99 protein-coding genes, 1 tRNA gene and 1 pseudogene (2 of these 101 running past the window's edge) are annotated in these 115,343 nt (G+C 46.0%); 54 read left to right on the plus strand and 47 right to left on the minus strand.

Translation table 11 applies throughout. The annotated features are described in order from the left end of the window. A protein-coding gene (locus P253_RS05315) for a 3-oxoacyl-ACP reductase (RefSeq protein ID WP_016659064.1) crosses the window boundary here: on the minus strand, positions 1-289 show its start. 1,103 nt of this gene lie to the left of the window's left edge; the window shows 289 of its 1,392 coding nt (coding positions 1-289); its start codon is at positions 287-289; its stop codon lies off the left edge, out of view. 242 nt (positions 290-531) lie between these two features. Here P253_RS05315 and P253_RS05320 point away from each other — a divergent pair, with 242 nt between their 5' ends. Further along, the gene (locus P253_RS05320) at positions 532-2,040 is read left to right on the plus strand and encodes an acetyl-CoA C-acetyltransferase (protein ID WP_016659065.1); all 1,509 of its coding nucleotides are present in this window, start codon (positions 532-534) and stop codon (positions 2,038-2,040) included. A 104-nt stretch (positions 2,041-2,144) separates the two neighbouring features. Here the strand turns inward: P253_RS05320 and aceI are convergent, their stop codons facing one another. Next, entirely contained in the window at positions 2,145-2,579 is a 435-nt protein-coding gene (gene aceI, locus P253_RS05325) for a chlorhexidine efflux PACE transporter AceI (RefSeq protein WP_016659066.1), read from the minus strand. A gap of 98 nt (positions 2,580-2,677) precedes the next feature. Between aceI and aceR the strand changes: the two genes are divergently transcribed. From aceR to P253_RS05345, 4 genes are all read left to right on the plus strand, one after another. Beyond that, complete coding sequence (gene aceR, locus P253_RS05330; protein ID WP_005178622.1) at positions 2,678-3,568, plus strand: HTH-type transcriptional regulator AceR; 891 nt, start codon at positions 2,678-2,680, stop codon at positions 3,566-3,568. Between the two features lie 95 nt (positions 3,569-3,663). Next, positions 3,664-4,647: a transaldolase gene (gene tal / locus P253_RS05335; protein ID WP_016659067.1), complete on the plus strand. Its 984-nt coding sequence runs from the start codon at positions 3,664-3,666 to the stop codon at positions 4,645-4,647. A gap of 91 nt (positions 4,648-4,738) precedes the next feature. Continuing rightward, on the plus strand, positions 4,739-5,392 hold the full coding sequence (gene leuE, locus P253_RS05340) for a leucine efflux protein LeuE (RefSeq protein ID WP_016659068.1): 654 nt from the start codon (positions 4,739-4,741) through the stop codon (positions 5,390-5,392). A gap of 108 nt (positions 5,393-5,500) precedes the next feature. Further along, the gene (locus P253_RS05345) at positions 5,501-6,679 is read left to right on the plus strand and encodes a benzoate/H(+) symporter BenE family transporter (protein WP_016659069.1); all 1,179 of its coding nucleotides are present in this window, start codon (positions 5,501-5,503) and stop codon (positions 6,677-6,679) included. Positions 6,680-6,704: 25 nt separating this feature from the next. Here the strand turns inward: P253_RS05345 and P253_RS05350 are convergent, their stop codons facing one another. Beyond that, positions 6,705-7,724 (minus strand): alpha/beta hydrolase, encoded by a 1,020-nt coding sequence (locus P253_RS05350; RefSeq protein ID WP_016659070.1) that lies wholly within the window; start codon positions 7,722-7,724, stop codon positions 6,705-6,707. A gap of 284 nt (positions 7,725-8,008) precedes the next feature. Between P253_RS05350 and P253_RS05355 the strand changes: the two genes are divergently transcribed. Beyond that, positions 8,009-8,452, plus strand: coding sequence for a universal stress protein (locus tag P253_RS05355; protein WP_005178628.1), 444 nt, complete (start codon positions 8,009-8,011; stop codon positions 8,450-8,452). A gap of 106 nt (positions 8,453-8,558) precedes the next feature. Further along, complete coding sequence (locus P253_RS05360) at positions 8,559-9,005, plus strand: universal stress protein (protein WP_005178630.1); 447 nt, start codon at positions 8,559-8,561, stop codon at positions 9,003-9,005. A gap of 70 nt (positions 9,006-9,075) precedes the next feature. Here P253_RS05360 and P253_RS05365 read toward each other — a convergent pair whose 3' ends face one another. Further along, the gene (locus tag P253_RS05365) at positions 9,076-9,291 is read right to left on the minus strand and encodes a hypothetical protein (RefSeq protein WP_005178631.1); all 216 of its coding nucleotides are present in this window, start codon (positions 9,289-9,291) and stop codon (positions 9,076-9,078) included. 240 nt (positions 9,292-9,531) lie between these two features. Continuing rightward, positions 9,532-12,138: an aminopeptidase N gene (gene pepN, locus P253_RS05370; RefSeq protein ID WP_016659071.1), complete on the minus strand. Its 2,607-nt coding sequence runs from the start codon at positions 12,136-12,138 to the stop codon at positions 9,532-9,534. Positions 12,139-12,802: 664 nt separating this feature from the next. Between pepN and P253_RS05380 the strand changes: the two genes are divergently transcribed. The 3 genes from P253_RS05380 to thiM all read left to right on the plus strand — a co-directional run bounded on the left by P253_RS05380 (position 12,803) and on the right by thiM (position 15,297). Continuing rightward, positions 12,803-13,060 (plus strand): hypothetical protein, encoded by a 258-nt coding sequence (locus P253_RS05380; RefSeq protein ID WP_005178638.1) that lies wholly within the window; start codon positions 12,803-12,805, stop codon positions 13,058-13,060. Between the two features lie 195 nt (positions 13,061-13,255). Beyond that, complete coding sequence (locus tag P253_RS05385) at positions 13,256-14,422, plus strand: hypothetical protein (RefSeq protein ID WP_016659072.1); 1,167 nt, start codon at positions 13,256-13,258, stop codon at positions 14,420-14,422. Between the two features lie 11 nt (positions 14,423-14,433). Next, positions 14,434-15,297, plus strand: coding sequence for a hydroxyethylthiazole kinase (thiM, locus tag P253_RS05390; RefSeq protein ID WP_016659073.1), 864 nt, complete (start codon positions 14,434-14,436; stop codon positions 15,295-15,297). Here the strand turns inward: thiM and P253_RS05395 are convergent. The 10 genes from P253_RS05395 to P253_RS05445 form a co-directional block, all read right to left on the minus strand. Next, positions 15,294-16,031, minus strand: a complete 738-nt coding sequence (locus tag P253_RS05395; RefSeq protein ID WP_016659074.1) for a hypothetical protein — start codon at positions 16,029-16,031, stop codon at positions 15,294-15,296. The genes thiM and P253_RS05395 overlap by 4 nt on opposite strands. Before the next feature lie 395 nt (positions 16,032-16,426). Further along, positions 16,427-18,649: a DUF6351 family protein gene (locus P253_RS05400; RefSeq protein ID WP_016659075.1), complete on the minus strand. Its 2,223-nt coding sequence runs from the start codon at positions 18,647-18,649 to the stop codon at positions 16,427-16,429. Between the two features lie 586 nt (positions 18,650-19,235). Continuing rightward, positions 19,236-20,459 (minus strand): sodium/glutamate symporter, encoded by a 1,224-nt coding sequence (gene gltS / locus P253_RS05405; RefSeq protein WP_016659076.1) that lies wholly within the window; start codon positions 20,457-20,459, stop codon positions 19,236-19,238. 124 nt (positions 20,460-20,583) lie between these two features. Next, positions 20,584-20,805, minus strand: coding sequence for a hypothetical protein (locus P253_RS05410; protein WP_016659077.1), 222 nt, complete (start codon positions 20,803-20,805; stop codon positions 20,584-20,586). Positions 20,806-21,201: 396 nt separating this feature from the next. Beyond that, positions 21,202-22,443 carry a PDDEXK-like family protein gene (locus P253_RS05420; RefSeq protein WP_016659079.1) on the minus strand — a complete coding sequence of 414 codons (1,242 nt, stop codon included), beginning with the start codon at positions 22,441-22,443 and terminating at the stop codon, positions 21,202-21,204. Positions 22,444-22,516: 73 nt separating this feature from the next. After that, a complete protein-coding gene (locus tag P253_RS05425) occupies positions 22,517-25,156 on the minus strand; it encodes a bifunctional aconitate hydratase 2/2-methylisocitrate dehydratase (RefSeq protein ID WP_016659080.1) in 2,640 nt (879 codons plus the stop codon). 295 nt (positions 25,157-25,451) lie between these two features. After that, positions 25,452-25,721 carry a hypothetical protein gene (locus tag P253_RS05430; protein WP_005178664.1) on the minus strand — a complete coding sequence of 90 codons (270 nt, stop codon included), beginning with the start codon at positions 25,719-25,721 and terminating at the stop codon, positions 25,452-25,454. 272 nt (positions 25,722-25,993) lie between these two features. Continuing rightward, positions 25,994-26,353, minus strand: a complete 360-nt coding sequence (locus tag P253_RS05435; RefSeq protein WP_016659081.1) for a hypothetical protein — start codon at positions 26,351-26,353, stop codon at positions 25,994-25,996. Positions 26,354-26,460: 107 nt separating this feature from the next. After that, on the minus strand, positions 26,461-30,972 hold the full coding sequence (locus P253_RS05440) for a translocation/assembly module TamB domain-containing protein (protein ID WP_016659082.1): 4,512 nt from the start codon (positions 30,970-30,972) through the stop codon (positions 26,461-26,463). A gap of 21 nt (positions 30,973-30,993) precedes the next feature. Then, entirely contained in the window at positions 30,994-33,744 is a 2,751-nt protein-coding gene (locus P253_RS05445; RefSeq protein WP_016659083.1) for an autotransporter assembly complex protein TamA, read from the minus strand. A 177-nt stretch (positions 33,745-33,921) separates the two neighbouring features. Between P253_RS05445 and P253_RS05450 the strand changes: the two genes are divergently transcribed. Continuing rightward, positions 33,922-35,241 carry an MFS transporter gene (locus P253_RS05450; RefSeq protein ID WP_016659084.1) on the plus strand — a complete coding sequence of 440 codons (1,320 nt, stop codon included), beginning with the start codon at positions 33,922-33,924 and terminating at the stop codon, positions 35,239-35,241. Positions 35,242-35,245: 4 nt separating this feature from the next. Then, positions 35,246-35,881, plus strand: coding sequence for a 2-polyprenyl-3-methyl-6-methoxy-1,4-benzoquinone monooxygenase (gene coq7, locus P253_RS05455; protein WP_016659085.1), 636 nt, complete (start codon positions 35,246-35,248; stop codon positions 35,879-35,881). 169 nt (positions 35,882-36,050) lie between these two features. On the opposite strand, the gene P253_RS05460 is transcribed toward coq7, so the two are convergent. The 4 genes from P253_RS05460 to P253_RS05475 all read right to left on the minus strand — a co-directional run bounded on the left by P253_RS05460 (position 36,051) and on the right by P253_RS05475 (position 39,077). After that, on the minus strand, positions 36,051-36,488 hold the full coding sequence (locus tag P253_RS05460; RefSeq protein ID WP_005178682.1) for a 2-amino-4-hydroxy-6-hydroxymethyldihydropteridine diphosphokinase: 438 nt from the start codon (positions 36,486-36,488) through the stop codon (positions 36,051-36,053). After that, the gene (gene folB, locus P253_RS05465; RefSeq protein WP_016659086.1) at positions 36,445-36,825 is read right to left on the minus strand and encodes a dihydroneopterin aldolase; all 381 of its coding nucleotides are present in this window, start codon (positions 36,823-36,825) and stop codon (positions 36,445-36,447) included. The genes P253_RS05460 and folB overlap by 44 nt, the downstream gene beginning before the upstream one ends. Positions 36,826-36,945: 120 nt before the next feature. Then, positions 36,946-38,244: an ABC1 kinase family protein gene (locus P253_RS05470; RefSeq protein WP_016659087.1), complete on the minus strand. Its 1,299-nt coding sequence runs from the start codon at positions 38,242-38,244 to the stop codon at positions 36,946-36,948. Between the two features lie 59 nt (positions 38,245-38,303). Continuing rightward, the gene (locus tag P253_RS05475; RefSeq protein WP_016659088.1) at positions 38,304-39,077 is read right to left on the minus strand and encodes a HesA/MoeB/ThiF family protein; all 774 of its coding nucleotides are present in this window, start codon (positions 39,075-39,077) and stop codon (positions 38,304-38,306) included. Between the two features lie 294 nt (positions 39,078-39,371). Between P253_RS05475 and P253_RS05480 the strand changes: the two genes are divergently transcribed. After that, entirely contained in the window at positions 39,372-39,872 is a 501-nt protein-coding gene (locus P253_RS05480) for a pyridoxamine 5'-phosphate oxidase family protein (RefSeq protein ID WP_005178694.1), read from the plus strand. A gap of 179 nt (positions 39,873-40,051) precedes the next feature. Here P253_RS05480 and P253_RS05485 read toward each other — a convergent pair whose 3' ends face one another. The 3 genes from P253_RS05485 to P253_RS05495 all read right to left on the minus strand — a co-directional run bounded on the left by P253_RS05485 (position 40,052) and on the right by P253_RS05495 (position 44,076). Continuing rightward, the gene (locus tag P253_RS05485) at positions 40,052-41,692 is read right to left on the minus strand and encodes an AMP-binding protein (protein ID WP_016659089.1); all 1,641 of its coding nucleotides are present in this window, start codon (positions 41,690-41,692) and stop codon (positions 40,052-40,054) included. Positions 41,693-41,990: 298 nt separating this feature from the next. Continuing rightward, positions 41,991-43,127, minus strand: coding sequence for an acyl-CoA dehydrogenase family protein (locus P253_RS05490; RefSeq protein ID WP_016659090.1), 1,137 nt, complete (start codon positions 43,125-43,127; stop codon positions 41,991-41,993). A 178-nt stretch (positions 43,128-43,305) separates the two neighbouring features. After that, a complete protein-coding gene (locus tag P253_RS05495; RefSeq protein WP_005178702.1) occupies positions 43,306-44,076 on the minus strand; it encodes a 3-hydroxyacyl-CoA dehydrogenase in 771 nt (256 codons plus the stop codon). Positions 44,077-44,235: 159 nt separating this feature from the next. Between P253_RS05495 and P253_RS05500 the strand changes: the two genes are divergently transcribed. The 3 genes from P253_RS05500 to P253_RS05510 all read left to right on the plus strand — a co-directional run bounded on the left by P253_RS05500 (position 44,236) and on the right by P253_RS05510 (position 46,890). After that, positions 44,236-45,255 carry an AraC family transcriptional regulator gene (locus P253_RS05500; protein WP_016659091.1) on the plus strand — a complete coding sequence of 340 codons (1,020 nt, stop codon included), beginning with the start codon at positions 44,236-44,238 and terminating at the stop codon, positions 45,253-45,255. 223 nt (positions 45,256-45,478) lie between these two features. Continuing rightward, positions 45,479-45,829: a hypothetical protein gene (locus P253_RS05505; RefSeq protein ID WP_005178707.1), complete on the plus strand. Its 351-nt coding sequence runs from the start codon at positions 45,479-45,481 to the stop codon at positions 45,827-45,829. A 149-nt stretch (positions 45,830-45,978) separates the two neighbouring features. Further along, positions 45,979-46,890 (plus strand): bestrophin family protein, encoded by a 912-nt coding sequence (locus P253_RS05510; RefSeq protein ID WP_016659092.1) that lies wholly within the window; start codon positions 45,979-45,981, stop codon positions 46,888-46,890. On the opposite strand, the gene prmC is transcribed toward P253_RS05510, so the two are convergent. Continuing rightward, positions 46,887-47,714 carry a peptide chain release factor N(5)-glutamine methyltransferase gene (prmC, locus tag P253_RS05515; protein WP_016659093.1) on the minus strand — a complete coding sequence of 276 codons (828 nt, stop codon included), beginning with the start codon at positions 47,712-47,714 and terminating at the stop codon, positions 46,887-46,889. The genes P253_RS05510 and prmC overlap by 4 nt on opposite strands. Further along, complete coding sequence (gene prfA, locus P253_RS05520) at positions 47,714-48,802, minus strand: peptide chain release factor 1 (RefSeq protein ID WP_005178710.1); 1,089 nt, start codon at positions 48,800-48,802, stop codon at positions 47,714-47,716. Before prfA ends, prmC begins: the two co-directional genes overlap by 1 nt. Before the next feature lie 358 nt (positions 48,803-49,160). Here prfA and P253_RS05525 point away from each other — a divergent pair, with 358 nt between their 5' ends. The 4 genes from P253_RS05525 (at position 49,161) to P253_RS05540 (ending at position 52,246) form a co-directional block, all read left to right on the plus strand. Next, positions 49,161-49,583, plus strand: coding sequence for a glycine zipper domain-containing protein (locus P253_RS05525; RefSeq protein ID WP_005178713.1), 423 nt, complete (start codon positions 49,161-49,163; stop codon positions 49,581-49,583). A 223-nt stretch (positions 49,584-49,806) separates the two neighbouring features. Further along, complete coding sequence (locus tag P253_RS05530; RefSeq protein ID WP_005178715.1) at positions 49,807-50,310, plus strand: glycine zipper domain-containing protein; 504 nt, start codon at positions 49,807-49,809, stop codon at positions 50,308-50,310. Between the two features lie 150 nt (positions 50,311-50,460). Beyond that, positions 50,461-51,456 carry an LLM class flavin-dependent oxidoreductase gene (locus tag P253_RS05535; RefSeq protein WP_016659094.1) on the plus strand — a complete coding sequence of 332 codons (996 nt, stop codon included), beginning with the start codon at positions 50,461-50,463 and terminating at the stop codon, positions 51,454-51,456. Between the two features lie 220 nt (positions 51,457-51,676). Then, positions 51,677-52,246 (plus strand): NAD(P)/FAD-dependent oxidoreductase, encoded by a 570-nt coding sequence (locus P253_RS05540; protein ID WP_005178717.1) that lies wholly within the window; start codon positions 51,677-51,679, stop codon positions 52,244-52,246. A 183-nt stretch (positions 52,247-52,429) separates the two neighbouring features. Here the strand turns inward: P253_RS05540 and ppsR are convergent, their stop codons facing one another. Then, positions 52,430-53,266, minus strand: coding sequence for a posphoenolpyruvate synthetase regulatory kinase/phosphorylase PpsR (ppsR, locus tag P253_RS05545; protein ID WP_005178719.1), 837 nt, complete (start codon positions 53,264-53,266; stop codon positions 52,430-52,432). Between the two features lie 155 nt (positions 53,267-53,421). Between ppsR and ppsA the strand changes: the two genes are divergently transcribed. From ppsA to alr, 12 genes are all read left to right on the plus strand, one after another. Further along, positions 53,422-55,800, plus strand: a complete 2,379-nt coding sequence (gene ppsA / locus P253_RS05550) for a phosphoenolpyruvate synthase (protein ID WP_005178721.1) — start codon at positions 53,422-53,424, stop codon at positions 55,798-55,800. 66 nt (positions 55,801-55,866) lie between these two features. Beyond that, complete coding sequence (locus P253_RS05555; RefSeq protein ID WP_016659095.1) at positions 55,867-56,661, plus strand: RDD family protein; 795 nt, start codon at positions 55,867-55,869, stop codon at positions 56,659-56,661. 298 nt (positions 56,662-56,959) lie between these two features. Further along, positions 56,960-58,036 (plus strand): ubiquinol oxidase subunit II, encoded by a 1,077-nt coding sequence (gene cyoA / locus P253_RS05560; RefSeq protein ID WP_005178724.1) that lies wholly within the window; start codon positions 56,960-56,962, stop codon positions 58,034-58,036. Positions 58,037-58,039: 3 nt separating this feature from the next. Then, positions 58,040-60,022, plus strand: a complete 1,983-nt coding sequence (gene cyoB / locus P253_RS05565; RefSeq protein WP_005178725.1) for a cytochrome o ubiquinol oxidase subunit I — start codon at positions 58,040-58,042, stop codon at positions 60,020-60,022. Positions 60,023-60,026: 4 nt separating this feature from the next. Further along, positions 60,027-60,647 carry a cytochrome o ubiquinol oxidase subunit III gene (gene cyoC / locus P253_RS05570; protein ID WP_005178726.1) on the plus strand — a complete coding sequence of 207 codons (621 nt, stop codon included), beginning with the start codon at positions 60,027-60,029 and terminating at the stop codon, positions 60,645-60,647. Beyond that, complete coding sequence (locus tag P253_RS05575) at positions 60,644-60,973, plus strand: cytochrome o ubiquinol oxidase subunit IV (protein ID WP_171065104.1); 330 nt, start codon at positions 60,644-60,646, stop codon at positions 60,971-60,973. The genes cyoC and P253_RS05575 overlap by 4 nt, the downstream gene beginning before the upstream one ends. 10 nt (positions 60,974-60,983) lie before the next feature. Beyond that, positions 60,984-61,862 carry a heme o synthase gene (gene cyoE, locus P253_RS05580; protein ID WP_016659096.1) on the plus strand — a complete coding sequence of 293 codons (879 nt, stop codon included), beginning with the start codon at positions 60,984-60,986 and terminating at the stop codon, positions 61,860-61,862. 297 nt (positions 61,863-62,159) lie between these two features. Further along, entirely contained in the window at positions 62,160-62,549 is a 390-nt protein-coding gene (gene rpsF / locus P253_RS05585) for a 30S ribosomal protein S6 (RefSeq protein ID WP_005178734.1), read from the plus strand. Positions 62,550-62,560: 11 nt separating this feature from the next. Beyond that, positions 62,561-62,788 (plus strand): 30S ribosomal protein S18, encoded by a 228-nt coding sequence (rpsR, locus tag P253_RS05590; protein ID WP_004719336.1) that lies wholly within the window; start codon positions 62,561-62,563, stop codon positions 62,786-62,788. Between the two features lie 9 nt (positions 62,789-62,797). Further along, positions 62,798-63,244 (plus strand): 50S ribosomal protein L9, encoded by a 447-nt coding sequence (rplI, locus tag P253_RS05595; protein WP_005178742.1) that lies wholly within the window; start codon positions 62,798-62,800, stop codon positions 63,242-63,244. A gap of 209 nt (positions 63,245-63,453) precedes the next feature. Continuing rightward, positions 63,454-64,899, plus strand: a complete 1,446-nt coding sequence (gene dnaB, locus P253_RS05600) for a replicative DNA helicase (RefSeq protein ID WP_005178744.1) — start codon at positions 63,454-63,456, stop codon at positions 64,897-64,899. A 45-nt stretch (positions 64,900-64,944) separates the two neighbouring features. After that, positions 64,945-66,015, plus strand: a complete 1,071-nt coding sequence (gene alr / locus P253_RS05605; RefSeq protein ID WP_016659097.1) for an alanine racemase — start codon at positions 64,945-64,947, stop codon at positions 66,013-66,015. Between the two features lie 68 nt (positions 66,016-66,083). Here the strand turns inward: alr and P253_RS05610 are convergent, their stop codons facing one another. The 5 genes from P253_RS05610 to P253_RS05630 form a co-directional block, all read right to left on the minus strand. Further along, positions 66,084-66,518 carry a BLUF domain-containing protein gene (locus tag P253_RS05610; protein ID WP_016659098.1) on the minus strand — a complete coding sequence of 145 codons (435 nt, stop codon included), beginning with the start codon at positions 66,516-66,518 and terminating at the stop codon, positions 66,084-66,086. 96 nt (positions 66,519-66,614) lie between these two features. After that, the gene (locus P253_RS05615) at positions 66,615-67,349 is read right to left on the minus strand and encodes a proteasome-type protease (RefSeq protein WP_005178750.1); all 735 of its coding nucleotides are present in this window, start codon (positions 67,347-67,349) and stop codon (positions 66,615-66,617) included. A 30-nt stretch (positions 67,350-67,379) separates the two neighbouring features. Next, positions 67,380-68,159: a transglutaminase family protein gene (locus P253_RS05620; RefSeq protein ID WP_016659099.1), complete on the minus strand. Its 780-nt coding sequence runs from the start codon at positions 68,157-68,159 to the stop codon at positions 67,380-67,382. After that, positions 68,156-68,758, minus strand: a complete 603-nt coding sequence (locus P253_RS05625; RefSeq protein ID WP_016659100.1) for an alpha-E domain-containing protein — start codon at positions 68,756-68,758, stop codon at positions 68,156-68,158. Before P253_RS05625 ends, P253_RS05620 begins: the two co-directional genes overlap by 4 nt. A gap of 20 nt (positions 68,759-68,778) precedes the next feature. Then, entirely contained in the window at positions 68,779-70,329 is a 1,551-nt protein-coding gene (locus tag P253_RS05630) for a circularly permuted type 2 ATP-grasp protein (RefSeq protein ID WP_016659101.1), read from the minus strand. A 245-nt stretch (positions 70,330-70,574) separates the two neighbouring features. On the opposite strand from P253_RS05630, the gene P253_RS05635 reads away from it, so the two are divergent. Further along, positions 70,575-71,573 carry a helix-turn-helix transcriptional regulator gene (locus P253_RS05635; RefSeq protein WP_016659102.1) on the plus strand — a complete coding sequence of 333 codons (999 nt, stop codon included), beginning with the start codon at positions 70,575-70,577 and terminating at the stop codon, positions 71,571-71,573. A gap of 326 nt (positions 71,574-71,899) precedes the next feature. Here the strand turns inward: P253_RS05635 and mnmG are convergent, their stop codons facing one another. Beyond that, a complete protein-coding gene (gene mnmG, locus P253_RS05640) occupies positions 71,900-73,780 on the minus strand; it encodes a tRNA uridine-5-carboxymethylaminomethyl(34) synthesis enzyme MnmG (RefSeq protein ID WP_016659103.1) in 1,881 nt (626 codons plus the stop codon). Between the two features lie 261 nt (positions 73,781-74,041). Here mnmG and P253_RS05645 point away from each other — a divergent pair, with 261 nt between their 5' ends. The 17 genes and pseudogenes from P253_RS05645 (at position 74,042) to P253_RS05730 (ending at position 94,707) form a co-directional block, all read left to right on the plus strand. Next, positions 74,042-74,401, plus strand: coding sequence for a hypothetical protein (locus tag P253_RS05645; protein WP_005178766.1), 360 nt, complete (start codon positions 74,042-74,044; stop codon positions 74,399-74,401). Between the two features lie 162 nt (positions 74,402-74,563). Next, positions 74,564-75,448, plus strand: a complete 885-nt coding sequence (locus tag P253_RS05650) for a bile acid:sodium symporter family protein (protein WP_016659104.1) — start codon at positions 74,564-74,566, stop codon at positions 75,446-75,448. 77 nt (positions 75,449-75,525) lie between these two features. Further along, positions 75,526-76,413, plus strand: a complete 888-nt coding sequence (locus P253_RS05655) for a bile acid:sodium symporter family protein (RefSeq protein ID WP_016659105.1) — start codon at positions 75,526-75,528, stop codon at positions 76,411-76,413. 117 nt (positions 76,414-76,530) lie between these two features. Beyond that, positions 76,531-77,433, plus strand: coding sequence for a 50S ribosomal protein L11 methyltransferase (gene prmA / locus P253_RS05660; protein WP_016659106.1), 903 nt, complete (start codon positions 76,531-76,533; stop codon positions 77,431-77,433). 18 nt (positions 77,434-77,451) lie between these two features. Then, positions 77,452-78,321: a DUF3426 domain-containing protein gene (locus P253_RS05665; protein ID WP_005178772.1), complete on the plus strand. Its 870-nt coding sequence runs from the start codon at positions 77,452-77,454 to the stop codon at positions 78,319-78,321. Positions 78,322-78,689: 368 nt separating this feature from the next. Next, complete coding sequence (gene fis, locus P253_RS05670) at positions 78,690-78,959, plus strand: DNA-binding transcriptional regulator Fis (protein WP_001086304.1); 270 nt, start codon at positions 78,690-78,692, stop codon at positions 78,957-78,959. A 91-nt stretch (positions 78,960-79,050) separates the two neighbouring features. Beyond that, a complete protein-coding gene (purH, locus tag P253_RS05675; RefSeq protein WP_005178775.1) occupies positions 79,051-80,625 on the plus strand; it encodes a bifunctional phosphoribosylaminoimidazolecarboxamide formyltransferase/IMP cyclohydrolase in 1,575 nt (524 codons plus the stop codon). A 155-nt stretch (positions 80,626-80,780) separates the two neighbouring features. Beyond that, positions 80,781-82,064, plus strand: a complete 1,284-nt coding sequence (purD, locus tag P253_RS05680) for a phosphoribosylamine--glycine ligase (RefSeq protein WP_016659107.1) — start codon at positions 80,781-80,783, stop codon at positions 82,062-82,064. 264 nt (positions 82,065-82,328) lie between these two features. Further along, positions 82,329-82,878, plus strand: a pseudogene (locus P253_RS05690) (GNAT family N-acetyltransferase). Between the two features lie 507 nt (positions 82,879-83,385). Next, complete coding sequence (locus P253_RS05695; RefSeq protein ID WP_005178787.1) at positions 83,386-84,255, plus strand: MetQ/NlpA family ABC transporter substrate-binding protein; 870 nt, start codon at positions 83,386-83,388, stop codon at positions 84,253-84,255. Positions 84,256-84,330: 75 nt separating this feature from the next. Further along, positions 84,331-85,356 carry a methionine ABC transporter ATP-binding protein gene (locus tag P253_RS05700; protein WP_016659109.1) on the plus strand — a complete coding sequence of 342 codons (1,026 nt, stop codon included), beginning with the start codon at positions 84,331-84,333 and terminating at the stop codon, positions 85,354-85,356. After that, positions 85,353-86,048: a methionine ABC transporter permease gene (locus P253_RS05705; RefSeq protein WP_005178793.1), complete on the plus strand. Its 696-nt coding sequence runs from the start codon at positions 85,353-85,355 to the stop codon at positions 86,046-86,048. Before P253_RS05700 ends, P253_RS05705 begins: the two co-directional genes overlap by 4 nt. Positions 86,049-86,321: 273 nt before the next feature. Further along, entirely contained in the window at positions 86,322-89,888 is a 3,567-nt protein-coding gene (gene dnaE, locus P253_RS05710; protein WP_016659110.1) for a DNA polymerase III subunit alpha, read from the plus strand. A gap of 29 nt (positions 89,889-89,917) precedes the next feature. Beyond that, positions 89,918-90,772 (plus strand): RNA methyltransferase, encoded by an 855-nt coding sequence (locus tag P253_RS05715; RefSeq protein ID WP_016659111.1) that lies wholly within the window; start codon positions 89,918-89,920, stop codon positions 90,770-90,772. Beyond that, positions 90,765-91,574 (plus strand): serine O-acetyltransferase, encoded by an 810-nt coding sequence (cysE, locus tag P253_RS05720; RefSeq protein ID WP_005178800.1) that lies wholly within the window; start codon positions 90,765-90,767, stop codon positions 91,572-91,574. Before P253_RS05715 ends, cysE begins: the two co-directional genes overlap by 8 nt. A 107-nt stretch (positions 91,575-91,681) precedes the next feature. After that, positions 91,682-92,590: an ABUW_2363 family tetratricopeptide repeat lipoprotein gene (locus P253_RS05725; RefSeq protein ID WP_016659112.1), complete on the plus strand. Its 909-nt coding sequence runs from the start codon at positions 91,682-91,684 to the stop codon at positions 92,588-92,590. 113 nt (positions 92,591-92,703) lie between these two features. Next, a complete protein-coding gene (locus P253_RS05730; RefSeq protein ID WP_016659113.1) occupies positions 92,704-94,707 on the plus strand; it encodes an esterase/lipase family protein in 2,004 nt (667 codons plus the stop codon). Between the two features lie 76 nt (positions 94,708-94,783). Here P253_RS05730 and P253_RS05735 read toward each other — a convergent pair whose 3' ends face one another. After that, a complete protein-coding gene (locus P253_RS05735) occupies positions 94,784-95,857 on the minus strand; it encodes a maleylacetate reductase (protein WP_016659114.1) in 1,074 nt (357 codons plus the stop codon). 302 nt (positions 95,858-96,159) lie between these two features. On the opposite strand from P253_RS05735, the gene mutS reads away from it, so the two are divergent. From mutS to P253_RS05755, 4 genes are all read left to right on the plus strand, one after another. Next, the gene (gene mutS, locus P253_RS05740; RefSeq protein ID WP_035363218.1) at positions 96,160-98,793 is read left to right on the plus strand and encodes a DNA mismatch repair protein MutS; all 2,634 of its coding nucleotides are present in this window, start codon (positions 96,160-96,162) and stop codon (positions 98,791-98,793) included. 205 nt (positions 98,794-98,998) lie between these two features. After that, positions 98,999-99,322, plus strand: a complete 324-nt coding sequence (fdxA, locus tag P253_RS05745; RefSeq protein ID WP_005178805.1) for a ferredoxin FdxA — start codon at positions 98,999-99,001, stop codon at positions 99,320-99,322. 130 nt (positions 99,323-99,452) lie between these two features. Then, positions 99,453-100,175 carry a D-Ala-D-Ala carboxypeptidase family metallohydrolase gene (locus tag P253_RS05750; protein ID WP_005178806.1) on the plus strand — a complete coding sequence of 241 codons (723 nt, stop codon included), beginning with the start codon at positions 99,453-99,455 and terminating at the stop codon, positions 100,173-100,175. Between the two features lie 132 nt (positions 100,176-100,307). Further along, on the plus strand, positions 100,308-100,973 hold the full coding sequence (locus P253_RS05755; RefSeq protein ID WP_016659116.1) for an O-methyltransferase: 666 nt from the start codon (positions 100,308-100,310) through the stop codon (positions 100,971-100,973). 142 nt (positions 100,974-101,115) lie between these two features. Here the strand turns inward: P253_RS05755 and P253_RS05760 are convergent, their stop codons facing one another. The 15 genes from P253_RS05760 to P253_RS05830 form a co-directional block, all read right to left on the minus strand. After that, positions 101,116-101,958, minus strand: a complete 843-nt coding sequence (locus tag P253_RS05760) for a universal stress protein (RefSeq protein ID WP_005178808.1) — start codon at positions 101,956-101,958, stop codon at positions 101,116-101,118. Between the two features lie 136 nt (positions 101,959-102,094). Further along, entirely contained in the window at positions 102,095-102,712 is a 618-nt protein-coding gene (locus P253_RS05765) for an acyltransferase (RefSeq protein ID WP_005178809.1), read from the minus strand. Next, a complete protein-coding gene (locus tag P253_RS05770) occupies positions 102,705-103,304 on the minus strand; it encodes an IMPACT family protein (RefSeq protein WP_016659117.1) in 600 nt (199 codons plus the stop codon). Before P253_RS05770 ends, P253_RS05765 begins: the two co-directional genes overlap by 8 nt. Positions 103,305-103,406: 102 nt before the next feature. Beyond that, positions 103,407-104,591, minus strand: coding sequence for a beta-barrel domain-containing protein (locus P253_RS05775; protein ID WP_005178811.1), 1,185 nt, complete (start codon positions 104,589-104,591; stop codon positions 103,407-103,409). Then, entirely contained in the window at positions 104,588-106,726 is a 2,139-nt protein-coding gene (locus P253_RS05780) for a type I secretion system permease/ATPase (RefSeq protein ID WP_016659118.1), read from the minus strand. The genes P253_RS05775 and P253_RS05780 overlap by 4 nt, the downstream gene beginning before the upstream one ends. Continuing rightward, positions 106,723-108,264, minus strand: a complete 1,542-nt coding sequence (locus P253_RS05785; protein ID WP_016659119.1) for a TolC family outer membrane protein — start codon at positions 108,262-108,264, stop codon at positions 106,723-106,725. The genes P253_RS05780 and P253_RS05785 overlap by 4 nt, the downstream gene beginning before the upstream one ends. A 142-nt stretch (positions 108,265-108,406) precedes the next feature. Continuing rightward, positions 108,407-109,150 carry an LPS export ABC transporter ATP-binding protein gene (lptB, locus tag P253_RS05790; RefSeq protein WP_005178814.1) on the minus strand — a complete coding sequence of 248 codons (744 nt, stop codon included), beginning with the start codon at positions 109,148-109,150 and terminating at the stop codon, positions 108,407-108,409. Then, the gene (lptA, locus tag P253_RS05795) at positions 109,150-109,716 is read right to left on the minus strand and encodes a lipopolysaccharide transport periplasmic protein LptA (RefSeq protein ID WP_005178815.1); all 567 of its coding nucleotides are present in this window, start codon (positions 109,714-109,716) and stop codon (positions 109,150-109,152) included. The genes lptB and lptA overlap by 1 nt, the downstream gene beginning before the upstream one ends. Then, entirely contained in the window at positions 109,706-110,248 is a 543-nt protein-coding gene (lptC, locus tag P253_RS05800; protein ID WP_016659120.1) for an LPS export ABC transporter periplasmic protein LptC, read from the minus strand. The genes lptA and lptC overlap by 11 nt, the downstream gene beginning before the upstream one ends. A gap of 40 nt (positions 110,249-110,288) precedes the next feature. Next, on the minus strand, positions 110,289-110,828 hold the full coding sequence (locus tag P253_RS05805; protein ID WP_005178818.1) for a KdsC family phosphatase: 540 nt from the start codon (positions 110,826-110,828) through the stop codon (positions 110,289-110,291). Positions 110,829-110,831: 3 nt separating this feature from the next. Continuing rightward, positions 110,832-111,809, minus strand: coding sequence for a KpsF/GutQ family sugar-phosphate isomerase (locus P253_RS05810; RefSeq protein WP_005178820.1), 978 nt, complete (start codon positions 111,807-111,809; stop codon positions 110,832-110,834). Positions 111,810-112,118: 309 nt separating this feature from the next. After that, positions 112,119-112,194 (minus strand) — tRNA-Gly (locus P253_RS05815). A gap of 65 nt (positions 112,195-112,259) precedes the next feature. After that, a complete protein-coding gene (gene cysS, locus P253_RS05820) occupies positions 112,260-113,681 on the minus strand; it encodes a cysteine--tRNA ligase (protein WP_016659121.1) in 1,422 nt (473 codons plus the stop codon). Between the two features lie 127 nt (positions 113,682-113,808). Then, positions 113,809-114,570 (minus strand): lysophospholipid acyltransferase family protein, encoded by a 762-nt coding sequence (locus P253_RS05825; protein ID WP_016659122.1) that lies wholly within the window; start codon positions 114,568-114,570, stop codon positions 113,809-113,811. Between the two features lie 10 nt (positions 114,571-114,580). After that, positions 114,581-115,343, minus strand: partial view of a beta-ketoacyl-ACP synthase III gene (locus P253_RS05830; RefSeq protein ID WP_016659123.1) — the 3' portion only. The gene runs 353 nt beyond the window's last position; the window shows 763 of its 1,116 coding nt (coding positions 354-1,116); its start codon lies off the right edge, out of view — the gene reads right to left on this strand; its stop codon occupies positions 114,581-114,583.

A 115,343-nucleotide genomic window follows, 5' to 3' on the forward strand; every position in this document is an offset into this window, starting at 1 on the left:
ATTCTTTATCGCCCGCGTTAAAAGCACACAGGTTTAAACCGGCTTGTGCAGCAGCCTGCTGTAATTCTGCATTATTGCCGGCATAGCTGTTGGCATGGATATTGGCCAGAACCTGGGCAATTGCACCTGATAATGTGCTTTCCGGCGCTGCGCCCAACAAAACTGCACCCTTGACCACAGGCGTCGCGCTGTCAAAACGCTCAAGGAAAGTTGGGGATGGCAGGCCTAAATTTTTAATGACAAATTTACCAATTGGAGATTTTGCAAAAGCTTGGTATTGGTCAGTCATGATTATTATCTCTCAGACAAAATGAATTTGTGATTAATCTAAAGTTATCCTTTAGCTTCAATATGATGTCAGATACTTTGTATTTCAATAGATCGATCAGTTTGTTATGAATAATACTTGAGATCATATACAGATGACTTGACCTGAAAGCATTCTGCAATGTCATTGTAGTCAATTCAGGCTATTCTAGATTATGCTAATGTAACCCCTAAGAAGATCATCAACATGCTTGGAAAAGCCTTATGAGCAAAACAACTCAAGAAAATCCGGCGGTCGAAAATTCTGCTACAGAAACTGTGTCAAATACATCAAAAAGTACAACGCGTACAACCAAAAGTTCTGGCACGGCAAATTCGTCAGCAAACCCTGCGGCTAAACCTGCACGCACCCGTGCGGCATCTACCCGTAAAAAAAGTACAACCCCTCCTTCTGAAACTACAACTGAAACATCTGGTCAACAGGATAATACCATGAGCCAAAACACTGTCCGTCGCGTTGCGATTATCGGTGGTAACCGCATTCCATTTGCACGTTCAAATGGCGCTTACTTCACTGCCTCAAACATCGATATGTTCACCGCCGCTTTAAATGGTCTGGTAGAACGTTATCGTTTAGAAGGCCAACGCCTCGGTGAAGTCGTTGCCGGTGCCGTACTCAAACACAGCCGTGATTTTAACATGACTCGTGAGTGTGTACTGAACACTGAATTGGCTCCTGAAACACCTGCTTACGATATTCAGCAAGCGTGTGGAACCGGTTTGCAGGCAGCTTTTTTAGTGGCCAATAAAATTGCTCTGGGCCAAATTGAAGTCGGTATTGCTGGTGGTGTCGATACCACTTCCGATGCCCCGATTGCTTTTGGTGACGGTTTACGTAAAGCCCTGCTGGAGCTGAATATTGCCAAAACCGGTAAAGACCGCTTAAAAGCGCTGACCAAAATCAATATCAAAGACCTGATGGATGCACCGAAAAATGGTGAACCACGTACCGGTCTGTCAATGGGTGACCATCAGGCGATTACTGCGCTGGAATGGGGCATCTCGCGTGAAGCGCAGGATGAACTTGCTGCATCTTCACACCAGAAAATGGCAGCCGCCTATGAAGCAGGTTTCTTTGATGACCTGATCACACCATTCTTAGGTTTAGAGCGTGACAACAACTTGCGCCCGGATTCTTCAGTAGAGAAACTGGCTAAACTGAAACCAGCCTTTGGTAAAGGTGATGCGCGTACCATGACCGCAGGCAACTCAACCCCACTGACCGATGGTGCATCTTGTGTTCTGCTTGCTTCTGAAGAATGGGCCAAAGCCAATGGTCATGACGTACTGGCTTACTTAACCTTCCAGGAAACGGCTGCAGTTGATTTTGTCGAGAAGAAAGAAGGCCTGCTTATGGCGCCAGCCTATGCCGTACCACGGATGCTGGAACGTGCCGGTCTGACTCTACAAGACTTTGACTACTATGAAATTCACGAAGCTTTTGCTTCACAAGTGCTGTCGACCTTAAAAGCCTGGGAAGATCCAAAATTCTGTAAAGATCGCTTAGGTCTAGAAGCACCATTGGGTTCAATTGATCGTAACAAGCTGAACGTAAAAGGTTCTTCTCTGGCTGCTGGTCACCCATTTGCTGCAACCGGCGGACGTATTCTGGCGACTGCTGCCAAACTGCTGAATGAAAAAGGTTCAGGTCGTGTGCTGATTTCAATCTGTGCTGCAGGCGGTCAAGGTGTAACAGCGATTGTCGAGAAGTAATTTCCCCTGCCTTCACTGAAAAAGCCACTGCCTGGTGCAGTGGCTTTTTTTATGGACGTTTTATTACCTTTTTATTGTCTGCTCTTAAATTCATCAGACGTATTTTAAACAGACTCACGATAGGCCGGTGCATAGTCCAAACGTACCTCAATCGCGTCATAACCCCACTGGAAGATAAAGGTATAGACCAAAATACATAAGGTCAGGCTTAAATCCAGCAAAAAGGCCTCGGGCAGACTCATCTGCATGGCATAGGCCACCATTGGAATGGTGGCTAACATTAAGCCACCCTCAAAACCAATGGCATGTAAAATCCGTACTTTCACCGTACGCTGGAGCTGTCTGCGTGCTTCAAATTTTTCAAAAAAATGATTAAACAGCATATTCCACAAGACCGAGGTTACTGCCATGGCCACACCCAGGCTACCGGTCACTTCCAGCGGCATCTTGAAAATCAGGCTTAAAGCCAGGGCAATAATCACCAGTAAAATCAGTTCATAACTCAAGGCATGAATTAATCTTCTTTTCGACAACAACATGTTAAACCGTATCTATTTCATCAATTGCTGCCATCTTATTTTTAAATTATCGACAAATCGAGTTAGAATCTTTCAATATTATTGACAGGTTGCTGTCCATGAATGTGAACCAGGAACAGCTGATCATCTTTAAAACCGTGATTGAATGCGGTTCTTTTTCCGCAGCGGCGCGGCAACTGGGAAAAGTGCCATCTGCAGTAAGTATGTCAATTGCCAATCTGGAAATTGACCTGAACTTGAATCTATTTCAACGCATCGGGCGTGAACCGGTGCCGACCGCACAGGCATTAACCCTGTATGAAAAGACCGAGCAACTGCTGGTTGAAATGAACCAGTGGAAACAGCATGCCGCAGCGTTAAGTGAAGGGCTGGAATCAGAACTGAATATTGTGGTGGTTTCCGAGCTGATTCATAGCGACTGGACCCAGTACATTGCCCTGCTGCAGCAGGAATTTCCAACGCTACAGATCAATATATTTTCAGCGCCACAGGAAGATGCCATGCACATGCTGGTCGAACAGTCGGCGCAACTGGCAGTGATGTTTGAACGTGAACAGCTCGACAGTGGCGAGCAGTTTGTAGAACTGAAACGCGAAGCCTTGGTGCCGGTGGCGGCCCGAGATTTTGCCTTGGCTCAACAGGCACCGGTCAGCTTTGAAGCTATTTTGCACAGCCGGCAAATTGTGGTGGCCAGCCGTGACCGTCGTATTCAGCCGGAACTGTTATTTTCCAAACAGTACTGGCGCACTGATAATCATCATACTGCCTGCTCGTTAATTTTACAGGGTCTGGGCTGGGGTGTGTTGCCGCTGCAAATGCTGAATGAAAACCCGAACTTAAAGCAGCAACTACAGGTTTTGGACTTTCTGGATTTCTCGCCCAAGTTTGAATATTTTGTCGATCTGGTCTGGAGCCGTGAAAGCAAACTGGGGCTGGCTGCTCGTTTTTTGATTAATCACTTGCGCAATCAACGAAAAAGCACAAATTAGACACTGATCTGTAACGCTTTTCACTTGGGTTAAATCCAGTTTGTGTTATAAATAATTGCATAAGCAATAACCGAACAACTAGAGAAGCGGATTCAATGACACAGAACGCCTTAAACCAATTAAAACGCTTAACAACTATTGTGGCCGACAGCAGTGACTTAACTGCCATTGAAAAGTTTCGTCCTTTAGATGCAACAACCAACCCGTCTTTAATTACCGCGGCGGCTGAACAGGCCGACAGTAAACCGCTTTTAACCGAAGCCTTTGATCAGGCCAAAGCAGAAGGTTATCAGCAAGACGAACTGATTGAACGCACCATTGATATTTTAACCGTCAAGTTCGGGGTAGAAATTCTTAAACTGATTGATGGCCGTGTATCGACTGAGGTAGATGCCTCGCTGTCTTATGATACAGATGCCACTATTGCCAAAGCCAAAGAACTGCTGGCGCTATATAAAGAATATGGTATTGATCAGAAACGCATCCTGATTAAAATTGCTTCAACTTGGGAAGGCATTCAGGCCGCAAAACAGCTGGAAGCAGAAGGCATTCATACCAATTTAACCTTGCTATTCGGTCTGCATCAGGCACATGCCTGCGCTGATGCCAACGTCACGCTGATTTCCCCTTTTGTCGGGCGTATTCTGGACTGGTACAAAAAAGCCGAAAATGTCATGTACTACCCAATTGAAAAAGATCCGGGTGTGCTGTCCGTGAAAAAGATTTACCAGTTCTACAAACAGCATGCGGTGAAGACTGAAATCATGGGTGCCAGCTTCCGCAGTATTGATCAGGTCTTAGCGCTGGCCGGTTGTGACCTGTTAACCGTTTCACCCAACCTGCTGGCCGAACTGGAACAGGATGAGCGTGAAGTCACAGCACAACTCTCAAGTGACACGATTGAAGCTCAAGGCGAGCTGGAGCCGATCACAAAAGAGAAATTTAAACAGCAGCTGGAACATGACTTAATGGCCTTCCAGTTACTGCAAAGCGGTATTGATGGCTTTATTAAAGCGCGTGAACAGTTAAGCCAGTTATTGCGCCAAAGCTTTGGTATTGATGCCGAAATTAAAGCTTAATTTTCCTGTTTAGCCGCGCCGCTGTGCGCGTATTCCAGGCCGATGTTGCTATATAATGCTGCATCGGCCTTTTTAGTTCTCTGGATTTCCTGTGTTTGGTATCACTGACGTAATGACGTTCATTATTGGAACCATTTTAATTGTGATCCTGCCCGGCCCCAACTCTTTATATGTGATGTCAATTGCCTCGCGCTTTGGCATTAAAGCCGGCTATCTGGGTGCTTTAGGCGTTTACACCGGTGACCTGATTTTAATTCTGTGTACTGCCTTTGGTGCGGCTTCAGTGCTACACAGTTTTCCGTGGCTGTTTATAGCGCTGAAAATGATTGGCGCGCTGTATTTAAGTTATTTGGGCATACGCCTGATGATTGCCGCCTATCGCACCTGGCAGCCCGAAAAAAGCCGCCCGACTCAAACCAAGAATAGCAGCAGTACGCCAGAACAGGTTCATCCTTTTCGCACCGCATTAACCATTAGTATTTTAAATCCGAAAGCGATTCTGTTTTATCTGTCTTTTTTTGTGCAATTTGTTGATCCGGCCTATCCTTATCCGGCGCTGACTTTTACCCTGCTGGCCATTATTCTGCAAATCATCAGCATGAGTTATCTGTCAATTCTGATTATTTCCGGAATGAAACTGGCGACCTATTTCAACCGGAATTACCGCCTTACCGCGAGCGGTGTGGCCGCAGTTGGCCTGCTGTTTTGTGGTTTTGGCTTAAAACTGGCCAGCTCGACCCTATAAAAATCAAGCAATTTTTTTAACTTCTGATAAAGATTTGAACTTTTAGATGGCCATTGAAAGGCGTATGATTTATCGGCTTTCTCTCCCATTTTTATTGTGCAACGGATTATGCAAAAGCTTATACATGATTTTTCTATTCCGGCTGTTTTTGCTGGATTTATCACTTTTTTAATTGGTATTAGTGTTTCTGCCGTACTGGTGATTCAGGCGGCGCAAACTTTAGGGGCCACAGCCGAACAGATTACCTCCTGGTTCTGGGCTTTGGGTCTGGGCATTGGCCTGTCTGGCTTGCTGCTCTCGTGGAAATACAAATATCCGGTGTCGACGTCCTGGTCAACCGCCGGGCTGGCCCTGATTATTGCCACGGGCAGTGGTTATAGCCTGAATCAGGCCATTGGGGCTTTTCTGGTGTGCGGCGTGCTGACCGCACTGTTGGGTTTTTTCGGGATTTTTGAACGTCTGTTTCGCTATATTCCACAAAGCCTGACCAGCGCCATGCTGGCCGGCGTACTGCTAAAATTCGGCATTGCCTTGTTCGCCAGCATTCAGCATGAATGGGCATTTATCCTGTCTTTACTAGCAGCCTATGTACTGTCAAAACGCTTCTGGCCACGCTATAGCATTGTGCTGACCGTAATTGCCGCGATGCTGCTGTGCCCGCTGGTACTGGATTTCCATTTTCCTGTGGTGAGCTGGTCATTGGCGCAACCGGTGTGGATCAGTCCGGAATTTAGCCTGCCCGCTATTTTAGGTCTGGCTTTACCGTTGCTGGTAATTAATCTGGCCTCGCAATATTTACCCGGCATCGCCATTATTAAAAGCTATGGCTATCAGCCGCATGTTAATCAGTTGCTCGGCTGGACCGGTACCGCGCAGGCCGTGTTATCGCCTTTTGGCTGTTATAGCGTGAATATTGCAGCGATTAGTGCCGCCGTTAGTCTGGATCATCAGGTGCATCCGGACCCATCAAAACGCTATATTGCCGGCATGAGCTGTGGCCTGTTTTATATCCTGATGGGCTTGTTTGCCGCCACCTTAACCAGCCTGCTGATGTCTTTTCCGGCAGTGCTGATTACTGCATTGGCCGGTATCGCCCTGTTTGGCACCATTGGCCATAACGCCTTTATTGCCTTTAAAGAGGCCGATGACCGGGAAGCCGCATTAATGACCTTTTTACTAAGCGCTTCAGGCATCCAGTTCTGGGGCATTGGCTCGGCCTTCTGGGGACTGGTTTGCGGTGTGGTGGTGTTACTGGTGATGAAATTTCCCTGGAAAGCCAAATCCTAAAGACTAACATGATGACCAGCAGATTTTAGGGCGCGGATCTATCTGTCTGATCCGCTTTACTATAATCGGTCAGAAATGACAGGGTCTGCTCAAAAGTCTGCTGGCTTTCGGGCAGATGCATTAAGAACTGATATTCATGAATCAGCCAGCGTTTAGAGTCGGGATAAAATACTGCTTTTACTGGCACCTGCTGCTGCTTTAACACCTCTAACAGCGGTAAAGATTGAGTATCAGTCAGAAAATCCTTATTGCCGCCACTTAAAAATACCGGTGGAAACGCGGGAGTAATATGCTGAATCGGTGAAATCTGCTGCAGAAATTCCGCATCCTGTTTGCGGTCGCCGGTATAGGCCTGCACCATGTTATAAATGCCCCACTCGACAATTTTGATTTCATCCGGCGCGGTTTTAATAAAATACGGTAAATTATAAATCCCGCAGTGCAAAATCACCCCTTTCAGCTGTGTTAAGGCCAGAACCGGCACAAATTCCGAATGCGCGGCAAATTCCGGATTACTCAACAAGGCTGCATAATGGCTGGCCAGATTGGCACCGGCAGAATCTCCAGCCAGAAATAGTTGCTCGGCATCAACACCAAACAGCGCGCCATGTTCCTGAATATAGGCCAGTGCCTGATTAATCTGGTGTAACTGGGTGGGATAAGTCGCCGCTGGCGCCAGTTGATATTGCAGTGAAAACACCGGATAAACGGCATCTGCCAGCCGTTTAAAATAACCGCGCGCATGGGCTTTGGAACCGGAAATCCAGCCACCGCCATGAATCCAGACCACGGCCGGGCGTAATCCGGTATCATCAGGTGTCTGTGCTGGCAAATAGACATCCAGGCTTAAATCCGGATCTTGCTGATACTGGATATTTTCCAGCACCCGTACCTGCTGCGGTGCATCCCGATCCATCAGTTTCTGTTGTAATTGGGTGGTCAGATTAAATGCGCCAGCAATAATACGGCTATTACCGGCTGTGCTTTGGCAGCCACTCAGCACCAGCAGCAAGCTCATGCACAGACTTAACATCAGATACTTCATTTCACCCATCTTCCTGTTTATACAGCTGTTTTATTTTTCTTCACTATAAAGCAGCCGCCGCGCAGATGGAACCCGGTTTTTCACGACAATGCGATCTGACAATGTAGAGTATTCCAGTCAGAATTATTTGTTAAATCAAAGACCTACTTAAGTGGTATTGTGATTGAAAATCTGTATCTTTTTTGCAGACAGAACACCGGAATAAATTGAATGCCCCCCGGTGATGTGCTATCTATAGAGTATAGCTAAACATTAAGTTCATTATATCAATAAGGAGTTTCTCCATGGCGTATCAGCATATTCTCGTTCCGGTCGATGGTTCTCAAATTTCCTATTCTGCGGTGCAACATGCAGCTGAAATTGCCCGTGCCTTTAACAGTCAGCTGAGTCTGGTGAGTCTGGTGGCGGAAGACCCGTTCACTGATGCCGATTTCTATTATTCATCTGCCATCATGAAAGAATACTTTGTGCAGGCACACGGTAATGCACAAAAAGCCCTGAAAGAAGGCCAGCAAATTGCCGAAGCTGCAGGCGTTACTGTAAGTACTAAAATTGTGGAAGGTGAAGTATCGGCCAAGCATGTGGTTGAAGCTGCACAAGAAATGGGCGTTGACCTGATTGTGATGGGTTCACACGGTCGTAAAGGCTTCCAGAAATTCCTGCTCGGTAGTTTTGCTCAGGATGTACTGCGCAGTTCTGAATTGCCGGTGCTGGTCATTAAGGCCTAATTGCCCTACTACAGTTCAGAATCCTGAATGCTTTTGATGTACTTTCATTCACTGTCAGTCTCAATAAAGCCCGCGATATTCATATGTAAAAATAAGGAAAACTGTCATGACCAGCTATAAACATATTCTTGTTCCAGTGGATGAATCCCCGATTTCTTATGCTGCTGTAGAACAGGCTTTAAGTCTGGCCAAAGATTTAGGCTGCCAGGTCACGGTAATGAGCGTGATTGCGGTTGACCCATTTGTCGGCGTCGATTTTTATAAAGTTGCTCCGGCCATTACCGACTATTTCATGCAGGCCGAAAAAAATGCCAAACTGCGCTTGCAGGAAATTCTTGATTCTTTCCAGCGTGAAGGCGTGCAGGTCGATCAGAAACTGGCGCACGGCGTTTCACCCTCAGATGGCATTATGCAGATTGCCGATGAAGTCGGTGCCGATCTGATTATTATGGGCTCACATGGCCGGACCGGTTTCAAGAAAATGATGCTGGGTAGCGTAGCGCAAAACGTGCTGACCCAATCGCCTATTCCGGTGCTAATTGTAAAAGTCTAAAGTAAATCTAAAGCTGCCATAAAAAAACTCCTCAACGTGAGGAGTTTTTTTTAAATCTGCTGAACAGCGGTCAGGGTTTGGAAATTTCCTGATGCAATGCCTGTAAAAACAGTTCTGCTTCAATTTTATTCGGAAAGATGCGCTGATACAGCCCCTTGTCCTGCATCGAGTGTGGTGTATATTCAATAGACACCATAAAACGCTCTTCATTCAATATTCTGTTCACTCTTAACGCAATAATATGTCGTGAATTCAAGTAAAAACCATCTTCAATTTTAACCAGCATCACTCAACCTCTTGTTCACGCCAGAACCCGGCTTTTTCACCTGAACCTTTCCAGGCTAAAAATAAAAAAGCTCACCACAATGATGAGCTTTTTTATTTAAATTATCTAAACACGTTTCAGCCTTAATTTAGCATACTCCCCGCGAATATGCGGGAAAGTTCACATAAAGTTACAGCTAAATACCGAGAAAATAAAATAAATCTTCATTATTCTATTTTTTCGAGCGAAAGCTGCACCGGTTTAGACATTCAGCATACTGTTTAAAGTTTCAACCACGTTTTTCGATTTCACCAAGGGCTTCAAGGTTTCCAGGGCCACCTGTACCTGACTGCGCTGTGGTTCATCCAGCGTATACCAGCGTGACAGCACCTGCAGCAAACGTGAACCTAAAATCGGGTTCTTTTCATCGAGGTATTTGGCCAGATGGATATAATGCTGCACCCCAAAACTCCAGGTATTTACCGGATTCATATTCAGACCACCACTGACCGAACGAATGCGGTTTGGCGTACCCAGATCATAGTCCGGATGCTGGGTTAAGGTATGAATGGTTTCAGCCGTTGCATTTGGATGGGAGGCCTGTACAGTAAACCACTGGTCTAAAGACAGCGCTTCATCTTTAAAGCGGTCATAGAAATCCTGCAGGCAGGATTCGGCTTGCGGTGCATCATTCCAGACCAGTACACGTAGCGCGCCTAAACGTTCTGACATATTGCCAGTATTCTGATACTGCTGATGCGCCAGATCAAAGGCTTCGGTATCGCCCTGACGTGCCATCAGACTGAGCATAATATTCTTCAGCGCACGCACGCCCATGGCCTGTGAAAACTCTTTTTGCAGGTCCGGGTCCAGACTTAGGTAAGTTTCCTTACAGAAAGCACCCAATTCACGCGCCAGCGTATTTAACAAGGCTTCACGTTTTTCCTGAATGTCCACCGGACTATAGTGCTGATCAATCCGGCTGCCCAAATAACCTTCGGTTGGTACATCAAAAATTCGTGAAGCCAGTAACGGGTCCTGATTGACCAGTGCCGGTACCGTGTTTTTCATGGCCTGAAGATAACTTTCTACCGCATGACCATTTAGCAAAATACGCTCCAGCAAGGTCTGGGTCGCCTGCCACTGGTTAAAGCCGTTGGTTTCATACTGCATCAGGAAGGCCAATTCGGCATCACTGGCATCAAATTCCAGATTCACTGGTGCCGAGAAATTACGTAACAGCGACACCACCGGTTTGGCGTTAATGCCGCTAAATTCGATAGTTGCCTCATCCTGATCAAACAGGTACACGCCATCTTTTACGCCATTTTCAAACAGGGCCTCAGATTGCAGCGTATATTGCTCGCCGGTTTCGGCATTAAACAGCGCCAAAGCCACCGGAATTGGCACGGCTTTCAGGTCTGGATATTTCGGATGCGCTTTCAGGCTCTGTTTAAAGCTTAAACGATAGGTTTGAGTCGAAGCCTCATATTCGCCATGTGCCTGCAGTTTTGGAGTACCCGGCTGGTTATACCAAGTTAAAAATGCCGATAAATCAACGCCTGAACCGGCAGTCAGTGCCGCAACCCAGTCTTCGACCGTCACCGCCTGACCATCATGACGGCGGAAATACTCATCGGTACCCGCGCGGAATTTTTCCTTGCCGAGCAAGGTCGACATCATGCGGTTAATTTCCGCCCCTTTTTCATACACCGTGGCGGTATAAAAGTTATTAATTTCAACAAAATGATCTGGACGTGGCGGATGCGATAATGGGCCAGAATCTTCCGGGAACTGATGCGCTTTTAATACAGCGACATCATCAATCCGTTGTACTGCGGCCGATTGTAAATCTTCTGAAAACGACTGGTCACGGAAAACGGTCAAGCCTTCTTTTAGACACAGCTGGAACCAGTCACGACAGGTAATCCGGTTACCGGTCCAGTTATGGAAATATTCGTGTGCGATGACCGACTGAACCCGCATAATTGCCGCATCGGTGGTGTATTCTTCATCGGCCAGCACGCAAGAGGTGTTAAAGATGTTCAGGCCCTTGTTTTCCATCGCGCCCATATTGAACTGGCTAACCGCCACAATCATATAGTTGTCGAGGTCATACGGCAGACCATAATGTTCTTCATCCCAGCGCATGGAATGTTTTAACGTTTCCATGGCGATGTGACATTTAGGAATATCTTTTTCTACCGCATAAATTTCCAGTGCCACATTACGGCCTTCAGAAGTCACATAGCTGTCTTTCAGCACCGCTAAATCGCCGACCACACAGGCAAACAGATAACTTGGCTTTTTGGTCGGGTCCTGCCAGATCGCATAATGACGCTGGGCATCGACCTCGCCTTTTTCAATCAGGTTACCATTGGCCAGCAGCACCGGATATTTTTTATCGGCTTCCACCCGGGTAGTAAATACCGACAGCACATCCGGACGGTCCGGATAGAAGGTAATTTTACGGAAACCTTCCGGCTCATTCTGGGTCACAAACAGATCACCAGCCTGATACAGACCTTCCAGCATGGTGTTGCTTTCCGGATGAATCACCACCTGGGTTTCAATACGTGCACGATCTGGCGCATTCTGAATTACCAGCTGTTCAGCATCAAGCTGATAGTCATTTTCGGTCAGTTGCTGACTGTTCAGATGAATAGATTTCAGCTCAAGGTCACGGCCCAGCAGCACCAGATCACCTTCGGTCTGGCGCTGCATCTCCAAAATAGCATTGACGATGGTGTGGTCTGCATACACCTGAATATCCAGATTAATTGAATCCACCAGAAATGCAGGTTTTTGATAATCTTTTAAATAAATAGTTTGGTCTGCTTCAACCACTGGATTTGCTGCGATATTCATATCATGTCCTAATTGTTTATACGCCGGGGCATTATGCGGATGATGTCTTGATCATACGCCAACTTTTTCAGTCTGTCTGCTGAATGCGCTTCTGTTCTAATATGGGCATCCGGCCACAACTTTTCAATTCATCATTCAACTAAATCTGTTTAAAAATACAGAGATGCTGAATTATGCAGCGAATCCAACAGCTTAATCTGCCCGCTAAAATCTTCTCGCGCTGGTGTTGCGCCATGCTGGTGCTGTTCTGCCCATCTGACCTGAAATTCTGCGCTATTGAGATACAAGTTCCTACATAAAGCTGCCACTTGACTACATTCTGTAATCAAAGACCTGTGATCTGTGCAGCTAAAAATATACTGCGAGATAAAACCGGATAATTTCCCAAGTCTAAACAGAGGCTTATTTAGACTTCGTCAAGATAAATCCGGTGACAATTCGCCAGCATTTGCGAAGGGAGATTTATTCAAATTTAGCTTTTCAATTTCACGTCTAGACTCAAACAGTTATCGGCTAAATGACGCTTTCAGTTGGATGGATCGCCATTTCAGCGTAGGTCATTACATTATTTTCAAATCGGCTACATTTTGTGCACGCTTCTTGCTTGTATTTAAAGGCGCCGAGCGCATGATAACAATGATGAAAAAACGAGAAGAGGTGTGAGATGTATTTAAAAGAGCATATCGTCCGTGTAGAAAATATTAAAACCCTGCAAACCCTCGATCAGGCCAACATCGACCATAAAGTGATTGCCCTCTTTATGAGCTGTGAAGGCATTCCCATGCAGACCAATGAAGTTACCTCTATTTTGAATACCTATGATGCCCTGGGCAGCAAGAAAATCCCAAGCAAAAAAGTACAGGCGCTGATTCAGGCCAAGCAACTTGGTGAGGAGGATGATTCGCTACCGTGTCCGGTATAATCTTCTCTCCTCTAACTTCCATTTAAAATACGGCGTCCTGCCGTATTTTTTATGAAAAAGAGCTGTTCAAGTCAGGGCGTTTAAATTCAGCATAGTGTCCAAGTTTTCTGCTTTATGTTTTTTTGAGCAAACCAATGCGGCCCAGCCATGTATAATCCAGACATCCTATTTCTAAAATGATGACTGCACCTGAATATGCTCCAGATTCTGCAAAAACAGTTAGATGAAAGCACCTCGTGTCCGCTGTGCCGCGCTGCCATGTATTGGGTGGAAGCCGAACAGTACGATCAGGAGCTGAGCTATCACGAGTGCAGTTACTGCGAACATAAAGTGTATCCGGGCAATTTGCACAGTTGTCATTGCCCGGCCTGTGAAAAAAAACGCAAACAGCTGATTAAAGAAGCGCTGGTACAGGAAAACCGCAAGCTCAAAAATAAAGGCAAAGATAAAGACATGATTGAGCACAAGCTGAATCAGTTAAGCTTTATCCAGAAACTGTTTTTATTGTCGATGCTGGACGATCAGGTACATGAAAATACCCAGCATGATGAATATATTTACTGGGAGCGAATTAAATTCCAGCCTTTTTCACCCAACTATTTATATCAGAAACAGCTGATCAAACAGCTGCTTGACCAGCAGATTCTGGTGGCCAAGGAATTTGCCGATGAAGCCGGCCAGTATTATGTGAATGTGCGGCTGGACGGTTATTCGGAGCCGAGCCTGTTCAGTATTACCCATCAGCTTCGACAATGGTTTTACCAGAATTTGAGTCAGGGCGTGCCCTTTCACAGTTCAGATGAAGTCAAAGATGCCATCTATGAACTGATGTATGAAAAAGTGGTGCAGTTCATGCAGTTTTATTGCCGCATCTGGCAGGTGCAAATTTCTGGCAATAACAGTTTTAAAAGCCTGTGTTTTCGCCTGCTGGACAGCCTGGCAGCGGGTCAGATTTTTTATCTGGTACAAACCGCGCTGGATTATCTGCATGGCCAGAAATTATTACAGCCGCGCAATGAAAAATTCATTAATACCAATCTGCTGAAAAAAACCGTAGAACAGTACCGTGAACGTGGCCTGCAAGAAAAATGGATGACCACCACGCTGCCACATCCACCACAACTACTGATGAGCAAAATGGTGGAAATTCTATTTTTCCGTTTTCTCAATTATGATGAAATGATCTTTGTACAACCGATCTGGAAAATCTGGGAAAAGATTGAACCGCGCTTAAAATTTTATGCCTTAAAACGCTGTATGCACTGCGGCTCGGATGAACTGGATGTCGATTATGATGCCCAGCATTATGTGTCCTTGTTCTGCCGTCGCTGTAAACAGCAAGACCACTACTTTACCCAATAAAGGGGTAACTGATGAATTATCCAGAACAGCTTTCCACTCTTGACAGCAGCCTGCCCGATGAAACCGCGGCAATGATTGAAAAAATTATTGAAGCCTGGAGCCTGCTTAAAACCCGGCAACCACTGGTGCAATGTATCACCAACAGTGTCGCCACCAATTACACCGCCAATATTCTGCTGGCTGCCGGTGCATCACCGGCCATGATTGATAATCCTTTTGAAGCAGAAAGCTTTAGCAGTATTTGCAGCGCCTTAAGTATTAATTTGGGCACACCGACCAGCGAACAGATGCAGGCCATGCAGATTTCGGCAGAAACGGCCCAGCGTCTTGCCAAACCGTGGGTGCTGGACCCGGTCGGTTATGGGCCCGTCTTAAAATGGCGCTCAGATATGGTTGATGCGCTATTGGCCTTTCAACCGAGTGTGATTCGCGGCAATGCGTCGGAAATTGGCGGCTTGGCCGGCGCACAGGTAGAATCCAAAGGTGTTGATTCGACCCTGGACAGCACCGCGGTATATGCACAGGCCAAAAGCCTCTTGGCGCATGCCGAATGTATTGCCATTTCCGGTGAATCCGATTTTATTCTGTCCAGACAGCTTGAACAGGTGGTGCAGGTGAATGGTGGCTCGGAATTACAGCCCAAAGTCACCGCAACCGGCTGTGCCCTAGGCGCTTTAATTGCGGCGTATGCCGCGGTCAGTCCGGTGACCATTGCCACCATTGCCGCGCATGTCCATTTTGCCATTGCCGGAAAACTGGCCCACGCGCAAAGTTCACAGGTTGGCAGTTTTAATGTGGCGTTTATAGATGCAATTTTCAGTCTGGATGCGGACACCATCCGTGAACATGCCGATTTAAAATTTCTGGCGCCTTAAGACACCTTCCGGTCCAAAGCAAAGTTGAGTGCCGTTTCGGTCAGGGTTTTACTGTCTAAACGGCAAATACACATCAGGCCGATGCCATCAAAATAGTCCGGTGCGTGTTGCAGAAAAAAATCGCAATGCGGATTGGCATGCACTCTTAACTGTTGCAGCTCCTCTTCACTGCGCAGCGGCACACAGGTCTGATGCACATAAATATCTTCATCACGCTTCTGGATGTCGTGTTGCCGGCTGGCTATCACCTGCAACACGCTTAAATAATCCTCCGGCATCCGGATATCACTGCGTGGATAAAAGCCCCGAACACGTGATACAAAATGTGCATAAAGCTTCGGCTGGTTGATGGTGGCAATAAACCACATGGGCGTTAAAGGATATTTAAAGCGCTGGTTCAGCATGGCTTTGAGCGCACTGTTGATGATTTTATGGTTGTATTGATGGCGATAGCTTTTTAAAAAACTGGCGCGTGAGTTGACCACCAGAGTTGGCTGATGTAACAGGGTTAAGGCCAACAGTGGAATAATGGTCTGCCCGACCAGTTTGCCACGATGATGATATTGAATAATAGTGACCGAAATTGCCTGCGGGTCATACAGATATTTCTTTAGCTCCTTTTCACAGGTTAACGTAAACACCTGCTGATCAAACTCGGCAATTTTTTCAAAAAAATAATCTTGTTGTTGTGTGGATAAGGCTTTGAAGTCAAACACCGTCTCAGTGATATCCATAATCCTTCACCCTATGATTGTTTTAATTTTTCAGACTCATTTTAGTGTCACAACCCGGAATCAGTTATCACTATTTTCCTGGATTTGTCCATTTTGTGATAAATCATTGTAATTATATGAAATAATTCATATTAATCAACATAATTGTGAGTAAATTTAATCTAATGATTTTACAACGCTTATCTGGGCTTTCTCGCTAAAAAACCTGATAATTCAGCGAATTAATGAGATCTGGTTAACATTTTAATTCGACCAAAGGTTATCTGCCTGCCATCTACACAACGGCGAAATAACCGTCGTTATATTACATGAATTTTCAACTAAAAATCAAAATGAATCATAAAAAAACCAGTGAAAAACCACTGGTTTTTGTGAAACAAAAAATGTGTGAAGAATTAAAACAACTGGAAAGCTTTAGATGCCCAGCCGCGTGCAGCCGATGAACTGACCGCAGGCAAAGGTTGTCCTCCATAAACTACGCTGCCCTGCCGATCCTGATAACTCATCCAGCCAATGGTGTCAGCAAAGCCAACTGGGGCTTGGCTATAGTCACACACGCCTTGCGGGAAAACCCGATGCAATCGCTGGAGCTGTTCATTGCTAAAGCGGACCGTATTGCCATAATCCGACACATTTAAAGGTTTCAGCTGACACTTGTTGGCATAGGTGGTCAGGCTGTCCCCGGCCACCATACGCGGTGTGCCATATACCGGTAATCTGAGCGTGCTGCACAGATTCTCGCGGTTAATGATGCCTGCAGTAATACAGGCATCTTTTACATCTGCCGGTTTGTTTTGGGTCAGTTTGGCAGCAATAGGCAAATCACTTAAGTCTTTTTCGACATTGCTTAACCAGCGGTCCATATCATTAAAGCTGATTTCCAGACATTTGGCATCGGCAATCATGACCAGATCACCGCCATAAATCACATGGTTATTATAATTGCCATGCGCTTTTTCCAGTCGTGCCCGAATAGCAAAGGCACGATAGGCATCATGGAACAGCGCCGGGTCCGGACCTCGACAGTCAATAATCGCCACTTTATTCAGGTTGTTTCCGACATTAATTAAGCCACTGCGATAGGCATTATTCAGCGCCGTATAATTGGCTTCTAGACGTTCAGGCACCGCCTGAATATCAATATCCACACCGCCTATTTTTTCGTTTAACTGTACAAACTGTTCTGGGGTGATGATATTTTTCATCAAGCTGTCTAGGCCATATTGTACCCCGACATTATCCATCGGCAGGCCGGCAAAACCGCGACCAATGCGTTTCTCAGTTTCGGTCCACAGCTCCGTTGGACGTGGGGCCAGCAAATTAATTGCAGCATCCTGAATCGAGCAACGAATGCCTTGAGGATTATTGGTGGCATGATATAACTGCGCCGATGAAATTCCCTTGCAGATGGTATTTGGCCGCGCCACATCAAACTGGGCCAGCTCACTGACATAGCCATTAATTTCAGAAATATGTCCCTGAACATGCGCAATCTGATGCGGCAAGAAGCTTAAACGACCTTCTGGAGTCTGGAAATAATTAATCATCAGGTGATAATCGGCGAACTGTGAAGCGGTACTCCAGGCATCAGGGAATGAGCAAGTGGGTAAAATCCCCTGATAAATTCCCGGATAGGCATTGGCCACCCATTGTGCTGCCAGCGCACCACCTGAACAGCCCTGCCCGATGGTATAGCGCAAGGTGCCATACTGCTCAATAAAACGCTCTTTGGCCATAATCAGCGATTCTGCCTGAATCGCCAGATTACAGTTATGACCGCTATGAGACAGTGCAGTCGACATCACCCCAAAGCCGCGGCCTAAAGCCAAAATGGTGACATCAGGCAAAATGGAACTTGAAGTGGCAATGACCGTTGGCGCAGAGGCAGACTGGTAATCATTACCACAGCTTTGGCCATGCGTGACCACCAGTTTATGGTTAAATTGCGCTTGTGGCTTTAAGGCGGTCCACGGCTGGTTCGGATCATACAACACCGCAAAACGGTATTCATCGCGGTTCTGATAGCCCACTTCCTCACGCACAATAAATGGCACCGTTAGTCCTTCATCGGTAGTGGTGGTGGCAATATTCTGACTGGCCGGCGGTTGTGCCGGGTCATAACTTTTAATGAGTCCCAAGCGATCTTTATAGTAATAGTTATATTGCACAGCCTTTTGACAGAACTGATCGGTCGACGCATTAGTACAGGTCCAGGGCTTTAACTGCGGGCCAGACAGTAACGGCCCACTTGAAGGATGATTGATCAGGCTTAAATTCTGATAATAACGCCCTGCTTCAACCTTGAGTTGATTATCGCCCAGTTTAAGTCCTTCAACTAAGGCTTGGCGCTGCTCATTGGCAAATGCATCACTAATATTTTGTCCATTCAGGGACACTTTCAATGCCGTAGTTTGAATATCATCGGGCAGATCCAGTTTCAGCAATACATCCGAGTCTGTAATTAAATCTGGCCGGGTGGATAACACCTCCACCATTTCCCGTTCTACTTTTGAAGATGTTCCTGAACCGGAAGAATCTCCACCTCCGCCACCACAGCCATACAATATGACACTACACACCGCAATATTGAGGCTATTGAATACCAGTTTTCCTTTCATACGCTCATCCATAAATTATTATTTTTCTGAAGTTTTTATATGTATAACTTCATTCATGAGCATAAAGATAATTTGACAACAACTATTGTCATTATTGTTATTTATTGTTTTATGGGCTGTTTTAAAAAATCACCAAAATCAGGGATAAAAACCAAATTCTGCTTCTGAATATCTGATTTAATTTCAAGCTATTTTGCATGACTAAAAAGATGAATAGTTATATAACTTTTACTTTAATTAACAAGGTAAATGATTAAATTCTTTTATTCCCGTGTAATATTTTCCGTCTTATTGGAAAATTTTTGTAACCATTTAACGATGAAATGAGAAATTCAAAACATCCAAGTTCCAGATAAAAAATGCTTATTTTTGAGCAATAAAACTTTCTCCCCCCACTTTTAACTGTGATCTTCTCCTTATGATCAGAAGATCAGAAAAAACTTTCGTAGGTTGAATTGAAAGAGTGTGCTTTAATACGCTGAGTATGAGATGAGCCTCTTACAGTATGTGCCTCAGATGTGCATACGACTAGCCCCTAACCATGGGGCTTTTTAATGTCTATATGATTTTGAAGTCGTATTAAAATTTAACCGAAAAATGCAATGATACTCTGAATCACCACAGCATTCACAATATCAATAAAAAATGCACCACATAGCGGTACGATTAAAAAGGCTTTGTGCGATGGACCATAGCTATTGGTAACTGCCTGAATATTGGCAATCGCAGTCGGGGTTGCTCCCATACCAAAACCACAATGCCCTGCTACCAATACAGCTGCATCGTAATTTTTTCCCATAATCCTAAAGGTCACAATTGCGGTAAATAAAATCAGTACCGCTGTCTGCGCAAACAAAATGGTAATGAGCGGGCCTGCCAAATCGGCCAGTAACCAGAGTTGCAGTGACAGTAAAGCCATAGATAAATACAGGGATAATGACGCATTTCCGAATACATCAATGGCACGGTCGAAAATATCGACTTTCAGTACATGCTCTAGGAAGTTACGTACAATCACCCCTGTCCCTAAAGCCCAGACAAAGGTCGGTAGTTCAAACCATCTTCCCTGACTGATCTCTGTCATTTCATTCGCAACAAATATACATAGTGCAAACATCCCCAAAGTCGACACTGCATTACTGGCTGTAATCAACCGGGTTTTCTTTGGATATTCGAAGGGTGCGGTGTTGATGCTAGTATCGAGTTGTTGTTCATTGGTCTCTTGCGCTACTGTCTCTGCCAACTGATTTCGTTTAATCAAGAATTTGGCAACCGGACCACCCACAAGCCCACCAATAACCAAACCAAAAGTAGCACTTGCCATTCCGAGGACAATTGCCCCCTGTATTCCATATTGAGTTTCAAGCACTTCACCCCAAGCACCGGCAGTACCATGTCCACCCGTTAAGGTAACAGAACCGACAATCAGACCAATCAATGGATCAAGCCCAAGTGCTGTGGCTAAACTCATGCCAACCGCATTTTGTACAACTACAAATAGAATGACACAGACCAGAAAGATCAGCAGTGATTTCCCACCTTCTTTGAGCTTGGTAAAGTCTGCACTTAAACCAACAGAGGTAAAGAACATCAGCATCAGAATGGTTTGAATTTCTGAGTCAAATGTGGCACTGATATTAAAAAATTTATAGAGAATAAAAGCTGTAATCGCTGCGATTAGACCGCCGATTACAGGTTCAGGTAAGTTATAGTTTCTAAAGAAGCTAATTTTACTAACAAGATACCGCCCAATAAAAAGAAAAAATACTGCAATCACCAAGGTGCCAAAGGCATCGATTTCATAATTCATAACATTCCCTATTAGCTTTATTTTCATACAGTTTTAGGAAAACAGTATGAAAAATCAATTTTAGAAATGTTATGCAAGTTATTGTTTCTAGTAATTGTTTAATTTATGTCCTAAATAGATTCAATTAATACGATGGAATATCATAAACCCAATTGTGTGCTTGCTGGTCTGTCGTACTTTCACAAACATAATAATCATGATCCCAAGCATCTTGATGGAAAATTTCCTTTTTGGTATAGGTGACATTTTTACCTTCTTCGACACAGATAAAGCTGTCACCTTGGTCTTTGACTTGGGTTCCATTGAGGAAACCACCAATACAGAGGAAGCGGGATTTTTTTGCCATGTATTTACTTCAACTTTTCATTTATTTAAATATACGTGGATTGAACGATCGAATGAGCCAACTGTAAAGTTTAAGTTATAAAGTGCGGAGATTACATCCAAATAGCAAACTCAAAATCTAGTTAAAAAATGCAGCATCCAATTTTGCTATCGCTGCTTTGAGTAATTTAATGTTCATATAGACATAGTTTTTTTTTGACATTATATATGACTTTCATAGGTGGAACATTTTCATATTCAAATTCTTGTAGATTTGGAAAAGTGTGTTTTAATGTTTTCCAATACTCAACATCATTGTATGTAATATCAATCAGACCAAGGAATTTTTGATCTGATTGATTAAAATTGTGTTCAATGCCAATGATTTGGTTTTGAAAGTACCAAAATATACCTATTTTCATAAATGAATTAATAGATCCAACTCACTTAAACAATCATTAATAAAATCATTTAAATCCTTATTATCTTTGATTGATAATAATTTAAAGGCATCGCCCGAAAAGCCTCTTAAATCACCTATAGCTTTACTAACCCATCCGTTAGGAATCTTTTTCCAATATTTAGGCTCTCCCCATGTCGGATTAAGTTTTAATATATCTTCCAATTTAGTGGAACTTTCTTCAGATAAAGCAATTCCATAGTGAAAATAATCTGTTGCAGCTACAAATATAAAATTAATGTCTGGCCTTTTCTTACTTTTCAATACACAGCCTATAACATCCCTTTCTGCAGCAGGATTTGAATTACTAATTTGTTTAAACCACTTTTTACAATTATTAGCTGTGTAGTGGATACTCTTAAATTCTGATGATTTTTCAAAATTTCCCGTTTCTAAAAATTTGCTTTCAACATATTCAAATAATTTAAAAAGCAATTCGCCACGATATGCGCTACTATTAAATTGAGTAGATAGCTTTCTGATTGCTTCTAATTCAACAGGTGTTATATCAACTAACATCTTTTTCAATTCCTTATTTACTGTTATCAATTCGCCAGTCAAAATTTTTAACAAATTTAAATATTGTCTAATTGCAGACTCTATATTAGGAGTTTCTTTAACCAAATATAAAATATGATTTTCAAGCCATTTTGTTATATCTTCTTTATAACTCAAACATTGTAAATCTATAGAATTTATTTCATTGTTAGTTATTAAAAAGTATTTATCATCCTTATTTATTATTTTACCTAAAGATGATTGAGAAGGTTTATTGCCTTGTAAAGTAAGATATATGATTGAAGGTGCTTTTTTCTTCTCAATACAATAATCATAGTATCTATTTAACTGTTTACTTTGATCCCCTGCATAAATCTTATTTTCTATTATTATCGCCTTATTTTTATTCTCTAACAACAAATCAATTTGACCTTGCGCACACCTAAATTCCCTTTTAATAGAAAAGAAATTATCTATCTCAAAATCCAACTTAAAATAACTAATGAAACTTTTTAAAAATAAATCCTTTTGCCCGTGTGTTCCGTTTGGATCTAATAATTCTTTAAGAATAGGTGTATGTGTAAATACTTCACTACTCCCAACACCTGATAACATCAATAAATTAAAAAAATCCCCATGAGCTTTATTTTTATTAATAATTTCTACAGTCTGCTTTATTAACTTATCAATGTATTCTTGCATTTAAATACTCAAAAAATAAGGGCTGATTACTCAGCCCTTATCTTATACCGCTTATTGCTTAATTATCAATTAATTAAGACAATTGAGCAGCAGCAATTTTTTTCGTATCTACATTTTTAGCAGCATCTGTATATTCAGACATTTGATCAAAGTTCAAGTACTTGTAAATGTCAGCAGACATGCTGTCGATTTGAGAAGCGTATTGTTGATACTCTTCTGGAGTTGGTAATTTACCAAGAACCGCAGCAACAGATGCAAGCTCAGCAGAAGCCAAGTATACATTCGCGCCTTGACCTAAACGGTTCGGGAAGTTACGTGTAGATGTAGACACTACAGTCGTGTTCGGAGCAACACGTGCTTGGTTACCCATACATAATGAACAACCTGGCATTTCAGTACGCGCGCCAGCTTTACCATAAATGTTGAAGAAACCTTCTTCCATTAACTGGTGTTCGTCCATACGCGTTGGAGGAGCCAACCATAGACGAGTAGATAAAGAACCACCAGGAACTTTATCTAGAAGTTTACCAGCTGCACGGAAGTGACCGATGTTCGTCATACAAGAACCGATGAATACTTCATCAATCTTGTCGCCTTGAACGTCAGAAAGCAGTTTCGCATCATCTGGATCGTTCGGGCAGCACAGGATAGGTTCGTTGATGTCAGCAAGGTCAATTTCATACACTTTAGTGTATTCAGCGTCAGCATCAGCTTTAAGCAGTGATGGGTTCGCTAACCATTTTTCCATGTTCTCAACACGGCGCGCCATAGTACGAGCATCGCCATAACCTTGTGAAATCATCCACTTCAGCATGGTGATGTTAGAACGTAGGTATTCAGCAACTTTCTCTTCAGAAAGTGTGATCGCACAGCCTGCAGCAGAACGTTCAGCAGAAGCATCAGACAATTCGAATGCTTGCTCAACAGTTAAGTCAGTTTCCATTTCTGTTAAGTCGATCTCTAAGATACGACCAGAGAAGATGTTTTTCTTACCTTTCTTCTCTACAGTCAGGTCACCTTCTTTAATTGCGTAGTAAGGAATCGCATGTACCAGGTCACGTAGAGTGATACCAGGCTGCATTTTACCTTTGAACTTCACAAGTACAGATTCAGGCATATCCAGTGGCATAACACCAGTCGCAGCAGCGAACGCTACCAGACCAGAACCCGCTGGGAATGAAATACCAATTGGGAAACGAGTATGCGAGTCACCACCAGTACCTACTGTATCTGGAAGAAGCATACGGTTTAACCAAGAGTGGATAATACCGTCGCCTGGACGTAAAGATACACCACCACGGTTCATGATGAAGTCAGGTAGTGTGTGTTGCATTTGCACGTCAACTGGTTTTGGATACGCAGCTGTGTGACAGAAAGATTGCATTACCAGGTCAGCAGAGAAGCCCAAGCAAGCCAGGTCTTTTAACTCGTCACGAGTCATAGGACCAGTTGTATCTTGAGAACCAACAGTGGTCATCTTCGGTTCGCAGTAAGTACCAGGGCGAACGCCTTGACCTTCTGGAAGACCACATGCACGACCAACCATCTTCTGCGCTAAAGTGAAGCCTTTGCCAGAGTCAGCAGGTTGTACTGGAGTACGGAATAAAGAAGATGGCTCAAGACCTAAAGCTTCACGTGCTTTACCAGTTAAACCACGACCAATGATCAGGTTAATACGGCCACCGGCACGTACTTCATCTAGAAGCACTGGAGTTTTCAGTTCAGATTCAGCAATTTGTTCGCCGTTTTTGAACGCAGTTACTTTTGCAGCAGCGTGATCGATTTTCAGAGTGATTTCATCACCCATGTTCATGTTAGAAACATCGATCTCAACTGGTAATGCACCCGCATCTTCCATGGTGTTGAAGAAAATCGGAGCAATTTTACCGCCTAAGCAGTAACCGCCGTCTTTTTTGTTGGGAATGTGTGGAAGTTCGTCACCGAAGAACCAAAGCACAGAGTTCGTTGCAGATTTACGAGAAGAACCTGTACCAACAACGTCACCAACGTAAGCAACCTGGTTGCCTTTCGCGATCAGTTCTTTAATTTGGTTTAATGGACCAACTTCACCAGGAACTTCTGGGTTGATACCATCACGAACGTTTTTCAGCATTGCATTTGCGTGCAATGGAATGTCTGGACGGCTCCACGCGTCTTGTGCAGGTGACAAGTCGTCAGTATTCGTTTCGCCTGTTACTTTGAAAACAGTCAGTTTGATTTCTTCTGGAACGTCTGGACGGCTAGTGAACCATTCAGCTTCAGCCCATGATTGAAGTACTGCTTTCGCATTGTCATTACCCGCTTTTGCTTTTTCAGCAACGTCGTGGAATGCATCAAATACAAGCAGGGTTTTCTTCAGAGCGTCAGCCGCTAAACCACCAAGTTCAGCATTTTCCAGAAGTTCAACTAAAGGCGCTACGTTATAACCACCAAGCATAGTACCTAGTAAGTAAACCGCACGTTCTTTAGAAACTAATGGAGAAGTCGCTTCGCCTTTTGCAACAGCAGACAGGAAAGCAGCTTTTACATAAGCAGCTTGGTCTACACCCGCTGGAACACGGTTTTCAAGCAAATCAACCAAGAAAGCTTCTTCACCAGCTGGCGGGTTTTTTAATAATTCAACTAATGCAGCGGTTTGAGCATCATCAAGTGGCTTCGGTGGGACTCCGAGTGCGGCACGTTCTTCAACGTGTTGGCGGTAAGCTTCTAGCACGGTGTTATTCCTCTTTTTTAAAAAATTACCTGTGAATTCCAGCTTGTTCAAAGCTTCACAAGTAATATGGACTGCAAAATTTTACTAAAATTCCAGTTAAAAGTTAATGCAAGGAAGGTGTTTCTTTGTGATGCTCATTATTTTATAACTAAATGATGTTCATATTGTTTATACAATAATCAAGCGGAGCACGTTTAGACCCGTCATTGCTGCTTTTAATCCACTTTAACCGAATTCTAAATAGAAAAAAGGCAACACTATGCTGCCTTTTCCGGGTTCCAATTACTATTCAACCTTAGTGTACCGTTGTACTGTTTAAATATTGCTGTAGATGTTCGCGACTGCCCTCAAATTTGACCTGAATTTCATCTTCATGCAGGGTACTATGCCCGGCACTGGCAAAGGAGATATTGACCTGATAACGCTTGCTGTCAGCATCAATAAGTTGTTGAAAATAGACTTTATCTCCAATACTGAGCACATAGTTGCTATTGCCAATAATGGTCACGCCCTGTTCATCTTCCAAGAGCAAATCTGCATGATGCAGATAACCAATCACGTCCATGATGTGCTCCTTTCTTCTGGCTATTGTTAAATCCATTATTCATTAAAAAGATAAGCTTTTCTATATTGGTGCTAAAGAAAAGTGTCACAATATATATTTATATTGCTTAGGCTATTTAGAAATAAGTAGAGGAAGGAAAATTAGGTTAAATATCCGCTTAAAAAAATAGATCATCGCAGCGAATTTTGATTATTGTTATCTATATGCAGAAATAGTGAGCACAAAAAAATGCCAGATTACAAATATGTCATCTGGCATTTTGGGTTCATGACTTAAAAACGTCGATAATCCGGCATTTCGTCATACGGCGTAGCCAGACATTTTTCTGTATATTGCGTTTTAATTTTCTCACGCGCGGCATCTACATCACCCTTCACTTCCTGTTCAGGCATGGCATAGACCGTTTCAATAATCTCAAAAATAAATTTGCGTGTGGTTTCATCTTCTACTTTGTCCGCATGGGCCAGTGCCTGATCTTTTTCAATGGCATTTTGACGATCCAGCATGATGGTTCGTGCTGCATTGCCAACACTGGTACAGTAACCTTTCCATTGCTCTTCCGGGGTTAAGGGCTTTTTCTCTGCACAGCCAGCCAATGCAATTACGGCAGCCAAAGCGAATAGTTTGTTCATGCATACTCTCCTATTTCCGCTATGATAATCAAAGTTATCCTGAATGAGAAATCGGCCAGAAAAAATGCGCCCGTGTTGAGCGCATTTTCAAGTTAAGGTCATACAGCTTAGAAACGCCAGTTATAGAAAATATCCACGGCACGTTCCAGCGACTGACTGGCTTCCAGATACAGACGTTTGTTCATCTGATAACGCAAGGTCAGCTTGTTCACCGGGGTAAACACGCCCACGCCATAACGGATAAACAGATCCGGAGTGATATAACCGGTCAGGCTGACCTGGGTATCATCCCCCGTACCCTGTGCATCTAAAGCCAACCCACTTAAACCAAAGGTACGCCCAATCTGGTTGGTCAGGGCACGCGTGCCGCCTAAACCAAGACTGATACCTGCCGCCGCAATGGTATTGTTGACATCGGAACGGAAACTGTCGGTCTGGCTTAAACCGCTGGCACCTTCGTTAATCCGGCCGGTAATCAGGGCATTTAGTGCTTCCTGCTCGGACAAGCCGGCATCGTTATAGACCTGAATATTCGGACCAGAAGCCGTTCCGGTCACCCGCACCCCGACTACGCTGCCCTGTACGCTCTTGTTGGCATCAATATCCAGACTCGGATTAGCTAATGGTCCATTAAAACGGGCGATGGCACGGTTTAAATCCAGACTTTGGCCATAGGCTTCAATCTTGACGCGCTGGCTAACCCCAATTGCACCATTGGCGCGCATGGCGGTTTCCAGACCACGCTGACTCAGATACAGACGGCCCACCAGTGGAATACGGCTGTCAAAGCCCTGGAAGATGACCTGATCGCCCAGATTCAGTTCCAGATCGGCACGAATATCCCAAGGACGCGCAGAGCGTAATACCGCCAGCTGGTCTTGCCCTTCATGCACCACACGCACATCCGAAGACAGATTCACCACCGGATCGGAAGCCTCAGGCATGGAAATTAACGCACGCGGCACATCGACCTTGCCATTTAAGCTTAAACGTTTCTGAGTCGGAAAAACCTCCATGGATAAATCCGGCGTCACAATGGCAGTAATTAGCGGCGCCTGACGCACCAGCAGATTATCCCCTTTTAAGTTCAGCTGAATTTTCGGTACGCCTTTCCAGTCAACATGACCGGTTAAATGTCCCACGCCCTGACCACTGTTAAATGCGCCATTAATTGTGGCCGAATCCTGTCGAATCGAGGAATACAGCTGCACATTGGTCAGGTTCACCGGCAGGGAAATCATACTGATGGCACCATCTTTCAGACGCATTTCACCGGTCAGTAATGGCTGGGTTAACGTACCGCCGACCTTACCGGCAAAGGACAATACCCCAGCCATAGAACGCACATCGGCAATAAACGGCTTAAAGACTTTTAACTGCACTTCATTAAAGGCAATTTCACCGCGCATCGGCTTACGCTCGGTATATGGATCAATAATAACATTGGCATAACCGGCACCAATTTCCGGGGTTTTCACATCCAGTCGAATTTGCAGACCTTCGGCAATACTTTTAGCCACCACAGCCACCTGATCATAGCTTAAGGTCGAACCCAGTTCTTGCGGGTCATCACCTGCCAGACCAATGACCCCATTACGGGTTACCAGACGTGCATCAATTTTTGGCCGCTGGCCTTGTGCCCAGGAGGCTTTGGCATGTCCATTGACTTTACCGGTAATCGCCAGACCTTCCGGCATAAAGGCGGCAAAATCGTTCAGGTCGACATTGCGCGTTACAAAGGACACATTGCCTCGGTTTTTATTGACCCGAATTGGCTGGTCAAAACACAACTGGCTTTGCTGGCTCATCCAGCAATGCGCACCCACAAACAGATCACTGGTTTTGGTCTGGAAGATGACCGAGGCATTCTGACGCTGCACCAGACGGGTTCTTAAGGAGTCAAAATCACCTTTCTGGATTTGACCCAGCCAGTTATTTTCAGCATTAAAGCCGCCGGCCAGCTGCACATAGAAGCTACTTAAACGGTTTTCCGCTTTCACTTTCAGCAGATGCGCCTGGCGGGTACCGGCCAGTGAAATCTCGCCTTTTTGAATTTCACGGTTGCCGCTACGTAAATTTTCCAGACTGGCCGTAAGCAAGGTTGGGGTATTTTCCGAGGTCGGCAATTCACCGCGTAAACGCATTTTGCGTACGCTAAACAGGTTATTTAAACCAAAATCATCGACCACCAGATTGGCGGTGGCCTGCAAACGTGGTTGCGACTGCACATTTAAATAGCCATAAGCACGGCCACGCAAACCGGCATACAGTTCATACAGTGCTGGTGCATTCAGTTTGATTCTCAGGTTTTGTGCATTACCAGTAGCCTGAATCTGGTTCTTGGCATAGGCCAGATATAAATTATTGGCCTCAAACTGCTGCGGCAGGAAACCTTGCTGATTGGCATCCATCAACAGGGCCAGATTACCGGTACCACGTACCGGTTTATTGTTGATCATGCCGGCCAGATTGAGCTTTTCAATATTGATGCGTTTAAGCTGATCTGACCAAACCCCTTGGGTACGTACATTTCCCGACAGCTCGCCGCGCACACTCGAGACAAAATAATGCGGTTTAAAGCGGATTAAAGAGGCGTTCAGGTTCCAGCCAATGCCATTTTTCAGGTTCAGCATACCATTGGCCAGAATCTGCCCGGCCACACCGTCATGACGCAGGTCTGAAATCTTGATCAGCTCCGGTGTACCGGACAGTTTCAGCTTTAAACTGCCCTGACTGGCTTCCAGCAGACTGCTGTTGAGCGCGCCATCATAATTGACCGCGAAGCTCTTGAAGCCGCCACCCGCACGTTCATCATGGAACAGCAAGGCCACGGTACTGTTCCCGGTCAAATGCACTGTTTCATCCTGCTCGGCCAGACGACCGCGTAAATCAATATTGTTTAAATGAATAATCTGCTGGTTTGGACTGGCAAAACCATTGGCCTGCAAACGGCCATTCAGCAGATTGACCGGAGCAGCATCAGCAATGATTTTCGGATTAAAATTATCCGCGTTTAAGGTAGCATTCCATTTGAGCTGGCGTTTGTCGGTTGGCAGTTCAATCAGCGCACGGCCCGTCAAGGTGCCGGCGCCGGCGTTATAACTAAAGCTTGGTACATCCAGATTATTGTTCTTCAGATTCAGCTCAGCCTTATACATGCCCGCTGGTAAAGCACCCTGCTCATGCTGCGCCACCTGGGTTGCGACAAAAATCTTTTGCTGGCCTTCGACCAGGGCCATCTGCACATCACCCGATTCACTGGATAACCAGCCAATATAAGGCATCGCGCGGTCAATATTGTTCCAGCGCACATCCAGTACCATGGGGTTTGGCTGGCGGTTTTTCGGCGCATTCTGATCCAGTTTCAGGTTCCAGGTTTCATAGCGGTCGAAATCGACCTGCGCCGTCAGATGAGTTCCATTTTCTAAATGGCCTTTAGAGGCAATTTGAGCATCCAGACTTGGCGGCAGAAAATCCTGCACCACTTGCGGAATGAGTGGGTCTTTCGGATTAATCTTGTCCAGGCGACCGGTAATATCCCAGCTGACGCGCTCGTTCCAGCCGACCACACCAGCCACATTCACGGCGCCCTGCATCAGCTGGCCATTTAAGTTGCTGATGTTCAGCTGATTGACCAGATCGGTATGCATGAGCGCGGTATATTGTCCTTTTGGAATATCTTTACCTGTCAGATCGGTAGCGACATCTAAATCCAGACGCTTGATATCACCCTTAAACTTGGCTGTGCCGTCTTCTGTATACAGCTCCCAGTCTTGTAACAGCGGCCAATGGTATTGATTGAACTGCAGCTCGCCAAACATGGGCACATTTTTACGCATTGGATGCAGCACCACCCAACCGGTGAGCAAATCGGGCGTATAGGTCGCCACCCCGGCCTGAATGGTATCTAAAGACCCTTTGGCCACCACTTTAATATCATGAATATTCAGGCTGTTATTTAACGAAGGTAAATTCACATCACCAATGGCATTCAGCGGATATTTGCCATAAAAATCCATATCTCCGCTGGCATTTTTGACCGACAGATAATCCATACGCATACTGGAATCTTCAAATTCCAGTTTGGTGCCCGACCACAGCGCATCGTTCAGGATCACATCATAAAAATTGACTTTGCTGCCACCTGAAGTCTGAATCAGCAAACGGTCCAGATCGGCATGATCAAGCCGGAGTACAAAAGGCAGACGGATTTCATTAAACTTGAATGGTCCATCACTTGGCGGTCCTTTGGTGGTAATTTGCAGATTACGCACATCGGCATGGGTAAAATGGATTTCCTTATTCAGCACGGCGCGCCAGCCCAGCATGACATCAGCGCGGTCAATTTTGACATCGACTGATTTTAGCGTAACCAGAATATTGCGCAGAATAATACCGCGTAATAAGTTTCCGCCTTCATATTCATACTGAATGATCTGCTGACGTTCCAGCACCCGGTCAAGCAGGAATTTACTGCCACGGTCGGTCGAGAACATGATTGCCAAAGCCGATACCAGCAACACCACCATAAACAGCAGTGACAACAAGGCACTTCTGACTATTCTGCGCTTTTTGGGTACAGGCGCGGGTGTATTTGGTTGCTGTTCAACTTCAGCCATAGTTCTCTCTAAATCTTAATTTTATAATTGCGAGCCAATAAAGAAATGCAGACGAATTGGATGATTCTCATCCGAAATGCCCGAAGCAACATCGACCCGAATTGGGCCAATCGGTGATGCCCAGCGTACCCCTAAACCGATACTGTATTCGGTCGGATTGCTAAAATCGGCATCATAGGCATTACCAAAATCGCTAAAAATTGCGGCGCGCCAGCCTTCCCTGAATTGATAGTTATATTCCAGCGAGCCCACCCCAAGTGCTTGTCCACCAATTTTAAAGCCATCAATTTGCGGAGACAGGCTCTTAAAGTCAAAACCGCGAATGGTCTGATCCCCACCAGCAAAGTAACGCAGATTATAAGGCACTTTGCTAAAATCTTCGGTCACGATATAACCCAAATCGGCACGACCGACAAACTGATGATCGTTATTTTCACCCAGAGAATAAATAAAACGCCAGCCGGCATTTAAGATTGCCATATCGGCATCGGACAACAGGCTTTCACTGCCGAGTTCAACTTTATAAATCTGCTTGAAACCACGGGTCGGATTGACACGCGGACTGCTGTCAGTACGCGACAGTTCATAACCAAACAGTAAAGATTGCTGCTCGGTGGAACCATTGCCAATAAAGGCGTCAGGAATCTTGTCAATATCGACCACACCGTTCTGGGTTAAACGGTCCAGACGGTAACGCAGACCATAAGCATGTTGCCAGCTGCCACGCGGGTTTTTAATAATCCGGTCGGCGCCGGCCACTGCCGATTCAATTAACAGGTCATTGCCGGCAGAAACATCGCTACGCTCTTCACGCTCATAACCGGCCACCAAAGTAATATAGTCATTCAGTGGATGATTATAGGGAATGCTATAGCGGCCATCTAAAGACTGGCGGATTTCAGATAGTTCCAGGTTGGCATCGAAGGAGTGACCACGACGGTTAACAATGGCCCGGCGATACTGGCCACGTACACGCATTCCGGTATCTGTGCCATAACCGGCACCGACTTCTGCACTGTTCAGCTTGTCGGCGTTCAAAGTCACAATCACCGGAATTTTCTTTTCCAGACGTGCCTGTTCTTTTAGCCGTTCTTCTTCTGACTGCTGGGTTTCCTGTTCGACTCGCAGCTGACGGATGTTTTCATTCTGCTCGGCTTCCTGAGTGCCGGCAAACTGGTCTTCATCCACCACTGACTGGGTCACTTCTTCAGTCGAGCTTAAATCTTTCTGGTCCTGAACCGGCTGGAAGTCTTCAGCGGAAAGTTTGCGCTGATCAACCAGGGCCTGAATATCCGGTGGCAACTCTGTTGGGCGTCCCAGCGGATCGGGACGCATGGTATCGACCAACGTATAGTTAAAATAACGTGAGTTGGTCAGGTTATTGGCCAGACCGTTGACCCGCCAGAAAGTATAATCGGCGCCATCTTCCCACGGCACCATGCTTTCCAGAATATCCATATCCAGAGGAAATTCTTTGCTCGGATCGCTCATCCGGAACTGGGCCGGCCCCAACGTATAACGCTCGCCGGTTTCATAGCGCAGATTAATATCGGCAGTATTTTGCGGCTGCGCCACTTTCACGTCATGCAGGCGCCAATAGCCATCAAAGAAACCGTTATTGGAGGCAGCATCATTAATCCGGGTTTTGGTCTCTTCATACAGACCGTGGTGAAACACATCGCCCACATCCTGATCGGGCAGGACGCGAATTACCTGGAACTGTGCCAGATTCTCACCTGGGCCGCTAAATTCAATATTCTGCTCCTGCACACGCACCGGTGTATTTGGTGTGACCAGAACCCGCACCCGGCTGTCATTCAGCTTTTCAAACTTGAATTCGGCATGATAAAAGCCGACGGCCTGTGCCGCCTGATTAGATAAAGAACGCAGCTGTGGTAAAGCCGAGGGAAAATCGGCAAAAGATTCCTGGGTAAAACTGGACAGTTTGCCGCGCACATTGGCACGCAGATTTTCCAGTGCCGTGGCATAGGCCTCTGCGGAAACTTCACCACTATTTTCGGCGCCGGTAATCACCACATCGGCACTAATCCGGGGCACCCGTGCAGTATTTAACTCACGCGGTGGACGTACCTTATACAGCAAGCGCCGGAAAAACCCCGGTTTATCGGCATCGGCCACTTCTGTATTCAGGCCCAATTCAGTCAGGGTTCGGCCGGAGGTATTCGCTTCCACCACAATCTGGCTGTCGGCGCGAATACTGTCCATGAGCTGGTCGACATTGACCGGAGACTGGTTAATTTCGGCCAGTTCCTGCTGGGTGGCATCATTAATCAGTACTTCGGTATTCTGCTCGGCGCGATACTGGCGTGCTTCCTGTTTGGCCTGTTCAGCGATCTGGAAAATTTCTGCGGCCATATTGGCATCGACCGGCATTACCGGTAAATCATCCAGATTTTCCAGTTCAATTGGCTGAAACGCGGCTATCGGTTCACTGCTATTTTGCTGCTGTTGCAACATCTCCAGACTGTCCGGCTCAGTGCTGGGCACCTGAAAATTCTCAATTTTTTCTAATTCTTCAGGGGTATCTTTGCCTTGGCTGAGCGCCAGATCGCGAATTTCCTGTTTCATGTCGGCCGATGCGACCGGATCGCTCACCGCTTCCGCCACTGCGGGAGGATTTTGACTAAAGCCCTGCTGTGCGACTAAACTTAAAAAGATGCTCAGACAAAGTTGTCTGGAATGCCTCCACTGAATTATGGCATGCATACTGTTAGACAGCGCAGACTTTTTAAAAGTTCGGTTCACAAGCATAGAAAACTCTAAATTTAATCTTTTTAATGGAAAAATCCGCAATGAAATGTTCGCTAACAGACTCTAATTTATTGGATTTTTTCAACAGTGAAAACACTGCAAAATATCATACATGATTTTCGGGCAATTATATCAATTGGTCACATTTCTTAATAAAACTAATGAAGTCCACTTCTTATGGAAAAAAATGAAAATTTGCTAGCCACACGACGCTTCTTGCCCATGTTCTGTACCCAGTTTCTGGGCGCGCTGAATGACAACGTGTTTAAGCAGGCTTTGCTGCTGGTGATTACCTATGGCTGGATCAGTCAGCAATCTGGCAGTATCAGCACCCTGAATAATCTGGCGGCACTGCTGTTCATTTTACCCTATTTTATTTTCTCGGCCACAGCCGGACAAATTGCCGATAAATATGAACGCTCGCAGCTGGTGCGTTATTTAAAACTGCTGGAAATTGCGGTGATGTTACTGGCCACGGTCGGCTTCCTGATTGGCAACTTATGGTTACTGATGTTTGCCCTGTTTTTAATGGGTACCCAATCGACCTTTTTTGGTCCCATCAAATATGCGATTTTGCCAGAAATCCTGAAACCGAATGAGTTGATGTCGGGAAATGCGCTGTTCCAGTCCGGCACCTCAATTGCCATTCTGGTCGGGATGATTCTAGGCGGCGCGGTGATTTCCCTCTCCGCTGGTAATTTACTCTGGATCAGCCTGACCGTGCTGGCTATTGCCGTGGTCGGTTATCTTGCCAGCCGTTTTATTTTAAAACAGCCGATTGCTGCACCGCAGTTACAGGTGGACTGGAACTTTTTCCGTACCAGTATTCAAACCTTAAAATATGCCAAAAACCTGCCGCTGATTTTTCTGATTTTACTCGGTAACTCCTGGTACTGGTTTTATGGCGCGACGTATCTGACCCAAATTCCGCAGCTGACCCAGCAAAACCTGCATGCGTCTGAAAATGTGGTCAGCTTATTGCTAACTTTCTTCTCGGTCGGGATTGGTGTCGGTTCATTACTCTGTCGTAAAATTGGCGGCACCGAGGTAAATATCAAGATGGTGCCGATTGGTGCGGTCGGTTTAACCGTATTTGCGTTTTATCTGGCTGCTGCACTGGCCTTTGTACCACCACAAACTGGTGAACTACTGGGCTTAAGCGAAGTCTTTCAGCAAGGCTGGAGTTATTATCATGTGATGCTAGCCGTGACCTTGCTCGGTATTAGTGGCGGTTTTTATATTGTGCCCCTATATGCCATGATGCAAGCCTATTCACCGCGCTCGCATCGTGCCCGGGTGGTGGCAGCCAATAATATTTTAAATGCGATTTTTATGGTTTCTTCAGCCATCTTCTCGATTATTATTTTAAGCGTGCTGCAAATTGACCTTAAAATTCTGTTTTGCATTACTGCTGTTTTAAGCGCCATATTCACCATCTGGCTCTTGTTTAAACTCAAGTCTATGCTTGATACTGCAGCAGACCCTCTGGAGGATTAAATTCATGCGTCATTACACCGGTCTCGACAAGTTTATTCATTCATTTGATCAGGCCTTACGCAGCCTGGTTCCGGGCGTCACCTCGGCTCAGCGCGATAATCCTGGGCAAAATACTCCAACTCAATTAGCAGTGAGTGAAGCGCGTCATGTGGCGGGATTAATGCGGGTCAATCATAGTGGTGAAGTTTGTGCGCAGGCGCTGTATCATGGTCAGGCACTGACAGCGAAGCTCCCGAATGTACGCCGCGAAATGGAACAGGCCGCCATTGAAGAACAGGATCATTTGGCCTGGTGTGAAGACCGTTTAAAAGAACTGGATAGCCATACCAGCCTGCTCAATCCGGTCTGGTACGGACTATCTTTTGGCATGGGCGCTATTGCCGGAATTGCCGGAGACAAATATAGCTTAGGTTTTGTCGCTGAAACTGAGCGTCAGGTCAGCCTGCATTTAGAAGATCATATTCGTCAATTGCCAGCACATGATGAACGCTCGCGCAAAATTCTGGAACAAATGAACGAGGATGAGCTGCATCATCGTGATACGGCGCTAAATGCAGGCGGGGTTGATCTCCCTGCACCTGTACATATTGCTATGACCGGTATTTCAAAACTGATGACCAAGACTAGTTATTATATTTAAGCGTTTTATCTTCATCATGTTTGATGAAAGATTCCAAAAACAGCCTGCATCCTCGCAGGCTGTTTTATCATGCGTGTGCAAGCTTAAGTAAAATCAACACGACCAATTTATCTACTTAATTTAAAAAGCCCGGTATAAAAACCGGGCTTGCTGATAAACCATGTCATCTTCACGCTGAACATTGAATTACAGGAAATGGATGGGGCTGATGAGCAAATGCCGCATTGTGCCACAGCTCGAACATCGGGATTTTTACATCCAGCGCCAGCGGTAATTTTTTCGGATTAAATTGCATTTGCTCCAGGCTTGTCCCCCAAGCAATTAAATCCACATCTAAACTGATTTGATGTGAAGGTCGTACCCGCCCGGAATCTGCTTCTAACTGTTTTAGCAAGGCCAGAATCTGCTCGACACTGTGTTCACTCTTGAGCAGACAGGCGGCATTCCAGTAATCCGCACCAATCCCATCCCGGCACGGAATCAGATAAATCGAGGAACACTGCAAACGCCCCAAACGCGACAGCGCAGCAAATGCCTGTTGAAAATGCTGTTCAGGATGAGAATTACTCGCCAGTGCTAGGGCGAAAATCGTTTCGGTGGCGTTCAAGACGAATTCCTACAGATTGGGCTTGCGGGATAATGGCAGGCTTGCGGATGCTAATCATAATCGATTCAACTGTAGGATAGTGAGCAAAAAGTGCATCCAGCACCAGCTTTGCTGCATGTTCAATCAATTTTGGCTGAGCGGCCTGAATCACTTGCGCAGAAATTTCGCAAATTTCGGCATAGTTCAGGGTATCTTCCAGTTCATCAGAACAGGCAGCCTGCTCCAGACTGCACTGAATGCTTAAGTCCAGCAGCAAAGGCTGGATAATCTGACGCTCCCAGTTAAAACAGCCCACCACTGTTTCGACCTTTAAGCCTTCAATAATAATTGCGTCCATCGGATTACTCGGGCGTGTATAACGTGAATCATCACCTGCTTGCTACATCAGCATCACGTGTGTCGCTTTGCGATGTAGCAGCAACAGCTTGTTGTATAAAAGCTGGGCGATGTCTATAAATTAATGTTTGAGCAACAGATTTGGGTCCATACTTTGTACCATCTGCAAGCGCTGGTCGGCATAAATGTCGGTATACGGCGCCAGGATACGCATGAAACGGTCAAAGTACAGCATTTGCTTGAACAGCAGCGCGAAATCACGCGGGAAACGGATGCCATGACGTTCACCAACCGCCACCATATCCATCATGATGTCATTTAAATCGGCCGGATTTGAACTGAGGATTTCCTGTGGATCGGCCAGCAGTACACCACTAAACAGACGTTCCAAATCTTGCGCCAGCACTTGGGTGTTAATCTGGGTATCGGTCATGCCCATTTTCAGCATGTTTTCCGCCATCAGCGTGTAGTCGGTATTCTGCAAGGCATCCATAAAGGCGATACAGGCCGTCCAGACTTCAGGCTTCAGCTGCCCGACAATACCAAAATCAATAAAACCGACGCGGCCATCTTCCAGCAGCATCAGGTTGCCAGCATGCAGGTCGGCATGGAAACTGTTACACATCATCAGGCTGCCAAACCAGGTATTCATGGCGGTAATTAACACCTGCGACGGGTCTTTGGCGTACTGCTTCACCACTTCAAAATCGGTTAAAGGCACCCCGAAAAGACGCTGCATGGTCAACACCCGGCGAGTGGAATACTGATGATACACCTTTGGCGCTGTTGCGGCCTGATTCTGGGTCAGGTTCAGATAATTGACAAAATCATCCAGGTTTTTGGCTTCTTCAATAAAGTCGACTTCGCGCACCATACGGACTTTAATTTCTTCGACAATATCGGCCAGAGAGGCGAATTTCACTTTCGGTACGGCTTTTTCCAGCAACTTGGTGGCCCAATGCAATACATTCAGGTCGGTATATAAAATGGTTTCCACACCCGGCTTCTGAACTTTAATCACCACATCTTCGCCCGAGACCAGCTTGGCAGCATGCACCTGGGCAATAGAAGCCGAAGCCAGCGGGGTTTCATCAATCGAGGCAAAAATTTCGCCTAAATCACGCCCGGCGAATTCTGAAGCCAGCACCTGCTGTACATAGCTAAACGGCAATGATGGAGTTTGATCTAAACAGCCCTGAAACTCTTCCACATACTCACGTGGAAACAAAGATGGCGTGCTGGCAATAAACTGTCCCAGCTTGATATAGGTTGAACCGAGCGATTCAAAGGTTTCACGCATCAGTTTGGCGTTGCTGGGTTTTTCAGTCGCATATTTCAGGCCGGCTTTGGCCGCCACGACCGCCGTTTCGCCCATACGCGCCACGGAACGAAGGCCATCTAACCAGATATTGTTTTTCATAATGTCTTCGATGAAATTAAATTTGAGTCAGTGTAGCAAAAATTTGATGTCAGATAGATTTATCTTACCTGACAGCATGGGCAATTTCGGTCTTTTTCAAATGCCAGCAGGCGCTGTTTTAAACTCAGCCCATCCCAGAGCAGCAGCTTCTGTTTTAACGCAGCAATTCCCAGTCCTAAATAGATCAAGGCATGATGTGCCTGTAAACTGGCCATCACATTCGGAGTCGTGGTCAGCACACCGGAATCGGCGCAGCGCAGGCTTTCATTGGCCTGATCTTCTTTTGGAAACAGGCATTCATAACAAGCCGAATCGCCTTCCACCATAAACAGCTGGCCCTGAAAACCAATAGCCGAGGCGCTAATCAGCGCCACCTGATGCTGCACACAAACACGGTTGACCAGATAACGGGTACTGAAATTATCGCAGCCATCCAAAACCAGATCCTGCTGGGCAATCAGTTCGGCAGCATTGCTGTCATCCAGTTTGGCTGTGATGGCATGCACCTGAATATGCGGATTAATCTTTTGCAGACGCTTGGCCAGAATGTCGGCCTTATAGAAGCCTAAATCTTCTGCGCTATAGGCAATTTGACGTTGCAGGTTACTGATTTCAATCGTATCTGCATCAATGAGGGTGATTTTTCCGACCCCGGCGCGCGCCAACAGTTCGGCACTGCTACAGCCTATACCGCCACAACCGACAATCAGCACATTGGCCAGTTTTAATTTTTCCTGCGCTTCGATATCCCAACCATCCAGCAAAATCTGGCGACTATATAAATGCATTTCTGCATCGTTCAGTTCCTGCCAGTTATCCTCAAGTGTCACCATTTATCTTCCTGTTTTTTGCTGGCTATAGTGTAATTCGATTGATTTTTTTTAACAGCCTTACCCGCTGTTTTTTCGGTTTTCGCCACCCTTCGTTTTATGTACAACCTCTTGGTCTGGATGATATGTAAACAACTGTCTTGCCTGATGCGCTTTTGTTGAGCGCAGATATTGTTTTACCCTGAATCTGTATGAGTTAGGTGAGACCGCTACGCGAAGCACAAAAATCGTTTTACTCTGCTTGTGAATGAGTTCTTTTGCGTAAAAGCGCATTTACTGACATCAGGAGCAAAGCACATGAACGATCAACATAACCGCGACAAATTATGGGAACTGATTAAAGATGTACGCTTCACCATGATCAGTCACCACACCGAAACCCAAGAAATTCATGCACAGCCAATGACCATGCTCAATTCTGAAAAGCTGCATGAACGTCAGAATTTGTATTTTATTTTGCGTGACAGCAATGATCTGGTGACAGCAGTGACCAGCGGCCGTAACCAGATTGGTCTGGCGTTTTCCAAACCTTCAGACGGGATTTATGTGTCGATGAGTGCACATGCGCAAATCAGTACCGATCGCGCCCTGATTGATCAGCTCTGGAATCCATGGGCGGAAAACTGGTTTAATGGCAAGGATGATCCTTCGGTACGTGTTCTGGTGGCAGAAGCGATTAGTGCCGAATACTGGAATGTCACCGACAATAAAGTCACCCAGTTATTTAAAGTACTGAAAGGCAATCTGACCGGTAAAACTGGTGAACCCAATTCTGAACACCAGAAAATGGATTTATAACAGCCACATATACGCCTTGAAATAGCCCTAAAAAGTCACGCCTTGACCTATTTTTCGCAGGCGCTAGCGTGACTTTTTATAGATAAAAATAAAACTGATAAAAATCAATATCAAGAAACCAAATGTAATGACATACAAATTACATAAATTAAATAATTTTAATTGTCTTCTATCTCCTCTTAACTGACTTTTTCCAACAGTATCTGTTTATCAATTTCCTGCTGCTTAAGGATATTGCGTTGAATCTTGCCGCTGGAGGTTTTGGGTAAAGCCTCAACAAATTCAATCTCTTTCGGATAGGCATGTTTGGATAAACGTGAACGCACATAATGCTGCAGTTTTTGTTCCAGTGCTGGACTCGCAGCAAATTGCGCTTTTAGCACCACAAAGGCTTTGACGATTTCAGTACGTTCCGGGTCCGGTTTACCGATCACCGCCGATTCCAGCACTTCTTCACATTCCAGCAAGGTGCTTTCCACATCAAATGGACCGACCCGATAGCCCGAAGTTGTAATGACATCGTCCGCACGTCCAATAAAATCAATCCCGCCCAGTTCATTTAAACGTACCGTATCACCAGTTAAATAATACTGGCCCACAAAGGATTTACGGTTATGTCCGGCATAGCCTTTAAACCACATTAATGGAGATTGTGATTCATCCAGCGCCAGCGTGCCAATTTCACCCGCGGCAACTTCCTGATGCTGTGCATTTAATACCGCAAAACGATGTCCCGGAATGGCATAACCGGCCGAGCCCACTTTTTTGTGATGTTCCAGCGCATGATGATTGGCAATCACCATGCCCAGTTCAGTTTGTCCGTACTGATCGTAAACATTGACCTCGAGATCCTGTTTAAACCAGTGAATAACTTCTGGGGTTAGTGGCTCACCGGCACTGCTGACCACGCGCAAGGTTTTAGGTACACCGGCAAATTTTTCTTTAAAGCCAAAGAACATACGAAATGCTGTGGGTGAACCGGCCAAATTGCTAACCTGATATTTTTGAATAACTTCCAGTGCGTGATCGACACTAAATGGTCGTTCATCCATGATAATACTATGCCCCAGACTGAGCGGCCCGGTAATACCATAATACAGCCCATAGGCCCAGCCTGGATCAGCCAGATTCCAGAACGAATCTTCAGCACGTAAATCCACCGCATGCTGCATATAACCTTTAAAGGCCAGCAAGGCTTTTAAAGGCACCGGCACCGATTTTGCCAGACCCGTAGTACCCGAAGTAAACATCATCAGGAAGTCATCATCAAAGCTGCGCAGTACCGGCTCAAAACTGGCTGAATACTGATTCAGCTGCTGCCAGAAATCGGCATCACTTGTTCCGGCTGCTTCGGCACCGACAGTTAATATACCAATCTGCTGCAACGAACTCAGTTTGGCGCGTTGCTCGGTATGGGTCACAATAAAGCGGGTATTGGCAGTCTCGAGCCGGTGTTCAATCGCTTTCGACTCAAAGGCCGTAAATAGCGGCTGATAGACCGCGCCCATCCGCCAGGTGGCCAATACGGTAATCAGTAATTCCGGAGTTCTTGGCAGCAGACCGGCAATACAGTCGCCTGCTCTTAAACCCTTAGCCTGAAAATAATTGGCCAGCTTGCCCGAAGCCTCAGCCAGCTGATCAAAACTCCAACGAGCTGATTCACCCTGCTTGCCTTCCCAGATCAGTGCAGTATGCTGCTGTCCAGAATATCGGCCACAGCATTCGGTATAGGCATTCAGTGCCTGTGCCGTTCCCTGTAACTGGGTAGCAATCAGTTGTTCCAAATTAAAATCTTGATAGGCGTCTTGCAACGTTTTCATGGGGGCAACCTCTTATCCTTCGGGGCGATTGATCTGCAAAAACATCCGTATTGCAGGACGTGTTCCTTGTTGTTTTCATGCCATCGGGCTGATGGTCTGCAGTCCATCCGACTGCAGGGTTATTTCTTATACGGCTATTTTTAGGTTGTGCCCATGCAAAGTGGTCTTCACATGGGAGATGGGTTAGATGATGAATAGCATCTTATGCTTCAGTTCAGCATAAGGACAGCGCGACTGCAATTTCCATTGGCCTCAATCGTGATGCCGTGTTTGGACATATTGCTGTATCAATGCCGGTTTAAGGCTGGGTCACAGCCCGGGCGATTACCAAACGCTGAATATCCGAAGCGCCTTCATAAATCTGGCTAACCCGAACATCGCGGTAAATCCGTTCTACCGGGAAGTCGGACACATAACCATAACCGCCATGAATCTGGATGGCATCGGAGCAGACGCGCTCTGCCATGGTTGAAGCAAACAGTTTGGCCATCGAAGCCTCTTTTAAACACGGTAAACCGGCATCTTTTAAGCTGGCTGCATGCAAAATCAACTGACGCGCCGCTTCAATTTGCGTGGCCATATCGGCCAGACGAAAAGCCACTGCCTGATGTTGCACGATCTCAACCCCAAAGGCTTTACGTTCATTGGCATATTCCACGGCGGCATCTAAAGCAGCACGCGCCATCCCCACCGATTGGGCAGCAATCCCGATCCGGCCTGACTCCAGATTGGACAAAGCAATTTTATAGCCTTCGCCTTCCTGACCGAGCAGATGATCAGCTGGAATACGGCATTGATCCAGCACAATAGTCGCCGTATCGGAACAATGCTGCCCCATTTTGTCTTCTAAACGCGATACGATATATCCGGGGTTCTCGGTCGGGACCAAAAAGCAGGAAATGCCTTTTTTGCCAGCAGATTTATCGGTCACAGCAAAGACCAAAGCCAGCTGGGCGTGTTTACCAGTGGTAATAAACTGCTTAGTGCCATTTAATATCCAGCTGTCACCATCACGTTCAGCCTTGCATTCGATGGCACTAGCATCGGAACCGACTTGCGGTTCGGTCAGGCAAAAACAGCCTAACCATTCACCGGTCGCCAGTTTGGTCAGATAATGCTGTTTTTGCGCTTCAGTGCCATAACGCTGAATGATGCCGCACGGTAAAGAGTTTTGCACACTCACAATCGTCGAAATCGCACCATCTCCTGCGGCAATTTCCTCTAAAGCCAGCACCAGCGAGATATAATCCAGACCGGCACCACCCCACTGTTCCGATACAGTCATACCCAGTGCACCTAAAGCGCCCAGCTCTTTCAGTTCCTGTGCCGGAAACTGTGCGGTTTTATCGCGTTCGGCTGCGGTCGGTTTCAATTTCTCCTGCGCATAGCTACGCATCATGTCCTGAACCATTTTTTGTTGTTCATTTAAAATCATTGCTTTCTCGTTCTCATTACGTTGGATTCGGCTGAAGTACGCTGGCTGATCTAAAAACTTGGGGGATGGTCTAGCTGCAGCATCAGCACGACAACCAGACCAGATGGGTTTATCTTATTTTTATTTACTTAGGCTATTTATTTAACCCAGCAAAGGGCTGCTTTTTTAAGCATTGTACTTATTTAGGCTGCATCCGGATCGCACCATCCAGACGAATCACCTCACCATTCAAATAGCCATTTTCAAAAATCTGTCCTACCAACTGGGCAAACTCATGTGGCTTAGCCAGACGCGGTGGATATGGCACCATCTGCCCCAAAGCATCCTGCACATGCTGTGGAAAGGCTTTCAGCATTGGTGTTTCCATAATCCCCGGTGCAATGGTCATCACGCGGATCGATTCACGGGCCAGTTCACGCGCTAGCGGCAAGGTCATCGCCACAATCGCACCTTTGGACGCAGAATAGGCCGCCTGACCAATCTGTCCTTCATACGCCGCCACTGAAGCGGTATTGACAATTACACCGCGCTCTTCTTCACCAGCTTGCAGTTGATATTTGGCCATCAGCTGCGCAGCAAAACGAATCATGTTAAAGCTGCCACTGACATTAATGTCCAGCACTTTCTGGAACATGCTTAAGCTATGTAAGCCTTCTTTGCCCAGCACTTTGGCTGAAGGTGCGATGCCGGCACAGTTGACCAGACCATTTAACTGGCCATAGTGCTGCTCAATCTCGGCAAAGAATTGCTCTACCGCGGCTTCATCGGTCACATCCAGCGCCTTAAACTGGGCTTTTTCACCCAATTGCTGTGCCATTTGCGTACCCAGCTCCTGATTCATATCGACCAGAATGACATTGGCCCCCTGCTCCACCAGATACTGTGCAGTAGCAGCGCCCAAACCAGATGCACCACCGGTAACCACACATACTTTTCCTTGAATCTTCATTTTATTTTCCCAAATAGTTTTGTTATCAATGACACATACTCGACTTAAGATGCAGAGTAATCAGACTCCAGCTTGAGTACAATTTCCAAATACAGCATCCTGCATGATGCCTTTGAACAATAGCATTTTTAACATAATTTTAAATTGAATAGACACGCGATGACGCCATCCCATTTGCATTATAGTAAAGGCACCATTTCTATTGCACTGGTGCATGAAGCACTGCAAGCCGCCCAGCAGCAAGGGGTGGAAATTCACTCCATTCTGACCCGGGCCGGTATTCCGCTGGAGCTGATGCATTCGGCCAAAGCGCGGGTGTCGGTGCTGCAATATGGGCAGCTGTGGATTGCCCTGGCCGATGCCATGAATGATGAGTTTTTTGGTATGGACAGCCATCCGCTGCGCCGTGGCAGTTATCGTTTATTGTCCAAATGGGTCTACTCTGCCGATACCATTGAAACCGCACTGAAAGAGATTCTAAAGTTTTTCAACCTAATTCTGGATGATCTGCGCGGGGAACTGCAGCTCAACAAAGATGCTGCTGTGCTGACCCTTCATGATCGGGCGCAGCCCAAAGCCATGTTCAGTTATGCGACTTATTTAATGCTGGTGCATAGCCTGATCTGCTGGCTCAGTGGACAGCGCATTGCCATTCAAAAAATCGAACTAAAATGCCCGGCTCCAAGCGATGATGCAGATTATCGGGTGCGCTTTTGTGAAAACATTCGCTATGAACAACCCGACAACCGAATCTATTTTGATGCGCAGGCTTTGGGTCTAAAAATCAAGCAGGATGAGCGCAGCTGGAAACGCTTTTTACAGCAAACCCCGTATAACCTGCTGGTGCGTTTTAAAAATCCGCATGCGTTAAGCACGATGATTCGCAAACAACTGATGCAGCGTCCGCCAAGTGAATGGCTGGAACTGCATGAACTGACCCGACAACTGAATATGTCAGGCGCCACTTTTCAGCGCCGTTTAAAACAGGAAGGTACCAGCTATCAGCAACTGAAAAATGAAATCCGCCGCGATACCGCGATTGAACTGCTATCGAAAACCGAGCTATCGCTACAAGATATTAGTGAACGGCTGAATTTTCATGATCCAAGTGCCTTTCACCGAGCCTTTAAAAAGTGGACTGGCTTAAATCCGGGGGCCTACCGGCAGAATCAAAGCTAGCCGTTATTTATGCTGATATTTTTAACTCAGAACTTTTAAATATAAGTTGCAATATGAAGCACTTGGCATTTCAAGTGCAGTATTTGAACCGGTCATTCATCGTAACAGCATTGCCAATCACCCCAAAATAGATTAATTTTCACTCAATTTATCGCATAGATTCTATGCAATTTTGGCTGTAATCCCTCCTCCTCCTTGTTGTACTCCATCTTTAGAGGTTCCCATGCTTAAGATGATTGATGTGCTTGCACAAAATCTGGTTCAAAATTTTAATCACGCACTTTCTACTCCTTCAGAGCAACTTGATGAATTGCTGAATCAAGGCATTCTCAACACCTCTGAAGATCAGTTACGTAATGCGATGGCGGCATTTTTTGATCGTGAAGATGCGCTAGAAGCGGCACAAGCCTTAGATATTCCTCAGGAAGATCTGCACGCCTTACAAGCAGGCTTAGCACTTAAAGATGAAAACCTGAGCGAAACGGCAAAAATTGTAGCGCTGTGTCTGGCTTTAGAAACCGATAGCCTGGCTCAAGTGGAAGTATCTGACTGTCTGCAAGATTATCCAATGTAAATCTTGAGCAGTTACCCAACGCCTTATTCAAGTGACGCTACGGCGTCACTTTTTTTGACTGGATTATACTGAATCATCCCAACGTATACGGCTTGCATTGCCTTGTCCGGCTATGGAACACTACGGCTGAGCATCCGCGCAGAAGCACTATGATTATTCGGGATAAAAGCAACAGTTTCGCATTACTTTTTGCATGGTCAGGCACCATCTTGCCCAAGGTCATGCCGGCCTTAATGATGGTGGTGTTCATTTCCACCGTGCTGGTCTATCTGTCCTCGCATCATTATGTACAGGCGCCGACCGTGCCCGCGATTGGCTTTACCATTTTCGGGGTTATCCTGTCGATTTTCCTCAGTTTCAGAAATACTGCCAGTTATGAACGCTGGTGGGAAGGCCGCAAATTATGGGGGCAGCTGATTGCCACCTCACGCCATCTTGCCCGTGATTCCTATGTGTTGCCGCCCGCCGAACGTCAGGTGCTGATGTATCGGGTAATGCTGTTTAGCAATTTACTGAAAAACCGGCTGCGCACCCAGAATGAGCCGATTGATTTTTATCATAACAAGGTCAATTTAAGCCCGGCCGATTATCAGGCGCTGTTTGGGCATATTAATGCAGCCCAGTTTATTCTGGAACAGATTCAGAAAGATCTGGTCAAGGCCCTGCACAGCGGCGAACTGTCAGATATTGTCTATCATGGCCTGAACAAGCACATTATCAGCTTAGGGGATATTCAGGCCGGTTGTGACCGGATTCTGACCACACCTTTGCCGTTTTCGTATTCGGTATTGCTACACCGCACCGTGTACTGTTTCTGCTTTATTCTGCCTTTTAGTTTAGAGGCGAATTTAGGTATCTGGACCCCCATTCTGGTGGGATTGATTGCCTATCTGTTTTTGGGCTTGGATGCCTTAAGCGAACAGCTGGAAGAACCGTTTGGCCTGCAAGACAATGACCTGCCACTGAGTGCCATGGTCCGGCTAATCGAACGGGAAATGCTGAGTGCCTTGGGTGAAGAATTACCTCCGGCCATTCAGGCGATTAAAGGCAACCTGACTTAATCGCCGAGTTGGCCGATAGTCACCCGATCATTACCGCCATAATCCAGAATGGTGCGTACCGCAACAAAACCGGCATCGTTAAAGATATTTTGCACAGCTACTGCCTGATCATAACCATGCTCTACAGCAATCCAGCCTTGCGGTTTTAACCAGTGCTTGCCTTGCTGAATAATAATCTCAAGATCAGATAAGCCCTGCTTGGCCGCCACTAAGGCCCGTTCAGGTTCGGTGGCCAAATCTTTCATATGTACATCATCAGCCGCAATATACGGTGGATTCGACACAATCAGATCAAACCTCGGTTCGGCAGGAACGCCTAAAGCAGCAAACCAGGCGCCCAGCTTAAACTCTACCCGCTCAAAGTTATGCGTCTGCGCATTTTCTTTGGCAACCGCCAGAGTCGGCGGATAAATATCGGTTGCAGTCACCTGCCAATCCGGACGTTCCGATGCCAAGGCCAAGGCAATCGCACCGGTGCCGGTACCCAAGTCGATAATCGCCGCTTGTGCCGGTAAATCCAGTTGCAAACAGCTTTCTACCAGTACTTCGGTATCTGGTCTTGGCACCAGGGTATCTGGTGTGACTTTTAAATCCAGTGTCCAGAATGGCTGTGAACCGGTGACATAGGCCAAGGGTTCACCTGCTTCAATCCGGGCAATACCCGCAAGATATTGCTGTTCCTGTTCTGGGCTTAGCTCACGATCGGCCTGATATTTCAGCGCCAAGGCAGATAAACCTAGAATATGCTCCAGTAGCCAGAGATTTTCCTGACGTTCGTAGCTGTCTGCTACGCCACGAATGGCCAGTGCATCGGCAATTTTCATTAGCCACCATTTTGCTGGGCAAGTAACGCCAGCTGATCGGCCTGATATTCACGGTGCAGGCTGTCCAGCAATTCGGTTAAATCACCTTCCATCACTGCATCTAACTTATATAAAGTTAAGTTAATACGATGATCGGTCATCCGCCCTTGCGGATAGTTATAGGTGCGAATACGCTCGGAACGGTCACCGGAACCGACCAAGTCACGACGCATTTCCGAAGTGGCAGCATCTGCTGCAGCACGTTTGGCATTTTCCAGACGTGAGGCCAATAAGGCCATGGCTTTGGCTTTGTTCTTGTGCTGCGAACGTTCTTCCTGACATTCCACTACCGTTCCGGTTGGAATATGGGTAATACGCACCGCAGAGTCAGTTTTGTTGACGTGCTGACCACCGGCACCCGACGCGCGGTAGGTATCAATACGTAAATCTGCCGGGTTAATATCCACCGTGGTATCGACATCAATTTCAGGCAAAATAGCCACGGTACAGGCGGACGTATGTACACGGCCTTGCGATTCAGTTGCCGGAACACGCTGGACACGATGTGCGCCACTTTCAAATTTCAGGCGGCCATAGACCCCGTCACCATTAACCAGACAAATCACTTCTTTATAGCCGCCGTGTTCGCCTTCGTTTTCTGACAGCACTTCAATACGCCAGCCTTGAGATTCGGCATATTTGCTGTACATGCGGAATAAATCGCCGGAGAAAATTGCTGCTTCATCACCACCGGTGCCGGCACGAATTTCCAGATAGGCCGAGTTGGCATCATTGGGATCTTTAGGAATCATCAGGATGTTTAAATCCGCTTCCAGCTGTTCAATCAGTGCCTTGTTTTCCTTGATCTCTTCCTGCGCCATCTCTTTAAAGTCAGGATCGGACAGCATTGCTTCAGCCGTTTCAATATCGGCTTCGGCCTGGGTATATTTGCCCCAGACTTCGGTAATTTCGCTCAGGTCATTGTGTTCGCGCGACAGCTGGCGAAAGCGTTTGTTATCGGAAATGACTTCAGCATCGGCCAAGAGTGCTGTTAATTCTTCGTGACGGTCAGAAAGTTGATCTAATCGTAAACGTAACGATTCTTTCATTGTGCAAATTATCTCAATATACAGGCTGTCGCCCTAATTCAATAAGGCCAGCGAAATCAAAAAATTGCCATAGTTTAACGATTCTGGCCAGCAAATAACATCTTTATTCGTAGCAGAAACTGCGTGGTTGATGGCCAAATCCGGCAAATACGCTACAGCGTGCAAGAGATGCATCCTGCCTCTTTCAATTTAAAGTCTGGGCTGCCGATAAAATCGACAGTTTTAATACAACTTATACAAAGCCGAAACCAAAGCACTGAATTATGAAGGTGCCTCTCCATATTTGCAGGGAATCCTTTTGTTACATTTACTGCCATCAAATGACATTAAAAAGTCCGCTCTTGGACATGGAGTGAATATGAAACTCAATGCTGTTTTATTAAGTGCAACGCTTGCTGCCACTTCTTTCATGACGGTGAATGCACATGCTGACAATGCGACCCGTGTAGCTGCAGCCAGTGCCTTAGGTAGTGTCGCAGGTACAGCCTTAGGTAAAAACATGGGCGGTACCACGGGTGCAACCATTGGTGCGGCTTTAGGTGGTGCAGGTGGCGCAGCTGTAGCCAGTAACAAACGCCATCGTACTGAATCTGCCATTGGCGGTGCCTTAGGTGGCGGTGCGGGTTATACCGTGGGTCAGAACATGGGCGGTACGAATGGTGGTTATATTGGTGCAGCGCTCGGTGCAGCCGGTGGTGCAGCGCTGGGTAACAAGATTTCCAAAGATAAAGAATACGACCGTTACCAGGAACGTAAATGGAAGAAAAAACGTCGTCGTTAATTCTCCCCTTGTAAAAAAAGCATCTTCAGGATGCTTTTTTTACGCCTGGGATTTCATTTTTTCAGTAGATGGATGAGGAGGCAATTATGAAGAGATTCGACAGAAAAATTACACAGCGTTGACCAAAATTAGCATTTTGACACCTGTGCCCTCCACGATCTTTTCTCAAAGTTTTTCTACATTAAAGTCAAGACAAATTGAATGTGCTCTTTGGAGTGTAAGCATGAAGATCAACAAAATTTTATTGAGTACAGTACTGGCCAGCTCAGCGCTTATGATGGGTACAGCACACGCCGACAACAACACCCGTGTCGCAGTAGGTTCCGCTTTAGGTGGTGTGGTCGGTGCAGCCATTGGCCAGCAAATGGGCGGCTCAACCGGTGCGTTAATTGGTTCTGCCTTGGGTGGTGCCGGTGGTGCAGCAGTCTCTGCCGATAAACGTGACCGCAATGGTGCAGCCATTGGTGCCGCTTTAGGTAGCGCTGGTGGTTATAGTGTCGGTAAAAACATGGCCGGCAGCAATGGTGGTTATATTGGCGCAGCCTTAGGTGGTGGTGCCGGTGCAGTATTAGGCACCAAAGTCAGCGAAGATCGCCGTTATGATGACCGTTATGACCGTCGCTACGACAGCCGTGGCTACCGTTACAACGACTATCGTTATAATGACCGTTACCGCAGTGATAATGGCCTGCATCTGGGTCATTATAAAAACGGAAAACGCCGTTAATTTCAAAGTTCAGAATCTAAACCTATCACAAGCACCTTCGGGTGCTTGTGTTGTTTTACACGATGAAACCTTATATCGAAAAAAAGCGATATACAAACATCGGAACACAACGTATGCTGTGAGCCATAGATATGTGAATAGAGAACGCCAATGCGCAGTTTAAAAGACACACAATTTTCCATTCTGGAACTGGCACCGGTTCGTGACGATAAAACCATTCAATTTTCCCTGCATCATGCGCTAGAGCTGGCGCAACGGGCAGAAAAACTGGGCTATGCCCGCTTCTGGCTGGCTGAACATCATAATATGGACGGCATTGCCAGCTCGGCCACAGCGGTGCTGCTCAGCTACATTCTGGCCAACACCCAGACTTTAAAAGTCGGCTCTGGCGGGATTATGTTGCCCAACCACGCCCCTTTAGTGGTGGCAGAACAGTTCGGTACGCTGGCCACACTCTATCCAGACCGGATTGAGCTGGGTCTCGGTCGTGCGCCCGGCACCGATCAGACCACCATGCGTGCCTTGCGTCGTGGCCGTCAGGAAACTGAAGACCAGTTCCCGCAAGATGTGCTGGAAATTCTGCACTATTTCAAAGAACCTGAACCGCAGCAACGCATTGTAGCGACGCCGGGACAAGGCACCCATGTTCCGGTCTGGTTACTCGGTTCCAGCCTGTTTAGTGCCCAGCTGGCGGCCCGACTGGGTCTGCCTTACTCGTTTGCCTCGCACTTTGCACCGCGGATGCTCGGTCAGGCCATTCAGCTGTATCGGGACAACTTCCAGCCGTCTGAATATCTAGATCGGCCTTATGTATCGATGGGCGTGCCAACGGTCGTGGCGGCCACCGATGAAGAAGCGCAGTTTTTGGCCACCAGTGCCTATCAGCGGGTTTTAGGTTTAATGCGTGGTCAGAGCCTGAAATTAAAAGCGCCAGTCGCCAGCATGGACGGTTTATGGTCACCGGCTGAAAAAATGTCGGTGGATAACTTCTATGCCATGGGTCAAATTGGCTCACCAGCGACTGTCAAAGCCGGCTTAGAACAGTTGTTGAGCCGTTATGAGGTCGATGAGTTTATCTTTACCTGTGATGTCTATGACACCGAAAAACGTCTGCAAAACTTTGACTACCTGATGCAGCTCAAATAAGTTTCATCGAGCTGTGATGGAGCCTGTAAACCGTGTCGATTTACAGGCTTTTTTTATTGTGATGGTGAATCTATTCTCACCCCATCCTGCACTGATATTTTCGTCACCGTGACCGAAATGACTGGCCAGATAGTTAAAGCGCTTTACCTTCCAGCAAGAGCTGACTAAAAATAGAGTAAAACATCTAAATTGATAAAACCAAGAATGAAAGGATGCCCTCATGGTCGTTAAACAGCAGGATACCGGCAAAAGCGTATTTGAAAATTGTGCAGCAGACTTTCATGCCTTTCAGGGGCTTTGCATTAGTGCCAAAGACAGCAAACAGCATGACTTCAGTCAACGCAGCGTGGCGATTATTGGTGCCAATCAGGACAGTGTCTCGCAGCTGGACAAAATTGCCCAGGTCGCTAGCCAGGTTAAAGTCTTTCAGATTGAACCGCACTTTGTATTACCAAGTACCGAACGCGGTATCCATCGTTTAATCAGCCATCCACTGGTATTTAAAAACCGCCGGCTGTTTAACAACCGGGTCAAGAATATTCTGGCCTTGCGCTTTTTAGATGCGCAGGTGGTAGATACCTGGCTAAAACGTCAGCTAACCCCGAATATTGCCGATACCCAGCACGCCTATTTTAAATCGGACAGTTATTATGCTGCGCTGCAACGTGACAACTGTCAGTTAATTACCTGGCCCATTGCCCGAATTGCAGAACACAGTATTTATACCATTGATGGCAGTGAATATAAGGTCGATGTGATTATTACGACTCACCGTAATCCGGAAAAGTAAATACAGGTACAAGTAAATTAAAAGAGCGGTAAATTAAGAGAAAAGTGTTATTAATTTTCAAGCCGATGAGAGCAATGGATGAAACAGGATTTTAGGCCGATTTTTTAGTTTTTTAATTTATTTCCAGTCTAATATCTACTGGAATACTGCAGCCTGTAGTATTCCAGCTTTAACAACAATTACTTAACCAATACGACGTTTCAGACCGGTCATTTGCAGGACACGGGTCGAAATTTCTTCAATCGACATTTCAGACACGTTCAGGTATTTAATACCTTCAGAAATATAAATGCCTTCAATGGCGCGTAATTCCATCTGGCACTGGTTAAAGCTGGCATAACGGCTATTGGCTTTACGTTCGGTACGAATTGCCACCAGACGCTCGGCATCAATCATCAAACCGAATAATTTATGTTTGTGTGGACGCAGCACAGCTGGCAAACGGTTATCATCCAAATCTTCTTCGGTCAGTGGATAGTTGGCCACACGTATACCAAACTGTAATGACAAATAAATCGAGGTTGGGGTTTTACCAGAACGGGATACGCCAATGAGAATCAGATCAGCTTTGTCATAGTGACGGGTACGTGCGCCATCATCATTGTCCAAAGCAAAATGTACCGCATCAATTCGCGCTTTATACGATTCTGAATCAGTTACAGCATGGGTCTGCCCCACCAGCGTGGTTGGCTGTGTGCCCAGCTCATCGGCCAGTTTGCTGATCAACCCCTCAAATACGTCCAGATTGACGGCATTGGCGGTGTTGATAATATCGCGCACATACGGATCGACCAACGTATCAAATACCAGTGGCGGCTGACCGTCTAATTCAGCACGTCGGTTAATTTCTGACACCACATCGGTGGCTGCTTCTTCCGAGCTGATATAGGGAATAATATGAATGTCAAAATCGACATTCGGAAACTGCGCTAAAAGGGAGTGTCCCAAGGTTTCGGCTGTAATTGCGGTTCCATCGGAAATAAAGAACACACTCCGCTTAATTTGTTTACCTTCGGACATTAAAATTCTCCTTAAACATTTGTCTTAGTGCTATATAATCTTTATAGTAAACTGATCTTACATGACTGTCGCTTAGTTAAATCAAAAAGCTAAGCATATTCAATATAATTTCATGCCAAGATAGTGATTAATACTGCAAAAGTGGAGTAATAACTTTGGAAGCGCGCGTAATTGGTCTAGAAAAATTAGGGAAACACGACGTTGAGCTCGTAGGTGGGAAAAACTCATCTCTGGGCGAAATGATCAGCCATTTGTCTAATGCTGGCGTCTCTGTACCAGGTGGCTTTGCGACAACGGCTCAAGCTTATCGTGAATTTCTCGAGCAAAGTGGCCTAAACGCTAAAATTCAAGCCGAGCTTAAAACGTTAAATGTAGATGACGTCAATGCTCTTGCTGAGACAGGCGCAAAAATCCGTCAATGGATTGTCGACACTCCGCTTACGGCAGAACTTGAAAAAGAAATCCGCGATGCTTTCGCAGAACTTTCTAACGGCAACCCTGACATCGCGGTTGCCGTTCGTTCATCTGCTACCGCAGAAGATTTGCCAGATGCTTCTTTCGCGGGCCAGCAGGAAACTTTCCTGAACATCCGTGGCATCGACAACGTCCTGATTGCCATTAAAGAAGTATTTGCCTCTTTGTACAACGACCGCGCAATTTCTTACCGTGTACACCAAAACTTTGACCATGATGTTGTTGCCCTGTCTGCTGGCGTACAACGCATGGTGCGCTCAGAAACAGGTGCTGCAGGTGTAATGTTCACCCTGGATACAGAATCTGGTTTCCGTGATGCAGTCTTTATTACGGCTTCTTACGGTCTGGGTGAAATGGTAGTACAAGGTGCGGTTAACCCGGACGAATTCTATATCTCTAAGCCGCTGTTAAGAGCAGGTAAACACGCAGTTTTACGTCGTAACCTTGGTTCTAAACACCAGAAAATGATTTATGGTGAAGAAGGTGCGGCTGGTAAATCTGTGGTTGTGGTTGATGTTGAAAAAGCGGATCGTCAACAGTTCGCCTTAAATGATCACGAACTGCAAGAACTGGCAAAACAGGCGTTAATCATTGAAGAGCACTACGGTGCACCAATGGACATCGAATGGGCCAAAGATGGTGATGACGGTTTAATTTATATTGTTCAGGCGCGTCCAGAAACAGTGAAAAGTCGTCAAAACGTGGGCACCATGGAACGTTACCTGCTGAAACAACGCGGCACTGTATTGTGTGAAGGCCGTTCAATTGGTCAGCGTATCGGTTCTGGTAAAGTCCGCATCGTAACCTCGATTAAAGAAATGGACAAAGTCCAGGACGGTGATGTACTGGTTTCTGACATGACCGACCCGGATTGGGAACCAGTGATGAAACGTGCCGCTGCCATTGTCACGAACCGTGGTGGTCGTACCTGTCACGCCGCGATTATTGCGCGTGAATTAGGTGTTCCTGCAATTGTGGGTTGTGGTAATGCCACTGAAGTCTTGACTGACGGTCAGGAAGTGACAGTATCTTGTGCTGAAGGTGATACCGGTTTCATTTACGAAGGTGCTTTAGATTTTGAAGTACAACGTAACTCAATCGAGTCGATGCCTGCGCTGCCGTTCAAGATCATGATGAACGTGGGTAACCCGGACCGTGCGTTTGACTTCGCGCAAATTCCAAACGAAGGCATTGGCCTGGCACGTCTTGAGTTCATCATTAACCGTATGATTGGTGTGCATCCAAAAGCACTACTGAATATTGACAGCTTGCCACGTGAAACACGTGCAGCCGTAATGGCACGTACTGCGGGTTATACTTCTCCAGTTGAATTCTATGTGGAAAAACTGGTGGAAGGTATTTCAACGCTGGCAGCCGCGTTTGCAGACAAGCCAGTCATCGTGCGTATGTCTGACTTCAAATCAAACGAATATGCTAACCTGATTGGCGGTAAGTTATACGAGCCGGAAGAAGAAAACCCGATGCTGGGCTTCCGTGGTGCAAGCCGTTATGTATCAGACAACTTCCGTGACTGCTTCGAGCTTGAATGTCGCGCACTGAAAAAAGTCCGTGATGAAATGGGCTTGACCAACGTACAAATCATGATTCCATTTGTACGTACTGTGGCTGAAGCGAAACGCGTGATGGAACTGCTGGCACAAAATGGCCTGAAACGTGGTGAAAATGGTCTGAAAGTGATCATGATGTGTGAATTACCAACCAACGCCCTGTTGGCTGAGCAATTCCTTGAACACTTCGATGGCTTCTCAATCGGTTCAAACGACTTGACCCAGTTAACCCTTGGTTTAGACCGTGACTCAGGTATTGTTTCTCATCTGTTTGATGAACGTGATGCAGCGGTAAAAGCCCTGCTGTCGATGGCGATTCATGCTTGCCGTAAAGCCGGTAAATATGTCGGCATCTGTGGTCAAGGTCCTTCTGACCACCCTGACCTGGCAAAATGGCTGATGGAACAAGGGATTGAATCTGTATCGCTGAACCCAGACTCAGTATTAGACACCTGGTTCTTCCTTGCTGAAGAAAAAGCTCAACAAGCTTAATAAAACATGTTAAAAAAGACCCATTCATTGGGTCTTTTTTATTTATAGATTTGAGATTTAAACTTTATGCAGATTTACTTGGCACGAAATAATCAACAAGCCGGTCCATATACCCTGGAGCAAGTAAACCAGATGCTTGCCAGCCAGCAAGTGTTACTGACAGATCTTGCATGGCATCAAGGGATGACAGAATGGAAAGCTTTAGGTGAGCTCACCCAAGGTAAACTTGTATATCAACCTGAAGGCTACGAGCCTGCGCCGGCCACACCAGAAGCATCACCGTTTCAGCAGCCACAGAATACCGCCAGCTATAACAATTCAAGCCTGAACCAGCCGCAAGCAAAAGCTGCTCAAACTGAACTGGCCTCTATCGGTACGCGTGCACTGGCGAAAATTATTGACCTGTTGCTGTGGTTACCGGCTGCCGCCATTCCATCTTTCTTTTTAACGCAGGACCAGTTTGGTCAACTGTCTGAACTGCAACAGAAAATGCAGTCAGCCACCAGCTCTGATCAGGCGGTGCAATTACAGTCGGAACTGTTTCGCCTGATTCCTGCCGATGCCTGGCAAATGATGGCCATTTACCTGTTGATTATGCTCGGGATTCAGGCGTTTCTGCTGGCCAAAAGTGGCCAGAGTATTGGTAAACGTTTAACCAAAATCAAGATTGTCGACGCTGAAGACCACAGCAAAGTAGGCCTGACCCGCGTGTTTGCGCTGCGTACCCTGGTTTTCATTATTTTGAATCTGTTATTCATGCCATTTATTACAATTGCTGATTATATCTTCGCTTTGGGTGAAAAACGTCAGACCCTGCATGACAAACTGGCCAAAACCAAAGTCGTAAAGCAAGAAAAATAAAAGATCAAAAAAAGGGATGAAATTTCATCCCTTTTTTATTCATTACATTGATATACAAATAAAAATATTTCGTAAAAAAGTTAATTCCGAGTGACAAAATCGGTTTTTATTACAATCCTTTAAAGGCGCTTTTTGAGTAGCTTAGTTTGTCGATATCAGGCATAATGCCCTACAACGTAGCGGTGTATCATGATTGACAAGGATTTTTGCGTCAAAAAAATACTTATCAATCATGCGACACTATAATCGCTATCCCATAATTAAATTAGGGAATGGGACTCTTCACCGAGGTTGTAAAATGAGACAAACGATTTTAGCTGTATTGTCTTTATCTACGATGGCTGCACTCTTAACCGGGTGTGGCGGTGATATGGTACTTCTAAACTCGCAAGGTCCAGTTGCTGAAGGTCAATCGAACCTGATGATGACTGCGATCTACTTGATGCTATTAGTGGTGATTCCTTCAATCATCATGGCATTATGGTTTGGTTGGAAATATCGCGCATCAAATAAAGATGCAGACTATAAACCAACATGGGCACACTCTACTGCGATTGAAATCGTGGTTTGGGGTATCCCGGTTATTATTATTGGTATTCTAGCTTGGTTAACTTGGTGGGGTTCCCACAAGTATGACCCATACCGTCCAATTGAGTCAGATAAGGCTCCATTAACTGTTCAGGTTATTGCTGAACAATTCAAATGGATCTTCATCTACCCAGAACAGAACATTGCGACTGTTAACGAAATCCGCTTCCCAGAGCAAACGCCGGTAAGCCTTCGCTTAACATCCAACTTTACAATGAACTCGTTCTTTATCCCTGCATTGTCTGGTCAGATTTATGCAATGGCGGGTATGCAGACTCACCTAAACCTATTAGCGAACAGCACCGGTCAATACCGCGGCTTCTCGTCTAACTACTCAGGTTACGGTTTCTCTCAAATGCGCTTCCTTGCTCACTCTGTAACTGAAGCCGATTTTGATCAATGGGTAACTGCGGTTAAAGCCGGACAAGGCACAACGATCAATCCTGAAGCTGTTCAAAAAACAGTTCTAGATCAAGCTGAATTTGCATCTTTACGTGACGGTAACCGTTCACAGAAACAAATTGATGCAATGGTTCGTAACGCGAAAACAGAACTAGAGAAAAAACTTGCTGCAACTGCTGAAGCAGAAGGTCCTTATAAGACTCAGCCACATCCTGTGACTTATTACTCTTCTGTAGAGCAAGGCTTGTTTGAATCTGTGATCAATAAATACATGAGTAACTATCATGGTGCAGACCATTCAGCTCAAGCTGAAACTGCGCTTGAAGCGCCTGCTTCAGAAGCTCATGTAAACGTTGAACATGCGACTGCTTCTGTAGAGGAATAAGACATGTTTGGTAAGTTAGGACTAGATGCAATTCCGTACGATCCAATCGTACAGGCTACAGTTGTAATGATGATCCTGGGCGGTCTCGTTCTTGTTGCAGGTATTACCTACTTCAAGAAATGGGGTTACCTGTGGAATGAATGGTTCACATCTGTAGACCATAAAAAAATTGGTATCATGTATATCATCGTGTCTGTGGTCATGCTGCTGCGTGGTTTCGCCGATGCGATCATGATGCGTCTTCAGCAATTCCTTGCACGAGGTGGTGGCGAAGGTTATTTACACCCTGAGCACTACGACCAGATCTTCACCGCGCACGGTGTGATCATGATCTTCTTCGTGGCAATGGGTCTTGTAGTAGGCTTGATGAACATCTCTGTACCTTTACAGATTGGTGCTCGTGACGTTGCCTTCCCATTATTAAACTCTTTAAGCTTCTGGCTGTTCGCTGGTGCTGCGGGTCTGATGATGGTTTCACTTGCACTTGGTGAGTTCGCTGCAACAGGTTGGATGGCTTATCCTCCACTGTCAGGTATTGAATACTCTCCAGGCGTAGGTATGGACTACTACATCTGGGCATTACAGATCTCCGGTTTAGGTACGCTTCTAACGGGTGTTAACTTCTTCGTTACCATCATCAAGATGCGTGCGCCTGGCATGAAGTTAATGGACATGCCGATCTTTACCTGGACATCTTTATGTACAGCGGTACTGATCATTGCTGCGTTCCCTGTGTTAACTGCAACAATTGCAATGTTAACGCTTGACCGTTACTTCGGTTTCCACTTCTTTACAAACGACATGGGTGGTAGCCCAATGTTGTATGTAAACCTGATCTGGACTTGGGGTCACCCTGAAGTTTACATCTTGGTATTACCAGCATTTGGTATTTACTCAGAAGTTGTTGCGACGTTCTCTCGTAAAACGTTGTTCGGCTACAAATCAATGGTGTATGCAACTGTAGCAATTACTGTATTGTCTTTCGTTGTATGGGTTCACCACTTCTTTACCATGGGTGCAGGTGCCAACGTTAACGCGTTCTTCGGTATCATGACCATGATTATTGCGATCCCGACTGGTGTGAAAATCTTCTCTTGGTTATTCACCATGTACAAGGGTCGCATCACCTACACAACTCCAATGCTGTGGACACTTGGCTTCCTGGTGACTTTCGGTATCGGTGGTTTAACAGGTGTATTAATGGCAGTTCCACCAGCGGACTTCCTGGTACACAACTCTTTATTCCTGATCGCTCACTTCCATAACGTAATTATTGGTGGTGTAGTATTCGCGATGTTCGCAGGTATCATTTTCTACTGGCCAAAAATGTTTGGTTGGAGACTGAATGAAACTTGGGGTAAAGCTGCATTCTGGTTCTGGTTCTTAGGTTTCTACTTTGCGTTCATGCCGCTGTATATCCTTGGTTTCATGGGTATGACGCGTCGTCTGAACACATATGACAACCCAGATTGGGACCCATATGTCATGATCGCGATGGTGGGTGCGGTAATGATTGCCATTGGTATTGCATGCTTCTTGATGCAAATCATTGTTGGCTTCTTGCAACGTAACCAGCGTCTTGATCACACTGGCGACCCTTGGGATGGCCGTACCCTTGAATGGGCGACTTCATCTCCTGCTCCGTTCTATAACTTTGCGCATCTTCCAAAGATCAATGGCATTGATACTTTCTGGACTGACAAAGAGAATGGCGTAGCTTACGCGAAACCAGCGAAGTACGAAGACATCCACATGCCAACCAACCGTGCTGCGGGCTTTGTGATTGCTATGTTTATCACAGTAATGGGCTTTGCACTTATCTGGCACATCTGGTGGTTAGTAGTTGTAACGTTTATCGCGTCTATCATTTCGTTCATCGTGAGCTCGTTCACGAAGAAAGTGGACTACTATGTTCCTGCAGCAGAAGTAGAACGCATTGAAAACGAACGTTATGCCTTACTTGAAAAACACTTGAAGAAGGACTAAGACAATGGCTGAGGTACTTCATCACGACAACCACGGACACGATGAGCATCATCATCACGATGATACTGACATCACTGTCTTTGGTTTCTGGACTTACTTGATGAGTGACTTGATCATTTTCGGTACACTCTTCATTGCATTCGCTGTATTAAGCAGCCACGTTCCAGTTGGTACTCCAAGTGCAAAAGATCTTTTTGGCGAGTCTTTAGGTTTCGTTTTAACTGAAACCTTCGCCCTGCTGATCTCTTCAGTAACCTTTGGTTTTGCAGTTCTGGCTGCATACAAAAAAGATGTTGCTAAAGTTTTAACTTGGTTAGGCATCACATGGATCTTCGGTGCGATCTTTATTGGCATGGAACTATATGAGTTCAATCATTTAGTTCACGCTGGTCATGGCCCAAGCGTTAGTGCGTTCTTATCTGCGTTCTTTACTTTAGTTGGTACGCACGGTATTCACGTTACTTCTGGTCTGGTATGGATGATCGTGTTAATGATTCAAATCAAGAAATATGGTTTGACTCTACCTAACATGCGTCGTCTTGCTTGCCTAAGCTTGTTCTGGCACTTCCTTGACATCGTATGGATCTGTGTATTCAGCGTCGTTTACTTGATGGGAGTTCTATAATGGGTCACGATCACAACGCTGCTGGCGCATCACACGGTAACTTCAAGCAGTACTCTGTTGGTTTTATCCTGTCTGTTATTTTAACCGTTATTCCTTTTGGTATGGTTATGGCAGGTGGTTTTAGCCGCGGTCTGCTGGTCACAGTTATTGCGATTACTGCGGTTGCTCAGGTTCTTGTACAGTTAGTTTACTTCCTGCACATGAACTCGTCTTCAGAACAACGCTGGAACGTGATTGCGTTTATTTATACAATCCTCTGTATCGCTATTCTGTTAGTCGGTTCAGTATGGATTATGAACTACCTTCACTACAACATGATGATCTAAACTGGTTGTCATGCTGAAAAAGTATTTATTCCTGACTAAGCCAGGAATTCTCTTCGGTAACTTCGTTACCACTTTGGGTGGCTACTTTGTAGCCACTCAAGGTTCTGTAGATTTCCTTCTCCTGCTTCTTACCCTTCTGGGCACTACCCTGGTAGTGGCATCTGGATGTGTGGTTAATAACGTAATTGACCAAGACATCGACCAAAAAATGCAACGTACACAAAATCGTGCGATGGTAAAAAAAACCATTTCAGTTCCGGTTGCTTTAGTGTTTGCTTTAGTGCTGGGTGTACTGGGTTTTAGCATTTTATGGTTTGGGGTAAATGCGTACGCTTTCCTTTTTGCCGTGATTGGTTTTGTAGTTTATGTCGGCTTTTATAGCTTATGGACCAAACGCACCACCATTCATCAGACCATTATTGGTAGTATTTCGGGCGCAAGCCCACCGGTTATTGGTTATACTGCGGTTGCAAACCAGTTTGACCTGGCTGCCCTGCTTATTTTTCTGGGCTATGCACTGTGGCAAATGCCGCATTCCTGGGCGATTGCCATTTACCGCTTCGATGACTACAAAAATGCAGGTATTCCAATTTTACCTGTGGCGCGTTCTGTGTATCGCACCAAAGTAGAGTCGCTAATTTATGTGATTCTGTTTACAGTGGTCATGAATGCCTTATTTGTATTTGGATATGCCAACTGGTTATATCTGCTGATTTTAAATGCCCTGTGTATTTACTGGCTGTACATTGCCATCCTCGGCTTTAAAGCAGAAAATGATCAGCTGTGGGCAAAACGCTTTTTCCTGTTCTCTGTAATTTTAATTACCGTGATCAGTTTAAGCTTCAGCATTACTGCGCAAGCTCCTGCAAATTCAATCATCCTCTTTTAAAAGATAGAGCCCTCTCTATCTTTTAAGATGGGACTCCCCTTCTAATTCCAGTTTTCTTTTCTTCGATCTCTTTTTCTGATTTATAGATACTTACTCTCTATTAGTAAGCTTATTACCATAATTCCCCCACCTCACTCTTTTGTTGAAATAAGTGATCAAGCTCTTTGTTCAATGGCTTGTATTTCGTTAGCAAAAGCACTAAAATTCACGCTTCGCAATTTTGCGACACAACCCTGGTTGTGACTCCTTGCTTCTGGCTATTTGGTCAGGGGCTGCATAAACCGTAAGGAGCTGACAATGCGTCACTACGAAATCGTACTTTTGGTACACCCAGACCAAAGCGATCAAGTTGTGGGTATGGTAGAACGTTACCTGACTCACATCAAAGAAGCTGAAGGTCAAATTCACCGTTTAGAAGATTGGGGCCGTCGTCAATTGGCTTACCCAATTAACAAAATTCACAAAGCGCACTACATTTTAATGAACGTTGAATGTGGTCAAACGACTCTTGATGAACTTGAAGAATTGTTCCGTTATAACGACGCGATCCTTCGTAGCTTAATCATCCGTCGTGAAAACGCTATCACTGAAGAGTCTTTACTGGCTAAGAGTGCTGAAGAAAAACGTGCGCGTAAAGCTCAACGTGAAGAAGCACAACAAGTTAACCAAGACTCTGCTGAAGCATAAGGAGAACATCAATGGCACGTTTTTACCGTCGTCGCAAGTTCTGCCGCTTTACAGCTGAGAACGTTACGTACATCGACTACAAAGATATCGATACTTTAAAACAGTACATCACTGAAAACGGCAAGATCGTTCCTAGCCGTATTACAGGTACTAAAGCTCGTTACCAACGTCAATTAGCGCTTGCGATCAAACAAGCTCGCTACTTAGCGTTGATCCCTTACACTGACAATCATAAGTGAGGTTGAGCTGTGGATATTATCTTATTACAACGCATTAAAAACCTTGGTAAATTAGGCGATAAAGTATCAGTTAAAGCTGGTTACGGCCGTAACTTCCTTATCCCTCAAGGTAAAGCAGTTGCTGCGACTGAAGCAAACACTGCTGCTTTTGAAGCTCGTCGTGCTGAACTTGAGAAGCAAGAAGCTGAAGTATTGGCTGCTGCTCAAGCACGTGCTGACCAACTGAACGAAGTAAATATCGTAATCACTGCGAAAGCGGGTGACGAAGGTAAATTATTCGGTTCAATCGGTACTCGTGACATCGCTGACGCGTTAACGAACGCTGGTTTAGAAGTAGACCGTTCAGAAGTTCGTTTACCAAACGGTGCGCTTCGTCACACTGGTGAATTCAACATCGCAATCCAATTGCACCATGATGTTGTTGCTGAAGTTCTCGTTACTATCGTATCTGAGTAATTTCTCGCAAGAAAAAAGGGCATGCCTTGGCATGCTCTTTTTTTATTTCTGTAAAAATCTCCTCACCTTTTTGTAAGCTATCCGTTCTTAAAATCTGCTCGCTTTTTTTGCCAGAGCGCGTATGATTTGTGGTTACACCGTTTATTGAATTCATGCTATAAGACCACCGGTTTTATTTGGTATTCATCGTATTAAAATCAGGGAATTATATGTCACAGGCGCTGGCCAACACCAAACCAACTCCAGTCAAAACAGAGAGTTCCAGCAACGATTCCGGTGCGCTCAAAGAGTTTCGCACCCCGCCGCATAACCTGGCCATTGAGCAGGCCGTTCTGGCTGCCCTCATGACCGTGGCCGAATCACTGGAACAGGTCGGAGATGTATTACAGGAATCCGATTTCTACGCCACGCGACACAAATATATTTACCGTGCCATTGATACCCTGGCCAAAGAAAACTCCCCTTATGATGCCGTTCTGGTCAATGACTGGCTGATCAAGCACAATCTGCTTGATGCCATTGGTGGTGAAGAATATCTCATGCAGCTGATGGCCGATTCACCATCGAGTTTCTATAACCTGGAAACTTATGCGGCTAAAATTAAAGAGTTTTCGACCTTAAGAAACATGATTAAAGTCAGCTCGGAAATTCTGCAAAATGCCTATGACACCAAAGGCCGCACTGTCAGTGAAATTCTAGACCTCGCTGAAACCAATATTTTCCAGATTGCCGAGCAGCACAATAACAACAAGAAAAATGCCGGTCCGAAAGCCATTAATACCGTCGTGGCCGATGTCTTCGACAAGTTAAATGAACTGTCGCAAATGGATGGCAACATTACCGGTCTGACCACCGGCTTTGTCGAGCTGGACAATAAAACTTCGGGGATGCAAGCTGGCGACCTGATTATTGTTGCGGCCCGTCCGTCAATGGGTAAAACCACCTTTGCCATGAACCTGGTTGAAAGTGTACTGTTCAATAACGACCTGCCGGCGCTGGTTTACTCCATGGAAATGCCAGCCGATTCAATTGCCATGCGTCTGATTTCCTCGTATGGCAAAGTGCATCAGGGGAATTTACGTTCCGGCAAACTCAGCGGCGATGAATGGTCCAAAGTCACCGGCACCATTTTACAGCTACAAGAAAAGCATTTATACATTGATGACTCATCAGCGCTCCCTCCAACCGAAGTACGTTCGCGTGCGCGCCGAATTGCCAAACAGCACGGCGGCAAACTCGGCTGTATCATGGTCGACTATTTGCAGCTGATGAAAGTACCGGGCATGGGCGATAACCGTGTCGGCGAGATTTCAGAAATTTCGCGTAGCTTGAAAGCCCTGGCCAAAGAAATGCAATGTCCGGTCATTGCCCTCTCCCAGCTCAACCGCTCGCTGGAAAACCGTCCCAACAAACGCCCGGTGATGTCCGACTTACGTGAATCGGGTGCGATTGAGCAGGATGCCGACTTGATCATGTTCATTTACCGTGATGAGGTCTATAACAAGGAATCTAAAGAAGCCGGTACTGCCGAAATTATTATTGGTAAGCAGCGTAACGGCCCGATTGGCACCGTGCGTCTGGCGTTTGAAGGCCAATACACCCGCTTTAGTAACCTTTCCCCTGAGTTTTATGCTCAGTACGATGATGATGAATAATTCAGCCATCATTGCCTTTTCATGACCCTGTAGGAGTAAATAAGGGTGCGCCAAGCTACAGTTTATATTGATCGTGCTGCGCTTCAATATAATTTAAACCGTGTCAGACAACTTGCCCCGACTGCCAAAATTGTCAGTATGGTCAAAGCCAATGCTTATGGACATGGCGTTAAAGACTGCTTAGCAGCCTTACAAGACAGCGATGCCTTTGGTGTCGCCTGTTTACAAGAAGCACTGGAAATTCGTGAACTGGGGTTCCAGCAACCCATCACCCTGATTGAAGGCGTGTTCACTGAAGATGAAATGCCAATTGTCATTGAACAGAATATCGAGATTGTGGTGCATCAGCCTGAACAGGTTACATGGCTCATTGCGCACAAAGATGCCTATATCTCTAAAAATCTGAAAGTCTGGGTTAAGCTCAACAGCGGCATGAACCGTCTGGGCTTTAAACTTGAGGTGATTAAAGAGGTCATTCAGCAATTAAAATCGGCCGGCTTTACCTGTGTTCTGGCGATGCACTTCGCCAATGCAGATGCCGATCATCCACTGAATGATGAACAGATCCGTCAGTTTCTGGAAGTAAAAAACGACTGCGCACCGATTTTAGCTTCGTGCTGTAATTCTGCTGCTATTTATAAATATCCGGAACTGCATTTTGATTTTGTCCGTCCCGGCATCATGCTTTATGGCGCAACTCCGTTTGCAGACCGAGATATTTATGCACTAGATTTAAAACCGGTGATGACCTTTAGCGCAGAAATTATTGCCTTAAATGAGATTCAGGCCGGTGAACAGGTTGGTTATGGCTCGACCTTTACTGCCGATAAAGCTATGCAACTGGCTATTGTGTCCATTGGCTACGGTGATGGCTATCCACGTGCCTTCTTTGCGCAGAATTTTGTCGCCATTAAAGGCCAAAAAGCAGCTGTAGTCGGTCGTGTTGCCATGGATATGATTGCTATTGATGTAACTGGATTGGATGTTCAGTTAGGCACGGAAGTCGAGCTTTGGGGCAAGCAACGATTAGTGGATGATGTCGCAGCGGCCAATGGCACCATTGGTTATGAGCTGTTGTGCCGCTTAACCCAGCGTCCGGACCGTAAAGTTATTTAATCTTTTCAATAAAAGAGAATCTCAATGGAGGTTCTTTTTTTATTCTTTTTATAACGCAGGCAGCAGATTTAAGCCACCTCATCTACCACCGAATGATTTAGCGCCTCATATAGCACCTGAAGCAATCCATCAACCTGTGTGGCATTTAATTGATGCGGTAAAAATTGCGCATGACCGAGTTGCTGGAAATAGGCTTTGATCTCGCTATTACGCATCACATATTTCATAGCCCAATCCTGAAAACGCTGCTGGGCAACATGATTCTCGGTAAAAATCTGGATATTCTGATGACGCGGATCACCAACAATCCCGGCAAAAATTTCCTGAACGGCCTGTTCATCACCTTGCAGACATTGAAAAAAATAACCCTCTGCATAGCACAGCACACCCGATACCTGATGCTGGGTATTAGCATTGCGCGCTTCGATCAGAATATTGCGTAAATCTTGCAGTAAATTTTCAGCCGTCGAGGTACTCTGGCTGGCATAGCAAAGCTGAAACATATTCAAGTCCTCATCATGATCTGTACGAATATTTTTTGATTTTCTTAAGGATTTATCATTCAAGGAAAACTTGATTAAAATAAAGGGACTGAGCTTTTAAGTCAAATAATCTTCGGTTGGCACCGGCAATTCCTGCAACCCGCGTCTTAAGGTATCGGACCACTGCTTGCTAATATATTCAAAGTACGGGTCTTCTTCGCAAATACGTTTGCCCAAAGGAATATGCAGGCTGTCTTTATGATAAACCATACAGTCCAGCGGCATACCCACGGACACATTGGAACGTAAAGTGGAATCAAAAGAAATCAGGCCGCAGCGTAAGGCATCTTCCAGCGACATATCATAGCGTAAGGCCCGGTCAAGAATTGGTTTGCCATATTTGCTTTCTCCAATCTGGAAAAACGGCGTATCACGCGTGGCGCAAATAAAATTGCCTTGCGGATAAATATGATACAGCTGCATCGGCTCGCCTTTAATCTGCCCGCCCACCAGCAAATTGCAATAATAATTATGCTGCTCGTCTTTATCGTCAGTGACATCCTGAATGACTTTTTTCAGCAAGCAGCCCACCAATTCTGCCACTTCAAACATGGTTTTGACACTATATAAATGCGGTTCCTGGTTTAAAGTCAGATGATTTTTTAAATGACCGATGACTGCCTGTGTGGTCGCTAGGTTACCCGAGGTCTGAATGGTAATCAGGCGCTCGCCTTCCACCCCAAAGGTATACAGCTTGCGAAATACCGAAATGTGATCGACCCCGGCATTGGTACGCGAATCACTAATAAACACCAGACCATCTTTTAAACGCAGCGCACAGCAATACGTCATAGCATTATCCTTTTAATTGTCATCCATTACTTAGCAGGCTAGAACCTGCACCATGGTCTGCATGTGCTCGATGCCGCCTTTTTCTCTTACGCCACGGACCGGCGCCACATCCCAATAATCCCGCCCGACGGCCAGATAGACATGCGAGTCTGGCTGAAAAGCCAGATTGCTGACATCAAAACAGTACCAGTGCTGTTCTAAAAATACCTCTACCCAGGCATGGCTGGCAAGATGTGAACTGTTGCTGCTATATAAATAACCGGAAACATAACGTGCCGGGATGCCTAAAGATTTACACATGGCAATCAGCACATGGGCATGGTCCTGACAGACGCCCTGTTTGGCCTGAAAGGCTTCAATGGCGGTGGTCTGCACCGAAGTTTGGGCCGGACGGTATGGTATATGGCTTAAAATCGCTTCTGACAAACGAATCAGGTTGTCACGATTCACCTGCAACACATACTGCCGTGCAAAACACTGCATTTCAGGGCTGCACAGCGTGCTGGCTGTTGGTTGTAAAAATAGATAGGGATTCAGCTGATCTTGCAGGCCCCATCGCATCTGCGGACGCAACTCGACAATGCCCTGCGCCATAATACTCAGACTTTGATAGCTAAAGCGCTGGGTGCTGGTCATCCAGATATTCTGAAAAGCATCCTGTTTAATCTCGGATTCCCCTGGCACACTAATCGCCCAATGATGAACCTGTTGATGGGCATTGTTCGGCGGGGTCATTTTAATATATTGAATACTGTTACAGGCCGGTGCCGAATAATGATAATGGGTCTGGTGATTAATCATGAGCCTCATGCATCGGCCTCGAACAGTTGCTGAATATGGTCACTAAACTGGTAAAAATGCATGCTGTCGGGTTGCTGCTTCAGCTTCATCCAGATTTCGGGTAAAGAATCCCAGCCGGCTTGGGTCAATAACCCTACCACCACTTCAATATAATAGACCGTGCCCTGAATATCCTGCTTTAAGCGCAATTGCCGGTCCAGTTGCTCGAGATGCTGCCCCAGTTTAAAGAACAGGAAAATATCAGATGCTTCAGCTTCTAAGACTTCATGACAATCTCCAACTACATCACAGATATAGGCTGGATTTTCTTTGGCATTTTTAATGTACTGGTTTAATTCGGCATAGGCATGTGCCGACAAGACCCCGCGTAAATCCTGAATATTATCTTTGGCATACTGAAACTGCTGATGAAAAGAGGCGGGCTGTTCCGGATTTAGAATCAGCTCATTTAAAGATGCCGCATCAAAGGCTGGCAAACAGAAGGCGTGTGCATACTGCAAGGCATCATCATTATATTTAAATGGAAACTGACTGCATAAATACTGGATGCGGGTCAAATAACGACCCAACCAGAAAATCTGCTGTGCATTACGACTCAGTAAAATCACATGATTCTCCTTGGGAGTTGTTATGAATGTAAGGGATCAACCACCCAGGTATCTTTAATGCCACCACCTTGAGATGAATTGACCACCAGCGAACCGGCCTGCATGGCCACACGGGTTAAGCCACCGGGAACAATTTCAGTACGATAAGGCGAGCTGAGCACAAAAGGACGTAAATCAATATGCCGTTCGGCAATGCCCTGTTCGGTTAAGGTCGGACTCACCGACAGATTCAGGGTCGGCTGGGCAATGTAGGCTTGCGGTGCGGCCAGAATTTTCATTTTAAACTCGGCCAGTTGCTCCTCGGAGGCTTGAGGACCAATCAGCATGCCATATCCACCTGAACCTTGTGCTTCTTTCACTACCAACTGTTCCAGATGTTCCAGCACATAGGCCAGATCATCTGCTTCGCGGCATTGATAGGTCGGGACATTATTTAAGATTGGTTGTTCACCCAAATAGAAATGAATCATTTTATCGACATAAGGATAAATGGATTTGTCATCGGCCACCCCGGTACCCGGCGCATTGGCGATGACGACGTGATGCTGTAAATAGGCCGACATCAGGCCCGGCACACCCAGGGTGCTGTCCGGTCTGAAACAGAGCGGGTCTAAAAATGCATCATCTACCCTGCGATAAATTACATCAACCTGCTGTTTGCCCCGCACCGTTTTCACATAAACCTTGTCATTTAATACAAACAGGTCACTCGATGTTACCAAAGGTACACCCATCTCACGGGCTAAAAATGCATGTTCATAATAGGCACTGTTATAGCGCCCCGGGGTCAGTACCACAATAAAAGGCTGATCGACATAGGCATTTTCGGCCAGAATTTCTTTTAAAAGCTGCGGATAATGCTCGATGCCCTGAATATTATTCTGCTGATACAGCTGGGGAATCAGTTTCTGGCTAATCTTACGGCTTTCCAGCATATAAGACACACCCGATGGCGTTCTTAAATTGTCTTCCAGCACAAAAAATTCACCGTGCTGATCACGAATAATGTCAATGCCACTAATCTGACTATAGACCTTACCCTTCAGACCATGACCAAGCATATGTGGCTGATAGGCTTCGTGGGTCAGCACCTGCAGTTCCGGTACGATACCGGCTTTTAGAATATCCTGTTGATGATAAATATCATGTAAAAACAGATTTAGCGCCCGAGTACGCTGGGCACAGCCCAAGGCCACTGTATTCCATTGCTGCCGGGCCATAACCCGCGGAATAATATCAAAAGGAATGGTGCGCTCGGTGCCTTCCTGATCGCCATACACGGTAAAGGTAATTCCCTGATACAGAAAATGTGCTTTGGCGGCATCATTCAGTGCTGTCAGTTCTTCTAAACTGTGCTGGGTCAGCCATTGTTCGATTTTCTGCGCGGCACTATCGGCAAGGCTCTGTTCGCCCGACAATTCATTAAAAAATTCAGATTTCAATTGTTCGAATAATACAGATGATTTTTGCTGCGGCAGCGAAATATCGGTCACCGAGACCTGCACCCGCTCTAAAAGATGGTCTGATGTTATTGTATCTATTGAATTTGTATCTTGATTTTCTTTCAGCATACAAACCTCATCATTGTTATCCTTTCTAATTTTATATAAGCAATTCCAGTGCCAATAATTGTGACTTGGTATTCACTCTTTCTTTATCGCCGATCTGTACAGATAAAACAAATCTTATTTTGCTTCATCTTGTATCAATTTATCGCCAGACCTCGTGCCTGCCACTTGCCAAAAAGCATGACATTTCTTATTGTGTGGACTATAGCCATGTACTCTCCAATATTTATCTCAGCGCTGATTCCAATATGTCGACACAAGAAAAAGAAACGTCCAATAGTCTCTATCGCCAGTGGCAAATCCTGTCCCGCCTTTCTACCGGAAAATGGATGGGCACCCGTGAATTACAGGAAATTCTGCAACGTGAAGGCATTGATATCAGCCTACGTACCATCCAGCGTGATTTAAACCAGATTTCGCAGCGCTTCCCGATTGAAAATAATGGCACCGTCCCGCAAGGCTGGCGCTGGCGCTCCGATGCACCGCTACAAAGCCTGCCGCACATGACCAGCTCACAGGCAGTCACCTTTATGATGGTGGAAGAACATCTCAAACATCTGTTACCACCTAGCCTGATTGAGGAAATGACTCCGTGGTTTGATCTGGCACGGCGCAGCCTGTCGACCCAGAACAATGTCCGCCAGTGGATTAACCGGGTGCGGATTGTGCCGGCCATTCAGCCGCTGATTCCGCCAGTGGTCGATAAAAGCGCACAACAGGCCATTTATGAAGGCTTATTGCAGGATAAACAGCTGGAATGTGTTTACCATCCACGTACCACCGCTTCGGAAGAAAAGACCTATATTCTGAATCCGCTGGCGCTGGTACAAAAAGGTGCAGTGATTTATCTGATTTGCACCCGACACGACAAAACCGATATTCAGACCTTTGCCCTGCATCGCTTTAAATCGGCGGAGGTATTAAATTCCCGCGCCCTGCATCCGGTTAATTTTGATATTGATGCCTATATTGAATCCGGCGCGCTGGGCTTTAGAGTCGATTACAGCAAGCCGACTGAAAATATCGAGTTGAAACTGACCATGTCAGAAGCCGATGCACATTATTTTGAAGAAACCCGTTTAAGCAAAGACCAGCAGATTATCCAGCTGGACAATGGCTTGTATCAGGTCATTTCCAATGTACCATTTACCTCGCAACTGGTGTGGTGGCTGCGCAGTTTTGGCAAAAAACTGGTACAGATTGAACCGGCAGAAGTGTCTGACGCTGTGCATCAAGTCAATGAATAAAAAAGGTCCCAAGTCCGGGACCTAACATTTGCTTATCATTTTTTCAATTTTTTTGTTATCGCTGCTGATTTTTAGGGAAGTTGAACAGGATGCTATTGCTGTTAGCATGCCAGTTCAGCCGTATTATAACGAATGGTTTTTAAGGTCATCGTGTACTCCTCTCTGTTTGGATAAGATGACTGTAACGCTTCCAACATCATCTGTGAAATCATAAGATCTGCAGCTTAAATCTGTTTTTTTCTTAAACTCAATGTCCACTTTATTTATTCAGCACATAAAAAAAGCCCGCGATCTCAACCGCGGGCTTTTTCACAAATTAGGATCTTTTAAGCAGATTTACGGGCTTGGGCATTTTTACGAATGGTGATCATCACCAATTGAACTGCCGCAGGAGTCACGCCTGGAATACGACTGGCCTGTGCCAGAGTTTCCGGCAATACCTGTTTCAGCTTCATGGTGATTTCACGCGACAGACCAGATACGCCGTCATAATCAAAATCAGCCGGGATTTTGGTTTCTTCCAGACGTTTCATCTGCGCTACATCTTCATGCTGACGGTTGATATACCCTTCGTATTTCACCGCAATTTCAATCTGATCACCGACTTGCTGCGATACTTCTGAACCAGTCAGTTCGGCAATTTGCGCAAAAGTGATGTTTGGACGTTTTAGCAGGTCAATTGCAGAACACTCTTTAGAAAGGTCTGCACCCGTCATTTCAACGAATTTTTTACCCATCGGGTTATTTGGCGCAGCCCACAAGTGCTGTAAACGGCCTTTCTCACGCTCAACTGCATCCATTTTTTCACAGTAAGCATTCCAGCGTGCATCATCCACCAGACCCAGTTCACGGCCAATCGCGGTTAAACGCTGATCTGCGTTATCTTCACGCAGCATTAAACGGTATTCGGCACGTGAGGTGAACATCCGGTACGGTTCTTTGGTTCCCAAGGTAATCAGGTCGTCAACCAGTACGCCCATATACGCTTCATCACGTTTTGGCGTCCACTGTTCCTGATCCCAGGCACGGCGTGCAGCGTTCAAACCTGCAAGCAGACCTTGCGCACCGGCTTCTTCATAACCAGTAGTCCCGTTGATTTGACCGGCAAAGTACAGGTTATTAATGGCTTTGGTTTCCAAAGTGAATTTCAATGCTTGCGGGTTGAAATAATCGTATTCAATCGCATAACCCGGACGCAGAATATGGGCATTTTCCATACCACGGATTGAGCGTACCAGTTCAAACTGCACATCAAAAGGCAGTGAAGTTGAAATACCGTTTGGATACAGCTCATGTGTATCTAGACCTTCAGGCTCCAAGAAGACTTGGTGCGAATCTTTGTCGGCAAAACGGTGAATTTTATCTTCAATCGAAGGACAGTAACGTGGACCTACCCCTTCAATCACGCCGGTATACATTGGCGAACGATCCAAACCACCACGGATAATGTCATGGGTTTTTTCATTGGTATGGGTGATATAGCAGTTAACCTGTTCAGGATGCATCGACGCATCGCCCATAAATGACATCACTGGAGACGGGAAATCACCCGGCTGCGGCGTCATCACCGAAAAATCAACTGAACGTGCATCAATACGCGGTGGAGTCCCGGTTTTTAAACGGCCCACCGGCAGCTGCAATTCACGTAAACGGTGTGCCAGAGAAATAGAGGGTGGATCACCGGCACGACCACCGCTGGATTTTTCCAGACCGACGTGAATCACACCACCCAGGAAGGTCCCGGCAGTCAATACTACCGTTTTGGCATCAAAGCGAATGCCCATTTGGGTGACCACACCTTTAACGGTATCGCCTTCTACAATCAGGTCATCCGCCGCTTGCTGGAAAATATCCAAATTGGCCTGGTTTTCCAAAGTCTCACGAATGGCAGCTTTATAGCGAACCCGATCAGCCTGTGCACGTGTGGCACGCACTGCAGCACCTTTACGCGAGTTCAGAATACGGAATTGAATCCCGCCTTTATCGGCAGCCAGCGCCATCGCACCGCCCAAGGCATCAATTTCACGCACCAGATGCGATTTACCAATACCACCAATGGCCGGGTTACAGCTCATCTGCCCCAAAGTCTCAATGTTATGAGTTAAGAGCAAGGTTTGTCGGCCCATACGCGCCGCAGCCAAAGCCGCTTCCGTACCCGCGTGACCGCCGCCGATAACAATGACATCGTAAACTTTAGGATAATGCATAGTGGTAAATTGAGAGATAAAAAGAAATGACAGAATATTATAGCAAAAGCCGGCGTATAAGTTGACAGATTAAGTCAATTTTATTTGGATTTTCTCGTGGTTTTTCACCTGATTGATCGCCTGACAATGTAAATGAACGTTGCAGATATACCGCAAATAAAAACATTTCATATTAAAAATTAACCAGATATAGGTTGTTTTATTTTGATTATTTTTTATCCTAAATCATGTACTCATTACAAACAAGCACAGGTACGAATTATGAATAAGAAGATACTCCTCTCATCCATCCTCTGCGGTTTATGTTTATCTCCATTTGCAGCTGTACAGGCAAATGACAAAGTTGAAAAAGTGTACGATTCTCAGCGCTATCAGAATGTCTGTAAAGGCAAATCTCAAGGTGCTGCGGTCAGCTTTGCCTATCGTGGCATTATCTGGAACGGTACCTGCCAGCCACAGTTCTTCCCGGCAGACAGAAAACTCGATATTCACGGTGATGAAGCTGCACTGTATACCACCTGTGGCCAAGACATGAATGCAACCACGGCAACCATTTCCGGTGCAGAAGTTCGTGGTAAATGTGCCCTTGGATTTACCCCGCCGCGTCCTGCTCAAATGTAAACTCCAACCCGATTCACATCTAGCCAAAATATGTGAACTCAATCAAGAAAACAGCCATTTATTACCAAGTAAATGGCTGTTTTTATTATTTTTATGGTTGATTTAAAACTCAACTCAATTACACTGAAACTGGGGAAAATAAGAATTAAATAGGATGATGCCATGCAAAACGGCATTTTTACCTTCTTTCTACCGCTAACCTTGGCGGTATTAATGATGGGTTTGGGCTTGCTACTCAGCCCTAAAGATTTTATTCGGGTCAATCAGCAACCGAAAGTCATTTTTATTGCCTTGTTTACCCGGCAGGTCTTGCTGGTTGGACTGGCATTTATTCTCTGCCTGTTTTTAGAACTACCTCCTTTGCTGGCAGTGGGGTTAATGTTGCTGTCAGCTACCCCTAGTGGTTCCACCTCTGCCCTGTTCAGCTATGTCTATAAAGGTGATGTGGCCTTAAATATTGTCGTGGTCGCCATCAATTCGGTGATGGCCATTTTAACCCTGCCTTTTGTGATTAGTATTGCCATGCGCTATTTCATGGCCGATCAGACCGAAATCAACATGCCAATTGAGCGGATTGCCTATACCTTCCTGCTAATTTTAGTACCAGTCTGTTTAGGGATGGCCATTCGCTCGTCTTTTCCAGAGCTGGCCAAACGGCTGAGTAAACCGATTCGACGCATGTCGGTATATTTTATTTTTGCCCTGTTCTTTTTCGCGCTCTTTCAGGAGCGCTATCAGCTGGCGCAGTATATGGAACAGGTTGGACTGGCCACCGCCCTGTACGCTTTTATCAGCTTGGTGGCTGGTTATGTGCTGCCACAACTAATGGATATTCCCGAACAGCAGGCGCGCTCCTGTGGTTTCTTTATGAGTATTCATAACACCGCGCTGTCTTTAACCCTGGCACTGTCGGTACTACAAAGCACCCAGATTGCCATTCCTGCCGCCATTTACACCATCTTCATGTATATGTTTGCCTTGATCTTTGGACATTTACTGGCTAGACGAATGCCGTTAAATTCGGTAAAACAGAAAGTCATAGAGTAATTTGAATAAACAGTAAAAGATATTTTGCATGAAGCAACTGTCTTTTCTCACAAGGATAAATTTGACAGGAAGGTCATATGGATTCAGGCATTATTACCGTTATGCTGCCCTTGGCGCTGGCCATTATTATGGTTGGGCTGGGGCTGGAACTCACGCCCAAAGATTTCGCACGCGTTACCAAACACCCCAAAGCAGTCCTGGTCGCACTATTTTGCCAGCTGGTATTGCTGGTCGGGATTGCCTTTTTATTATGTAAAATTCTGGCACTACCGCCGTTACTTGCCGTCGGCATGATGCTGCTGGCTGCTTCGCCGGGTGGCAGTACCGCCAACCTGTTCAGTTATTTATTTAAGGGCGATCTGGCGCTCAACATTACCTTAACCGCAATTAACTCGGTGATTGCAGCACTGACCTTACCCATTATCGTCAATTTCGCAATTGCCCACTTTTTACAGGCTGACCAAAGCATTGGCCTGCAATTCAGTAAAATCTTGCAGGTATTCGGGATTATTATTGTGCCGGTGATTATTGGCATGTTAATTCGTCATTATGCCCCGCGACTGACCGAGAAACTGAACAAGCCCTTACGGATTTTTGCAGTGATCTTTCTGATTTTAATTATCATTGGGGCCATTGTGCAGGAGCGACACAATATCCTGAATTATATTGGTGATATTGGCCTGGCTACCGCACTGTTCTGTATTTCCAGTCTGGTGATTGGTTACTTCGTCCCACGCCTGTTTGGGATTAATAGCGCCCAGGCCCGCGCCAGTGCCTTTGAAATCGGGATTCATAACAGCACGCTTGCCATGACCATTGCCTTAACCGTTATGGCCAGTTCAACCGTGGCCATGCCGGCGGCAGTCTATTCTATTTTCATGTATATCTTCGCCGCCATTTTTGGCATGTTATTAAACCGCTTTGTGCCGATTGCCGAACCCAAGCCTGTGGTGGCAAACAGTTAAGTACTTTTTTCACCCAAGGATGTCGCGCTGGCATCCTTTTTATTTTGTACATTGGTAGGCGAAACCGATTGCCTTCCGCTACAATATCCTTTTGAAAAAACAAATTAGGTTATTCCTGTGAAGTGGTTACAAATACATATTACTGTTGATCAAGCTCAAGTCGACTTTACTGAAACATTACTCAGCTCACTTGGCGCCGTGAGTGTAACGCTGGATGATGCTGAAAATCAGGACTTGCTTGAACCACTTCCAGGCGAAACACCGCTGTGGAACAAGGTGATTGTGACCGGTATTTATGCACAGGACGAAAACGAAGAAATTGATGTGGCTGCGCTGGAAACTTTCATTCGCACTCAACTGCCAGATGCACCAATGCGTAGCGAATTCCTGGAAGATCAGGTCTGGGAACGCTCATGGATGGATTATTACGAGCCAATCCAGATTGCTGAAAAATTCTGGATTGTACCGGAATGGCTAGAGCCCCCTGAAGCAGATGCGGTGAATATTAAACTGGATCCGGGTCTGGCCTTTGGTACCGGTAACCATGCCTCAACGTTCCTGTGCCTGCAATGGTTAGGTAAAACCGATGTTAAAGATAAAATCGTCATCGACTATGGTTGCGGTTCTGGCATTTTAGGTGTTGCTGCCCTACTTTTAGGTGCGAAAAAAGTCTATGCCACTGATATTGACCCGCAGGCGGTTTTAGCCACCCAGCAAAATGCTGAATTGAATGGCGTACTGGATCGTCTGTTTGTCGGTCTGCCTGAAGAGTTTAATGAAACCTTAAAAAATCAGAAAGCCGATGTACTGGTTGCCAACATTCTGGCTGGCCCGTTAATGATGCTTGCGCCTGAATTCGCAACTTTAACCAAATCTGAGGGAGAGTTCGCACTTGCAGGTGTAATCGAAGAGCAAGTTGCTGAAGTTTCTAGTGTTTATTCTGAATTTTTTGATATATTAGAGGTCGAAAAACGTGAAGAAAACTGGTGCCGAATTTCCGGGAAGCGCCAGCCGCATTAATCAACCTCTATAGATCTTATGAGTGAAAAGCAGACCAAGTGCCCCGAGTGTTTAACCACCTATAAAGTTTCTGTTGCACAGCTTACAGTGGCTCAGGGCATGGTTTGCTGTCCCAAATGTGCCTCTACCTTTAATGCACTCTCGCATCTGGTGCAGCCAAAGCCTGCGCCAACCCAGCTCGAATACAACGGTTTTACTGGTGGACAGGTCAGTTCGCCGGTTCTGGCCGATCATGGTCTGGCTTTTGACGACACACATGAAACCCATCTGCTGGATATTTTTGACCGTAAGGTTGAACATTCCAATATTGATTTAAAGACCTACTTAAACAATCTGAATTATTTCAGCACCGAACCGATTGCCAGTATTCCCTCGATGAATCTGTCTGAAAATGAACTGCAGCAAGAACGCAAGAAACATGGTGCGGGCTATTACACGCTGTGGGGTATTGTCAATTTTAGTCTGGTCGGTTTGCTGATTTTCCAGATTCTATGGTTTAACCCGAAATTCATGAACAACAGCCCTGCCCTGACTGTGGCTTTTAACGGGGTCTGCCAGCTGTTTAACTGTGAAACCTTTGAAAAGCAGTACAGCCTGATTTCAATTAACCGTGTGCGGGTGAAACGCTATGACCATGAACATACCTTGTTCTCCGGCGAGCTGATCAATTTTCATGACAAGAGTTTGGTATTGCCAAAACTGAAAATCACCTTAAAAGATGATAATGAAGAAGTGGCGACCTATGTACTCGAACCGAAAGAGTATTTAATTAAAAGTCTGGCCAGCATTGAGCGGATTCCAAAAAATACCCCATTCAAGTTTGAAATTCAGCTGCCAGTGACCCGAAAAAGCTTTGATACCTATAATTTAGAAATTATCAAGCCTTAAAAATTAAAAAAAAATGTAAAAAAAGTGCAGTTTTCTTGCTCACTTTTTCTAAGACAATGGTATGATACGCGCCACGTAAGCTTAGTGCTGCATACTCCTCAGTAATTCAAAACAAATAGAAACTCGCAGAATGCGCCTTATTTTCAATAACGCGTATTGAGCAGGTTTTTTCGTTTCGATTTTTGGTCTGTAACAATTATTAATCTATTGTTACGCTTATTTTTCGACCAGCGCTGTGAGTTGTGGCAAGCTGAATGTTCCAGTTTTAGAACTCTCGTTTTAGGATCTAAAACGGGGTTCATTTATTTATAGACCACATTTATATATCACTTTACCCAAGTGATATCTGATTTTTCGGATTAATTCGCATGAATAGCAAATCTCCTATTTTTACTGCACAATCTGATGTCGCTCTTCGTATCCACGTTGATCGCGCAGTTCGCCATTACTTTGCTCAATTGCAAGGCGAGCAACCTTCTCAGGTGTATGACATGGTGCTAGCAGAAATGGAGAAACCTCTTTTATCTGTAGTTCTAGAATATACACGTGGTAACCAGACACGTGCTGCCGAGATTCTAGGCTTAAACCGTGGTACTTTACGTAAAAAGTTAAAAGCTCACGGTTTAATGAGTGAATAAATGATAAAATGCTCGCGGCTTTCGTGGGCATTTTTTTTAACCGCATTTTGCTAATGTTTTAATCTGTTTTTTGATAACTGTGACGAAAATCATGACTATTAAACGCGCTTTAATCTCTGTTTCTGACAAAACTGGAATTGTTGAATTTGCACAAAATCTAGTGGCTCTTGGGGTAGAAATTTTATCTACAGGCGGTACATATAAGTTGCTTAAAGATAACAATATCGCTGTAGTTGAAGTTTCAGAGCACACCGGTTTTCCAGAAATGATGGATGGTCGTGTAAAAACTTTACATCCTAAAATTCATGGCGGCATTCTGGCTCGTCGCGGTCTAGACGAAGCTGTAATGGCAGAACACAACATCGATGCAATCGATTTGGTGGTAGTGAACCTTTATCCATTTGCAGCAACGGTTGCAAAACCTGACTGCACCCTGCCAGATGCGATTGAAAACATCGACATCGGTGGTCCAACCATGGTTCGTGCTGCGGCGAAAAACCATGCGTCTGTCGGTATCGTCGTCAACGCATCTGACTATGCGACTGTTATTGCCGAGCTTAAAGCTGAAGGCAGCCTGTCATACGCAACCCGTTTTGACCTGGCAGTGAAAGCATTTGAACATACTGCACAATACGACGGCATGATCGCATCTTACTTAGGCGCTCGCGTAGGTAAAGAACAAGGCGAAGCAGACAAATTTGCGCGTACGTTCAATACACAATTGAACAAAGCACAAGATTTACGTTACGGTGAAAACCCGCATCAATCTGCTGCATTCTATGTAGACCCAGCGGCAACTGAAGCATCTGTTTCAACAGCTAAACAGCTGCAAGGTAAAGAACTTTCTTATAACAACATAGCCGACACTGATGCTGCGCTTGAATGCGTGAAATCATTCGCGAAACCTGCTTGTGTGATCGTAAAACACGCGAATCCATGTGGTGTTGCGGTATCTTTAGACGGCATTCAAGCGGCTTACGACTTGGCTTATGCAACCGATCCTGAATCTGCATTCGGTGGCATCATTGCATTCAACCGTGAATTAGACGTTGCAACTGCACAAGCCATTGTTGACCGTCAATTCGTTGAAGTGATTATTGCACCAAGCGTTGCTGAAGGTGTTTTGGACGTGACTGGCGCGAAGAAAAACGTACGTGTACTGGTCTGTGGCGAATTACCAGCAATTGACGAACGTGCGCCACAAATGGACTACAAACGTGTCAACGGCGGTTTGCTGGTGCAAGACCAAGACTTGGGCATGATCACCAAAGATGATCTTAAAGTGGTGACCAAACGTGCTCCAACCGAGCAAGAAATTGACGACATGATCTTTGCCTGGAAAGTTGCGAAATACGTGAAGTCTAACGCGATTGTGTATGCGAAAAACCGTCAAACCATCGGTGTGGGCGCAGGCCAAATGAGCCGTGTAAACTCTGCGCGTATTGCAGCAATTAAAGCTGAACATGCAGGCCTCGTGGTTGAAGGTGCAGTGATGGCATCTGACGCATTCTTCCCGTTCCGTGATGGTATTGATAACGCTGCGAAAGCAGGGATCAAATGCATTATCCAGCCGGGTGGTTCTATGCGTGATGAAGAAACCATTGCAGCAGCTGACGAAGCTGGTATTGCCATGGTGTTCACTGGCATGCGTCACTTCCGTCACTAATTAACTAAATTAATTAGAAGTCGTATTTAATCATCCCCCTAAATCCCCCTTTGTAAAAAGGGGGACTTTTCGCGTAAGAGAACAGTGTTTTTCGCGATTCCCCTCCCTTTCTTAAAGGGAGGTTGGGAGGGATTCAATTTTGAGGGATTTTTTAAATGAACATTTTAGTTTTGGGTAATGGCGGTCGTGAACATGCATTGGCATGGAAAATCGCACAAGATGAAAAAGTTGCTAAAGTTTTTGTTGCACCAGGCAACGCAGGTACAGCAACCGAAGCTAAATGTGAAAACATCAATTTAAGCATTTTAGACAATGCGGCGATTATCGACTTTGCAAAAAACAATGCGGTAGATTTAATCGTGGTTGGTCCTGAAGCACCGCTGGTCAATGGTGTGGTGGATGCTTGCCGTGAAGCAGGTTTAAAAATCTGGGGTCCAACCCAGTTTGCAGCGCAGCTTGAAGGCTCTAAAGCATTTGCCAAGCATTTCTTAAAACGCCACAACATTCCAACTGCATTCTATGACGTATTCACTGAAGTTGATGCAGCCAAAGCCTTTGTTGAAAAAAATGGTGCGCCGATTGTGATCAAGGCGGATGGTCTTGCTGCAGGTAAAGGCGTAATCGTGGCGATGACCAACGAAGAAGCATTTGCAGCCATTGATGACATGCTGGCAGGCAACAAATTTGGTGATGCCGGTTCTCGCGTAGTCATCGAAGAATTCCTTGCAGGTGAAGAAGCATCATTCATTTGTATGATTGATGGCGACAACATCTTGCCAATGGCCACTTCTCAAGACCATAAACGTATTTTTGAAGGCGACCAAGGTCCAAACACAGGCGGTATGGGTGCCTACTCTCCTGCGCCTGTGGTGACTGCAGACGTATTTGAGCGCGTGATGAAAGAAGTAATGCGCCCAACCGTTGACGGTATGAAAGCAGATGGTCACGTATACACCGGTTTCTTGTACGCTGGCTTGATGATTGATGAACAAGGTCAACCAAAGGTAATCGAGTTTAACTGTCGTTTCGGTGATCCTGAAACTCAACCGATCATGATGCGTTTAAAATCATCTTTGGTTGATCTGGTTGAGGCTGGTATTGCAGGTAACTTGCCAGCAGAAGCTGAATGGGATGAGCGTAAGACTGTCGGTATTGTTTTAGCATCTAAAGGCTACCCAGAAACGTCTAGCAATGGCGATGTGATTTCTGGTTTAAACACCGAAATGACCGATGCCAAAGTGTTCCATGCCGGTACAAAAGCCAATGAAAATGGTGAGATTGTCACTGCTGGTGGTCGTGTACTTTGCGTAACTGCACTAGGCAACACCATTGGTGAAGCACAAGCAAAAGCTTTAGAACTTTGCCAAAAAGTAACCTTCGACGGCGTTCAATATCGTAAAGATATTGGTTACCGTGCGATTGCGCGTGAAAATGCTTAATTCTCTCTTAGATTGATTAAGTAAAAAAAACCCCGCTGAATGCGGGGTTTTTTATGCTTCTAAATTTTCCCTCTCCTCTCAGGAGAGGGTTAGGGAGAGGTGCTTTAATTTTTCATTATGAAGCCAACCCTCCGCCTCACCTTCTCCCTGAGCCATATATAGCGCAAGAGAAGGCATTTCATGTCTTATCTCATTACGGAAATTATCATTCTTTTCTTGATAAATGCATTTATGATGTATCAAGAGCTTATTAATCATTTTAACATGAAAATTCACCTCCAAACCCCTCGCCTGATCCTCCGGCAATGGCAAGACAGTGATGCATCCCCATTTATCCAAATGTGTGCCGATCCTGAAGTCATGCGCTATTTCCTCAATCCCTTGACCGAGCAGCAAAGTCTGGCTTTTATGCAACGTATCCAAAATTTTATTGCCACACACGGCTGGGGCCTGTTTGCTGTCGAACTAAAAAGCAGCAGTGAATTTATCGGGTTTATTGGTTTACATCAGCATCTAGAACACTATGATTTTGCCCCATGTATTGAAATTGGCTGGCGACTAGCCAAGCAATACTGGCACAACGGTTATGCCACCGAAGGCTCAAAAGCCGTACTGGATTATGCTTTTCGTGAGCTACAGCTGGACAACGTAGTTTCCTTTACTACCGTGCTCAACACGCCCTCGGAAAAGTCATGCAAAAATTGGCTTAAGCAAAGTCAAAACCTTTGCGCATCCGCTGGTGCCGGCAGATCATCCTTTACTTAAGCATGTGCTCTATCAGATTGATCGCCAAAGCTATCTGCAAGCGCATTAAAAATCTCAAGTTTGGATGAGAACTGTCATAGGATTGAAGGAAATAATCGTTATAAAGATCTATCATCCTACCCCATCTGCGCTATATCTATTTTTACGATTTAGATTGGATAATTTTTTACATAAACATCTATAAGATTTTTTCATAGATTTAGCCCTTTCAATTCAAAATAGTAAATTGATTTATTTATTCTTTTCTTATTTTATGAACTTTACTTATGCAGGAATACGGCTAAAGGTCTAGTTTCTATACACTATTTTGTATATCAATTTATTGTTATGATGTAGGCCATTTTTTTCGCTATCTTCTAAAAATAAAGTTTTCAATTACATGGCTTTAAGCGTTTTTAAAGTCAATTGAAAAATACAGCAGATAGCTAAAAGCCTAAACGAATTCGCGCACTGGACGGACTTGAATCTCGCCTCTTTCGGCTCAAGTGAAACCCCGGCGCTTAAAATTATCAATAAAGTAACAGCCTGGCTGCTTCACTTTATTTGGGATGGACACATGAAAAAGTTCCTTGGCCTGGTTCTAGGTCTTTCTGTTGGTTTAGCTGGCTGTGCAAAACAGGAAACGCCGGCAACTGACGCCGCACAAACTGATGCTGCAACTGTACAAACCGTCACCATGGCATCTACCGGTTCCGATGCTGACATCTGGCGCTATATTGCGACTTTGCCTGAAACTGAAGCGGCGGGTATCAAGCTGGAAGTGAAAAACTTCACCGATTACGTTTCAATGAACACCGCTGTGGCAAACAATGAAATTGATGTGAACGCATTCCAGTCTTATGCTTATCTGGTGGCTTACAATGCCAACAATGAGCAGAAGATTGCGCCGGTTTCGACCACCTATCTTGAGCCAATGGGTATTTACTCAAGCAAAGTGAAAAAAGTGGAAGAGTTCCAGAACGGCGCGACCATTGCTATTCCGAATGATGCAGCCAATGAAGCGCGTGCCTTGCTGTTATTGCAATCTGCAGGTCTGATCAAGCTGAAAGCAGACTTCTCTCCTGCAACGGGCACTCCAAATGACATTACTGAAAATGCCAAAGCAATTGTCATCAAGCCAATTCAAATGGCGACTGCAGTTCGTGTTAAAGATGAAGTGGATGCCATTGTGCTAGGCAATACCCTAGCGATGGAAGGCGGTTTAAACGTACTGAAAGATTCAATCTTCTACGAACCAATTGACCAGAGCACCAAGCTGAACGTCAACGTATTGGCAGTTGCAGAAGCACGTAAAGATGACCCGATCCTGAAAAAAGTCGGTGAGCTTTATCACACTGAAGCGGTGAAACAGTATGTAGATCAAAACTTCGGTGGCACAAAAGTTGCGGTAAATAAACCTGTCAGCTATTTAACTGAAACCAATTAAGCATATAATGCTGAGTTAACAAACAGGCAAAGTGTACTTTGCCTGTTTTTCATTTTTGTACAGTTTCTTGACGCTATGATCCAATTTAAGAATATTTCCAAACATTATCAGCTTAAAGGCCAGACCATTCGCGCGCTGGATCAGGTCAATCTGCAAATTCCAGATGGCAGTATCTTTGGAATTATTGGTTATAGTGGTGCAGGAAAAAGTACCCTCATTCGTCTGATTAATTTGCTGGAGCGCCCGAATGAAGGTCAGGTAATCATCAATAACACTGACTTTACCGCTTTAAGTGCCAAGGCGCTGCGTCAGGAACGTGCCAATATCGGCATGATTTTCCAGCACTTTAACCTGCTACAAACCAAAACCGTAGCGGCCAATATTGAAATGCCGATGAAACTGCTCGGCTGGTCGGCAGCAGAGCGTGAAAAACGCCTGAATGAACTGCTTGAATTTATTGATCTAAAACATAAAAAAGATGCCTATCCAGATGAGCTGTCTGGCGGTCAAAAACAGCGGGTCGGGATTGCCCGTGCCCTGGCCAATCATCCTAAAATCTTACTTTGTGATGAAGCCACCAGTGCGCTGGATCCGCAAACCACGCAATCGGTGCTGGAACTGCTAAAAAAAATTAATCGTGAACAAGGCATTACCATTGTCATGGTCACCCATGAAATGGATGTAATTGAATCAGTTTGTGATTATGTGGCCGTTATGGAACATGGCCAGGTGATTGAAACCGGTTCTACCCTGGCCATTTTTAGCCAGCCACAGCATCCAACCACCAAGAATTTTATTCAAACCGTGCTGCAACAGCAGTTACCGGTGAATATTTTAAACAATCTGGAAAACCAGAATCAGCACAGTATTTACTGCCTGAAATTTTTAGGGAAATCGGCGCAGGAAACCGTGATTCAGGCAGTAATTAAACAGTTTGATTTAAGCCTGAATATTTTATTTGCCAACATGACTGAAATTAATGGCGCGGTGATTGGGCAGATGTTTATTCAGTTGCTAGGGGACCCGGCCATTATTCAGCAAGCACTTCAGTTCCTCGAACAAAATGGGGTTCAGGTTGAACAAGCAGGAGTACAAGGATGAGAGATTTAATTGTCCAGTGGCTCACCAGCCTGACCGCGCCGTTCTGGAAAAGCGCCTTGTCGATGGACCAGTTTGTCACAGCCTTACAAGAAACTTTCCACATGGTGTTTTTTGCCATGCTGTTTGGCTGTATCTGGGGCTTTATTCAGGGGATTACCCTGGTCGCCACCCGTCCGGGCGGTATTTTACCGAACCGCGCGATTTATCATGGCCTGAACCCGATTGTAAATGCGCTACGTTCCCTGCCATTTATTATCCTGTTAATTGCCGTTATTCCTTTAACCAAGTTTCTGGTCGGTACCTCAATTGGCACCTGGGCTGCCATTGTCCCGCTGACCATTTATGTCGGTCCATATATTGGCCGTCTGGTGGAAACCTCATTGCTGGAAGTGAATGAAGGGATTATTGAGTCAGCACAAGCCATGGGTGCGACACCGCTGCAGATTATTTTCAAGTTTATTTTGCCGGAAGCACGTAGCTCGCTGATTCTAAACCTGACCACCGCCACCATCAGCCTGATTGGTGCAACTGCAATGGCCGGTGCCGTCGGTGCCGGCGGGATTGGTGATCTGGCGATTTCTTACGGTTACCAGCGTTTTGATACCAGCGTGGTGATTCTGACCGTCATTGTGCTGCTGATTCTGGTGCAAATTGTGCAGATGCTGGGTGAATGGCTGGCTAAACTCAGATAAGGGTTCACCTCTCTATTCTCTATCCAGAACGAGACAGATTACTCATTCTCAAATTAATCACCCTCTACGGAGGGTTTTATTTTGGCTGTTAATCACCCTCATAGCAGCCCGAAAACGCTGGTTTTCAGCCCATGCAGATTACTGTTCAAGTGATGAGAAACCAATCCGCTACGTTGGTTTACATATCTAAAACTTCGCCATTTCCCCTTAATTTCAAACTGAAAGCCAAAATCCCGTGCTAAAATGTGCAGTGGTTTTTGCAGGGACTGATTTATGCACTTTGTTCATCTTGGTATTCATACTGAATTTTCGATTACAGAATCTATCGTACGTATACCTGATTTAGTCAAAGCCGCAGCCAGTGAAGAAATGCCTGCCCTGGCCATCACCGACCTGTCCAACCTTCATGCCGCCGTCAAATTCTATGGCAAATGTCTGGGCAAAGGCATCAAGCCGATCATGGGTTCGGAAATCCGCCTGAATGATGCCGAACATCGCATGACCTTACTGGCCATGAACAATCATGGCTGGCGTAATCTGACCGAAATCGTGTCGCGCGGTTTTATTGAAGGCCAGCAGCTGGATATTCCCTGCGTACAGAAAGACTGGGTCTTGGAGCAGCATGACGATTTAATCGCCCTGCTCGGCATTCACTCCGATGTCGGTAAAATGCTCTGTACCTCTAACCCGCAAAAAGCCGAACCTTTACTTGAAGAATGGATTGCCAAGTTTGGAAACCGGGTTTATCTGGCCCTGACCCGCACCAATCGCCCGAATGAAGAAGACTTCATTTATGAAGCGGTACAGCTGGCGAAAAAATATAATATTGGCGTGGTGGCACATAATGATGTGCACTTCATCAGCCGTGAAGATTTTGAAGCGCATGAAGCGCGCGTCTGTATTGCCGATGGTTATGTCTTGGGTGATAGCCGCCGTCCGAAAAACTACAGCCCGGAGCAGTATTTTAAAACCCCTGCAGAAATGACCGAGCTGTTTGCCGACATTCCGTCTGCCATTGAAAACACCTATCACATTGCCAAGCGCTGTAATGTGACGCTGCAACTGGGCAAATACTTCCTGCCGGATTACCCGATTCCGGAAGGCCATACCATTGAAACCTTCTTTGCGCATTTATCCAAGGAAGGTCTGGAAGAGCGCCTGAACCATCTTTATCCGGTAGCGCAGCGCGATGAAGACTGGCCTGAAATCCGCAAACCGTATGATGAGCGGATTGAATACGAAATTAATATTATTAACTCGATGGGATTCCCGGGTTACTTTCTGATCGTGATGGACTTCATTCAGTGGTCGAAGAATAACGGCGTGCCGGTCGGTCCGGGTCGTGGTTCGGGTGCCGGCTCGCTGGTAGCGTACAGTTTAAAAATTACCGATCTGGATCCGCTGCGCTATGAACTGCTGTTCGAACGTTTCCTGAACCCGGAACGTGTCTCGATGCCCGACTTTGACGTCGACTTCTGTATTGCCGGCCGTGACCGCGTGATTGACTACGTGGCCCGTACCTATGGCCGTGATGCGGTATCACAGATTGCCACCTTCGGTACCATGGCGGCTAAAGGTGCGATTCGTGACGTGGCCCGAGTTTTGGGTAAATCTTATGGTCTGGCCGACCGTATTTCCAAAATGATTCCGACCAAACCTTTGGGTCTGAGTCTGGAAGAATCGCTGGCGGCTGAACCGCAGTTAAAAGATATTGTCACCAATCCGGGTAACCCGGACTATGACGATGCTTCTGAAATCTGGGAAATGGCGTTAAAGCTGGAAGGCATTACCCGAAATACCGGTAAACACGCCGGTGGTGTGGTCATTGCACCGACCAAAATTACCGACTTCTCTGCGGTGCTGTGTGATGCCGATGGCACCGGCCGGGTGGCCCAGTACGATAAAGATGACGTTGAAGCCGCTGGTCTGGTCAAGTTCGACTTCCTGGGGCTGCGTAACCTGACCGTAATTGAAGATGCGGTGCAGAATATCAATAAACGGGTTAAACCCGAGGTCCCGCTGGATATTGCCCATATTCCGCTGGATGACAAAGATGCCTATTTGGTCTTTGCCAATGCTAATACTACTGCGGTATTCCAGTTTGAATCCGTGGGCATGAAAAAGATGCTGAAAGAAGCACGCCCAAGCAAGTTTGAAGAAATTATTGCCTTCGTATCTTTGTATCGTCCGGGTCCAATGGACCTGATTCCGGACTTTATTCATCGTATGCATGGCGGTGAATTTGAATACCTGCATCCGCTGCTCGAAGGTGTACTGGAACCGACTTACGGCATTATGGTGTATCAGGAACAGGTGATGCAGGCCGCACAGTACTGTGCCGGCTATACGCTTGGTGGTGCGGACTTGCTGCGCCGTGCCATGGGTAAGAAAAAACCCGAAGAAATGGTCAAGCAGCGTAAAATCTTTATTGAAGGTGCGGCCCAAAAAGATATTGATGAAGCCACCGCCAACCATATTTTCGACTATATGGAAAAATTCGCCGGCTATGGTTTTAACAAATCACACGCCGCTGCCTATGCGTTAGTGGCCTACCAGACCGCCTGGCTCAAAGCCCATTACCCGGCCGAGTTCCTGGCTGCCGTCATGTCCTCGGAAATGCAGAATACCGATAACGTGGTGTTCCTGATTGATGACTGCCGCCACAATGGTCTGGAAGTATTACCACCGTCGGTGAATATGTCGCTGTATCATTTCCATGCCACCGATGACAAAACCATTGTGTATGGTTTAGGCGCAATTAAAGGCGTGGGTGAACAGGCCATGCAATCGGTGATTGATTCGCGTATCCAGCAAGGACCATATAAAGACCTGTTTGATTTCTGTCACCGGATTGACCTGAAAAAAATCAATAAACGCACCTTAGAGGCCCTGATTCGTGCCGGTGCGCTAGACTGTTTAGGCATTGAACGTTCCAGCCTGATGGTGCAGTTACCGGAAGCGGTGCAAGCTGCAGAACAGGCCCGTTCTAACCGTGAAACCGGGATTATGGACCTGTTTGGTGAAGTCGAAGAAGTGCAGCGCAAACCGGCCAAACCGGTTAAACCGTGGTCCGATGAAGTCCGCTTAAAAGGTGAAAAAGATACTTTAGGCCTGTACCTGACCGGCCACCCGATTGATGTATACCGGGCTGAGCTGAAATCCTTTATTCCGGCGCGAATTAATGAACTGAGTCCGACTCGCCGTGGGGTCACCACAGTCTTTGCCGGACTGGTGCTGGATGTGGCCAACTTCCCGAACCGGGTGGTGGTGACCTTAGATGATGGCACCGCACGAATTGAAGTATCAGCCAATCACGAGCGTTTCCAGCGCTTTAAAGACATCATCCAGGTTGAAAAAGTGGTGGTGATTGAAGGCGAAATTTATGAGCGCGAAGGTTTTGACCGTCCAATGGGGCGTCTGACCAAAGCCTTTAGCCTGAATGAAATCCGTCAGAAACGGGCTAACAGTATCAAGATTACGCTATCTGCCGAACATGACAGTAAAACGCTGAGTCGTGATGTACAGCAGATTTTGATGCCGTATACCAATATTGATATGAGCACGCATATTCCTGTGATTCTGTATGTAGATTATGGTTATGCCACTGCTGAACTGCATTTAGGCGTGCAATGGAAAGTCGCGCCAATGGATGAACTGCTGATCAAGCTACGTGATTATTTTGGTAAAGATGCTCTGCATATCGAATATCAGGTGAAATCTAAAGCCGCCCAAGCGGTTGCGCATGAGCCCAAGCCTGCCCACGTTCCGGCACCTCCAGCGGACATGAGCATGGATGATGCGCTCGATTTATATCAGGCCGAAATGGGTCAATATTCTTAATTTAAAATTTTCTTTATTCTGGACCTTGTATGAGTCAAGTCGACAATGCTGCCTTGTCAGCACATCTCTCCCATGTGCTTATTGTCATGGTCAATACCACTCTGCCCGCCAATATCGGCAGCGCCTTACGCGCCATGAAAACCATGGGCCTGTCCAAACTGGTGCTGGTCGCACCGAAGACCTATCCGCATCCGGATATTGACGCACTGGCGGCCGGTGCCACCGATCTGATTGAACAGATTGAAATTGTCGACACCCTGGAACAGGCCATTCAGGACTGTCATCTGGTGTTTGGTACCAGTGCGCGCAGCCGCACCATTCCCTGGCCGCTGCTGGATGTCCGCCCGGCTGCGGAAAAAGCCATGCAGGCCGTCACGGCATCGCATCAGGAAATTGCGGTGATTTTTGGCCGTGAAGATCGTGGTCTGACCAATGAAGAACTGGCCCTAGCCAATTACCATGTCACCATTCCGGTGAATAGCGATTACGGCGTGTTAAACGTGGCCCAGGCCATTCAGATTATCTGTTATGAAATGCGGATGGCAGCCATGGCCCGGGTAGAACAGCAGCCAGACCCTAAAGCCACCATGCAGGTTCTTGATGGTATCGAAATGGAATGGGATGAGCCTCTGGTGACCCATGCCCAGATGGAACAGTTCTATCCGCATATTGAAAAAATGCTGGCCGAGATTGAATTTATGGATCCGAAAAATCCAAGATTATTACCTTTGCGCTTGCGTCGGCTTTTTGGACGTATACAATTAGATCGTATGGAATATCACTTATTACGTGGCATTTTTAGTCGCGTACAGGCATTGAATAACGGTTCATGGAAAAAATCATCAACAACATCGACACAGGACGAGGATCAAGATAATGCTTAAACAGCTCAAAGAAGATATACAAGCTGTCTTTGCGCGCGATCCTGCTGCACGCAATACCTTGGAAGTCTTAACCACCTATCCCGGCATTCATGCCCTGATCATGCATCGGGTTGCACATGAACTCTGGAACAAAGACTGCAAGGGTTCGGCGCGCCTGCTGTCTTCATTTAGCCGCTTTGCCACCGGTATTGAAATTCATCCAGGTGCGAAAATTGGTCGCCGTTTTTTTATTGACCACGGTATGGGTGTGGTGATTGGTGAAACAGCCGAAATTGGTGATGATGTGACCCTGTATCATGGCGTGACCCTTGGGGGGACCACATGGAACAAAGGCAAACGTCACCCGACTTTAGAAGATGGCGTGATTGTTGGTGCTGGCGCGAAAATTCTCGGGCCATTTACCGTGGGTAAAAATGCCAAAGTCGGTTCCAATGCAGTGGTGACCAAAGCGGTACCGGCCAATACCACCGCGGTCGGCAATCCGGCGCGTTTTATTACCAAAGATCAGCCGAAAGATGAAGCCGAAGCACGTCGCCGTGACTATGCTGAAAGCATCGGTTTCCAGCCCTATGCGGCCACCCAGGATCAGTCCGATCCGATTCTAGACGGCATGCGGGTCTTGCTAGACCGTATTCAGCACAATGAAAAACGCATGAATACCTTATGCCAACGTCTGTCTTTACTCGACCCAAGCTTTAAAAAGCAGCAGCAAAACGAACAGCCGTTTAGTGCTGAAGAATTAAAAATTATTGAAGATGTGCGCCGTGAATGTGAAGCACAAAGCAGCCAGTCCAAAGCTTAACAACACGGTAACAGCAAACTTCTTGCCTTCTCTTGCATGTTCGTCACAGATTTTTTAGACTGACGAACATGCTCAGCCATTTTAAAATAAATTAACGGATGAATATTATGACGCTTAAGCCTTTGGCATTTGCTCTGATTGCGACCACTTTAGTTTCAGCCTGTTCCACTGCACCAAAACAACAAAACCCAGCCAATGCACCAATTGTGTTTACCGAGCCTGATCTGACCCCTCCATTTTATGCTTTAAATCCGTTTAATTATGATGCACCTCCTCCATTTGAACTGAACCTGCAACAGGCTGCGGCCCAGCCAGTGACTAAAATGGAAGTAACTGCCCCGGATAATCCATCGAAAAAAATTACTTTAGACACCAACCGTCTGATTATTCCGACCATCAACAACAACCAGCGCAGCTTGAAGTTTGCGGTGCTGGCCGGTGAAAATGAAATTGACATCACCGAAATTGATGACTTTTTACAGATGGTCGAAGGTAAAGCACGTCACTATCCACCACGTTTTACTGACCGTCAGGAACGCCGCGGTTTTGAAGCTAAACTCAAAGAAGTCACCCAACAACTGGACAACCTGGCGGTACAGGAAAATGCCTCTTTTGATGTGCTGATTCGTGCCTTTAAAGCCAGCGTAATGGCACGTAACCTGGACTTAGGTTCAATTTATACCACCCGTTCTCTGGCTTATGCACAGCGCATCCTGAAAATTAACAAGGAAGATGCCGAAGCCAATTTCTGGTTTGGTTTTGCCCTGTCTGAAGGTGGCGGTCATCGTGAAGCAATTTCTTATTTAGATAAAGCCATGAAGGCTGGCGTACAGGAAGCCTATCTGGCTGCTGCCAACAACTATATTGCTTTAGAGCAGAAGAAAAATGCGGTACAGACCTTGAAAAACTACAAGATCAAGTATCCGCAAGAAGCAGCTGTGGCCGACCGTTTAATTACTGAAATTGAAAAACAGGGCCGCTGGAATGTCTGGCAAATCATGACACCGAAGGCTTAAGCCCGGTGCAAGAAAAAATAGGTCATGTTAGATGGCCTATTTTTTTGTCAATTGAAAAAACCAAGAAATTCAGTATGATTAAAAAAAACTTATAAAATACGATGCGAATTCACATGACCACTATGAAGTATAAGATGATGCTGGCCACCGCGCTCAGCAGTTCCATTCTCGTTGGCTGCCAAACGGTCAGTGTTAAACAGCAAGCATTAAATGTCAGCATTGCCAATGAACGGGAAAGTATTTTATCTCGTGACCGCTTGAGCGAGGCCAGCCTCAATGTCTTGTCCATGACTGGCCGTGAAGCGCAAATCTGTACCGAAAACCCGAAACAGTGTATTGATGAACTGAAGCAGATTCCGGAAATTCTGGATGAACAGCTGCTGTCCACTGCCAGCGAAGTTTATCTGGCCAAAGCCATGCAACTGGCCGATTCTTCCAATTGTAAAATCGGAATTTTAAGCAAACATCAGTCTGAAGAAAAACAGCAATTACAGCAGCAGAACTATCAAAAATGCCTCGACCAGCAGCTGTTTATGCTGGATAAAAGTATCCGTTATAGCTATGCCTATATGTTCAAAACCGAACGGGCGCCACAAGACCGGATTTTTGACAACCGTCAGGTACAAATCCGCGACTTTTATAATCAGGCCATTGCCAAACTGGTGTCCAGCTATACCCTGCGCTATCAGCCGGATGTGGTGGCCAGCCAGATTCAGGTCGGTGAAAGTACCTATCATATTGACTTCAATTATTTTCCAACCTTAAAACAGCAAAAAATCGAGCAGTTAAGAGCCACCTATGACCTGAACTTTTCAGGCTTGCGCTCCATTACCCGTCGTGATGGTTTTGGCTCGGAATTTCTGGTCATTCTGCCGGAGCAACGCGCAGATCAGCCAGAGAAAGCCCGTTATATTATTGATCCTTTAAGCCATCGTTATCCAAACAATCAGAATCCGAATATCCATCAGGCCCGTTATCTGGCGGCAACCCTGGTGGCTGAACCGCAGCAGTTTGGCAATGTAGAGGATATCCTGAACAAGGATTTTCGCCTGCGCGCCTATGATCCCTATAAATATGAACAGGCCCGCATTGCCAATAAAAACTATCCGCTGGCGGCTAATTTTTCTGCGCCTTATGGACTGTGGCTGGCGGAAAATAATCTGCAGAAATCGGCTTATCTGTCACTGATTGACCGTGATGACAAGCTGACCATGCCGCATTTATATTTTCTGGAACCATATAATCCGAATAAAAAAGTGCTGGTTTTGGTGCATGGTCTGGCCAGTAGTCCGGAAGCCTGGATTCGCTTAACCAACGATATTATGGGTGATCCAGTGTTACGCGAGCATTATCAGGTCTGGCAGGTGTTTTATTCGACCAATATGCCAATTATTGAAAGCCGTTTCCAGATTCATGCTCTATTGACCCAAGCCTTCCAGCAGGTCAATCCCAAAGCCGCGGCGAAAAAAGATGCGGTGCTGGTCGGCCACAGTATGGGCGGGATTATTGCCCGACTCCTGGTCAGTGATGCCGATGTGTCCAAAGAAGCCCTGTCGATGATGAGTGGCCGACAACTGGCCAAATACCGCCGTATTCCCGTGATTCAGCAGCGCCTGATTATGCAGGATATTCCTAACTTTAACCGGGCAATTTTCTTGGCCGCTCCGCACCGCGGCACCGAATATGCCGATCGCTGGTTTACCAAAGTGGCGCGTAAAATTATCCGTTTACCGGGGGCATTTTTAAATGCGGCCACCGATTCATTGTTAAATGAAGACCCGAGCCTGAAAGATCTGGTCAATGAACTAGATAAAGGCCTGATTCAAAATGGCCCAAGCGATTTAAGCCATCAATCCAAATTTATTGCCTTAACTCAAGATATTCAGCCACGTAAAGGACTGAAATATCATAGTATTATGGGCAATACCAGTCAGAGTAACGACCCTGCTCTCATCACCGATGATATTGTGGCCTATGAAAGTGCGCATCTGAAACAGGCCCAGTCTGAAAAAATTATTACCGGCGGCCACTCGATTCAGGAAACTCCAGAAGCAGTGTTGGAACTGCGCCGGATTTTACGCTTACACTTGCAGGAGCTGGGTTTATATAAACCTTAACCTGCCAATAAAAAACCGAAGCCTTCAACCGCTTCGGTTTTTTTATCTCTGGAAGATGGCTACATATTGCTATGTATTAAAGTGTGGCAGGAGGCAAACCGGCATAAGCCTGCAGCAACAGCTGCTTTAATTCATCATCGTCATATTCACGCGGATTATAATACGGCGAATCACAAATCATCCGGGCAATGTCCGCCGGGGCGTGTTCCGGTAACCCTAAGTCTTTTAAAGCCAGAGGAATCTGCAGGCGCTGGTTTAATTGATAGATAAAACGGCCCAGCTCCTCCCGACTGTCAACACCCAGTGCAGCGGCCAGTTGATCCATCGCCTGTACATCGGCATGGCGGTTATAGTGCACCGAATAGGCCAGCATAATCGCGTGGGTTTGCGCATGAGGCAGGTTAAAGGTGCCCCCTAGGCTATGACAGATTTTATGGTGAATCGCCATACCGACCGAACCCAGACAAATCCCAGCCAGCCACGCGCCATAGCTGACCTGTTCACGCAGTTGAATATCGTTCGGATGCTGTACCAGTTCCGGTAAAGCGGTGGCCAGACAGCGAATCGCCTCCAGCGCCATCAGGCTAATCACCGGATTTTTATTTTCTGCATACAAAGCCTCCACCGCATGCGCCATGGCATTCATGCCCGAACAGGCAGAAATCTCTGTCGGCAGATTCAGGTTAAGCGCTGGATCATAAATCACGATTTTCGGTAACACCTGTGCAGCTTTGCCGGTGGTTTTCAGCTGATTTTCCGTAATACCATATACCGGGGTCATTTCACTGCCCGCATAGGTGGTCGGAATTGCCACAATTGGCAGATGGGTGTCCAGTGCAATGGCTTTGGCTAAACCAATAGCCGAACCGCCACCCAAAGCCAGACAGCAATCCACCTGTAATTCTTGTGCTGCCTGAACCGCCTGCCCTGCCACCTCTGCCGGCACGTGCATTACCGCATGAGCATAAACCGTAACGGTCAAATCACCAAGTTGCCGGGCCAGCTGCTCAGCGGCCTTCTGCTGGCCGGGCGTGGCAATCAGCAGAATCTTGTGATAACCGGCCTGCTTGAGAATATCCTGCGTGCGCTTGGCTTCCCCCGCACCAAAATACACCTGTACTGGCAAAGCCTGATAATAGAATTTGGGCATCATGGGCTCATCTTCATGTTGTTCTTTACCCCAGTATAGAGTGCCTCTGCTGCAATCTTCATCAGCTGTATTGCTCGCTTAATTTTCTCCGCCATAAGCTGCTCAGTTTCAGCACAGATTTTCCAGAATCGGTTTTTTCCGCCTAGCTAAATTTGTTAAGATGAAGCGCTTGTTGGGTCGTCAACAGCATCGACGTGCAGGATTTAAACACGATGTTTTATCTGCTCCAGCTGGCCTAAATGACATCCACGCGGTGAAAGCCATTCCAACACCCATGCGTTAATTGAAGGAACTGAATGTACATGAACATGCAAGAAATTGTGGCTGACTTATCTTCGCATACCCCGATGATGCAACAATATTTAAAAGTGAAGATACAACATCCACATTCTTTAATGTTTTATCGAATGGGTGATTTCTACGAATTATTTTTTGATGATGCGCACAAGGCGGCCAAACTGTTAGGCATTACCCTGACCCATCGCGGTAAGGCCAATGGCCAGCCAATTCCGATGGCCGGCGTGCCCTATCATTCTGCCGAAGGTTATCTGGCGCGACTAGTCAAAAAAGGCGAAACCGTGGTGATCTGCGAGCAAATTGGCGAGGTAACTGGCAAAGGCCCGGTGGAACGTGGCGTAGTACGGATTATTACCCCCGGCACACTCACCGATGATGCCCTGCTCAATAGCTATCAATCTTCCAATCTGGTCGCGCTCTGTTTACAGCAGAACCAGATCGGGATTGCACTGCTAGATTTAAGTGCCGGTATTTTCAAGGTCCAGCAGCAGGAGTATCAACCGGAACAGCTGGCGATTGAACTGTCGCGTCTCATGCCAAGCGAAATTGTGGTCGATGAAGATATTGTCGATCCGAATATCATCGAGTCTGTTAAAAAACAGCTGGATTGCCCGGTTACCAAACGTCCAAATGTCGATTTTAACCTGAATAATGCCCAGAAAACCCTGTGTGACCAGCTAGGCGTAGCTACCCTATCTGGCTTTGGGATTGATCATTTGCCTTTGGCCAAAGCCGCCGCCGCCGCCTTGATTCACTATGCCAAAGAAACCCAAAGAACGGCGTTGCCGCATATCCGCTCGATTCAGCTGGAACAAAGTAGCGATTTTATTGCGCTAGACCCGGTGACCCGGCGTAATCTGGAACTGATTGAACCTTTATTTGAACACGGCACCTCACTGTTTCAGCTGATTAATGACTGCCAGACCGCGATGGGTGGTCGTCTACTTAGCCGCACCTTAATGCAACCGCTACGTGATACCGCACTGCTGGATGCAAGGCTGGATGCGACCGAAGCGATTTTAACCGGTTATCACGATGCACCAATTCGTCTGGTACTGAAAGAAATTAGTGATATTGAACGTGTGCTGAGCCGGGTCGCTTTAGGCAGTGCGCGCCCACGTGATCTGGTGCAGCTGCGTCAGGCCTGTGCCCAGATTCCGTATTTACGTCATGCCGTGCAGCCGATTGTCAGTGCCGGCCAATCCAAATATTTACAACAGCTGAATGAAGAACTGGGCGATTTTCAGGGCCTTTACCAGCGTTTAATGGCGGCCATTGTGGAACAGCCACCGGTGTTGCTGCGTGATGGTAATGTCATTGCCGAAGGCTTTGACAGCGAGCTGGATGAGTTACGTCAAATCCGTGATCATGCCGGCCAGTTCCTGATTGATCTGGAAATTCAGGAGCGTGAACGTACTGGCATCAACACGCTTAAAATTGGCTATAACCGCGTTAGTGGCTACTATATTGAACTGTCCCGTGCGCAGGCTGAACAGGCACCGGAGCATTATATTCGCCGTCAGACCTTAAAAAATGCCGAGCGTTATATCACCCCAGAACTGAAAAGTTTTGAAGACAAAGTATTATCGAGTGAATCACGCGCGCTGGCACGGGAAAAAATGCTGTTTGAAATGCTGCTGGATGAGCTGCGTCAGGACATTGGCAATTTGCAGATGATGAGCAGCGCCATTGCCCAGATTGATGTGCTGGCCAACTTTGCCCATCAGGCCCGCCTGAAAAACTGGACCCGTCCGGAATTTTCACCGGAAATTGGAGTCAAGATTGTCGCCGGCCGTCATCCAGTGGTGGAAGCCTTGAGCAAAACCGCATTTACCCCAAATGACACCACACTGGATTTTAACCATCGTATGGCAATTATTACCGGGCCGAATATGGGCGGTAAATCGACCTTTATGCGCCAGACCGCACTAATTGCCCTGCTTGGCTATTGTGGCAGTTATGTGCCGGCTCAAGCTGCGGTGCTAGGTCCGATTGACCGGATTTTCACCCGGATTGGTTCGGCCGATGACCTGTCTACCGGTAAATCAACCTTTATGGTGGAAATGACCGAAACCTCGCAAATTCTGCATCATGCCACCAATCAGTCACTGGTGCTGATGGATGAAGTCGGCCGTGGCACCAGTACCTATGATGGCCTGTCCCTGGCCTGGGCCTGTGTGCTGGATTTAACCAAACGGATCAAATGCTTATGCCTGTTCGCTACGCATTATTTCGAGCTGACCGAGCTGGGCAAAGAATCAGGTATTGATAATTATCATGTTACGGCCAAAGAACTCAATAGCAACCTGATTTTACTGCATAAAGTCCAGCAGGGTCCGTCCAGCCAGAGTCATGGTTTGCAGGTGGCCAAACTGGCCGGTATTCCTGCCAATGTGATTAAAGAAGCACAAAATCGCCTGAAGATTCTGGAAAAGCAGTCACATCAGTCGGTACAAAAATCGGTCCAGCATGATTTATTCAGTGAACCGGTGGTAGAAACTGAAGTGATTGAACGGCTTGTCGAAGTTGAAAAACCATCACCGGCCCTCGAAGCCTTACGCCAACTGGATGTCGATAATCTCACCCCACGTCAGGCTCTAGAGCAATTGTATGCCCTGAAAGAGCAGCTAAACGCCTGATTCAAGACTTGAATTTCATATATGGAAAGGCTCTCATTTGAGAGTCTTTTTCATTTATAAGTTTTTTTGATGGTTTTATAGCACTTTTATCAAATTTAGTAGCACTGTCTATATCAAATATCAGTAAAAGCAATTGTTAGTTCACATCATTTTTGCCTAAAATACAGCTTAGTTATTAGAACCATATTTTTAGGTAGCTGTCGCCATGACATTTGTTGTCACTGAAAACTGTATTAAATGTAAATATCAAGACTGTGTAGAAGTATGCCCTGTAGATTGTTTCTATGAAGGTCCAAACTTCCTGGTGATTAACCCGGATGAATGTATTGACTGCGCACTGTGTGAACCTGAGTGTCCAGCCAATGCGATTTTCTCGGAAGATGAGCTACCAGAAGGTCAGGAAGTATTTATCGAGCTGAATGCTGAACTGGCAGAAAAATGGCCAAATATCACGCAAATTGGTGAACAGCCTGCTGACCGTGAAGAATGGAATGGTAAGCCGGACAAATTACAATACTTAGAAAAGTAATTTTAAAAAGATCAGCAAAAGCTGATCTTTTTTTATACCTAAAACACACATTTGATTGCAATATTTTCAATTTTTACCGAAGCTTTTAGATTAGAATGCTTAGGATTTTAGTAAACGTTTGATTTGCATAATGACGCAATTTCTCAAGGCGGTGCTCTCGCTCAGCATCGTGCCCCTGATCATGCTCGGATGTACAACCACACCGCAGAAAGGGAAAACGATTCATTCGCCTGATGGAAAACGGATTTATATCCCACAAGAAAAAATCAGCTATGAACGCAAGGTCGCACCAAAAGTGGTGCCCTATGCCTATAACAGCTGGATTGCCGTGACCGATAACCTGCGCCAGGTCCGCGAATATGAAAAATTCCTGAATGCTGAAGGCGTCGGCAATATTATTCCAAGTTTTGAATTACTGCGCACCGCACGTGACTGGCAAAAATGTGGCCGCTCGCAATACATGGTGCCCAACCGCGAATTATGGCGCAATCAGATTCCAACCTTAAAAGTCTTTAAATATCTGGTTGCCTCCAAAGTCCTGACCGATTTTGAAGTCACTTCAGTCTATCGCGATTTACCGCTGAACCAGTGCGCCGGTGGTGCCAGTTCCTCACGGCATTTATATAATTCCGCTATTGATTTCCGGATTGGGCCGGAATTTCCACAGCCGCAAGATTATGCCTTTATTGAAAATACCAAGTTCAGACTGTGCCAGTTCTGGACCCAGTATGGTCAAAGCCTGAATATGGGCTTGGGACTGTATGCTTCAGGGCAAATCCATATTGATACGCAGGGCTATCGTACCTGGGGACCGGATTTAAGCCGCTATTCGTCAATGTGCTATTACGAATAAATCCGGATCTGAATACGGAGGTGCTGCGGCACCTCTTTTTATGTCTATTAATTCTGCAACTCTCCCGATAAAAATTGCACTCTAGGGGGAAAAGTTTAAAATGCATGCATTGCAACAAAGGTGCCCCCGACTATGAAACAAATGTGGACCGACCTCGACCACTACATCGAAACACATTTAATTCCTGAAGATCCGATTCTGACCCAAACCTTAAAACATACCGATGATCGGGGTTATCCGGATCACCTTGCTGTTGCGCCCAACCAGGGCATGTTGTTACAGATGTTAATTCAGATGAACGGCTGTAAACGTATTCTGGAACTTGGTACCTTTGCTGCCTATAGCACCATGTGGCTGGCGCGTGCCTTGCCGGAAGATGGCTATATTCTGACTATTGAAGGTCGTGATGCACACGCCGCCGTGGCACAGGAAAATATTGATCAGGCCAAGCTGAAACAGACTATTGATTTGCGTGTGGGCCGCGCCGCCGATATTTTAAAAAGCCTGCCAGCTGATACTGCCCCGTTTGACTTTATTTTTATTGATGCGGATAAACAGAGCTATCCGGAATATCTGGAACTGAGCCTGAATCTGTCACGCTCCGGTACCTTAATTTTTCTGGACAATGTAATTCGCGCCGGTGACATCATCAATCCGGACAATCACAAGCCCAGCATTGAAGGCATTCGCAAGATGTTTAAGCTAATGCAGGAGCATCCACGTTTATTGTCTTCAACTGCCTTACAAACGGTAGGCAGCAAAGGGCATGATGGCTTTGCCTTGGCCATCGTTAAATAAGGCCCAAACAGAACAAAAAACACACAAAATAATATTTATTTTATTTTTTATAAACTTACATATACTGTCCATATAGTTATCCACAATAAATGCGGATAACCTTGGACAGTAATTCATCAGATGCGTGTAAGATATTTGGGCTTTATTTCACCACCAGTAACGGCACATTGGAATTCCGGAAAATGGTGGTGGTAATACTGCCTAAGAAAAACTGATGGATTTTGCTGTGGCTAAAGGCCCCAAGCAAAATTAGCTGAATACCATGTTCACGCTGATAATCCAGAATATTCTCCGCCACATCTCCATAACGATATTCCACCACCACATCTAAACCAGCGGCTTTTAAATACTGGGTCGGTTCATTTAATATTTCCGGATGATCACCCACATACAGCAAATGACATTGCAGCAGACGCAGCAAATCACTTTGGGTGATGCGCTTCATGATTTTTAAGCAGGTTGGTGAATATTCATAAGCGAAAATAAAACGGGTTGGCGGTTTAAACTGCTCGCCCACCGTCATAACGGCACAATTGGCTCCGCGGATAAAGTTTTCGACATTACTGCCCAGGGCTTTATTGCGTTCGGCGGAACGCTCCCCGACCCGGCCAATAACCGCAATATCATCTTCTTGTAAGACATTAAAACTTTGTTCAAGAAAATCGCCTTTTTCCTGAATCTGGGTCGGCACAATATTATATTTTTGCTGCACCATCTCGGAAATATGACGCAGCAGATTATTGCTATATTCCAGCGCAATGTCGCTCTGTTTCTGTTCCAGCTCGGCCAGTTCCTTCAATAACATGGCATTGCTTTCAAAACCAATGACCCCGCTAATTTCACCTAAGTGATAACTGGCCGGATAATAGTCCAGCACCTGTAACAGCACCAGTTCCCGCTGGGTCTGCTTGGCTATCCACGCTGCGGCTTCCGCGAGTGCATTGATACAGGGTGAAGAATCAATACAGGCAATTACTCGTTTCATTGTCGCCTCTCTTGTTGCCTGTCTGCCAGGCTTTCGTTTTAATTGTTATCTAAAACTTAGCATAAGTCCTCAGCGGATGACATGACAAAATGTAAATAAAACACAGACATTTGAAGATAGAGAGCTATGTATGAGATTAATCACGATAACGAATCAAACGTGCCGGATTCCCCGCGACAATGGCCCGGCTTTCAATATCTTTGGTGACCATGCTGTGCATGCCGACAACCGCATGGGCGCCAATTTTAATACCATCCTTAACGCCGACATGAGCACCCAGCCAGACATCGCGTTCAATTTCAATGCCCTGCGAACGCACCGGCTGCTGGTAAATCGGCTGAGCCAAATCCATGCCATGATCAAAGGCATATAAATGGCAATAGGCGGCAATACGCACCTGATCGTGAATCTTAATCCCGACCCGGCCCCCATCTAGAATACTATGATGATTAATTGCCACTTCACTGCCAATGTCCAGCGGGCCATGCAAGGTACAATCTGCAGCAATGAAGGTATTATCCCCAATAATAATTTTACGTCCCGGTTCGGCAAAAATATGCGCCAGCGGTGAAATAAAGCAGTTCTCGCCAATTTCTACCGTTTCCATCTCCATCAAATAGGCCTGATAGTCTTTTTGCCAGGCTTCGGCCCAGACCCGGTTTTTCGGTTTCAGCGACCAGTACAGCCATGGCATATAATTCAGCCGATGTTTATGCTGTTCCCGATATTTCAGCAAAGGATCATGTTCAGTCATCTGCTGGCTCCTCCATGACTTTGAGCTGTTCCCGGCCGCGGGTAACGTCCTGAATTTTTAAGGCCAAAGGCTCAATCTGATGCACCTGTAATAAGGCATTGACTTGCACGCCATCTGCCCCGTACTGTTCCTCAAACTCGATATTCTGGCTATTCAGTTCATATTGGAAAATGGCCCATTCATTAAACTGGCACTGAAACTCGACTTTTTTCTTTTCAATCAGTTCAATTTTTTCTGCCAGCAACAGACATTGCCCAGCACACCCCCCATAAGCGCGCACCAGACCACCGGTGCCAAGTTTAATCCCGCCATACCAGCGATTGACCAGCACCAGCACATTGGTCAGCTCATTGCCCTCAATGGTGGCCAGAATAGGTCGGCCGGCAGTGCCAGAAGGTTCACCATCATCATTAAAACGCACCTGATGGCCAATTTTCCATGCCCAGCATTGATGGGTGGTGGTCAGGTCTTTGTTGGCTTCCAGAAAATCTTTAACCGCCTGTTCGTTTTCTACCGGTACGGCAATGGCCTCAAAACGGCTCTTTTTAATGTCTTCTTCAAAGCGAACAAGGGAGGCAATGGTAAATGGCATAACACAGCTAAAATGCAATAATCTCTGAAATTATAACGTGTTTTCAGGCAAATTTTGGCAATAAAAAACCTCCCAAACTGGGAGGTTATGTTGAGTTGACGATTAACGCTCGCGTAATGCTTCCTGGGCCTTGTTAAACGGTTTAATCAGATAATCCAGTACGGTTTTAGAACCAGTTTTAATATCAACCGTGGCCACCATTCCGGGGGTAATACTGAACTGCTGGCCAGATTTATTGGTCAGTTTATCGGTATCAGTCCGGATATAAACCCGATAATAAAACTGGTCCTGCTTGACTTCATCACGGATGGTATCCGGTGAAATCACCGTGACCTTACCCTTTAAACCGCCATAGATCGAATAATCATAGGCGGTAATTTTGACCAGTGCTTCCTGGTCTGGGCGAATAAATGCAATATCTCGCGGCGAGATCCGCGCTTCAATTAACAGCTGTTCATCTAAAGGCACAATGGTCATTAACTTGCCATTTTGCGGTACGACCCCGCCAATGGTCATCACATCAATTTCCTTGACCACACCCCGTACCGGCGACTTGAAGACTGTGCGGTTCAAGGTGTCGGACTTGCCACGTACCACCTGTTGCTGGGTCTGTACATCGGTACTGGACTTGGACAGCTCTTCACGCGCTTTGACATAATACTGGTTACGAATATCATTCATCTGGTTACGCAGGTCATTGGCCTCGCGTTTCAGACGCAGCACTTCCACCTCACTGGCCGCACCTTTGGCCACCAAGGGTTCAGTCATACGCAATTCCTGCTCGACCAGCACCAGAGCCTGCCGTAAACCGGCCAGCGATTCTTCTAAGTTGGCCCGGCGCGAATTGTATAAAGCAGTTTCCTGCTGTACCAGTTTTGGCTCTTTCAGCACTTCTTCCGGAAAAACCAGAGGTGTGCCATTTACTTCAGCGCGTAACCGGGCCGAAGTCGCCAAGGAAGATACCAGCAAAGATTCCGATTCCCCCACATTAGAAGCAAACCGGGTCGGGTCCAGCTGGGCCAGCACCTGCCCACGGTTAACAATTTCCCCTTCGCGGACATTCAAGGTGGTGAGAATCCCGCCTTCTAAGGACTGTACCACCTGCTCTTTCGAAGATGGCACCACTTTACCAGTGCCGGTGGATACTTCTTCCAGCTTGAACAGCCAGGCCCAGAGTAGCAAAACTGCCAGTCCAATACAGATAATCCAGATAAACAGACTGGCTTTAGGTAAAGGTGGCTCCAGCTCGGTCACCTGCATTGAACGTTTGCTTAATTGTTCACTCATGACTTCGCTCCTGCCATCTGACGTGGTTGAGATGCAGACTGATTAAGAATCTGATCTCGTGGCCCGTCCATCACAATTTTTCCATCATTGACCACAATAATCCGGTCCACCAGCTCTAACACTGCACGGCGATGGGTGGCCACCACCAAAGTCCGGTGCCCAAGCCACATTTTCAAATGATCAATCAGCTGTTTCTCGGAGACATCATCAATTGCAGCCGTCGGTTCATCCAGCAATAAAATATTCGGCTGACGCAGCAGCAAACGTGCCAGCAGCAAGGCCTGTTTCTGGCCGCCAGAGAACCCCACACCACCTTCCAGAATCAGATGGTCCAGTCCTTCTTTCTTTTCCTGCACAAAAGCCAACGCGCCGGTAATTCGAAGTGCCTGTAAAATATCGTCATCATTGGCCAATGGTGCACCCAAAGTCAGGTTTTCCCGTACCGTGCCAAAAAACAGATGTGCATTCTGATTCAAGAGGCCCATATCACGGCGTACATCAGCAGGATCAATCAGGCCCAACTCTACGCCATCGAGTTTAATTTTGCCCTGATTCGGGGTTTGCATGCCGGAAAAAAGCTGCAACAAGGTAGATTTCCCGGCACCATTCCGGCCCAGAATGGCAATTTTTTCACCAGCTTTAATTTCGAGCTTGGGCACCATCAAGGTCGGTTTAGGATCATCTTCGCCATAGTTAAAGCTGACCCCGCTTAATTCATAATGACCATTTAACACCGGACGATGAATTAAGTGGCTATGTTCCGGCTGATCAACCGGTTTTTTCATTAATTCATCCAGTCCCTGTTTCGCCACTTTGGCCTGTTGTAAACGGCCCAGCACGCCGGAAATCTGTGAAATTGGTGCCAGCATCCGTGAAGATAAAATTGAACAAGCCACCAGAGCACCGGTGGTCATTTCTCCATCCATCACGGCAAAACAGCCGACCAGCACCACAATTGCAAAGGTCAGCCCCTGAATTTTCTGGGTCCAGGCCGTCATCACCCCAACAATTTTACGCTGACGCATGGCAATATCGGCGGAGACTTCATTCATATGATTCCACTGGTTCTGGAAGCGGGCTTCGGCGCGTAATAACTTGATGTCTTCAATGCCCTGTACCGATTCCACCAGCATGGCATTGCGGATTGCCCCTTCACGCATCCCCTCATTAGCCAGTTTAGCCAGAGGCTTTTGCGCCAGAATGCCGGGAATAATCATGAGCGGTACCACAATCAGCATCACCCAGAACAGGTTCCCGCCAATCACCCAGAACACGCCCAGGAACAGCAGGAAGAAAGGCAAATCAGCGATTGCAGAAATGGTGGTCGACGTCACCAGTTCACGCACCCCTTCTAGTTCACGAATTTGTGAAATAAAGGTCCCGGTCGATTTAGAGCGTTCACTGTTTTTAATCCGTAGCGCATGCCCATAGACCCGGTCTGAAATACGCAGATCAGCGCGCTTGCCGACAATATCGGAGAGATAAATCCGTGCGACCCTTAAACTAAACTCGAAAATGGCCGCAATCAGCACCCCGCCTGCCAATACCCACAAGGTTGGAACCGATTGCGCCGGAATTACCCGGTCATAGACATTCATCGAAAACAGGATGGTGGCCAGTGCCAGAATATTGGCCATCAGGGAGGCAAACATTACATCGATATAACGTTTCCAGTCCCGTAGCACAATTGACCAGAACCAGTTATCTTCATAGGGTTTGACATATTCATCTACCCGCGCATCGGGAACCGATTTTTCCGGGCGCAGGATATAGACATGCCACACATGCTCCGCCAAAGTATCGCTGGCCAGCGTTTGTGATAAACCCTGATCGCCACTGAACTGAATGCTCAGGTTGCCTTCGGCATCGACCTTGTCAATTACGCCCACCTGACCATCCTGGAATTCAACCAGTACCGGCAAACGCCAGGGATTGATCACCTCGGCGCTAAAGTCGGTTTTGCGCAGACTTAGGCCCACCTGACGGGCGATCAGATTTAAAATATCATCAATGTTCTGGTTCGGATTCCAGTCCAGCTGCAAGCGGATACGTTCTGCGGATGGTTCAATCCGGTAATGCTTGGCAATGCTCAGCACTGCTTGAAGCCACGGTTGATAATTTATTTTAGTACTCATGGCTGAACTTCAAACCCCTGAATGGATATATGGTTTAAATCATAAATATCGCGTGTCCGTCCGGTAATGGAGATATAGCGCGCAATGGCGGCATAAATATCAAAACGCGTATTTTCAATTTCCTGGGCGGCACTATGAATTGCCTGTTCGGCATTCAGTAAATCGACAGCTGAGCGCGTGCCTAATTTATATTGTTCCTGATACAGCTCTTTGGTCTGGATGGTGGTGGCCTGACGCTTGACCAGAATATTCATCTGGCGCTGCTTGTTCTGGATTTCTTCACGCAGCATGCGGGTTTCATCCAGCACCTCTAGATACACACTATTGACCCGTGCCTTGGCCGCTTCTTCTGCATAACTGGCCGCCCGGGTTTGTGACGCAATTGCGCCGCCCTGATAAAAGTTGCTATTGGCTTCCAGCATGATCGAATTATAGAGGCCATCATCTTCATTGTTATTCGGATTACGACCATTGATGGCCTGACTTATAGAACCTTTCACATTTAAAGTGGGATAAGCACTTAAACGTGATTGCTGCTTGCGTAATTTGGCCACTTTAACTTCAGCCTGAGCAGCCATTAGTCCGGGAATCTGCTGAAAAACCGGCTCTGAATATAATTGCGCCTCTTTCACCAGCCGCTCTGGAATCTGCCAGTTACGCTGATGAACCTCAAACCCGACCAAGGTGCGCAGCTTTTGCTGAAATTGGCGCAGCTGGGTTTGCTGCACAATTAAATTGGCTTCCGCAGCTTCCAGATTGGAACGGGCCTGAATCGGGTCGGCCTGGGTACTAATCCCGGCCTCGGCACGTAAATTGGTGATTTCCGCAATGCGGGCAATCCCCTGAATCTGCTCTTCAGCAATACGGGTAATTTCCTGATAGCGTTTGATATTAATCATGGCATTGGCAGTCTGGTAAGCAATATCATCAATACTGACCAGCACATTGGCCTGCTCTGCGGCCAAACGGGCCTGTTCCAAGTTGACACTGCTTTTGACCTTGCCAAAATCATAAAGCATTTGCGTGGCATTCAGGCTCAGCAGCTGACGGCCGCGCTCGCCTTTGGTCAGGTCTGCTGTGGAAATACCACCAGATAATTGCGGATAATAACCGGACTTCGCCACATCAATACTGGCATTCTGGGCTGCCAAAGTGGAAATGGCCTGGGAAATTTCAGGATGACGCTGAACAGCGGTCCGAATGGTGTCATTAAAACTTAAAGGCTGTTGCACAGAGGATCGGGCTGATGCCGCTGTTTCTGAAACAGATGATGCTGGTACTGCCCGGGGCATTTCCTGAATATTTTGTGTATCGAGCTGAAACTGGCTCAGTTCACTAATACGGACACGAGTAAAATTCTGGTCAGATTGCGGGGTAAATAAACGTGCCACGCTCTGTTGAAGTGTTTGCCGTTCTGAAGTCGTCGTTTCAGCATAAAGCGACTGGCTCAGCAGTCCACTCAGCAATAAAGCCTGCCACAGTAGCGTCTGCCTGAATAATTTATTTTTATGAACTGTTAAGCTCTTGCAACCCATCATTGTCGTCATTCAAACTAATATTTTGAAATATTTTTAAAATTGTAAATGTTTTTAAGCTAGTTTTTTATACTTTTGTTAATTATAAAACGCTTTCAGGATAAAACACATACAACAAATAACAATTATATGTGTTTTTCACCAACTACACCTTAAAATCTTCGCCCAAGTAGACCTGTTTCACAGTTTCATTTTCCAGAATTTCCTGTGGGGTTCCTTCGGCAATCACTGCACCTTCACTGACAATATAAGCACGCTCACAAATTGCCAATGTTTCGCGCACGTTATGATCGGTAATTAATACACCAATTCCGCGATCTTTAAGGGTGCTAATAATATCTTTAATATCCCCGACAGAAATCGGGTCCACCCCGGCAAAAGGTTCATCCAGCAACATAAATTTCGGATCGGCAGCCAGAGCACGGGCAATTTCCGCACGACGTCGCTCACCACCCGATACACTCATGCCCAGTGAATCTTTAATATGGGTAATTTTAAAATCAGCCAGCAGTTCGGTTAAACGCTGCTGACGCTGCTGCTTGTTTAAGTCTTTACGGGTTTCCAGAATCGACATGATATTTTCAGCAATGGTCAGTTTTCTGAAAATTGACGCCTCTTGTGGCAGGTAACCAATGCCTTTGCGCGCACGTTCATGCATGGCCAGGTCAGATAAATCCAGTTCATCCAGATGAATTTCCCCCTTGTCCATACGTACCAAGCCAACCACCATATAGAAGCTGGTGGTTTTACCAGCACCATTTGGGCCAAGCAGTCCAACAATCTGGCCACTTTGCATACAGAAAGAAACATCTTTCACCACCCAGCGCTTACTGTAGTTTTTGGCCAGGTGTTTGATTGTCAGAGTTTGTGGCTGTACGACCTGATCCATTAATCGCGTGCTCCCGGGAATGATTTTGAACTGGATGGTGGAATCACAATCTGTACGCGACCTGAAGATGATCCGGTGTTGTTTGGCGTACCAATGGCTTCAATATCGCCTTTGTTCATACTATAACGCAAGGTATTGCCGCGAATACTGGCCCCATCCTGCTGTAAAAATGCCCCGCCCGACAAAGTAATAATACCGGTTTCCGCATTGTAGACAATTTTCTGCGCCTGACCTTTGGCCAGACCTTTATTCGGGTCAGTCTTTTGCTGGAACTGTGCCGGACTACCATTGGCGGTAATGGTGCTGATTTCTTTTTTACTGTTCAGATTGGCCACAATTGAATTGGCCTGCAAGCGCATTGTGCCCTGCTCGATAATCACATTACCGGTATAGGTGGTAATACCGGTACGCTCATTAAATGTCGCACGGTCAGCCACCAGGGTAATTGGCTGGTTCCGGTCTGAAGGCAAGGCCCAGGCTGTAGCTGAGGACAATACTGCCAAACCTACAAGCGCGGCTTTCTTCAGGAAAGTACGAGGTGTTGCAAGCTTCGGATTAACGTTCATATGTTCCTCGAATATTAAAAAATTCGTATTGACCATCATTCAAATTGGCTTTCAGTCCTTGGCTTACAAATTCAGCTTGTGGAGACTGCACCATCACCTGTTTATCGGTTTCAATTTCCCGACTGTCCGGATAGCCCGTCAATTCTGTCGTCTGCAGTTCTAATTGACCTTGCGCTAAAATTTTGGTGGCACGTACCTGGTCAGATAACACTACTTTTTCATTGTCATTATAGCCATGTGCCTGCTTGGCATAAAAAGTGGCATCAACTTTCCCGTCTTTATACATGGACGCATTCAGGTTCTGTAATTGAGAAGTCTGCTTTTGCATATCCTGCTCTAAACGGTCAACCTGAGCGCGAACATATAAATTCCCCTGTTCATCGGTTTGAGTCAGGTTAATCTGCTCCGCCGTATAGGTCATACTTCTGGAACCCTCGGTATCCAGTTTATTGCCTTTACCGCTGTAATAGTAATAACCGCCACTTACAGCTGCAATTGCAATCGCAGTAATATATAAAACTCGGGTATCCATAAGTGGGGTTTTAACTCAACTCAATCAGAGGAATATCTTATTAATGAGGGATCGCGGTATACTTTTCAAGTAACTGTTCGTATACGCCTTTTGACATTAGGATCATATCGCAGATTTCACGTACCGCACCGCGGCCACCCTGCGCCTGAGTCACCAGATCAGCACGACGACGCACTTCAACATGACCATTCGGCACCGTGACTTTCATCCCGGCAATGGCAAAGGCAGATAAATCTGGCCAGTCATCGCCCATATACAGACAGTCTTCTGGTGCCAGATTCAGCTGGGCACAGGCTTCACGTAAAGCTACGCCTTTATCTTCACGGCCCTGATAAATCAGGTCCACACCCAAGGCATTCATACGTTTTTCAACAATATGGCTGGTACGCCCGGTAATGATGATGACTTTCACCCCGGCCTGCTGCACCAGTTTCATGCCCAGACCATCACGAATATCAAAGTTTTTAATTTCATCACCGCTATTGGTTAAGGTAACAAAGCCATCACTTAAAATACCATCGACATCTAAAACCAAAGCCTCAACGTGACGTGCCTGTTCCAATAAAATATACGATGCCATTTTTTAATTTACCCCGGCCTGAATCAGGTCATGCATACTGATCACACCAATCACCTGATGTGCATCATTGACCACTACAAATTGATTAATTTTTTTATCGCGTAACTGTGCCAGTGCTTCAACCGCACGGGCTTCCTGAGAAATGGTCGCAGGCTGCTTGATCATGACTTCAGCCACCGGCAGATGAATATCAAAGCCCTGCTGTTTGTCGATTAAACGGCGCAAATCACCATCAGTGAAAATTCCCAATAAGGTGTCCTGTTCATCCACCACCGTGGTCAGCCCCAAACGCTTGTCGGAAATTTCATACAGCACTTTGTTCATTGGGGTTTCTGGCGCGACTTTTGGCAGCTCGGCGCCGGTATGCATTAAGTGTTTGACATGCAACAGCAAGCGTTTACCCAAAGCACCCGCAGGATGGGAACGGGCGAAATCATCTGCGGTAAACCCACGCGCATCAAGTAAGGCCACAGCCAGTGCATCCCCTAAGGCCAATGTTGCGGTGGTGCTCGAGGTCGGTGCCAGACCCAGTGGGCAGGCTTCCTGAATGTTCCCTAAAGTTAAAGCCACATCGGCATTTTGTGGCATTGGGCCGCTGTCATCTCCGCTGATGGTAATTAACGGCACTTGCAGATGTTTGATGAGCGGCATCAGCATCATGATTTCATCACTTTTGCCAGAATTGGAGATGGCAATCAGCACATCACCCCGTACCAGCATGCCTAAATCGCCATGTCCTGCTTCGCCCGGATGCATAAAGAATGAAGGTGTACCGGTCGAGGCAAAAGTCGCCGCCATTTTACGGCCAATATGCCCGGATTTCCCCATACCGGTGATCACCACACGGCCTTTACATTGCAAAATAATTTCGCAGGCGCGGCTAAAGCGCTCGTCAATTTGTGTGGCCAGTGTTTGCAGAGCTTGTTCTTCTATACGCAAGGTACTGAGCGCCACACCTTGAAAATCAATCGGGTTTGACATGTTTTCAGAATTCAAATTTTTAACCTTCGTTCAGGGCTGAACGGTCTTCATTCAAGCAGAAATTAATTTTCGCAATTTTAGCATATCTATGCAAATGTCACGTTTTTAAATGTATAAGATTTCACACGATTTCTTCATGATTCCGCCTGTTGTTGATAAACCACAGCACAGGAAGATGGTGAACATGAGTCTCATTTTTTAGCTCAGGCAGTTAAGCTAAGTTTGAGTGTAGATAATGGATAATGTTTCATATCTGGATAAAAACGCATAAAAAAAGCCTCAATCATTTGACTGAGGCTTTTAAAATTTTGGAGCGGGAAACGAGACTCGAACTCGCGACCCCAACCTTGGCAAGGTTGTGCTCTACCAACTGAGCTATTCCCGCAATATGGAAGTGCATTATAGAGAGTTTCATACAACTGTCAACTCTTTATGCTTCCAAGTGGCGATTTAATCAGCACGACGCCAAACGGTACCTTGACGGGTATCTTCCAGCACTACGCCCTGATCGAGCAAAGACTGACGGATTTCATCGGCACGGGTAAAGTTTTTGTCTTTTTTGGCATCTTTACGCTGTTGAATCAGATCTTCAATCTGTTCTTCAGATAAACCAAGTGCATCCTGGCCAATGTCTGACTTCAGGAATTCATCGACATTGTGCTGTACTAAACCAAGAATATTGGTCAGATGACGCAAGGTAGCATAGAAGATTGCTGCCTGTTCGGCATTTTCTTCTTTCACCGCGCGGTTCAGTTCTTTATTGACTTCAAACAGCACTGCAATCGCTTCCGCGGTATTAAAATCATCCCGCATTGCGGTATTAAAGCGTTCGACCAATGTGTCATCTAGCGTTTCTAACAGCTTGTCGCCATACACGGCCTGATAGGCTTTAAATGAATGATAGAAACGGGACAGCGCCGTCTTGGCTTCTTTTAGTGCTACATCCGAGAAGTTCACCGGACTACGATAGTGTGAAGACACGATGAAATAACGGATCACTTCCGGATGGAATTTCTCCATCACATCCCGAATGGTGAAGAAGTTGCCGAGCGATTTTGACATTTTCTCGCCATCGACATTAATAAAGCCCACATGCATCCAGTAATTAACATACTGCTCACCGGTAGAGGCTTCAGACTGGGCAATTTCATTTTCATGATGCGGGAACATCAGGTCTGAACCACCACCATGAATATCAAAATGATTGCCCAGGCAGCAGGTCGACATCGCCGAACATTCAATATGCCAGCCCGGACGACCTTTGCCCCACGGTGATGGCCAAGCCGGTTCATTTTCTTTGGCATGTTTCCAGAGCACAAAGTCAAATGGATGTTTTTTCTCTACTTCGACATCGACACGCTCTGAAGCACCAGCCTGCATATCTTCCAGTTTACGACCGGATAAACGGCCATATTTTGCAAATTTTTCAACCTGGAAATAAACATCACCATTTGAAGCCGGATAAGCGGTGCCCTTGTCAACCAAATTGCCAATCATGTTTTGCATCTGGTCGATATAGTCAGTGGCACGCGGTGCTTCATCCGGAGCCAGACAGCCGAGGTTTTCTGCATCTTCATTCATGGCCTGAATAAAGCGGTCGGTTAAAGCGGTAATACTCTCGCCATTTTCATTGGCACGTTTGATAATTTTGTCGTCAATATCGGTGATATTGCGTACATATTTGACTTTCCAGCCCTGACTCCGCAAGAAACGGATGATGTAGTCAAATGCAACCATGACACGCGCGTGACCAATATGACAGTAGTCATACACGGTCATACCGCAGACATACATGTCGATCTGTCCATCGACGCGTGGCACGAATTCTACTTTTTTGCGCTGCTCTGAGTTATAGAGAACAAATGGTTGCATAGCTGTTCAAAAGACTTCAAATAAAAGGATGGTTCATCTTAACCTAAGCATTATTTTTCATAAAGTTTTCTCGTTATTTTTATCAAAAATCACTTATGCGGGCTTAAACTCAGGCACAACCCGGCTATTATGAGGATGAGTGCCCAGTTGAACGGGCTTTTAGCTGCGCTAAGCTCTGGTAAATTTGCTGAGCGATTTCCTCTCGCAGCGTGGTCAAATCTTCAGAACCTAATCTCTGCCCGACCTCTACCGGTGGCAAAAACTGAAAATAAAAAGGTACCCGCTTGGGAATCAGGTGTTTCGGTAATGATGGAATCACATCGCCATGACGTAATAATTTATCCAGTTGAGGGACTTTGAGCAGTTTCTGAAACAGACGATGCTGCACCACGGTTCTGGCATCAAAACCAAACTCGAAAATATCATCAGGGCCAAAGGCAGCAAAAGGAATAATGTCGTACTGAAATTCCTGTGCCAACTGTAAAAAGCCGTAGCGCTGCTTCCAGATCAGTTGATACTGCTCGCCCGGATGTTTCAGCACTTCACGTCCGCCACCCGGAAAGACCAGAATCGAATAGCCCTGCTGCATCAAGGCACGCACATATTCACGCTGGCCATCGACTGCGCCGAACTTTTTGACAATATCGCGCCAGATTGGCAAATAAAAATGGCTGTGGTCGGCAATACTGACCATAGCCACCTGATGTTCATTGAACAGATAATCAATAATGACGGGGGCATCAAAAATCCCGTAAAGGGAATGATTGCCCACATACATGGCAGGTCGGGATGCATCAATATATTCACTGCCTAAAAAGGTCGGCGTGAAATAGCGTTTAGATAAGGCGCTCAGCGTCTTGATCCATTTTGCATCATGCTGGACCTGCAATCTCTGCCCCTTAAACCACGTGTTTTTGTACCAGGATACAGCCCACCGAGTAGCCGGCACCAAATGAACATAACACGCCATATTCGCCATCATTCACTTCATGCGCAGTACGATGCAAGGCAATGATGACCCCGGCAGATGAAGTATTGGCAAACTCATCAAGAATAATTGGCACCAACGCCGGATCTGCTTCCGCAGCCGCTTTACCAACCACCAGTTTCAGAATCAGTTCGTTCATGCTGGCATTGGCCTGATGCAACCAGAAACGTTTTACATCGGCTGGTGCAATCGCATTTTTCTCCAGCTGCGCGGTAATCATTTTCGCAACCAGTGGACACACTTCTTTAAAGACTTTACGGCCGTCCTGACGGAAACGCTTGTCATCAATATCGGCATTTTCAGACAGATTCAGGAAACCGAAGTTGTTACGGATGTTGTTCGAGAACTGGGTAAATAACTGAGTGTCCACAATTTCAAAACCGGTTTTGCTGTCGGTGTCTTCAATAATTGACGCAGTGGCAACATCGCCAAAAATAAAGTGGCTGTCACGCGAACGGAAATCATTGTGTGCCGATGTAATTTCGACATTCACCAGCAAGACACGGCGCGCACCGCTTTTAATGGCATCATACGCCTGTTTTAAACCAAAGGTTGCTGCTGAACAGGCCACGTTCATGTCATAGGCATAGCCCTGAATCCCGAGTGCAGTCTGAATTTCAATGGCCACCGCCGGATAGGCACGCTGCATATTCGAGCAGGCCAGAATCACCACA

The sequence above is a fragment of the Acinetobacter indicus CIP 110367 genome (assembly GCF_000488255.1).
In the GTDB taxonomy this organism is placed as follows: Bacteria; Pseudomonadota; Gammaproteobacteria; order Pseudomonadales; family Moraxellaceae; genus Acinetobacter; species Acinetobacter indicus.

Excerpts from the sequence above, each read along its gene's own strand:
- P253_RS05320 (WP_016659065.1), top strand. The coding sequence starts at position 532 with ATGAGCAAAACAACTCAAGAAAATCCGGCGGTCGAAAATTCTGCTACA.
- aceI (WP_016659066.1), bottom strand. The coding sequence starts at position 2,579 with ATGTTGTTGTCGAAAAGAAGATTAATTCATGCCTTGAGTTATGAACTG.
- aceR (WP_005178622.1), top strand. The coding sequence starts at position 2,678 with ATGAATGTGAACCAGGAACAGCTGATCATCTTTAAAACCGTGATTGAA.
- tal (WP_016659067.1), top strand. The coding sequence starts at position 3,664 with ATGACACAGAACGCCTTAAACCAATTAAAACGCTTAACAACTATTGTG.
- P253_RS05345 (WP_016659069.1), top strand. The coding sequence starts at position 5,501 with ATGCAAAAGCTTATACATGATTTTTCTATTCCGGCTGTTTTTGCTGGA.
- P253_RS05350 (WP_016659070.1), bottom strand. The coding sequence starts at position 7,724 with ATGAAGTATCTGATGTTAAGTCTGTGCATGAGCTTGCTGCTGGTGCTG.
- P253_RS05355 (WP_005178628.1), top strand. The coding sequence starts at position 8,009 with ATGGCGTATCAGCATATTCTCGTTCCGGTCGATGGTTCTCAAATTTCC.
- P253_RS05360 (WP_005178630.1), top strand. The coding sequence starts at position 8,559 with ATGACCAGCTATAAACATATTCTTGTTCCAGTGGATGAATCCCCGATT.
- P253_RS05365 (WP_005178631.1), bottom strand. The coding sequence starts at position 9,291 with ATGCTGGTTAAAATTGAAGATGGTTTTTACTTGAATTCACGACATATT.
- pepN (WP_016659071.1), bottom strand. The coding sequence starts at position 12,138 with ATGAATATCGCAGCAAATCCAGTGGTTGAAGCAGACCAAACTATTTAT.
- P253_RS05380 (WP_005178638.1), top strand. The coding sequence starts at position 12,803 with ATGTATTTAAAAGAGCATATCGTCCGTGTAGAAAATATTAAAACCCTG.
- P253_RS05385 (WP_016659072.1), top strand. The coding sequence starts at position 13,256 with ATGCTCCAGATTCTGCAAAAACAGTTAGATGAAAGCACCTCGTGTCCG.
- thiM (WP_016659073.1), top strand. The coding sequence starts at position 14,434 with ATGAATTATCCAGAACAGCTTTCCACTCTTGACAGCAGCCTGCCCGAT.
- P253_RS05395 (WP_016659074.1), bottom strand. The coding sequence starts at position 16,031 with ATGGATATCACTGAGACGGTGTTTGACTTCAAAGCCTTATCCACACAA.
- P253_RS05400 (WP_016659075.1), bottom strand. The coding sequence starts at position 18,649 with ATGAAAGGAAAACTGGTATTCAATAGCCTCAATATTGCGGTGTGTAGT.
- gltS (WP_016659076.1), bottom strand. The coding sequence starts at position 20,459 with ATGAATTATGAAATCGATGCCTTTGGCACCTTGGTGATTGCAGTATTT.
- P253_RS05410 (WP_016659077.1), bottom strand. The coding sequence starts at position 20,805 with ATGGCAAAAAAATCCCGCTTCCTCTGTATTGGTGGTTTCCTCAATGGA.
- P253_RS05420 (WP_016659079.1), bottom strand. The coding sequence starts at position 22,443 with ATGCAAGAATACATTGATAAGTTAATAAAGCAGACTGTAGAAATTATT.
- P253_RS05430 (WP_005178664.1), bottom strand. The coding sequence starts at position 25,721 with ATGGACGTGATTGGTTATCTGCATCATGCAGATTTGCTCTTGGAAGAT.
- P253_RS05435 (WP_016659081.1), bottom strand. The coding sequence starts at position 26,353 with ATGAACAAACTATTCGCTTTGGCTGCCGTAATTGCATTGGCTGGCTGT.
- P253_RS05440 (WP_016659082.1), bottom strand. The coding sequence starts at position 30,972 with ATGGCTGAAGTTGAACAGCAACCAAATACACCCGCGCCTGTACCCAAA.
- P253_RS05445 (WP_016659083.1), bottom strand. The coding sequence starts at position 33,744 with ATGCTTGTGAACCGAACTTTTAAAAAGTCTGCGCTGTCTAACAGTATG.
- P253_RS05450 (WP_016659084.1), top strand. The coding sequence starts at position 33,922 with ATGGAAAAAAATGAAAATTTGCTAGCCACACGACGCTTCTTGCCCATG.
- coq7 (WP_016659085.1), top strand. The coding sequence starts at position 35,246 with ATGCGTCATTACACCGGTCTCGACAAGTTTATTCATTCATTTGATCAG.
- folB (WP_016659086.1), bottom strand. The coding sequence starts at position 36,825 with ATGGACGCAATTATTATTGAAGGCTTAAAGGTCGAAACAGTGGTGGGC.
- P253_RS05470 (WP_016659087.1), bottom strand. The coding sequence starts at position 38,244 with ATGAAAAACAATATCTGGTTAGATGGCCTTCGTTCCGTGGCGCGTATG.
- P253_RS05475 (WP_016659088.1), bottom strand. The coding sequence starts at position 39,077 with ATGGTGACACTTGAGGATAACTGGCAGGAACTGAACGATGCAGAAATG.
- P253_RS05480 (WP_005178694.1), top strand. The coding sequence starts at position 39,372 with ATGAACGATCAACATAACCGCGACAAATTATGGGAACTGATTAAAGAT.
- P253_RS05485 (WP_016659089.1), bottom strand. The coding sequence starts at position 41,692 with ATGAAAACGTTGCAAGACGCCTATCAAGATTTTAATTTGGAACAACTG.
- P253_RS05490 (WP_016659090.1), bottom strand. The coding sequence starts at position 43,127 with ATGATTTTAAATGAACAACAAAAAATGGTTCAGGACATGATGCGTAGC.
- P253_RS05495 (WP_005178702.1), bottom strand. The coding sequence starts at position 44,076 with ATGAAGATTCAAGGAAAAGTATGTGTGGTTACCGGTGGTGCATCTGGT.
- P253_RS05500 (WP_016659091.1), top strand. The coding sequence starts at position 44,236 with ATGACGCCATCCCATTTGCATTATAGTAAAGGCACCATTTCTATTGCA.
- P253_RS05505 (WP_005178707.1), top strand. The coding sequence starts at position 45,479 with ATGCTTAAGATGATTGATGTGCTTGCACAAAATCTGGTTCAAAATTTT.
- P253_RS05510 (WP_016659092.1), top strand. The coding sequence starts at position 45,979 with ATGATTATTCGGGATAAAAGCAACAGTTTCGCATTACTTTTTGCATGG.
- prmC (WP_016659093.1), bottom strand. The coding sequence starts at position 47,714 with ATGAAAATTGCCGATGCACTGGCCATTCGTGGCGTAGCAGACAGCTAC.
- prfA (WP_005178710.1), bottom strand. The coding sequence starts at position 48,802 with ATGAAAGAATCGTTACGTTTACGATTAGATCAACTTTCTGACCGTCAC.
- P253_RS05525 (WP_005178713.1), top strand. The coding sequence starts at position 49,161 with ATGAAACTCAATGCTGTTTTATTAAGTGCAACGCTTGCTGCCACTTCT.
- P253_RS05530 (WP_005178715.1), top strand. The coding sequence starts at position 49,807 with ATGAAGATCAACAAAATTTTATTGAGTACAGTACTGGCCAGCTCAGCG.
- P253_RS05535 (WP_016659094.1), top strand. The coding sequence starts at position 50,461 with ATGCGCAGTTTAAAAGACACACAATTTTCCATTCTGGAACTGGCACCG.
- P253_RS05540 (WP_005178717.1), top strand. The coding sequence starts at position 51,677 with ATGGTCGTTAAACAGCAGGATACCGGCAAAAGCGTATTTGAAAATTGT.
- ppsR (WP_005178719.1), bottom strand. The coding sequence starts at position 53,266 with ATGTCCGAAGGTAAACAAATTAAGCGGAGTGTGTTCTTTATTTCCGAT.
- P253_RS05555 (WP_016659095.1), top strand. The coding sequence starts at position 55,867 with ATGCAGATTTACTTGGCACGAAATAATCAACAAGCCGGTCCATATACC.
- cyoA (WP_005178724.1), top strand. The coding sequence starts at position 56,960 with ATGAGACAAACGATTTTAGCTGTATTGTCTTTATCTACGATGGCTGCA.
- cyoB (WP_005178725.1), top strand. The coding sequence starts at position 58,040 with ATGTTTGGTAAGTTAGGACTAGATGCAATTCCGTACGATCCAATCGTA.
- cyoC (WP_005178726.1), top strand. The coding sequence starts at position 60,027 with ATGGCTGAGGTACTTCATCACGACAACCACGGACACGATGAGCATCAT.
- cyoE (WP_016659096.1), top strand. The coding sequence starts at position 60,984 with ATGCTGAAAAAGTATTTATTCCTGACTAAGCCAGGAATTCTCTTCGGT.
- rpsF (WP_005178734.1), top strand. The coding sequence starts at position 62,160 with ATGCGTCACTACGAAATCGTACTTTTGGTACACCCAGACCAAAGCGAT.
- rpsR (WP_004719336.1), top strand. The coding sequence starts at position 62,561 with ATGGCACGTTTTTACCGTCGTCGCAAGTTCTGCCGCTTTACAGCTGAG.
- dnaB (WP_005178744.1), top strand. The coding sequence starts at position 63,454 with ATGTCACAGGCGCTGGCCAACACCAAACCAACTCCAGTCAAAACAGAG.
- P253_RS05610 (WP_016659098.1), bottom strand. The coding sequence starts at position 66,518 with ATGTTTCAGCTTTGCTATGCCAGCCAGAGTACCTCGACGGCTGAAAAT.
- P253_RS05615 (WP_005178750.1), bottom strand. The coding sequence starts at position 67,349 with ATGACGTATTGCTGTGCGCTGCGTTTAAAAGATGGTCTGGTGTTTATT.
- P253_RS05620 (WP_016659099.1), bottom strand. The coding sequence starts at position 68,159 with ATGAGGCTCATGATTAATCACCAGACCCATTATCATTATTCGGCACCG.
- P253_RS05630 (WP_016659101.1), bottom strand. The coding sequence starts at position 70,329 with ATGCTGAAAGAAAATCAAGATACAAATTCAATAGATACAATAACATCA.
- P253_RS05635 (WP_016659102.1), top strand. The coding sequence starts at position 70,575 with ATGTCGACACAAGAAAAAGAAACGTCCAATAGTCTCTATCGCCAGTGG.
- mnmG (WP_016659103.1), bottom strand. The coding sequence starts at position 73,780 with ATGCATTATCCTAAAGTTTACGATGTCATTGTTATCGGCGGCGGTCAC.
- P253_RS05645 (WP_005178766.1), top strand. The coding sequence starts at position 74,042 with ATGAATAAGAAGATACTCCTCTCATCCATCCTCTGCGGTTTATGTTTA.
- P253_RS05650 (WP_016659104.1), top strand. The coding sequence starts at position 74,564 with ATGCAAAACGGCATTTTTACCTTCTTTCTACCGCTAACCTTGGCGGTA.
- P253_RS05655 (WP_016659105.1), top strand. The coding sequence starts at position 75,526 with ATGGATTCAGGCATTATTACCGTTATGCTGCCCTTGGCGCTGGCCATT.
- P253_RS05665 (WP_005178772.1), top strand. The coding sequence starts at position 77,452 with ATGAGTGAAAAGCAGACCAAGTGCCCCGAGTGTTTAACCACCTATAAA.
- fis (WP_001086304.1), top strand. The coding sequence starts at position 78,690 with ATGAATAGCAAATCTCCTATTTTTACTGCACAATCTGATGTCGCTCTT.
- purH (WP_005178775.1), top strand. The coding sequence starts at position 79,051 with ATGACTATTAAACGCGCTTTAATCTCTGTTTCTGACAAAACTGGAATT.
- purD (WP_016659107.1), top strand. The coding sequence starts at position 80,781 with ATGAACATTTTAGTTTTGGGTAATGGCGGTCGTGAACATGCATTGGCA.
- P253_RS05695 (WP_005178787.1), top strand. The coding sequence starts at position 83,386 with ATGAAAAAGTTCCTTGGCCTGGTTCTAGGTCTTTCTGTTGGTTTAGCT.
- P253_RS05700 (WP_016659109.1), top strand. The coding sequence starts at position 84,331 with ATGATCCAATTTAAGAATATTTCCAAACATTATCAGCTTAAAGGCCAG.
- P253_RS05705 (WP_005178793.1), top strand. The coding sequence starts at position 85,353 with ATGAGAGATTTAATTGTCCAGTGGCTCACCAGCCTGACCGCGCCGTTC.
- dnaE (WP_016659110.1), top strand. The coding sequence starts at position 86,322 with ATGCACTTTGTTCATCTTGGTATTCATACTGAATTTTCGATTACAGAA.
- P253_RS05715 (WP_016659111.1), top strand. The coding sequence starts at position 89,918 with ATGAGTCAAGTCGACAATGCTGCCTTGTCAGCACATCTCTCCCATGTG.
- cysE (WP_005178800.1), top strand. The coding sequence starts at position 90,765 with ATGCTTAAACAGCTCAAAGAAGATATACAAGCTGTCTTTGCGCGCGAT.
- P253_RS05725 (WP_016659112.1), top strand. The coding sequence starts at position 91,682 with ATGACGCTTAAGCCTTTGGCATTTGCTCTGATTGCGACCACTTTAGTT.
- P253_RS05730 (WP_016659113.1), top strand. The coding sequence starts at position 92,704 with ATGACCACTATGAAGTATAAGATGATGCTGGCCACCGCGCTCAGCAGT.
- P253_RS05735 (WP_016659114.1), bottom strand. The coding sequence starts at position 95,857 with ATGCCCAAATTCTATTATCAGGCTTTGCCAGTACAGGTGTATTTTGGT.
- mutS (WP_035363218.1), top strand. The coding sequence starts at position 96,160 with ATGAACATGCAAGAAATTGTGGCTGACTTATCTTCGCATACCCCGATG.
- fdxA (WP_005178805.1), top strand. The coding sequence starts at position 98,999 with ATGACATTTGTTGTCACTGAAAACTGTATTAAATGTAAATATCAAGAC.
- P253_RS05750 (WP_005178806.1), top strand. The coding sequence starts at position 99,453 with ATGACGCAATTTCTCAAGGCGGTGCTCTCGCTCAGCATCGTGCCCCTG.
- P253_RS05755 (WP_016659116.1), top strand. The coding sequence starts at position 100,308 with ATGAAACAAATGTGGACCGACCTCGACCACTACATCGAAACACATTTA.
- P253_RS05760 (WP_005178808.1), bottom strand. The coding sequence starts at position 101,958 with ATGAAACGAGTAATTGCCTGTATTGATTCTTCACCCTGTATCAATGCA.
- P253_RS05765 (WP_005178809.1), bottom strand. The coding sequence starts at position 102,712 with ATGACTGAACATGATCCTTTGCTGAAATATCGGGAACAGCATAAACAT.
- P253_RS05770 (WP_016659117.1), bottom strand. The coding sequence starts at position 103,304 with ATGCCATTTACCATTGCCTCCCTTGTTCGCTTTGAAGAAGACATTAAA.
- P253_RS05775 (WP_005178811.1), bottom strand. The coding sequence starts at position 104,591 with ATGAGTGAACAATTAAGCAAACGTTCAATGCAGGTGACCGAGCTGGAG.
- P253_RS05780 (WP_016659118.1), bottom strand. The coding sequence starts at position 106,726 with ATGAGTACTAAAATAAATTATCAACCGTGGCTTCAAGCAGTGCTGAGC.
- P253_RS05785 (WP_016659119.1), bottom strand. The coding sequence starts at position 108,264 with ATGATGGGTTGCAAGAGCTTAACAGTTCATAAAAATAAATTATTCAGG.
- lptB (WP_005178814.1), bottom strand. The coding sequence starts at position 109,150 with ATGGATCAGGTCGTACAGCCACAAACTCTGACAATCAAACACCTGGCC.
- lptA (WP_005178815.1), bottom strand. The coding sequence starts at position 109,716 with ATGAACGTTAATCCGAAGCTTGCAACACCTCGTACTTTCCTGAAGAAA.
- lptC (WP_016659120.1), bottom strand. The coding sequence starts at position 110,248 with ATGGATACCCGAGTTTTATATATTACTGCGATTGCAATTGCAGCTGTA.
- P253_RS05805 (WP_005178818.1), bottom strand. The coding sequence starts at position 110,828 with ATGGCATCGTATATTTTATTGGAACAGGCACGTCACGTTGAGGCTTTG.
- P253_RS05810 (WP_005178820.1), bottom strand. The coding sequence starts at position 111,809 with ATGTCAAACCCGATTGATTTTCAAGGTGTGGCGCTCAGTACCTTGCGT.
- cysS (WP_016659121.1), bottom strand. The coding sequence starts at position 113,681 with ATGCAACCATTTGTTCTCTATAACTCAGAGCAGCGCAAAAAAGTAGAA.